At 56.5% G+C, this 113636-nt stretch carries 109 protein-coding genes (2 of these 109 cut by a window edge); 51 read left to right on the top strand and 58 right to left on the bottom strand.

All coding sequences use genetic code 11. The features are described 5' to 3' along the window. The 4 genes from cspD to ltaE all read left to right on the top strand — a co-directional run. A protein-coding gene (cspD, locus tag AC1UKS_RS14320) for a cold shock-like protein CspD (RefSeq protein ID WP_013201507.1) crosses the window boundary here: on the top strand, positions 1 to 170 show its 3' portion. Its footprint begins 58 nt before the window's first position; the window shows 170 of its 228 coding nt (coding positions 59-228); the start codon falls outside the window, past its left edge; the stop codon is at positions 168 to 170. 325 nt (positions 171 to 495) lie between these two features. Continuing rightward, entirely contained in the window at positions 496 to 1395 is a 900-nt protein-coding gene (locus AC1UKS_RS14325; RefSeq protein ID WP_482434161.1) for a LysO family transporter, read from the top strand. A gap of 123 nt (positions 1396 to 1518) precedes the next feature. Then, positions 1519 to 3240 carry a ubiquinone-dependent pyruvate dehydrogenase gene (gene poxB, locus AC1UKS_RS14330; protein WP_265911917.1) on the top strand — a complete coding sequence of 574 codons (1722 nt, stop codon included), beginning with the start codon at positions 1519 to 1521 and terminating at the stop codon, positions 3238 to 3240. 62 nt (positions 3241 to 3302) lie between these two features. Continuing rightward, on the top strand, positions 3303 to 4304 hold the full coding sequence (ltaE, locus tag AC1UKS_RS14335; protein WP_482434163.1) for a low-specificity L-threonine aldolase: 1002 nt from the start codon (positions 3303 to 3305) through the stop codon (positions 4302 to 4304). 53 nt (positions 4305 to 4357) lie between these two features. On the opposite strand, the gene AC1UKS_RS14340 is transcribed toward ltaE, so the two are convergent. Continuing rightward, complete coding sequence (locus AC1UKS_RS14340; RefSeq protein WP_482434165.1) at positions 4358 to 5185, bottom strand: N-acetylmuramoyl-L-alanine amidase; 828 nt, start codon at positions 5183 to 5185, stop codon at positions 4358 to 4360. Positions 5186 to 5292: 107 nt separating this feature from the next. Here AC1UKS_RS14340 and AC1UKS_RS14345 point away from each other — a divergent pair, with 107 nt between their 5' ends. The 6 genes from AC1UKS_RS14345 (at position 5293) to AC1UKS_RS14370 (ending at position 9770) form a co-directional block, all read left to right on the top strand. Next, a complete protein-coding gene (locus AC1UKS_RS14345; RefSeq protein WP_265911913.1) occupies positions 5293 to 5835 on the top strand; it encodes a lipoprotein in 543 nt (180 codons plus the stop codon). 205 nt (positions 5836 to 6040) lie between these two features. After that, complete coding sequence (gene artP, locus AC1UKS_RS14350) at positions 6041 to 6769, top strand: arginine ABC transporter ATP-binding protein ArtP (RefSeq protein ID WP_013201501.1); 729 nt, start codon at positions 6041 to 6043, stop codon at positions 6767 to 6769. Between the two features lie 14 nt (positions 6770 to 6783). Continuing rightward, entirely contained in the window at positions 6784 to 7515 is a 732-nt protein-coding gene (artJ, locus tag AC1UKS_RS14355) for an arginine ABC transporter substrate-binding protein (protein ID WP_482436995.1), read from the top strand. Positions 7516 to 7522: 7 nt separating this feature from the next. After that, positions 7523 to 8239 carry an arginine ABC transporter permease ArtQ gene (artQ, locus tag AC1UKS_RS14360; RefSeq protein ID WP_265911910.1) on the top strand — a complete coding sequence of 239 codons (717 nt, stop codon included), beginning with the start codon at positions 7523 to 7525 and terminating at the stop codon, positions 8237 to 8239. After that, positions 8239 to 8907, top strand: coding sequence for an arginine ABC transporter permease ArtM (artM, locus tag AC1UKS_RS14365; RefSeq protein WP_482434167.1), 669 nt, complete (start codon positions 8239 to 8241; stop codon positions 8905 to 8907). The genes artQ and artM overlap by 1 nt, the downstream gene beginning before the upstream one ends. A 125-nt stretch (positions 8908 to 9032) precedes the next feature. Beyond that, positions 9033 to 9770 carry a transporter substrate-binding domain-containing protein gene (locus AC1UKS_RS14370; RefSeq protein WP_482434169.1) on the top strand — a complete coding sequence of 246 codons (738 nt, stop codon included), beginning with the start codon at positions 9033 to 9035 and terminating at the stop codon, positions 9768 to 9770. A gap of 61 nt (positions 9771 to 9831) precedes the next feature. Here the strand turns inward: AC1UKS_RS14370 and AC1UKS_RS14375 are convergent, their stop codons facing one another. Continuing rightward, the gene (locus AC1UKS_RS14375) at positions 9832 to 10311 is read right to left on the bottom strand and encodes a YbjO family protein (protein WP_482434171.1); all 480 of its coding nucleotides are present in this window, start codon (positions 10309 to 10311) and stop codon (positions 9832 to 9834) included. 347 nt (positions 10312 to 10658) lie between these two features. Between AC1UKS_RS14375 and AC1UKS_RS14380 the strand changes: the two genes are divergently transcribed. The 3 genes from AC1UKS_RS14380 to AC1UKS_RS14390 are packed head-to-tail and all read left to right on the top strand — an operon-like array spanning position 10659 to position 12918. Continuing rightward, positions 10659 to 11327 carry a nucleoside recognition domain-containing protein gene (locus AC1UKS_RS14380; protein WP_482434173.1) on the top strand — a complete coding sequence of 223 codons (669 nt, stop codon included), beginning with the start codon at positions 10659 to 10661 and terminating at the stop codon, positions 11325 to 11327. Continuing rightward, complete coding sequence (locus tag AC1UKS_RS14385) at positions 11317 to 11790, top strand: YjiG family protein (RefSeq protein WP_053145826.1); 474 nt, start codon at positions 11317 to 11319, stop codon at positions 11788 to 11790. The genes AC1UKS_RS14380 and AC1UKS_RS14385 overlap by 11 nt, the downstream gene beginning before the upstream one ends. A 24-nt stretch (positions 11791 to 11814) precedes the next feature. Further along, positions 11815 to 12918, top strand: a complete 1104-nt coding sequence (locus AC1UKS_RS14390; protein ID WP_482434175.1) for a M20 peptidase aminoacylase family protein — start codon at positions 11815 to 11817, stop codon at positions 12916 to 12918. 78 nt (positions 12919 to 12996) lie between these two features. Here the strand turns inward: AC1UKS_RS14390 and potI are convergent, their stop codons facing one another. From potI to AC1UKS_RS14430, 8 genes are all read right to left on the bottom strand, one after another. Further along, positions 12997 to 13839 (bottom strand): putrescine ABC transporter permease PotI, encoded by an 843-nt coding sequence (potI, locus tag AC1UKS_RS14395; protein ID WP_013201493.1) that lies wholly within the window; start codon positions 13837 to 13839, stop codon positions 12997 to 12999. Further along, entirely contained in the window at positions 13836 to 14798 is a 963-nt protein-coding gene (gene potH, locus AC1UKS_RS14400; RefSeq protein WP_482434177.1) for a putrescine ABC transporter permease PotH, read from the bottom strand. The genes potI and potH overlap by 4 nt, the downstream gene beginning before the upstream one ends. Before the next feature lie 10 nt (positions 14799 to 14808). Continuing rightward, positions 14809 to 15942 (bottom strand): putrescine ABC transporter ATP-binding subunit PotG, encoded by a 1134-nt coding sequence (gene potG, locus AC1UKS_RS14405; RefSeq protein ID WP_482436997.1) that lies wholly within the window; start codon positions 15940 to 15942, stop codon positions 14809 to 14811. Positions 15943 to 16063: 121 nt separating this feature from the next. Then, the gene (gene potF / locus AC1UKS_RS14410) at positions 16064 to 17173 is read right to left on the bottom strand and encodes a spermidine/putrescine ABC transporter substrate-binding protein PotF (protein ID WP_265911901.1); all 1110 of its coding nucleotides are present in this window, start codon (positions 17171 to 17173) and stop codon (positions 16064 to 16066) included. 429 nt (positions 17174 to 17602) lie between these two features. Beyond that, positions 17603 to 18082, bottom strand: coding sequence for a YbjN domain-containing protein (locus AC1UKS_RS14415; RefSeq protein ID WP_482434179.1), 480 nt, complete (start codon positions 18080 to 18082; stop codon positions 17603 to 17605). An 86-nt stretch (positions 18083 to 18168) separates the two neighbouring features. Next, positions 18169 to 19071, bottom strand: a complete 903-nt coding sequence (rimK, locus tag AC1UKS_RS14420; RefSeq protein WP_105759333.1) for a 30S ribosomal protein S6--L-glutamate ligase — start codon at positions 19069 to 19071, stop codon at positions 18169 to 18171. A 17-nt stretch (positions 19072 to 19088) separates the two neighbouring features. Then, complete coding sequence (gene nfsA, locus AC1UKS_RS14425) at positions 19089 to 19811, bottom strand: oxygen-insensitive NADPH nitroreductase (RefSeq protein ID WP_265911898.1); 723 nt, start codon at positions 19809 to 19811, stop codon at positions 19089 to 19091. Beyond that, positions 19795 to 20076 (bottom strand): YbjC family protein, encoded by a 282-nt coding sequence (locus AC1UKS_RS14430; RefSeq protein ID WP_265911897.1) that lies wholly within the window; start codon positions 20074 to 20076, stop codon positions 19795 to 19797. Before AC1UKS_RS14430 ends, nfsA begins: the two co-directional genes overlap by 17 nt. A gap of 200 nt (positions 20077 to 20276) precedes the next feature. Between AC1UKS_RS14430 and AC1UKS_RS14435 the strand changes: the two genes are divergently transcribed. After that, positions 20277 to 20540: a GrxA family glutaredoxin gene (locus tag AC1UKS_RS14435; RefSeq protein WP_013201485.1), complete on the top strand. Its 264-nt coding sequence runs from the start codon at positions 20277 to 20279 to the stop codon at positions 20538 to 20540. A gap of 126 nt (positions 20541 to 20666) precedes the next feature. Here AC1UKS_RS14435 and ybjM read toward each other — a convergent pair whose 3' ends face one another. Then, entirely contained in the window at positions 20667 to 21047 is a 381-nt protein-coding gene (gene ybjM / locus AC1UKS_RS14440) for an inner membrane protein YbjM (protein WP_265911896.1), read from the bottom strand. A gap of 854 nt (positions 21048 to 21901) precedes the next feature. On the opposite strand from ybjM, the gene ybjG reads away from it, so the two are divergent. Beyond that, positions 21902 to 22507: an undecaprenyl-diphosphate phosphatase gene (gene ybjG / locus AC1UKS_RS14445; protein WP_482434181.1), complete on the top strand. Its 606-nt coding sequence runs from the start codon at positions 21902 to 21904 to the stop codon at positions 22505 to 22507. A gap of 491 nt (positions 22508 to 22998) precedes the next feature. Next, positions 22999 to 24282 carry an HAAAP family serine/threonine permease gene (locus tag AC1UKS_RS14450; RefSeq protein ID WP_151037868.1) on the top strand — a complete coding sequence of 428 codons (1284 nt, stop codon included), beginning with the start codon at positions 22999 to 23001 and terminating at the stop codon, positions 24280 to 24282. Between the two features lie 54 nt (positions 24283 to 24336). Here the strand turns inward: AC1UKS_RS14450 and AC1UKS_RS14455 are convergent, their stop codons facing one another. Continuing rightward, the gene (locus tag AC1UKS_RS14455) at positions 24337 to 25539 is read right to left on the bottom strand and encodes a serine hydrolase (RefSeq protein WP_482434183.1); all 1203 of its coding nucleotides are present in this window, start codon (positions 25537 to 25539) and stop codon (positions 24337 to 24339) included. 273 nt (positions 25540 to 25812) lie between these two features. On the opposite strand from AC1UKS_RS14455, the gene AC1UKS_RS14460 reads away from it, so the two are divergent. After that, positions 25813 to 26469, top strand: coding sequence for an HAD family hydrolase (locus AC1UKS_RS14460; protein ID WP_482434184.1), 657 nt, complete (start codon positions 25813 to 25815; stop codon positions 26467 to 26469). Positions 26470 to 26537: 68 nt separating this feature from the next. Here the strand turns inward: AC1UKS_RS14460 and AC1UKS_RS14465 are convergent, their stop codons facing one another. Both AC1UKS_RS14465 and AC1UKS_RS14470 read right to left on the bottom strand, forming a co-directional pair. Beyond that, the gene (locus AC1UKS_RS14465) at positions 26538 to 27650 is read right to left on the bottom strand and encodes a PQQ-dependent sugar dehydrogenase (protein ID WP_482434186.1); all 1113 of its coding nucleotides are present in this window, start codon (positions 27648 to 27650) and stop codon (positions 26538 to 26540) included. Between the two features lie 115 nt (positions 27651 to 27765). Further along, on the bottom strand, positions 27766 to 28428 hold the full coding sequence (locus AC1UKS_RS14470) for a DUF3313 domain-containing protein (protein ID WP_482434188.1): 663 nt from the start codon (positions 28426 to 28428) through the stop codon (positions 27766 to 27768). Between the two features lie 350 nt (positions 28429 to 28778). Between AC1UKS_RS14470 and rimO the strand changes: the two genes are divergently transcribed. Continuing rightward, on the top strand, positions 28779 to 30107 hold the full coding sequence (gene rimO / locus AC1UKS_RS14475; RefSeq protein WP_482434190.1) for a 30S ribosomal protein S12 methylthiotransferase RimO: 1329 nt from the start codon (positions 28779 to 28781) through the stop codon (positions 30105 to 30107). Between the two features lie 51 nt (positions 30108 to 30158). Here the strand turns inward: rimO and AC1UKS_RS14480 are convergent, their stop codons facing one another. From AC1UKS_RS14480 to AC1UKS_RS14505, 6 genes are all read right to left on the bottom strand, one after another. Beyond that, complete coding sequence (locus AC1UKS_RS14480; RefSeq protein ID WP_265911887.1) at positions 30159 to 30608, bottom strand: DUF4385 domain-containing protein; 450 nt, start codon at positions 30606 to 30608, stop codon at positions 30159 to 30161. Between the two features lie 75 nt (positions 30609 to 30683). Beyond that, positions 30684 to 31589 carry a glutathione ABC transporter permease GsiD gene (gene gsiD / locus AC1UKS_RS14485; protein ID WP_482434192.1) on the bottom strand — a complete coding sequence of 302 codons (906 nt, stop codon included), beginning with the start codon at positions 31587 to 31589 and terminating at the stop codon, positions 30684 to 30686. 9 nt (positions 31590 to 31598) lie between these two features. Beyond that, positions 31599 to 32519 (bottom strand): glutathione ABC transporter permease GsiC, encoded by a 921-nt coding sequence (gene gsiC, locus AC1UKS_RS14490; protein WP_053145853.1) that lies wholly within the window; start codon positions 32517 to 32519, stop codon positions 31599 to 31601. A 66-nt stretch (positions 32520 to 32585) separates the two neighbouring features. Continuing rightward, a complete protein-coding gene (gene gsiB / locus AC1UKS_RS14495; RefSeq protein WP_053146443.1) occupies positions 32586 to 34121 on the bottom strand; it encodes a glutathione ABC transporter substrate-binding protein GsiB in 1536 nt (511 codons plus the stop codon). Between the two features lie 48 nt (positions 34122 to 34169). Continuing rightward, a complete protein-coding gene (gene gsiA / locus AC1UKS_RS14500) occupies positions 34170 to 36026 on the bottom strand; it encodes a glutathione ABC transporter ATP-binding protein GsiA (protein ID WP_482434194.1) in 1857 nt (618 codons plus the stop codon). 9 nt (positions 36027 to 36035) lie between these two features. Then, positions 36036 to 36998 carry an isoaspartyl peptidase/L-asparaginase gene (locus tag AC1UKS_RS14505; RefSeq protein WP_482434196.1) on the bottom strand — a complete coding sequence of 321 codons (963 nt, stop codon included), beginning with the start codon at positions 36996 to 36998 and terminating at the stop codon, positions 36036 to 36038. A gap of 252 nt (positions 36999 to 37250) precedes the next feature. Between AC1UKS_RS14505 and moeA the strand changes: the two genes are divergently transcribed. The 3 genes from moeA (at position 37251) to AC1UKS_RS14520 (ending at position 40918) form a co-directional block, all read left to right on the top strand. Next, the gene (gene moeA, locus AC1UKS_RS14510; RefSeq protein WP_482434198.1) at positions 37251 to 38483 is read left to right on the top strand and encodes a molybdopterin molybdotransferase MoeA; all 1233 of its coding nucleotides are present in this window, start codon (positions 37251 to 37253) and stop codon (positions 38481 to 38483) included. A 1-nt stretch (position 38484) separates the two neighbouring features. Then, positions 38485 to 39237, top strand: a complete 753-nt coding sequence (gene moeB / locus AC1UKS_RS14515) for a molybdopterin-synthase adenylyltransferase MoeB (protein ID WP_482434200.1) — start codon at positions 38485 to 38487, stop codon at positions 39235 to 39237. 136 nt (positions 39238 to 39373) lie between these two features. Then, positions 39374 to 40918: a GGDEF domain-containing protein gene (locus AC1UKS_RS14520; protein WP_265911880.1), complete on the top strand. Its 1545-nt coding sequence runs from the start codon at positions 39374 to 39376 to the stop codon at positions 40916 to 40918. A 69-nt stretch (positions 40919 to 40987) separates the two neighbouring features. On the opposite strand, the gene AC1UKS_RS14525 is transcribed toward AC1UKS_RS14520, so the two are convergent. From AC1UKS_RS14525 to ompX, 7 genes are all read right to left on the bottom strand, one after another. Beyond that, positions 40988 to 42580, bottom strand: a complete 1593-nt coding sequence (locus tag AC1UKS_RS14525; RefSeq protein ID WP_482434202.1) for an ABC-F family ATPase — start codon at positions 42578 to 42580, stop codon at positions 40988 to 40990. 165 nt (positions 42581 to 42745) lie between these two features. After that, positions 42746 to 44299 carry an efflux transporter outer membrane subunit gene (locus tag AC1UKS_RS14530; RefSeq protein ID WP_134823790.1) on the bottom strand — a complete coding sequence of 518 codons (1554 nt, stop codon included), beginning with the start codon at positions 44297 to 44299 and terminating at the stop codon, positions 42746 to 42748. Between the two features lies 1 nt (position 44300). Beyond that, the gene (locus tag AC1UKS_RS14535) at positions 44301 to 45869 is read right to left on the bottom strand and encodes a DHA2 family efflux MFS transporter permease subunit (protein ID WP_482434203.1); all 1569 of its coding nucleotides are present in this window, start codon (positions 45867 to 45869) and stop codon (positions 44301 to 44303) included. Beyond that, positions 45866 to 47020: an HlyD family secretion protein gene (locus tag AC1UKS_RS14540; protein WP_482434204.1), complete on the bottom strand. Its 1155-nt coding sequence runs from the start codon at positions 47018 to 47020 to the stop codon at positions 45866 to 45868. The genes AC1UKS_RS14535 and AC1UKS_RS14540 overlap by 4 nt, the downstream gene beginning before the upstream one ends. Positions 47021 to 47219: 199 nt before the next feature. Then, complete coding sequence (locus AC1UKS_RS14545; protein WP_482434205.1) at positions 47220 to 48335, bottom strand: SLC13 family permease; 1116 nt, start codon at positions 48333 to 48335, stop codon at positions 47220 to 47222. 25 nt (positions 48336 to 48360) lie between these two features. Beyond that, entirely contained in the window at positions 48361 to 48813 is a 453-nt protein-coding gene (gene mntR, locus AC1UKS_RS14550; protein WP_013201461.1) for a manganese-binding transcriptional regulator MntR, read from the bottom strand. Between the two features lie 190 nt (positions 48814 to 49003). Beyond that, a complete protein-coding gene (gene ompX, locus AC1UKS_RS14555; protein WP_013201460.1) occupies positions 49004 to 49519 on the bottom strand; it encodes an outer membrane protein OmpX in 516 nt (171 codons plus the stop codon). 365 nt (positions 49520 to 49884) lie between these two features. Here ompX and rhtA point away from each other — a divergent pair, with 365 nt between their 5' ends. The 7 genes from rhtA to ybiO all read left to right on the top strand — a co-directional run bounded on the left by rhtA (position 49885) and on the right by ybiO (position 56933). Beyond that, a complete protein-coding gene (gene rhtA / locus AC1UKS_RS14560; RefSeq protein WP_482434206.1) occupies positions 49885 to 50778 on the top strand; it encodes a threonine/homoserine exporter RhtA in 894 nt (297 codons plus the stop codon). Between the two features lie 386 nt (positions 50779 to 51164). After that, positions 51165 to 51668 carry a DNA starvation/stationary phase protection protein Dps gene (gene dps / locus AC1UKS_RS14565; protein WP_013201458.1) on the top strand — a complete coding sequence of 168 codons (504 nt, stop codon included), beginning with the start codon at positions 51165 to 51167 and terminating at the stop codon, positions 51666 to 51668. Positions 51669 to 51756: 88 nt separating this feature from the next. Next, on the top strand, positions 51757 to 52020 hold the full coding sequence (locus tag AC1UKS_RS14570; protein WP_013201457.1) for a DksA/TraR family C4-type zinc finger protein: 264 nt from the start codon (positions 51757 to 51759) through the stop codon (positions 52018 to 52020). 297 nt (positions 52021 to 52317) lie between these two features. Next, positions 52318 to 53064 (top strand): glutamine ABC transporter substrate-binding protein GlnH, encoded by a 747-nt coding sequence (glnH, locus tag AC1UKS_RS14575; RefSeq protein WP_265911873.1) that lies wholly within the window; start codon positions 52318 to 52320, stop codon positions 53062 to 53064. A gap of 89 nt (positions 53065 to 53153) precedes the next feature. Next, positions 53154 to 53813: a glutamine ABC transporter permease GlnP gene (glnP, locus tag AC1UKS_RS14580; protein WP_206402762.1), complete on the top strand. Its 660-nt coding sequence runs from the start codon at positions 53154 to 53156 to the stop codon at positions 53811 to 53813. Beyond that, on the top strand, positions 53810 to 54532 hold the full coding sequence (gene glnQ / locus AC1UKS_RS14585) for a glutamine ABC transporter ATP-binding protein GlnQ (RefSeq protein WP_013201454.1): 723 nt from the start codon (positions 53810 to 53812) through the stop codon (positions 54530 to 54532). Before glnP ends, glnQ begins: the two co-directional genes overlap by 4 nt. Positions 54533 to 54665: 133 nt before the next feature. Then, positions 54666 to 56933 carry a mechanosensitive channel protein gene (gene ybiO, locus AC1UKS_RS14590; RefSeq protein ID WP_482434208.1) on the top strand — a complete coding sequence of 756 codons (2268 nt, stop codon included), beginning with the start codon at positions 54666 to 54668 and terminating at the stop codon, positions 56931 to 56933. On the opposite strand, the gene rlmF is transcribed toward ybiO, so the two are convergent. Then, positions 56930 to 57862: a 23S rRNA (adenine(1618)-N(6))-methyltransferase RlmF gene (gene rlmF, locus AC1UKS_RS14595; RefSeq protein ID WP_482434210.1), complete on the bottom strand. Its 933-nt coding sequence runs from the start codon at positions 57860 to 57862 to the stop codon at positions 56930 to 56932. The two genes, ybiO and rlmF, sit on opposite strands and share 4 nt — an antisense overlap. 126 nt (positions 57863 to 57988) lie before the next feature. Here rlmF and AC1UKS_RS14600 point away from each other — a divergent pair, with 126 nt between their 5' ends. After that, positions 57989 to 58624: a flavin reductase family protein gene (locus tag AC1UKS_RS14600; RefSeq protein ID WP_482434212.1), complete on the top strand. Its 636-nt coding sequence runs from the start codon at positions 57989 to 57991 to the stop codon at positions 58622 to 58624. Between the two features lie 487 nt (positions 58625 to 59111). On the opposite strand, the gene AC1UKS_RS14605 is transcribed toward AC1UKS_RS14600, so the two are convergent. From AC1UKS_RS14605 to AC1UKS_RS14625, 5 genes are read right to left on the bottom strand one after another with little or no spacing between them, the layout of a single operon-like run. Continuing rightward, complete coding sequence (locus AC1UKS_RS14605; RefSeq protein ID WP_482434214.1) at positions 59112 to 60614, bottom strand: HAL/PAL/TAL family ammonia-lyase; 1503 nt, start codon at positions 60612 to 60614, stop codon at positions 59112 to 59114. A gap of 2 nt (positions 60615 to 60616) precedes the next feature. Then, positions 60617 to 61399 carry an ABC transporter ATP-binding protein gene (locus AC1UKS_RS14610; protein ID WP_265911865.1) on the bottom strand — a complete coding sequence of 261 codons (783 nt, stop codon included), beginning with the start codon at positions 61397 to 61399 and terminating at the stop codon, positions 60617 to 60619. Next, positions 61392 to 62135 carry an ABC transporter permease gene (locus AC1UKS_RS14615; RefSeq protein WP_482434216.1) on the bottom strand — a complete coding sequence of 248 codons (744 nt, stop codon included), beginning with the start codon at positions 62133 to 62135 and terminating at the stop codon, positions 61392 to 61394. Before AC1UKS_RS14615 ends, AC1UKS_RS14610 begins: the two co-directional genes overlap by 8 nt. A gap of 12 nt (positions 62136 to 62147) precedes the next feature. Then, positions 62148 to 62864: an ABC transporter permease gene (locus AC1UKS_RS14620; protein ID WP_013201447.1), complete on the bottom strand. Its 717-nt coding sequence runs from the start codon at positions 62862 to 62864 to the stop codon at positions 62148 to 62150. Positions 62865 to 62880: 16 nt separating this feature from the next. Beyond that, a complete protein-coding gene (locus tag AC1UKS_RS14625) occupies positions 62881 to 63738 on the bottom strand; it encodes a transporter substrate-binding domain-containing protein (protein ID WP_482434217.1) in 858 nt (285 codons plus the stop codon). Between the two features lie 462 nt (positions 63739 to 64200). Between AC1UKS_RS14625 and hutC (AC1UKS_RS14630) the strand changes: the two genes are divergently transcribed. Next, a complete protein-coding gene (gene hutC / locus AC1UKS_RS14630) occupies positions 64201 to 64929 on the top strand; it encodes a histidine utilization repressor (protein WP_482437000.1) in 729 nt (242 codons plus the stop codon). Positions 64930 to 64968: 39 nt separating this feature from the next. Here the strand turns inward: hutC (AC1UKS_RS14630) and hutG are convergent, their stop codons facing one another. Both hutG and hutI read right to left on the bottom strand, forming a co-directional pair. Beyond that, positions 64969 to 65748: an N-formylglutamate deformylase gene (gene hutG, locus AC1UKS_RS14635; protein WP_482434218.1), complete on the bottom strand. Its 780-nt coding sequence runs from the start codon at positions 65746 to 65748 to the stop codon at positions 64969 to 64971. After that, positions 65745 to 66965, bottom strand: coding sequence for an imidazolonepropionase (hutI, locus tag AC1UKS_RS14640; RefSeq protein ID WP_482434219.1), 1221 nt, complete (start codon positions 66963 to 66965; stop codon positions 65745 to 65747). Before hutI ends, hutG begins: the two co-directional genes overlap by 4 nt. A 76-nt stretch (positions 66966 to 67041) precedes the next feature. Between hutI and AC1UKS_RS14645 the strand changes: the two genes are divergently transcribed. Together AC1UKS_RS14645 and AC1UKS_RS14650 are read left to right on the top strand one after the other, a co-directional pair. Next, the gene (locus AC1UKS_RS14645) at positions 67042 to 68397 is read left to right on the top strand and encodes a formimidoylglutamate deiminase (protein WP_482437002.1); all 1356 of its coding nucleotides are present in this window, start codon (positions 67042 to 67044) and stop codon (positions 68395 to 68397) included. Beyond that, positions 68394 to 68942 (top strand): HutD/Ves family protein, encoded by a 549-nt coding sequence (locus tag AC1UKS_RS14650; protein WP_482434221.1) that lies wholly within the window; start codon positions 68394 to 68396, stop codon positions 68940 to 68942. Before AC1UKS_RS14645 ends, AC1UKS_RS14650 begins: the two co-directional genes overlap by 4 nt. A 562-nt stretch (positions 68943 to 69504) precedes the next feature. On the opposite strand, the gene hutC (AC1UKS_RS14655) is transcribed toward AC1UKS_RS14650, so the two are convergent. Next, the gene (hutC, locus tag AC1UKS_RS14655; protein WP_013201440.1) at positions 69505 to 70260 is read right to left on the bottom strand and encodes a histidine utilization repressor; all 756 of its coding nucleotides are present in this window, start codon (positions 70258 to 70260) and stop codon (positions 69505 to 69507) included. A gap of 385 nt (positions 70261 to 70645) precedes the next feature. On the opposite strand from hutC (AC1UKS_RS14655), the gene hutH reads away from it, so the two are divergent. The 3 genes from hutH (at position 70646) to AC1UKS_RS14670 (ending at position 75196) form a co-directional block, all read left to right on the top strand. Further along, the gene (gene hutH / locus AC1UKS_RS14660; protein ID WP_482434223.1) at positions 70646 to 72190 is read left to right on the top strand and encodes a histidine ammonia-lyase; all 1545 of its coding nucleotides are present in this window, start codon (positions 70646 to 70648) and stop codon (positions 72188 to 72190) included. A 26-nt stretch (positions 72191 to 72216) separates the two neighbouring features. Beyond that, on the top strand, positions 72217 to 73902 hold the full coding sequence (gene hutU, locus AC1UKS_RS14665; protein WP_265911854.1) for a urocanate hydratase: 1686 nt from the start codon (positions 72217 to 72219) through the stop codon (positions 73900 to 73902). Positions 73903 to 74038: 136 nt separating this feature from the next. Beyond that, positions 74039 to 75196 carry a M20 aminoacylase family protein gene (locus AC1UKS_RS14670; RefSeq protein ID WP_265911853.1) on the top strand — a complete coding sequence of 386 codons (1158 nt, stop codon included), beginning with the start codon at positions 74039 to 74041 and terminating at the stop codon, positions 75194 to 75196. 65 nt (positions 75197 to 75261) lie between these two features. On the opposite strand, the gene ybiB is transcribed toward AC1UKS_RS14670, so the two are convergent. The 3 genes from ybiB to AC1UKS_RS14685 form a co-directional block, all read right to left on the bottom strand. Further along, positions 75262 to 76233 (bottom strand): DNA-binding protein YbiB, encoded by a 972-nt coding sequence (ybiB, locus tag AC1UKS_RS14675; protein WP_482434226.1) that lies wholly within the window; start codon positions 76231 to 76233, stop codon positions 75262 to 75264. Positions 76234 to 76253: 20 nt separating this feature from the next. Then, positions 76254 to 78416, bottom strand: coding sequence for an ATP-dependent DNA helicase DinG (gene dinG / locus AC1UKS_RS14680; RefSeq protein WP_482434228.1), 2163 nt, complete (start codon positions 78414 to 78416; stop codon positions 76254 to 76256). A gap of 68 nt (positions 78417 to 78484) precedes the next feature. Next, complete coding sequence (locus AC1UKS_RS14685; protein WP_265911851.1) at positions 78485 to 79384, bottom strand: LysR family transcriptional regulator; 900 nt, start codon at positions 79382 to 79384, stop codon at positions 78485 to 78487. 128 nt (positions 79385 to 79512) lie between these two features. Here AC1UKS_RS14685 and speB point away from each other — a divergent pair, with 128 nt between their 5' ends. Continuing rightward, entirely contained in the window at positions 79513 to 80475 is a 963-nt protein-coding gene (speB, locus tag AC1UKS_RS14690; protein ID WP_482434230.1) for an agmatinase, read from the top strand. Positions 80476 to 80510: 35 nt separating this feature from the next. After that, complete coding sequence (locus AC1UKS_RS14695; protein WP_053145912.1) at positions 80511 to 81596, top strand: iron-containing alcohol dehydrogenase family protein; 1086 nt, start codon at positions 80511 to 80513, stop codon at positions 81594 to 81596. A 157-nt stretch (positions 81597 to 81753) separates the two neighbouring features. On the opposite strand, the gene AC1UKS_RS14700 is transcribed toward AC1UKS_RS14695, so the two are convergent. From AC1UKS_RS14700 to argH, 8 genes are all read right to left on the bottom strand, one after another. Further along, entirely contained in the window at positions 81754 to 82530 is a 777-nt protein-coding gene (locus AC1UKS_RS14700) for a DUF3750 domain-containing protein (RefSeq protein ID WP_482434232.1), read from the bottom strand. A gap of 84 nt (positions 82531 to 82614) precedes the next feature. Then, complete coding sequence (locus AC1UKS_RS14705) at positions 82615 to 83976, bottom strand: MmgE/PrpD family protein (protein WP_482434234.1); 1362 nt, start codon at positions 83974 to 83976, stop codon at positions 82615 to 82617. Beyond that, positions 83973 to 84854, bottom strand: coding sequence for a polysaccharide deacetylase family protein (locus AC1UKS_RS14710; RefSeq protein ID WP_482434236.1), 882 nt, complete (start codon positions 84852 to 84854; stop codon positions 83973 to 83975). Before AC1UKS_RS14710 ends, AC1UKS_RS14705 begins: the two co-directional genes overlap by 4 nt. Continuing rightward, a complete protein-coding gene (locus tag AC1UKS_RS14715; protein WP_482437004.1) occupies positions 84847 to 85695 on the bottom strand; it encodes a polysaccharide deacetylase family protein in 849 nt (282 codons plus the stop codon). The genes AC1UKS_RS14710 and AC1UKS_RS14715 overlap by 8 nt, the downstream gene beginning before the upstream one ends. Positions 85696 to 85697: 2 nt before the next feature. Beyond that, a complete protein-coding gene (locus tag AC1UKS_RS14720; RefSeq protein ID WP_482434237.1) occupies positions 85698 to 86519 on the bottom strand; it encodes an ABC transporter substrate-binding protein in 822 nt (273 codons plus the stop codon). 17 nt (positions 86520 to 86536) lie between these two features. Next, entirely contained in the window at positions 86537 to 87301 is a 765-nt protein-coding gene (locus tag AC1UKS_RS14725; protein WP_482434239.1) for an amino acid ABC transporter ATP-binding protein, read from the bottom strand. 12 nt (positions 87302 to 87313) lie between these two features. Then, entirely contained in the window at positions 87314 to 88186 is an 873-nt protein-coding gene (locus AC1UKS_RS14730; RefSeq protein ID WP_482434241.1) for an amino acid ABC transporter permease, read from the bottom strand. A 29-nt stretch (positions 88187 to 88215) separates the two neighbouring features. Continuing rightward, positions 88216 to 89643, bottom strand: a complete 1428-nt coding sequence (gene argH, locus AC1UKS_RS14735) for an argininosuccinate lyase (RefSeq protein ID WP_482434243.1) — start codon at positions 89641 to 89643, stop codon at positions 88216 to 88218. 172 nt (positions 89644 to 89815) lie between these two features. Here argH and AC1UKS_RS14740 point away from each other — a divergent pair, with 172 nt between their 5' ends. Next, the gene (locus AC1UKS_RS14740; RefSeq protein ID WP_482434245.1) at positions 89816 to 90766 is read left to right on the top strand and encodes a LysR family transcriptional regulator; all 951 of its coding nucleotides are present in this window, start codon (positions 89816 to 89818) and stop codon (positions 90764 to 90766) included. A 39-nt stretch (positions 90767 to 90805) separates the two neighbouring features. Here the strand turns inward: AC1UKS_RS14740 and AC1UKS_RS14745 are convergent, their stop codons facing one another. Beyond that, complete coding sequence (locus tag AC1UKS_RS14745) at positions 90806 to 91327, bottom strand: GNAT family N-acetyltransferase (RefSeq protein ID WP_482434246.1); 522 nt, start codon at positions 91325 to 91327, stop codon at positions 90806 to 90808. Continuing rightward, positions 91324 to 91890 carry a helix-turn-helix domain-containing protein gene (locus tag AC1UKS_RS14750; protein ID WP_482434247.1) on the bottom strand — a complete coding sequence of 189 codons (567 nt, stop codon included), beginning with the start codon at positions 91888 to 91890 and terminating at the stop codon, positions 91324 to 91326. Before AC1UKS_RS14750 ends, AC1UKS_RS14745 begins: the two co-directional genes overlap by 4 nt. Before the next feature lie 145 nt (positions 91891 to 92035). Between AC1UKS_RS14750 and AC1UKS_RS14755 the strand changes: the two genes are divergently transcribed. The 10 genes from AC1UKS_RS14755 to AC1UKS_RS14800 all read left to right on the top strand — a co-directional run bounded on the left by AC1UKS_RS14755 (position 92036) and on the right by AC1UKS_RS14800 (position 98854). Beyond that, on the top strand, positions 92036 to 92773 hold the full coding sequence (locus tag AC1UKS_RS14755; RefSeq protein WP_482434249.1) for a MerR family transcriptional regulator: 738 nt from the start codon (positions 92036 to 92038) through the stop codon (positions 92771 to 92773). Positions 92774 to 92783: 10 nt separating this feature from the next. Next, positions 92784 to 93215, top strand: a complete 432-nt coding sequence (locus tag AC1UKS_RS14760; protein ID WP_482434250.1) for a nuclear transport factor 2 family protein — start codon at positions 92784 to 92786, stop codon at positions 93213 to 93215. Next, a complete protein-coding gene (locus AC1UKS_RS14765) occupies positions 93212 to 93928 on the top strand; it encodes an SDR family NAD(P)-dependent oxidoreductase (RefSeq protein ID WP_151037902.1) in 717 nt (238 codons plus the stop codon). Before AC1UKS_RS14760 ends, AC1UKS_RS14765 begins: the two co-directional genes overlap by 4 nt. Before the next feature lie 3 nt (positions 93929 to 93931). Then, positions 93932 to 95197 carry an NAD(P)/FAD-dependent oxidoreductase gene (locus AC1UKS_RS14770; protein ID WP_265911837.1) on the top strand — a complete coding sequence of 422 codons (1266 nt, stop codon included), beginning with the start codon at positions 93932 to 93934 and terminating at the stop codon, positions 95195 to 95197. Continuing rightward, positions 95194 to 95907, top strand: coding sequence for a DUF1365 domain-containing protein (locus AC1UKS_RS14775; protein ID WP_013201416.1), 714 nt, complete (start codon positions 95194 to 95196; stop codon positions 95905 to 95907). The genes AC1UKS_RS14770 and AC1UKS_RS14775 overlap by 4 nt, the downstream gene beginning before the upstream one ends. A gap of 3 nt (positions 95908 to 95910) precedes the next feature. Continuing rightward, complete coding sequence (locus tag AC1UKS_RS14780) at positions 95911 to 97140, top strand: class I SAM-dependent methyltransferase (protein WP_482434252.1); 1230 nt, start codon at positions 95911 to 95913, stop codon at positions 97138 to 97140. Beyond that, positions 97137 to 97622, top strand: a complete 486-nt coding sequence (locus AC1UKS_RS14785; RefSeq protein WP_482434253.1) for a DUF2878 domain-containing protein — start codon at positions 97137 to 97139, stop codon at positions 97620 to 97622. The genes AC1UKS_RS14780 and AC1UKS_RS14785 overlap by 4 nt, the downstream gene beginning before the upstream one ends. Beyond that, positions 97619 to 98131 carry a hypothetical protein gene (locus AC1UKS_RS14790; RefSeq protein ID WP_482434254.1) on the top strand — a complete coding sequence of 171 codons (513 nt, stop codon included), beginning with the start codon at positions 97619 to 97621 and terminating at the stop codon, positions 98129 to 98131. Before AC1UKS_RS14785 ends, AC1UKS_RS14790 begins: the two co-directional genes overlap by 4 nt. Further along, positions 98131 to 98664 (top strand): DUF3833 domain-containing protein, encoded by a 534-nt coding sequence (locus AC1UKS_RS14795; RefSeq protein ID WP_265911832.1) that lies wholly within the window; start codon positions 98131 to 98133, stop codon positions 98662 to 98664. The genes AC1UKS_RS14790 and AC1UKS_RS14795 overlap by 1 nt, the downstream gene beginning before the upstream one ends. A gap of 85 nt (positions 98665 to 98749) precedes the next feature. Continuing rightward, positions 98750 to 98854, top strand: coding sequence for a protein YohO (locus AC1UKS_RS14800; protein ID WP_265911831.1), 105 nt, complete (start codon positions 98750 to 98752; stop codon positions 98852 to 98854). Here the strand turns inward: AC1UKS_RS14800 and AC1UKS_RS14805 are convergent. The 4 genes from AC1UKS_RS14805 to osmF are packed head-to-tail and all read right to left on the bottom strand — an operon-like array spanning position 98841 to position 102625. Continuing rightward, entirely contained in the window at positions 98841 to 99566 is a 726-nt protein-coding gene (locus AC1UKS_RS14805) for an ABC transporter permease (protein ID WP_265911830.1), read from the bottom strand. The two genes, AC1UKS_RS14800 and AC1UKS_RS14805, sit on opposite strands and share 14 nt — an antisense overlap. Before the next feature lies 1 nt (position 99567). Further along, on the bottom strand, positions 99568 to 100500 hold the full coding sequence (locus AC1UKS_RS14810; RefSeq protein ID WP_482434255.1) for an ABC transporter ATP-binding protein: 933 nt from the start codon (positions 100498 to 100500) through the stop codon (positions 99568 to 99570). After that, a complete protein-coding gene (locus AC1UKS_RS14815) occupies positions 100497 to 101657 on the bottom strand; it encodes an ABC transporter permease (RefSeq protein WP_482434257.1) in 1161 nt (386 codons plus the stop codon). Before AC1UKS_RS14815 ends, AC1UKS_RS14810 begins: the two co-directional genes overlap by 4 nt. Before the next feature lie 47 nt (positions 101658 to 101704). Next, a complete protein-coding gene (osmF, locus tag AC1UKS_RS14820) occupies positions 101705 to 102625 on the bottom strand; it encodes a glycine betaine ABC transporter substrate-binding protein OsmF (protein ID WP_265911826.1) in 921 nt (306 codons plus the stop codon). A gap of 220 nt (positions 102626 to 102845) precedes the next feature. On the opposite strand from osmF, the gene AC1UKS_RS14825 reads away from it, so the two are divergent. Further along, positions 102846 to 104315, top strand: a complete 1470-nt coding sequence (locus AC1UKS_RS14825) for an MFS transporter (RefSeq protein ID WP_482434258.1) — start codon at positions 102846 to 102848, stop codon at positions 104313 to 104315. A 32-nt stretch (positions 104316 to 104347) separates the two neighbouring features. On the opposite strand, the gene idi is transcribed toward AC1UKS_RS14825, so the two are convergent. The 3 genes from idi to AC1UKS_RS14840 form a co-directional block, all read right to left on the bottom strand. Next, complete coding sequence (gene idi / locus AC1UKS_RS14830) at positions 104348 to 104890, bottom strand: isopentenyl-diphosphate Delta-isomerase (protein ID WP_482434259.1); 543 nt, start codon at positions 104888 to 104890, stop codon at positions 104348 to 104350. A gap of 122 nt (positions 104891 to 105012) precedes the next feature. After that, on the bottom strand, positions 105013 to 106908 hold the full coding sequence (locus AC1UKS_RS14835) for a methyl-accepting chemotaxis protein (RefSeq protein WP_482434261.1): 1896 nt from the start codon (positions 106906 to 106908) through the stop codon (positions 105013 to 105015). 138 nt (positions 106909 to 107046) lie between these two features. Continuing rightward, the gene (locus AC1UKS_RS14840; RefSeq protein ID WP_482434262.1) at positions 107047 to 108156 is read right to left on the bottom strand and encodes a suppressor of fused domain protein; all 1110 of its coding nucleotides are present in this window, start codon (positions 108154 to 108156) and stop codon (positions 107047 to 107049) included. 308 nt (positions 108157 to 108464) lie between these two features. Between AC1UKS_RS14840 and AC1UKS_RS14845 the strand changes: the two genes are divergently transcribed. Next, a complete protein-coding gene (locus AC1UKS_RS14845) occupies positions 108465 to 108902 on the top strand; it encodes a hypothetical protein (RefSeq protein WP_482434264.1) in 438 nt (145 codons plus the stop codon). Positions 108903 to 108937: 35 nt separating this feature from the next. Here the strand turns inward: AC1UKS_RS14845 and AC1UKS_RS14850 are convergent, their stop codons facing one another. Next, positions 108938 to 109810 (bottom strand): oxygenase MpaB family protein, encoded by an 873-nt coding sequence (locus AC1UKS_RS14850; RefSeq protein WP_482434265.1) that lies wholly within the window; start codon positions 109808 to 109810, stop codon positions 108938 to 108940. Between the two features lie 116 nt (positions 109811 to 109926). After that, positions 109927 to 112227, bottom strand: a complete 2301-nt coding sequence (gene bglX, locus AC1UKS_RS14855) for a beta-glucosidase BglX (protein ID WP_265911817.1) — start codon at positions 112225 to 112227, stop codon at positions 109927 to 109929. A 195-nt stretch (positions 112228 to 112422) separates the two neighbouring features. Here bglX and dld point away from each other — a divergent pair, with 195 nt between their 5' ends. Then, on the top strand, positions 112423 to 113636 hold the 5' portion of the coding sequence (gene dld, locus AC1UKS_RS14860) for a D-lactate dehydrogenase (protein ID WP_482434267.1). 556 nt of this gene lie beyond the right edge of the window; only the first 1214 of its 1770 coding nucleotides appear in the window; it begins with the start codon at positions 112423 to 112425; its stop codon lies beyond the right edge, outside the window.

Consider the following 113636-nt stretch of genomic DNA (forward strand, 5'->3'; position numbering starts at 1 on the left):
CAGTCAGTGGCGGCGAAGATATCTTCGCGCACTACTCGACCATCAAGATGGATGGATACAGAACGCTAAAAGCCGGGCAACAAGTCCAGTTTGATGTGCATGAGGGACCGAAGGGCAATCATGCCAGCCTCATTGTCCCTGTGGAAATGGCGATGGCAGTCAGTGCCTGACCTTTCCTTACCTCATTCTGAACAACCCTACAGTAAAATGCCAGCCATGCACGCTGGCATTTTTATGACTGACGTCCGGCAATACCTTTAAGATTGGGCTGCTACGCCTCTTTTCAAGGGAGCCAGTTCAGAATTCATCGCTACGCCGGCCGGCAACGGAGCAGTGTCATCATAACCCTCTGAAAATCCGAGCTTATACAGGAAATGCTCCATATCCAGTACGGGTAACCCTACGCGGCCCGGTGAAGACGGGAACTTTGCTTTACTCCGCTAAGAATTTTCGCTAGCTTGACGCCACAAATTCTCCCCACGGACGACCTGCCCCATGTATTCAGGATTGCTGATCATTCTTATTCCTTTGATCCTCGGCTACATTCTGCCGACTAAAAAGCCCTCTTTGCTGCGACTGGTAAATAAGCTTCTCAGCTGGATGGTGTACGTTATCCTGTTTTTTATGGGCATCAGCCTGGCCTTTCTCGACGATCTGAGCAGCAATCTGCTGTCTATTTTCCATTACTGCGCGGTCAGTGCGGTCTGCATCTTGATCTGTAATTTGCTGGCGCTGCGGTTGTTGGAATCACGCCGTCCGTGGACACACAAACACCGGCAGGAAGCCCTTCCTTCACGGCTGCATATGGCGCTGGATTCATTAAAGCTGTGCGGTGTGGTGGTGATTGGATTTGTGCTGGGCCTGAGCCACTGGGCGCCGCTGAAGTTTGCCTCGCTGGCCAGTGAGTACGCTCTGCTGTTTTTGCTGTTCCTGGTCGGATTACAGCTGCGCGGCAGTGGCATGACGCTGCGCCAGATCCTCCTCAACCGTCGTGGCCTGATGGTGGCGATGGTGGTGTTCCTCAGCGCGATGGTCGGAGGCGTGCTGACCGCCTTATTGCTTGGCCTGCCGCTAAAAACCGGCATGGCGATGGCGTCAGGCTTCGGCTGGTATTCGCTTTCGGGCATTCTGATGACTGAATCCTTCGGGCCGGTGATTGGCAGCGCGGCGTTCTTTAACGACCTGCTGCGCGAACTGCTGGCGATAATGCTGATCCCGGCGCTGATCTCACGTCACCGCTCAAGCGCGCTTGGGCTGTGTGGCGCTACCTCAATGGATTTTACCCTTCCCGTGCTGCAACGCAGCGGCGGAACGGAGATCGTACCGGCGGCCATTGTTCACGGCTTTCTGCTGAGCCTGTTTGCCCCCATACTGATCGCGCTGTTCTCCTCCTGAGTCTCTGGCAGCCTGCGGGCTGCCGTAAACCGCACGTTTGACTACCGCCCTCGCCCTGACAACGCCCCGCCTTCGTCTATGCTTTACTCTGACTAATTTGAGATAAGCCAAACGGAGAAAGGCATGAAACAGACCGTAGCCGCCCTTGTGGCGAAAACGTTAGAAAGCGCCGGGGTAAAACGCATCTGGGGAGTCACCGGAGATTCCCTGAACGGGCTGAGCGACAGCCTGAACAAAATGGGCACCATCGAATGGATGCCCACCCGCCATGAAGAAGTGGCCGCCTTTGCCGCCGGTGCCGAGGCACAAATCAGCGGCGAACTGGCGGTGTGTGCCGGTTCCTGTGGCCCCGGCAACCTGCACCTGATCAACGGCTTGTTTGACTGTCACCGCAACCGCGTACCGGTACTGGCGATTGCCGCGCACATTCCTTCCAGCGAAATTGGCAGCGGCTATTTCCAGGAAACCCATCCGCAGGAACTGTTCCGCGAATGCAGCCACTACTGCGAGCTGGTCTCCAACCCGGAGCAGTTACCGCAGGTACTGGGCATCGCCATGCGCAAAGCCATTCTTAATCGCGGTGTGTCCGTGGTGGTGCTGCCGGGTGATGTCGCGCTGAAGCTGGCACCGGAAGGTGCGACGGCTAACTGGTATCCGCCTCAGTTGCCCGTGGTGCAACCGCAAGCCACTGAGATGGCCAGGCTGGCCGAACTGCTGAATGATTCACAGAACATCACCCTGATGTGCGGCAGCGGATGTGCCGGCGCGCATGCGGAAGTCGTCAAGCTGGCTGAGACGCTGAAAGCGCCGATCGTTCACGCGCTGCGCGGCAAAGAGCATGTGGAATACGATAATCCTTATGACGTTGGTATGACCGGGCTGATCGGCTTCTCGTCAGGCTTCCATGCGATGATGAACGCGGACACCTTAGTGTTGCTGGGCACGCAGTTCCCTTATCGGGCGTTCTATCCTGCCGATGCGAAAATCATTCAGATCGATATCAATCCGGGCAGCATTGGATCGCACAGTCACGTCGATATGGCGTTAATTGGCGATATCAAAACCACGCTCGCCGCACTGTTACCGCAGCTGGAAGTTAAACAGGATCGCGACTTCCTTGATAAAGCCCTTGAGCATTATGTCGATGCGCGTAAAGAGCTGGACAATCTGGCCACCGCCAATGACAAACAGGCGATTCATCCACAATACGTCGCCCAGCAGTTGAGTCGCTTTGCCGACGACGATGCCATATTTACCTGTGACGTCGGTACGCCGACCGTCTGGGCCGCACGCTATCTGAAGATGAACGGCAAACGCCGGTTAATTGGCTCTTTTAACCATGGCTCGATGGCTAACGCCATGCCACAGGCTCTGGGCGCGCAATCGCTGGACAAGCAACGTCAGGTGATTGCAATGTGTGGCGATGGCGGCTTCAGTATGCTGATGGGTGATTTCCTCACGGTGGCTCAGTTGAAACTGCCGGTGAAACTGGTGATCTTCAACAACAGCGTCCTCGGCTTTGTGGCGATGGAGATGAAGGCCGGCGGTTATCTGACTGACGGTACCGACCTCGAAAATCCGAATTTTGCGGAGATTGCCACCGCCTGTGGCGTGAAAGGGATCCGCGTGGAGCGCGCCTCAGACCTTGATGCTGCCCTGCAGGAAGCACTGAATCATGATGGTCCGGTGCTGGTCGATGTGGTGACCGCCAAAGATGAGCTGGCCATGCCGCCGCAAATCAAGCTGGAGCAGGCGAAAGGCTTCAGCCTGTATATGCTGCGGGCGGTGATTAATGGCCGTGGTGACGAAGTGGTTGAACTGGCAAAAACCAACTGGCTGCGGTAAAACATTTGCAGGTCTTTTTTTACGGACGCTACGGCGTCCGTTTTCATTAGAGGAGCTCAGGTGTGATTGATTTACGCAGTGATACGGTAACCCGCCCCAGCCAGGCGATGCTTTCCGCGATGATGGCCGCAGAAACCGGGGATGATGTTTACGGCGATGACCCAACGGTCAATGCACTTGAAGCCAGGGCCGCGCAGTTAACCGGCAAAGAAGCTGCCCTGTTTTTACCCACGGGCACCCAGGCTAACCTGATCGCGCTGCTGTGCCATTGTCAGCGTGGAGAGGAGTATATTGTCGGCCAGCTGGCGCATAACTATAAGTACGAGGCTGGTGGTGCGGCAGTGTTGGGCAGCATTCAGCCACAACCGATTCTGGCGGCCGCTGACGGCACGCTTCCGCTGGATATCGTGGCGCAGTTTATCAAGCCTGACGATTTCCACTTCGCGATGACCAAACTGCTCAGCCTTGAGAACACCCATAATGGTAAAGTCCTGCCGATTGCCTATCTGAAAGACGCCTGGGAATTCACCCGTCAGCACAAGCTGGCACTGCATGTCGACGGTGCGCGTATTTTTAACGCCAGCGTGGCACTCGGGGTTGAGCTGGAAGCCCTGACGCGCTACTGCGACACCCTGACTATCTGCCTGTCGAAAGGCCTGGGCACGCCGGTGGGGTCACTGCTATGTGGCAGCGCCGAATACATTCAGCGCGCCCGTCGCTGGCGTAAAATGACCGGCGGCGCAATGCGTCAGTCAGGCATTCTGGCGGCTGCAGGCCTTTATGCACTTGAACATAACGTCGCCCGCCTGAAAGACGACCACGACAATGCCGCCTGGCTGGCTGAGCAGCTAAAAGTGATTGGCGTGGATGTGTCCCGTCAGGACACCAATATGGTGTTTGTAAGACTGCCAGACGCGCAGATTGAACCGTTGAAAGCGTGGATGAAGCAGCAGAATATCCTGATCAGCACCGGCGCGGTCACGCGTCTGGTGACCCATCTGGATATCGACCGCCACGCGCTGGAAACGCTGGTGGCGCAGTGGAAGGCGTTCCTCGCCGCGTAACCCTTCACAGCCCACTCCCACCCGGGGAATGGGCTTTTTACTGTCCCGGCACCCTAACCTTCGCCGTACTTTTCCAGCAACGCTCTCACCGTCGCTTCCGTTTCCGCATCAGGCAGCCCTGAATAATTTGCGGGGCGGAAATGCATCTGGAAAGCCGCAATCACCTTACGCTGTTCGTCTGCCGTCATCTCCGGGCTGGCCTGATAACCATAAAGCGAAAGCAGCGTCAGCAAATAGGCGTGATCGACCGGTTGCTCCGCCGCTCTGCCCGCCAGATAAAAACTGACCCGTCCGGCATCCGGCCAGGCGCCAATCCCCTGCTCTGCCAGCCATTGCCAGGGGAATAGTGGGCCAGGATCCTGCTTACGCTGTGGCGCAATGTCGCTATGACCGACAACATCCTGCGGCTGGATGTTATAACGCTGAACGATATCTCTTGCCAACGGGGCCAGCGCCGCAATCTGAGACGGCGCAAACGGGTACCAGATTGGGCCAGCAGACGTTCGCCTGTAGCCCTGATTCTCCAGCTCGATACCGATCGAGGTATCATTTAATCGGGAGGCTCCCCGCCAGAAGCTGGGGCCCGCATGCCAGGCAAGCTGTGACTCTGGTACCAGACGAAACACCACCGGCTGATGTGATTTCTGCACTGGTTTCGCCGGAATCAGGTAGTGTGCGCTTACGTCACGGTCGGTGAGCGTGGCCAGCGAGCTGGGGAAATCTTCCGCGGTGTAGTGGATCACCAGCACCTTAATACGGGGACGGGCGCCATACGCGGGATGGCGGGTATCAACAGTGTAGCCGGAATGCGACTCGAAGCCTGATGAACCACAGGCGCTCAGCAGCAGCGAAAAAACTGCCAATATCAACAGACGCATCATTGAATGCTCTCCTTTTGTTGTTCTTTCCCAGTGTAGCCCTTCTGGTTAAGCAGAGCGGCTATACTCTATGCTAAAAACCGTCATCCAGAAACAATAAGGAAATCAAGATGAAATACCAAGCGATTGCTGCACTGGCTCCAATGGCGCTGCTTCTCAGTGCCTGTACCACGGTACAACCCGCGTATAAGGACATTGGTACGCGTATGGGGCCTTGCGTCGATGGCGGCCCGGATTCTGTCGCTCAGCAGTTCTATGATCTGCGCCTGAAAGAGCCGACTCAGGGGATGCCGACGGCGCAACAGCTGGCCAAATACCGCCCTTATCTCAGCGATAAACTGTATGCCACCTTGCTGAAAGCCAACAGCGACACCACTCGCGCGTCTGAGTTAAATCAGGGTGATATCTTCTCAAGTTTATCGGTTGGCCCAACCTCAGCCAGCGTGGCCGATGCGTCGACCATTCCGAATAGCGATGCACGCAACATTCCGCTGCGCGTGACGCTCACTCGTGATGGCAGCAAGCCGGTAGAGTGGCAGGATGAAGTGCTGATGGTGCGCGAAGGCACTTGCTGGGCAGTCGACGACGTGCGCTACAACAGCCCGAATCCGCATCTGCAGGGCGGCTCGCTGAGCCAGTTGCTGCTGAAGTAGTGCCTCTCAGTGTCGTGCCATCGCCCGATGGCACGATCGCTCTCGCAGTTCTTGCATCTTCCCGGGTAAATCCGCTTAAAGCACGCGATCTTGTGCTAGCCTTTTAGTTTACAGCAGGCATAAAGGTATTTTCACGCACGATGATTGCATAAGTATGCCGTCAACGTTAAGATTCGCAGCATCAATTGCTATTCACTTTTTGCGCATGAGTATTCAACTAAACGGTATTAACTGCTTTTATGGTGCCCATCAGGCACTGTTCGACATTCAACTGGCGTGCCCTGAGGGCGAAACGCTGGTTCTGCTGGGTCCAAGCGGTGCCGGTAAGAGCTCTCTGCTGCGCGTTCTCAATTTGCTTGAGATGCCGCGTTCCGGCACGTTGAGCATTGCGGGTCATCAAATCGACTTCAGTAAAACCCCGTCAGACGCGGCCATCCGCGAGCTGCGTCAAAACGTGGGTATGGTTTTCCAGCAATACAATCTCTGGCCGCACCTGACGGTGATGCAGAACCTGATCGAAGCGCCCTGCCGCGTGCTGGGGCTGAGTAAAGATCAGGCGCATGCCCGCGCCGGTAAACTGCTGGATCGCCTGCGTCTGACCACATTCGCTGACCGCTATCCTTTGCACCTTTCCGGTGGACAACAGCAACGCGTGGCGATTGCCAGAGCGTTGATGATGGAGCCGGCGGTATTGCTGTTCGATGAACCCACCGCCGCGCTGGATCCGGAAATCACCGCCCAGATCGTGTCGATCATTCAGGAACTGGCGCAGACTAACATCACCCAGGTTATCGTGACCCACGAAGTGGAAGTGGCGCGTAAAACCGCCAGCCGCGTGGTGTACATGGAAAACGGTTACGTGGTCGAACAGGGTGATGCCAGCCGCTTTACACAGCCGCAAACCGACGCGTTTGCCAATTATCTATCGCACTAATGCAGGGTATAATGATGAAAAAAGTCGTACTTGCCGCACTGTTAGCGGGTTTAAGCCTGAGCGCCAGCGCCGCGCAGACCATTCGTTTTGCTACCGAAGCCTCTTATCCTCCGTTTGAATTTGTCGATTCCGATAACAAAATTCAGGGCTTTGATGTCGATTTGGCTAACGCGCTGTGCCGTGAAATGAACGCAACCTGTACCTTCACCAACCAGGCATTCGACAGCCTGATCCCAAGCCTGAAATTCCGTCGTTTTGACGCGATAATGGCCGGCATGGACATCACGCCTGAGCGTGAGAAACAGGTTCTTTTCTCCAAAGCTTACTATGACAACTCTGCCCTGTTTATTGCGCAGAAAGGCAAAGTGGCTTCGGTTGATGCATTGAAAGGCAAACGTGTTGGCGTACAGAACGGCACCACGCATCAGAAATACCTGACCGAAAAAATGACCGGCGTGAATGCCGTTCCTTATGACAGCTATCAGAATGCGATACTCGATCTGAAAAATGGCCGTATTGATGCCGTATTCGGTGACACTGCGGTGGTGAACGAGTGGCTGAAGCAGAACGCAAACCTGGCACCAGTGGGCGAGAAAGTGACGGATAAGGCTTACTTCGGCACCGGTCTGGGCATCGCTGTTCGTCAGGGTAACGCCGAGTTGCAGGGCCAGTTCAACACCGCCCTGGACAAAGTGAAGGCTGACGGCACCTACAAAACCATCTACAGCAAATGGTTTCAGCAGTAATTTCTGAATGAATGAATTCACTCCTTTAGCAAGCGCCGCCGGCATGACCGTCGGCCTTGCCGTTTCTGCACTGGTGGTTGGGCTGATTCTGGCGATGATTTTCGCCGCCTGGGAATCGGCCCGCTGGCGTCCGGTCGCCTGGCTGGGTACCGGTCTGGTTACGCTATTCCGTGGCCTGCCGGAGATCCTCGTGGTGCTGTTCGTCTATTTTGGCGCCTCGCAACTGCTGCTTACCTTGTCTGATGGTTTCACCATCAATCTGGGGCTGTTCAGCTTCCCGGTGCAGGTGAATATTCAGAACTTCGACGTCAGCCCGTTTCTTTGCGGAGTGATCGCCCTGTCGATCCTTTACTCCTCCTACGCTTCTCAGACCCTTCGCGGCGCGCTGAAAGCGGTCCCTGTGGGGCAGTGGGAATCGGGACAGGCGCTGGGCATGAAAACCCCGGCCATATTCTTCCGCCTGATCCTGCCGCAAATGTGGCGTCATGCCCTGCCAGGCTTGGGTAATCAGTGGCTGGTGCTGCTGAAAGATACGGCGCTGGTTTCGCTGATCAGCGTGAACGATATTATGTTGCAGACCAAAAGCATCGCGGCACGCACCCAGGAGCCCTTTACCTGGTATCTGATGGCCGCGGCGATTTATCTGGTGATCACCTTATTGAGCCAACAGGTGCTGAAGCGTATTGATGCCCGTGCGACCCGTTTTGAGCAGGGGAATACCTGATGTTGAGCTATTTACCCGAACTGCTGAAAGGCCTGCATACCAGTCTGACGCTGACCGTCGCGTCGCTGATCCTGGCACTGGTGTTCGCGCTGATTTTCACGGTGATTTTATCGCTGAAAGTGCCGGTGCTGCGACTGGTGATCAGGGGCTATATCACCCTGTTTACCGGCACACCGCTGCTGGTGCAAATCTTCCTGATCTATTATGGGCCAGGACAGTTTCCGTCGATTCAGGGCATTCCCTGGTTATGGCATTTACTCTCGCAGCCATGGCTCTGCGCGCTGCTGGCACTGTCGCTGAACAGCGCCGCCTATACCACGCAGCTGTTCTATGGCGCGATGCGGGCGATCCCTGCCGGTCAATGGGAGTCCTGTGCCGCGCTGGGCATGAACCGCAAAGAAACGCTGCGCATCCTGCTGCCTTATGCCTTTAAGCGCGCCCTCTCCTCTTACTCCAATGAAGTGGTGCTGGTGTTCAAAAGTACCTCGCTGGCCTACACCATCACCCTGATGGAAGTGATGGGGCACGGTCAATTGCTGTATGGCCGCACCTACGATGTCACGGTGTTTGCAGCCGCAGGCCTGATTTACCTGTGCGTAAACGGCTTACTCACCTTAATGATGCGGATGATTGAACGCCGCGCGCTGGCCTTTGAACGCAGAAACTGATCGATGCCGGTGCAGGTCACCGGTATCGTTAAGAAACAGCCCTTCTTTAGCGGTTAATCAGCGGATAGCCCAGTCATCACCCACGGCATAATGGTCAGGTAAAGTGACCGCAAGGACGGTACGTGATGCTTAAGTTTGTATTTACCCTACTACTGACCTCGATATGTGCCTGTGCCCAGGCAGCGGAACCGCTGCGTTTTGCTTCTAACGCTAACAATCCTCCCTTTGAGTTTCTTACTGCTGAAAATCAGCTGGTCGGATTCGATATCGATCTGGCGAAAGCCCTGTGCGACCGGATGCAAAAACAGTGCATTTTTACCAATAACACCTTCGAACGCCTGCTGCCGTCATTAAAGTTCCGCCGTTATGATGCGATCATCTCCGGTCTGGATATCACCGATGAACGCAAGAAAACGGTCGAATTTACTCAGCCTTATTTTACAAATTCCGGCACGCTGGTCGCCAGGGCAGGTCAGTACAGCAATATTGAACAGCTGAAAGGCAAGCGCATTGGCATCGGTGCGGAGACCACTCAACAGGCCTATTTGATGACGGCCTGGCCGGAGATCATTACCGTCACCTACGACAATTATCAGAATGCGTTACTGGATATCCGTAACGGCAGGCTGGACGGCATTTTTGGCGATACGCTGGCGGTGAAGGAACTACTGAAAACCAATCCGCAGCTGGCCGAAGTCGGCGATCCTATCACAGACAGCCGCTTCTTCGGTTCAGGACTGGGTATTGCGGTGCGCAAGGGTAATACCGAGCTGCGGGACAGCCTGAATGACGCGCTGCAAAGCCTGAAAGATGACGGTACGCTGGAAAAGCTTCGTCACCGCTGGTTTGGCACGGCGGCTTAGCTTAAAAAAGGGGTATTGATCCCTCAGCCGACAAGGGGTCGGATTCTGTCGTGCCGCCTGTTCAGCGCTGCCGAAAAAATGCCCGGCTGCTGTCAGGCATAAACAGCAGCAGGATAATCAGCAGGTCGGGCAACTTCTGCGATATCAGCAGATGAATGATTTGCAGGTTGTTTTCGCCACTGACGCTAAACAGCTCAGGATAGATCCAGCCCATCGACGCGCAAAACATATAGATCAACACGGTGATTTGAGAAATCACAAAACCCCAACGTCCCCAATTTTTCCCACGCATCATCGCAACCGCGCAACGCAGCTCAAAAAAGAAGATCAGTTGGCTGGCGATAAAAATTAGCGTCGAGTTCCACGCCTGAGCACTACGATAAACAAAGCTCATGACTTCGCTCAGACCTAAGTCATGCATCTGCAAGGCCACGCCGAGTACGCGCGTAGCGATCACCGCAATGCCCGCCACCAGCACCGCCACAGGAATTGAAGACGGTGATTTCAGGACTGCCTTACCCTCTCTGAACACCTCTGACATGACACTCTCCTGACCAACCTGTTGCTCCGCCCCAAAACAGTGCACGTGCGCAATAGTGGGGTCCACCGACCTGTTGCCTGATTTCACGATAAATAAGGCTGGATAAATATTGAACGTCGGCATTACGCGATGTTTTTTTATTACGCCTTCATACGCAACGATGGGGGTAATAAGGCTTTATCGGCAGTTATTTTGTTTAATTTAGTCACACTGGCACGAACTCTGCAATTTATCATTACCTGAAAGACAACAGGTTATTTTTAGCGCAATTATCAAAAAAGTGCCACTCAGGCCACCTTTTTTGCTGCGTTATTAGCATTTTTCTATTTTTGGGAGGAGAAGCGTTGATGAAGGAAGAGATAAAGTGTTCGCCAGCCAGAGTCACCGTCGGCATGGGGGCCTATCTGGCGTTGCTGGTCGCATTATTATTTTTCTCCGGTTTATTCTATAACGTAGACGGAATGAAGTGGCTTGGCGCGTTTGATTTTACCAGCCTTGGTGGCAAGTTCGGCACGCTGCAAGCGGGCGCTCACAGCACCTTCGTCGGCGAAGGTGGCCTGGGTGCCAAAGCCGGTTTTCTCTTTGCGCTGTCACTGGTTCCCACCGTCATGCTGGCGCTGGGTCTGCTGGAAATATTCACCCATTACGGCGCCATCCGCGCTGCGCATAAATTACTCACGCCGTTATTAAAACCTGTTTTAGGTTTGCCGGGTCGATCCGGCCTGGCGCTAATTACCGATTTGCAAAGTACCGATGCAGGCGCGGCATTAACCAAAGAACTGTATGACGAGAAGCAAATCAGCAAAAAGGACGTGGTTATTATGGCGGCCTGGCAGTATTCCGGTGCGGGATTAATCAATAACTATTTTGCCATTGGCTCAGCACTCTTTGTTTCACTGTCGATTCCGGTATTGATCCCGCTGATCGTCATGTTCGTCCTGAAATTTGTCGGCGCGGCCTTTGTTCGCCTGATCCTGAATACCGTCTACAAGCGAGATTTCCAGCATGCAGAATAAACCTCAGACTCTGGTGAGCAACAACCCGTTCGATATATTCGTTGTGGGTGCCCGCAAAGGTTTCCACATCGCCATCCATAATTTATTGCCGAATGTGGTGATGGCGTATGTGATTGCGGAGATGCTAAATTTACTCGGGATTATGGGCTTTATTGGTAAGGTTTTCGCGCCGGTGATGGGACTTTTTGGCTTGCCTGGTGAAGCCATCACCGTGCTGCTGACCGCATGGCTCTCTTCCTCTGCCGGCACTGGCGTGGCGGTCAGTCTGCTGGCGAAGGGAATACTGACCGGCGCCGACATCACCATTTTGACCCCGGCCATTTTCCTGATGGGCGCACAGTTACAATACATGGGCCGTCTGCTGGGTGTGTCTGACGTGCCGAAGAAGTACTGGCCACTGCTGATGGTGACCAGCATCCTGAATGCGGTCATCTCGATGTTGGTCATGCGAGTGGTTGCCTGATAACTGATAAATGGAGTGCTTAACGTGTTAAAAGTTTTAGAACATTACGCTTATCTGCATGAGATCCCGGAACTGGGATTCCAGGAATTTAAAACCTCTGCCTATATCAGCCAGCAGCTTAAAGCAGCAGGTTATGCGGTGCAGGACAACTTTAATGGCACCACGGGTATCGTCGCCGTGCTGGACAGCGGCGTGCCGGGCCCTACCCTCGCTCTGCGGGCAGACATGGATGCACTGGGCCATATCATTAATGGCGAAGCCTGCGCACGGCATACCTGTGGTCATGACGGCCACTCCTCGGTCGTGCTGACCGCGGGACAAGAGTTGATTGCTGAAGGTGCGGTGAAAAAAGGCCGTCTGAAGCTGATCTTCCAGCCTGCAGAAGAGTTAGGCACCGGTGCGCTGGCGATGATTGCCGGCGGCGCAATAGACGATGTTGACATGATTCTGGGTTTCCATTTGCGTCCGGCAGAAGAGTGTGCGGTCGGCACAGCCATTCCGGCTGTCTATTATTCCGCCTGTGTGACCATTGAGGCGACCATCCGCGGCCAGACGGCACACGGCGCGCGTCCTCACCTTGGGATTAATGCCCTTGATGCCGGAGCCGCCGCAGTGCAGGCCGTTAATGGCGTGCATATGGCACCCGGTAAGAGCTGGAGTGCAAAAGCCACTCGCTTCCTGTGCGATGCCGGCGTGACCAACTCAATTCCCGACGAAGCTCGCGTGGTATTCGATCTTCGCGCAGCGGAAAATGAAGATATGGAGGTATTGCAGGCGCGGGTAGAAAAAGCCGTTCAGCACAGCGTCGCCGCCTATGGCGCAACCGCGAATATCGTCGTACTGAAATCGATGCCAGCGGCAGAGATTGATGATGAGATGACCGCGCTGATTTCGGCGTCAATCAAAGAGGTGCTGGGTGAAGAGGCGTTGATGCCGGTCCGTTCCACGCCGGGAAGCGAAGACTTCTTCCACTACGCCGTGCAGCGCCCGCAAGTTAAATCTGGTTTTTGGGGATTAGGGACCGGTTTAGTTCCGGGTCTGCATCATCCCGATATGCATTTCGACCTGAACTCACTGCCTGTCGGCATCAAGGTGTTTAAAGCCTGCGTGCAGAAGGTTCTCGGATAGCCTCGCTCTGACAGTTTGCCGCCACCCAAGACGACAGTGGGTGGCAGCAAACATCGCCTTACACAGCGCTAACGCTACTTAACCGCCTCGCGCCTTCTGGATATCTCGCAGCCGCTGTTTCTCTTCGTGCGCCATAAAGCGCCAGGCGATAAAGCCCACGATGCCCACCACAAACAGGATTAACGACGCCAGCGCGTTAATTTCCGGGTTCACCCCACGGCGAACCGTGGCAAAGATCTGCATCGGCAAGGTGGTTGCACCTGGCCCGGTGACAAAGCTGGAAATTACCAGGTCATCCAGCGACAGCGTAAAGGCCAGCAGCCAGCCGGTGACAATCGCCGGGGCGATCATCGGAACGGTAATCACAAAGAACACCTTCAACGGCGTGGCACCCAAATCCATCGCCGCTTCTTCAATGGAGCGGTCAAGCTCGCGCAGACGCGAGTTGATGACCACCGCAACATAAGCGGTACAGAAGGTGACGTGCGCCAGCCAGATGGTCAGCATTCCACGGTCGGCAGGCCAGCCAAAGGTATTGGCCATCGCCACAAATAGCAGCAGTAACGACAGGCCGGTGATCACATCAGGCATCACCAACGGCGCGGTCAGCATAAACGCAAAGCCGGTTGAGCCTTTGAAGCGACCGAACCGCACGATTATCACCGCCGCAATGGTGCCCAGTACCGACGCCGCCGTAGCCGCCAGCGCGGCAATGCTCAGGCTCAGGGTCACCGCGCTGATCATCGCATCATCATGGAACAACACGTTATACCAGTGCAGGGAGAAACTCTCCCATGCCGCCAGCTGCGACGAGTTAAACGAATAGATCACCAGCAACGCCATCGGCGCGTACAGGAAGAAGAAGCACACCACGAGGATTGCCGTGCGCCATGGAGAACGAATGGTGGGTAAGGTGGTCATTTCGTTTCCCCCAGCTCTTTATTCTGATGCTTATGGAACCAGATAATCGGCAGGATCAAAATCAGCAGAATAATCACCGCCAGTGCCGACGCTACCGGCCAGTCACGGTTATTAAAGAACTCCTGCCAGAGCACGCGACCAATCATAATACTGTCAGGGCCGCCCAACAGTTCCGGGATCACGTACTCACCCACCGCAGGGATAAACACCAGCATGGAGCCGGCGATAATACCGCCTTTGGTCAACGGCACAATCACGCTGAAAAAGGTTTTCATCGGACGCGCGCCAAGGTCCAGCGACGCTTCTACCAGCGAATAATCGATACGCGTTAACGCGGTATAAATCGGCAACACCATAAACGGTAAATAGCAGTACACGATGCCGATATAAACCGCCAGATTGGTATACAGAATGGCGATCGGATGATCGGTAATGCCGGTCCACATCAGGAAGCGGTTCAGAATACCGTTGTCATTCAGAATGCCCATCCAGGCATACACCCGCACCAGGAACGAGGTCCAGGAAGGCAGGATCACCAGTAACAGTAGAATGTTACGCGTTGACGGTGAACTGTGCGCCACTGCCCACGCCAGCGGGTAGCCAATCAGCAGACAAACCACCGTCGAGATCGCGGCGACCTGCAACGAGTGCAGATACGCATCCATATACAGCGGATCGTCTGTCAGCGTGATGTAGTTGCCCAGATTCATCACCATGGTCAGCTGACCATCGGCCCAGGTCACTAAATCGGTATACGGTGGGATCGCGCGCGCAATATCAGCGAAGCTGATTTTCAGCACGATCAAAAATGGCAGCAGGAACAGCAGTATCAGCCACAAATAAGGCAGTGCAATAACCAGCTTGCGGCCCTGTTTCATCTGCAACCGGCCGAGAAGGGCGCTAAAAGCACCCTGCTGTCGGGTTGGTGGCTCGGTCGTTCTCGAAGAATTCTCGCTCATCACTCCCCCACTACACCGTCAGAACCACACAACTGTCCGCTTCCCAACAGAGACGCACTTCGTCTCCCCAGGTTGGCGCACCCTTGCGGAAGCGATGGGCATTCTGTAACTGTGCACTGATCATCTGACCGCTGCGCAGGCGCACATGGTAAATCGACAGATCGCCCAGATAGGCAATGTGCACCACTTCACCGACCGCGAAGTTGCAACCGTCCGTCGGCACCTCTTCACACAGCATCACTTTCTCAGGACGCAGCGCGACGTGCACCGGCACGCCGTCTACCACAGAAGCATCAGAATCGACCTTCAGCGGATGGATCAGCCCTGGGCTTTCAATCACCAGACCGTCGGCCTGACGCTCACGTAAGATCCCTTCGAACAGATTTACCGATCCGATAAATTCCGCGCTGTAGCGGGTGGTCGGATGCTCATAAATTTCTTCCGGCTCGCCGATCTGCACGAATTTGCCACGGTTCATGATCGCAATACGGCCGGCCATGGTCATCGCTTCTTCCTGGTCGTGGGTCACCATCACGCAGGTTGCGCCGACGCGCTCCAGAATATCGACCACTTCATGCTGCATACGGTCACGCAGTTTCTTATCCAGCGCGCCCATTGGCTCATCCAGCAACAGCAGCTTAGGACGTTTAGCCAGACTGCGGGCCAATGCCACGCGCTGACGCTGACCGCCGGAAAGTTGATGCGGTTTGCGTTTGGCAAACTCCTGCATATGTACCAGCGTCAGCATTTCTGCCACGCGGCTGGTGATCTCGTCTTTTGCCAGCCGGTCCTGCTTCAGGCCGAAGGCGATATTCTGTTCCACCGTCATGTGCGGGAACAGCGCATAAGACTGAAACATCATATTGATTGGGCGCTGGTAAGGCGGCACGTGGGAGAGATCCTGGCCATCCAGCATAATCTGCCCGGAGGTTGGTGGCTCGAATCCTGCCAGCATCCGCAGCAGCGTCGATTTGCCGCAGCCTGAGGCGCCAAGCAGTGCAAAAATCTCACCTTTGTAGATGGTCAGGTTGACATCATCAACCGCATGTTGACCGTCGAAAGACTTGGTCAGATTGCGGATCTCAAGCAGGGGCGTTAAGGCCTTGGCTGCTTTTTGTTGCGGACGGGGGATCGCGTCGTTCACTACCATTACTCTCCGGCGGCTTGGGAGAATACGGCCTCTCAGCCGTATAAAAGACAAAACAGAGGCCAGTTACTGCGCCTCTGTTGCACGATCAAAAGTGAGTCAAATTCACTAATGTCTGTTACTTACCACTTTTAACTTTAGTCCATGCGCGCGTACGCACACGGTCAAGTTTCGGATCCTGTACTTTCAGCACGAAAAGTTTCGCCATCGTTTCTGGCGTTGGGAAGATGCCCGGGTTGTTGCGGATATCTTCATTGATCAGCGGCACGGAAGCTTTGTTGCCGTTGGCATAGAACATCTTGTTAGAGACGTCAGCGATGACCTTCGGCTCCATTAGGTAGTTGAGGAACTGGTAAGCTTCATCGACGTTTTTGGCATCTTTAGGGATAGCCAGCATATCGAAGAACGCCAGCGCACCTTCCTTAGGAATGCTGTACGCCAGGTGAACGCCGTTTTTCGCTTCAATCGCGCGGTTTTTCGCCTGCAGAACGTCACCCGCCCAGCCAATCGCCACGCAGGTGTTGCCATTTGCCAGGTCGTTAATGTACTGAGAAGAGTGGAAATAACGGATGCTCGGACGCAGCTTCAGCAGCAGGTCGGTGGCCGCACCAGAGTAATCTTTAGAATCGGTGCTGTTCGGATCTTTGCCGAGGTAGTTCAGCACGGTGGCGAAGATCTCTTCCGGTGCATCAAGGAACGACACGCCGCAGCTTTTCAGTTTTTCCAGGTTTTCCGGTTTCAGCACCAGATCCCAGCTGTCGACCGGGGCATCTTTGCCCAGCGCCGCTTTAACTTTATCGACGTTATAACCGATACCGGTGGTTGCCCACAGGTAAGGGATGGCGTACTTGTTGCCCGGATCGTGCTGATCCAGCTTTTTCAATATGTCCGGATCGAGGTTTTTGTAATTAGGCAGTTTGCTTTTATCCAGAGGCTGGAAGACGCCAGACTGCAGCTGACGCGCCAGGAAGCTGGAAGACGGCACCACCACGTCATAACCGGTGCTACCGGCCATCAGCTTGCCTTCGAGCACTTCGTTGGAGTCAAACACGTCATAGACCACTTTGATACCGGTTTGTTTTTCAAAGTTCGGTACGGTATCCGGGGAAATATAGTCTGACCAGTTATAGACATGCAGCGTCTTATCAGCAGCACCTGCGCCAGCGGAAACCGCCATCAACACGCCAGCAACCACACCTGACAACCATTTCTTACGTTGGTTGAACATGTTTTCCATTCTCCTGAACAGGGATAATTACAAACAGAGGCACAGGCTCAGCCGGCCAGAACATGGCCCTATAATGAATGACTATTCATGGTGCTGTTAAATAGAAAAAACCTATACCTGAAGCGACGTTGCATGCGATATGCAGCCTGGCAAGAATAGCCCCCCTGCTTCCCTCAGGCCAGCCCTCCGGGTAAAAAACGCCTTTTATCGATTTTTAATGCATGTTTCCTCTATGTGATACGCCAAAGGTGGCATAAACGGCGACAGATATCTGGCATTTTAGGCTATAAAGCAGAATAAAAAACGGTTGTTCAGGCGAATCAACTGGGGAAAATAGCAACAGTTAAAAGTGATTGAATAAATAAACGGCAGGCAAAGCGGAGGACGGGTTAATCAGCGATCAACCCGACAAAGAAGACAGGATGGAATTTAGTGCAGGATCGAATGGGAAGAGACGATTTCGGTACGCTCGTCTTCCTCGCCTGGGATCAACAGTTGGTTGGCAAACGCTTCCAGAACCACCATCGAGATTTGCTCTTCACTCTGCTTCATAAAGTGCGCAAATTGCCCGTAGGTGATGCCCGCAGCGACCGTCAATGACTGGCAAACGATCAGCTTTGGCAAGTTGTCATCCTGAATATCCAGGAAGGCCTTAATGGTCAGCGAGCTGGCGTTAATCTGCGAAAGATCGCCAACCAGCGGGATCAGCGCAGTAGGTTTAACCTCTGCCAGCGCTGAAAACAGAATGACGTTGTCGACCAAATCGAGCTTGGCATCAAACACCCCGTCGAAATTTTGCATATGCGGCAGGTGAAGCGCCTGACAAGAGTCGCACTCAAACCAGGTGATGCTTTGCTGATCCAGCCAACGTCGTATCACGTCAATATCTGGAACGACGAGTGAATCCATGTGCTTTCTCTCTTACCGCCTTAAAATTGCGGCCTAGCTTACGGAAAAACACCGTTAAACACCACGATTGTGACAGAAATATGCGCTTATCCGCCGGTTTTCAGACAGAAGCCGGGGCGCGCCTGTTGCTCAATCCAGCCAATCATCATTGCGGCAATATCCAAACCGGTTGTCTTTTCAATTCCTTCCAGCCCGGGAGAGGCGTTCACTTCCATCACCAGCGGCCCACGTTTCGCCCGTAGAATATCCACGCCCGCGACATCTAATCCCAACGTCGCCGCCGCGTTAATCGCCATTTCGCGCTCGCGTCCGGTAATTTCAATGCTGCGTGCAGTGCCGCCGCGATGAAGGTTAGAACGGAAATCCCCTTCTTTCGCTGACCGCTCAATGGCCGCCACTACCTCACCGCCAATCACCAGGCAGCGAATATCCCGACCTTCAGCTTCTTTAATGAATTCCTGCACCAGAATATGCGCATTCAATCCACGGAAAGCATCAATGACACTTTCGGCTGCCTGACGCGTTTCCGCCAGCACCACACCAATTCCCTGAGTGCCTTCCACCAGCTTCACCACCAGCGGTGCGCCACCGACCATTTTGATCAAATCGCTGGTGTCATCAGGCGAATGGGCAAAGCCGGTAACCGGCATATCAATGCCCTGTCGGGCCAGCAACTGCAGCGACCGCAGCTTGTCACGCGCGCGGGTGATGGCCACAGACTCATTCAACGGATAGCTGCCACAGACTTCAAACTGGCGTAGCACCGCCGTGCCATAAAAGGTGATCGCCGAACCAATGCGCGGGATCACCGCATCAAAATGGGCCAGCTGTTTGCCACGGTAATGTATTGCCGACGAACCAGGATTGATATTCATATAGCAGGAGAGCGGATCGATCACTTCAACGCTGTGGCCACGCTTTCGCGCGGCCTCAAGCAGACGTTTGCAAGAGTAAAGCGAGCCATCTCGGGAAAGAATCGCTATTTTCACAGCTGCCTCCAGGGAGCTTAACGCGTTGCCCAACCCTGCTTGTGCAGGTAGTCCAGCATAAAGGGACGGCTCTCTTTAACGATGGTTTTCTGGATGTGCTCACTCCAGCTTTCGCGGCGCGGATTGCTCTCGCGGGACAGATAATATTCTTCCTGCTCGCCATCGTAGGCGGCAAGCACCTGCGCATCAATCGGCTGGTAATGGTTTTCGTGCACCAGCATCGCCAACGGCATACGCGGTTTCAGCTGTGGCGTCTGCGCCGGCGTGCCAAGGCACAGACCAAACAGCGGCAGCACAAATTTCGGCAGACCCAGAAGGTCGGTCACTTCCGCGATGCTGTTACGAATGCCGCCAATAAAGACGCCACCCAGACCGAGGGATTCTGCGGCGAGCATCGCATTTTGTCCCATTAACGCCGTGTCTACGCTGCCTAACAGCAGCTGTTCAGCCAGGCCTAACTGGGCTTCAGGGCAAATCTGCAGCAGACGATTAAAATCGGCGCAGAACACCCAGAATTCTGCCGCCGTCCCGACATACTGTTGACCGCCGGTCAGGCCAACCAGTTTTTCGCGCAGGCCTCTGTCGGTAATCCGGATAATGGATGAGCACTGCAAAAAGCTGGAGCTTGAGGCTGACTGAGCCGCCGACAGGATGGCCTCACGTTGCTGGTCAGACATCGGCTGGTCGGTAAACGATCGAATCGATCGGTGCGAGCGCTGTAGCTCAATGGTCGGGGTCATGCTTCTCTCCTGGTTTTGAATCATCACGCTTAGCGTTAAAAAGTTCCGGCGCCATCGCTTTAGCCGTGCGCCACATCATCACCAGCGCCGCAGGTAGCATCATCGCAATCCCGACGAAAATCATCACAGTGGCGGCCAGCGGGCCGGAAAAAGGTGCCGGTAAGGGTAGCATCCGGTGCAGCGTGAAGTAAGAGAGCACCAGCAAAATACCCCCCAGCCCTTCCAGCAGCAGAATGGATTTGGGCAACTGACTAAAAGCACGCATGGCGTATCTCCTCTGTAGGGGGTGCTCTATCCTTTATCAGGTTATTAAAGCCTATCCCGCAGCGTTGTGCATAGCCTGTACGAATCAGATCAACAGGTAATTCCTTCTTCCCTTCCCTGCGTGAAGCGGGCATCATATTCGGCATTAACTGATGAAGTGTGATGTACATCACATAAATTTTGACCTTTGAGGAGAAACCTATGTTTGCAGTGATTTTTGGACGCCCTGGCTGCCCTTACTGTGTCCGTGCGAAAGAGCTGGCTGAAAAGCTGACCGCCGAGCGCGAAGACTTCTCCTTTAGCTATGTGGACATCCACGCCGAAGGGATCACCAAAGCGGACCTGGAAAAAACCGTCGGCAAGCCAGTTGAAACTGTGCCGCAGATTTTCCTCGACGAAAAACACATTGGTGGTTGCACTGATTTCGAAGCTTACGCGAAAGAGAATCTGGGCCTGTTCCAGTAAGATTTCTACGCTGTCTGTTTCATCAGCCTGCTGAAGGCGTAAAAAAAGGTCGATATTTATCGACCTTTTTTAATGCCTGCAGTTTGTCACTTTAGCCTTCTCTTGCCGCAGCCCGCGCGTTGGCGGTCAGTGTCTTCTATGATCTTCATTGCCCATTAATGTTCGGGTTAGCATCACCAATAACGCCCCAGATCCACACCAGAAAATCGCACTGGTGATAAAGGCCAGTTCCTGCAACACCGGACTGGAAGCCGCTAGCGAAAAATGGAAAATAAGCCACAGAAAAGGCGTTGCCAGCAAGGCACCAGCCAGCGACACGGTCAGAGGCGCTTCTTTAGAGGTTAAGGCGGCAATCGCTCCCGGCAGGGCAAACATCAACAGGCCCAGACGGGGTTTTCCCTGAATAACGCTGTCGACATTCATTTCATATCTCACGGCCACAAAAACGAGGCAGTAAAGGACAAAACAAGCAATGACGCCTGTCCAGGACATCCCTTTAAATACCATAGGATCTTCTCCCGGCTATGTAATTCAGTTAACGAGTAAAATACGACCGTAACTTACGTCGCAGCGATGACTGGCTGAAAAAGTGATACGAAAGTGTCAAAAACATATTCTGAGAGCTGGCTGTTATTCAGGGCGCCCCGGAATATTAACGGCACTCTGTTGGCAGCGACGCAATATAAGGTAAATTCCGATTAACTTCAACAGGTTACTGGTAAACAGGACGTTACATGAGGCAATAAAAGGTCGCAAAGTTGTTAAATCAAAATGACATGGTGTTTAAGAGTGGTGCAGTCTTAAGCCTAACCTGCGGTTTTATTGAGAAATTTCTTAAGCGACAAATTCCCTTAATTTCCAGTTACTCCTTATTCCTTATGCAAAAAAAAATATTTCTGTGCAGATCAGAACTTTTGCATCTGGCCGTAGTCATAATTAGTGCCACTGCTTTTCTTTGAAATCCCCTTATTGTGGAGCCCGTTAATCATATGATTGGCGGGTTTTTTTCTTTCTACTTCAGAGTAATCTTAGTTATTCCACATGATGATCCCTTTCTTAACACGCCCAAGCCTCTGCTCACCCTTTATCTGGCAGACATTAATTTGTCATCAATCCTTAACAAAAGCACAACCAAACCGTCAATTAGGAGAGTGTTTATTTATCTTCTTGTGCGGTGCTTTTATCTTATCTGACTGATCCTGCAAGCAACTTGCTGTCACGCAGGACGGGATAATGTCATCGCCGGTGAGCGCGGTTGCCAGGCGTCTCTTATCTATTTGATCAACCGGCTGACAGGGTTGGCCGACGTGTTGGACTTTAGGTGTGTCTCACACCTGTTATTAAGACGAGGAATAATTACGATGGAAGCGCTGAACCGCATGCTTTTTCTATGGATAAACGCGACGCCGGCCTCACCGGACTGGCTGATTTCTCTGGCAACGTTTTTCGCCCGCGACCTGATTGCCGTTGTGCCTGTGTTGATCGTCGCCATGTGGCTGTGGGGGCCAGAGCGCGAAGTGGGTTCACAGCGTAAGCTGGTGTTGAAAACGGGCATAGCGCTGGGTTATGCGCTGACCATCTCCTGGTGCGTCGGCAATTTATTCCCCCATGCGCGACCTTTTGTGGTGGGTCTGGGTCATCAGTTCCTGCCCCATGCGCCAGATGACTCCTACCCAAGCGACCACGGCACCGCTATTTTCACCTTCGCCATTGCCTTTTTCTGCTGGCATCGTCGCTGGTCAGGTGCCCTGTTATTGCTGATGGGTGCGGCTATTGCCTGGTCACGTATTTACCTTGGCGTACACTGGCCAATGGATATGCTGGGAGGATTGCTGGTCGGTGCGCTCTCCTGTCTGTTTGCCCAGGTTGCCTGGCTTTTTTGCGGCCGCCGCCTGTTACAGAATATCTCCACGATATATCGACTGCTGTTCGCCTTCCCCATTCGTAAAGGCTGGATACGCAATTAGCGGTTGCGGATAAGTGCATATTCGTTGTGTGGTCAAAGAACCGGCAGTTTTATTGCGCAACATGATCTAATATTCGGTGAATTTAGCTCTCATGTTGCGCAAGCCGGCTTATTAGTTAACTTTTGCTCCCGCCTTAAAATCCATTCCATTGATTTACATCATTTTTAATGTTGATTAATCGTTACAAACCGATCGAGCGGACATTATTTAACCAACTCAAACCGGCAGCATTTCAGTCTAAAAAACCACAGTAGCAATATAAAACCAGCGTATTTGCCCAGCTTAAAAATCCCCTCCAGCATTTATCACTAATAATATTATTGGTATTGTGATTCAGATCGCCAGAAATTCGTTTTCACCCCCTTCCTTCTTCCATTTCAGATGGTAGAGTGTCGGCCTTTCCGGCAGAGCCTTAAATTAAATTGCGCTGCTACGCCGCCGTTTTCGCTGTATAGCGCACTTTACTTTACTGTTTTCAACTGGAGATCATCATGGATTCATCCAAAACGGCTTCACTGCCTCTCGCTAGCGCCGAAGAGGCAGCCAGCTGGCGTAAAAGCGACACCATGTGGATGTTGGGCCTGTACGGCACGGCGATTGGTGCCGGTGTATTGTTCTTACCGATAAACGCCGGTATCGGCGGGTTGATCCCGCTGCTGATTATGGCGCTTCTGGCGTTCCCGATGACCTTCTTTGCCCATCGCGGTTTGTGTCGCTTTGTGCTGTCTGGACGTGAAGTGGGTGAAGACATCACCGGTGTGGTTGAAGAGCATTTCGGTCAGGGCGCCGGTAAATTGCTCACCCTGCTCTACTTCTTCGCGATCTACCCGATTCTGCTGGTCTACAGCGTGGCGATCACCAATACGGTTGAGAGCTTTATGACTCACCAGCTGCACATGCAGGCGCCGCCAAGGGCGCTACTGGCCTTAATCCTGATTGTCGGTCTGATGTCGATTGTGCGTTTTGGCAAAGAGATGATCGTCAAAACCATGAGCGTGCTGGTTTATCCGTTTGTGATTGTGCTGATGGCACTGGCGCTGTTTTTAATTCCTCACTGGAACAGCTCTGTTTTCCAGCACGTAAGCTTAGCGGGCAGCGGCAGCGGCTTGTGGATGACATTGTGGTTGGCGATACCGGTGATGGTGTTCTCCTTTAACCATTCGCCGATCATCTCCGCGTTTGCGGTGGCCAAGCGTCAGGAATATGGCGAGGAAGCCGAGAAGAAGTGCTCACGCATTCTGGCCCGCAGCCATCTGATGATGGTGGTAACGGTGATGTTCTTCGTGTTCAGCTGCGTACTCAGCCTGTCTCCGGAGAATCTTGCCGAAGCTAAAGCGCAGAACATCTCTATCCTCTCCTACCTGGCGAACCATTTTGATACGCCGCTGATGGCCTGGCTGGCACCGATCATCGCTATGGTCGCCATTACCAAATCCTTCCTCGGTCACTATCTTGGCGCGCGTGAAGGCTTCAACGGACTGATGGTTAAGTCTCTCGGAGAGAAAGCGAAGAAGCTACCGGAAGCGAAGCTGAACCGCATCACCGCGATCTTTATGCTGATCACCACCTGGCTGGTCGCTACCCTGAATCCAAGCATTCTGGGGATGATCGAAACCCTGGGTGGCCCGGTGATTGCCGTACTGCTGTTCCTGATGCCGATGTATGCCATCAATAAAGTGCCGGCAATGCGTCAGTACAGCGGCAAAATCAGCAATATCTTTGTGGTGCTGGTGGGATTAATCGCGATTTCCGCTATCGCATACGATCTGGTCTGACGGAGATAAAAAAAGGGGCGAATCTCTTCGCCCCTTTCATGCTCTTACCGCCCGTCAGGCGAACCATTTGCCGAACCAGCCGGTCATTTTCATCATCACGAAATCCCAGATACGGCTAATAAATCCCCCCTCGTTCACATCTTCCATTACCACCAGCGGTCGTTGTTCAATCGTTTTGCCGTCAAGCTGGAAATCGATATTGCCCACCACCTGATTTTTCTTCAACGGCGCGGTGAGCGGAGGCTGTGAGAGGGTAAAGCTGGCTTTAAGGTTCTTGAGCTGGCCTTTCGGCACGGTCACCGAGGCATCACTGGCGACGCCAAGATTGACCTCTTTCTTATCGCCATACCACACCCGCTGGGTGGAAAACGGTTTGTCGGCTTTGATCGGCGTGACCGTATCATAGAAGCGGAATCCCCAGGTCAGCAGCTTTTCACTCTCGCGAAAACGCGTGGCATCGGTCGGGGAGCCTAACACCACTGATATCAGGCGCTGGTCGCCACTGAGCGCCGAAGCCACCAGATTATTGCCCGCACCCGCGGTATGGCCGGTCTTGATGCCATCAACCTGCAGGTTGCTGCTCCACAACAGGCGGTTGCGGTTTTGCTGATGGATGCGGTTAAAGGTGAACTCTTTCTCTTTGTGCAGCGCATATTCTTGCGGGACATCGCGAATTAACGCCTGGCCAATCAGCGCCATATCTCTGGCCGTGCTGTATTGCCCGTCAGAATCCAGTCCGTGCACGGTTTTGAAGTGGGTATTTTTCAGTCCGAGCGCCTGCACATAGTTGTTCATCAGGCTGACGAAGGAGTCCTGGCTGCCCGCAACATAATCGGCCAGTGCAATACTGGCGTCATTGCCAGACTGAATAATGATTCCCTTGTTCAATTCTGAAACGGGAATGCGATCGCCCGGCTTCAGAAACATCAGCGATGAACCTTGCAGAATGGGGTTACCCGTCGCCCAGGCATCCTTTCCGACGGTCACCATATCGTCGTTGGTAATTTTGCCGGCTTTGATAGCCTGTCCTACCACATAGCTAGCCATCATTTTTGTCAGGCTGGCAGGGTCAAGACGGTCATCTGCATGGGATTCCGCCAGCACTTTACCGCTGTTGTAATCCATCAGGATCCAGGCTTTAGCATCGATTTGTGGCGCTGCAGGCGCCTCTTCTGCACGGGTTGAGAAGGTGTACAGCAACAGTGAAGTGGTGACAGTCAGTGTCAAAGCACCGGCGGAAAGGCGTGATTTCTTCATGACGAGACCCAAATATCCATTTGAAAGACAAGTATTTTGCAGCGCGGCGGCGGAAACCCTGACACGCTAACGGTTTCTGGCCTTAAAAAGAACAGCATTACTGTAAAGTTATTCAGAGTTTATTAGATAAATCTGGGATATGCCGTACCGCTGCGCTTTTTTTCGCCATTAGTGGCCAACAGCACCAGGTGAAATTCCGATTTTTCGCAGAACAGTTAAGTCAGTCACATTTTTCCGCTAACCTGAATAAAGTTTGCCTTAGGAGTAATGACCATGGATTTAGCTTTGTTCGATCTTGATGAAACGTTGATCTGCGAAGACAGCACCGGCCTGTGGCTTCGTTATTTAGTCTCCCAGGGCTTTGCACCGGCCGCGCTGATTGAGCAGGAGCGGGCGCTGATGGAGCAGTATTATCAGGGTTCCCTGTCGATGGAAGAGTACATGTCCACCACCCTGTCGCCATTAACCGGCATGGGCACGCTTACCGTCACGGGCTGGGTCCGTCGCTTTATTCAGCGGGATATTCTGCCACGGGTTTATCCTTCCGCCCGCGAGAGAATGGCCTGGCACCAGGAACGCGGCGATAAGGTGATGGTGGTGTCTGCCAGCGGAGAACATCTGGTGGTGCCGATTGCCGAGCAGCTGGGTGCCCATGGCGCGCTGGCGATTGGCGTGGAAATCATCGATGACCGCTACAGCGGCCAGACCTACGGCACCATGACCTACAAAGAGGGCAAGGTCACCCGTCTTAATGACTGGCTGGCCGATCAGAGCGAAACCCCCTTTGGGAAAACCTGGGCCTACAGCGACTCGATTAACGACCTGGCGTTACTTGAACATGCGGATCATGCCCATGTGATTAACCCTGGCGAACAGTTACACAGTCTTGCCGAACAGCGTGGCTGGGAAGTGTGTCACTGGGTAAGATAAGCCTGAGGAAAATCGGGAAGACTGAATCAGTCTTCCCGATTTTGCTGACAATTCCGTCAAGCCCGCCGTTATTTCGCTAATCCCACCTTAAGCAGCTTGCCGTCCGATTCGTCGGTCAGCACATAAAGATAGCCATCCGGGCCGACCCGGACATCGCGGATACGCTCACCGCGATCCTGCAACAGGCGCTCTTTCTCTTCGACCTTATCGCCATTGACCGTCAGACGGATCAGGCTTTTATCTTTCAGCGCCCCGATAAATAGCGAGTTTTTCCATTGCGGGAAGTGGCTGTTGTAAAAGGCCATGCCGCTAATCGCCGGAGACACCTTCCACCAGAACACCGGTTGCACGGTACCCGGCGCCGTTCCCCCTTTCGAGCCTGGCACTTTCTCACCGTTGTAATCAATTCCCCAGGTTGCCAGCGGCCAGCCGTAATTCTGGCCTTTTCGCGGAATATTCACCTCATCACCACCGCGCGGACCGTGTTCACTTTCCCACATCTCCTTGCTCCACGGATTAAAGGCAAGCCCTTGTGGATTACGCATGCCATAGCTCCAGATTTCGGCTCTGGCGCCCTGCTTACCCACAAAAGGATTATCTTTTGGAATGCTGCCATCCGCATTGAGGCGAATAACCTTACCGGTTAAGGCGGTTAAATCCTGCGCTGACGCGGCCTGGAAGTTATCACCAAAGGTGACGTACAAATAACCTGCCTGATCAAAGGCCAGTCGCGATCCTAAGTTGGCCCCGCTGGAGAGTTTCGGTTGCTGGTGGAGTAAATCTTTAAAATCGGTCAGCTGCGTAAAATCGTTGCTGAGCAAGCCGGAGCCCACCACTGCGCCCGCACGCCCGTCGTCATCGGCTTCGGTCCAGCTCAGATAGACGCGGCGGTTTTGCGCAAAGTTGGGGGAGAGCACGACATCCAGCAGGCCGCCCTGACGTTGCGCCCAGACTTTGGGCACGCCGGAAATGGGTTTGGAGAGTCCTTTCCCCTGTTGCCAGTGCCTTAGCTGGCCTGAACGTTCGGTGATTAATATGCCTTGATTGTCAGGCAAAAAGGCCAGTGCCCAGGGATGATCAAGCCCGTGTTGTAACTGCTCAACACTGACCTTTTGGGCCAGTACGGGATGGGAAAACAGGACGGCGCTGGCGAGCAAGCAGAGGGGAAACAGACGAGACATACCTTCACTCCTTCAGGTCAATGTCCGTTAAATTTAGTGAAGAGAGCCTGAACTGGGGCTATTTTTACAAAACATTAAGCGCCGCAAAGCGGCGGCGCTCGTTAGAAATGCATGATTAAGGGTGTTGCGGGAAAGTGGTAACGTCAACAATCATCTCATCAGCCCCTTTTTGCAGATCGGCTAACGTGATTGGTGCACTGTTGTTAGGAACGGTTTTGCCATAGGCTTTTCGCACCGCTTCGACCACAACCTTACCGGTTTTGGCATCAATCAGCTGAGCTTCCAGATAAAGCACGCTGTTTTGCGTACGGTGGCCAGACGCAGCCATGGTTCCGGCAATCACCGCAGCTACCGGCACGACTTCATAGAACTGCACATCCTCATTTTCAGCTCTGACGGTAGTTATGGCAGTTTTCATGATCAACGTCCCCGGGCCTGGGGAACTGACCAACGGCTTTTGCTTCGCGACAGCGGCTTTCAGGCGGGTATCAACATAGCTTCTCAGATCGTCCAGGGTCGCCTGGCTGACACGTGCATTCGGTTTAGCCTCAGGGTAATAGACCACCGGCGTATAATAGACCCCGCGATAATCAGACGCCTTATAGTCCGGCGACATCCAGCGTAGCGTTTGGTGGCCACTGGGGGATGTGATTGGGGTAAGTTTTGAGTAATCGGGAAGGAACCCCGAGAAATTTTGAGATTCGGTGACTTTTGAAGCGCATCCGGACAAAACGGTTATAGCCAGTCCGGCAACAATACCAAGCCGCATCACACGCATGGGGGGTGTTCCTTTTTCACAGAGGATTAGGCAAAAAAACGTAAGGACAACTGAAGCATAGCGCGTCTTTCGCGCATCACCAGAAAGCGTAAGAGTAAACGTTATGTCGCCATACTTTCTTAACGCCAACAGCATCAACAATACTGTTTGCAGCCGCTGTTATACCGGTCAAAATCCGAGCAAATCTAACAAATGCCGCCCCTAATCCCGCTTGTTTTGATCTCCCTCAATCCGGCCGGGAATGGCCGTCAGTCAGAAGAATCCCCCTACACTTCATATTGCTGTATAAATTCTGCGTAGAGATGGGTAGAATCCCGCGCAAAATTGCTGTGCAAAACAGGAAATGAGTAATGTCGCAAAATACAACTATGGCGCCGCGTGTCGGATTTGTTTCTCTCGGCTGCCCGAAAAATCTGGTCGACTCTGAACGCATCCTCACCGAGCTGCGGACCGAAGGCTATGAAGTGGTTCCACGTTATGACGATGCCGAAATCGTCATCGTCAACACCTGCGGATTCATCGACAGCGCTGTACAAGAGTCGCTGGAAGCGATCGGCGAAGCGCTGAATGAAAACGGTAAGGTGATCGTCACCGGCTGCCTGGGCGCGAAAGAGAACCAGATCCGTGAAGTGCATCCAAAGGTGCTGGAAATCACCGGCCCGCACAGCTATGAGCAGGTGCTGTCGCACGTCCACCGCTATGTGCCTAAGCCTGCGCATAACCCGTTCCTGAGCCTGGTGCCGGAACAGGGCGTGAAGCTGACCCCGCGCCATTACGCTTACCTGAAGATTTCAGAAGGCTGTAACCACCGCTGTACGTTCTGCATCATCCCTTCCATGCGTGGCGATCTGGACAGCCGTCCGATTGGCTCGGTGCTGGATGAAGCCAAGCGTCTGGCTGAAGCCGGCGTGAAAGAGCTGCTGGTGATCTCCCAGGATACCTCGGCTTACGGCGTGGATGTAAAACACCGTACCGGTTTCTGGAACGGATCGCCGGTAAAAACCAGCATGGTCAGCCTGTGCGAGCAGCTGGCTAAACTGGGCGTGTGGGTGCGTCTGCACTACGTTTACCCGTACCCGCACGTGGACGATGTCATTCCACTGATGGCGGAAGGGAAACTGCTGCCTTACCTGGATATCCCACTGCAGCACGCCAGCCCGCGCATCCTGAAGCTGATGAAGCGCCCTGGCGCCGTTGAACGTACGCTGGAGCGCATCAAGCGCTGGCGTGCAATTTGCCCGGACCTGACGCTGCGCTCGACCTTTATCGTCGGTTTCCCTGGCGAAACGGAAGAAGACTTCCAGATGCTGCTCGACTTCCTGAAGGAAGCACGTCTGGATCGCGTCGGCTGCTTCAAATACAGCCCGGTTGAAGGCGCGACCGCCAATCAGTTGCCGGATCCGGTGCCGGAGTCGGTAAAAGAAGAACGTTATGACCGCTTTATGCAGCTGCAGCAGGCGATCTCCGCCGAGCGTCTGCAGGAAAAAGTCGGCCGTGAAATTCTGGTGATCATCGATGAAGTGGATGAAGAAGGGGCGATTGGTCGCAGTATGGCTGATGCGCCAGAGATTGACGGTGCCGTCTATCTTAACGGCGAGAAATCCCTGAAGCCAGGCGATGTGGTGCGTGTGAAGGTGGATAACGCCGACGAATACGACCTGTGGGCGTCTAAGATTTAATACCTGCCAAAAGGGCCGGCCACAAGGTGCTGGCCCTTTTCACTTACCGCGTTAACCAAACTCTTTTTGATGCTGTTTTTTGCGCTCAAGATAGTCTTTATCGGCGCGGATCTGGTCCCAATACCCTTTGAAAATCGCCGCTGAGGCCGCCTTTTCTTCGTTGAGTTCATAAGGCAACAGCTCGCGCTTCTCATCGTATTTCTTCCCACCCTTATGGTTGGCATAGCGTCTGGCGCGGGTGTATCCCATCTGAATAAATTTGCGGGCCATATCCATACCGACAAACTCATCGTTTTTCCGATACTGCTCAAAAAGCGCCATGATCGCCGTGGCTGAGACCTGCGCAATATCCGGTGTTTTAAACCGCCAGTGCGGTAGGATCTCACTTTTATAGGGCTCAACCATTAACACGCCCTGCTCTCCACGCCCCACCTGATACAACTCGGGATGCTTGCGAAAGTCGATTGTTTTGAAATCCTGCTGATAGTCGAACTCTTTCATTGCCACCCCACTGAGAAAGAGGCAAGCCTGGCACAGAAACCCAAAGTGCGCTGCCAGGCAACGCACTAAACGGCATCAGGTTTTCAGTTTAGGATCCAGCGCATCGCGCAGGCCATCCCCCAGCAGGTTAAATGCCAGCACCGTCAGAAAGATTGCCAGGCTGGGGAAGATCGCCACGTGCGGGGCCATCACCATATCGGCGCGGGCTTCATTGAGCATCGCCCCCCATTCCGGCGTCGGCGGTTGTGCGCCCAATCCAAGGAACGACAGGCTGGCCGCGGTAATAATTGAGGTGCCAATACGCATGGTGAAATAGACCACGATCGACGATATGGTTCCCGGCAGAATATGCCGCATGATGATGGTGAAATCGGAGGCGCCAATACTGCGGGCCGATTCGATAAACGTCATATGCTTCAGCACCAGCGTGTTGCCGCGCACCAGACGGGCAAAGGCCGGGATACTGAAGATCGCCACCGCCACAATCACGTTGGACATACCCGTGCCTAAAATCGCTACCACCGCCAGCGCCAGCAGGATCCCCGGAAAGGCGAACAGCACATCGCTGATGCGCATGATGATCCGATCCCACCAGCCTTCATAGTAGCCGGCCAGCAGCCCCAGCAAGGTACCAATTGCCGCGCCGATCGCCACCGAGAAGAAACCGGAAATCAGCGACAAGCGCGTGCCGGTTAGCACCCGGCTGAAGATATCGCGACCGAGCGAATCCACGCCAAACCAGTGCATCGTCGACGGGCCTTCGGTCAGCCGATCGTAGTCAAAATAGTTCTCTGCATCGAATGGCACAATCCACGGCGCAATCACCGCCACCACAATCAGCAGCAGCACAAACACCCCGGCCACCATCGCCACCGGCTGCTTTTTAAATCGCCGCCAGAATTCCCGCCAGGGTGTCCGCACGCGATGTTGGTTAATCGTTGGCATCGCGGACAGCGCCGCGCTACGTCGCCAGTTTTTCATCGCCGGTCCTTATTTGTAACGAATCGCGGGGTTGATGGCGGCGTAAAGCATGTCCACAACCAGGTTAATGAGAATAAATTCCAGCGAGAACAGCAGCACCTCGGCCTGCACCACCGGGTAATCACGCATCTCGACAGAATCCACCAGCAGACGCCCCAGTCCCGGCCAGTTGAAGACCACTTCCACCACAATTGAGCCGCCAAGCAGGAAGCCAAACTGCAGACCCATCATGGTGACCACCGGGATCATCGCATTGCGCAGGCCGTGCTTGACCACCACCAGCGTCTCACGCACACCTTTGGCCCGCGCGGTGCGCATGTAATCTTCCTGCATCACCTCAACAAACGAGGCGCGGGTAAAGCGCGCCATCACCGCCGCAACCGCGGCGCCAAGGGTAATGGACGGTAAAATGTAGTGCTTCCAGCCGTCCGCCCCAACCGTCGGCAGCCAGCCTAATTCAACCGAGAACACCTGCATCAGCAGCATCCCCAGCGCAAAAGCCGGGAAGGAAATCCCGGAAACGGCCAGCGTCATACCGAGACGATCTGGCCAGCGGTTGCGCCAGACAGCCGAGACGATGCCGATGCTCATGCCAAAAATCACTGACCACACCATGCTACTTAACGTCAGCCACAGGGTGGGTAAAAATCGCGCGGCAATTTCCGCCGAGACCGGCCGCTTTGATACCATCGACTGACCAAAATCGCCCTGCACTGCATTGCTGATAAAGTGCCAGAACTGCTGGATCATTGGCTGATCGAGGCCTAACTGCTGACGAACCAGTGCCACCACCGTTGCATCGGCTTCTGGCCCGGCAATCAGCCTGGCGGGATCGCCCGGCAGCATATGTACAAACAGGAACACCAATACCGCCACAATCAGCAGTGTGGGGATCAGTCCCAGTAAGCGTCTGATAAAATAGTTGAGCATGCGTCATCCTGCGCTTAAGACAACCACGCCTCCCATATCGAGAGGCGCGGTCACCGTGAGCGGGGTTTACTTCAGATCGGCGTCGTCAAAGCTGAACGAGGTGTCCGGCATCACGTAGAAGCCCGTCAGGTTTTTGGTATTGGCTGAAACCAGTTTCTCCACCACCAGCGGTACCCAGGGCTGCTCTTTCCAGATAATGTCCTGAGCATCTTTGTACAGCGCGGCTTTCTTCTCGCCGTCGGTGGTTTTCAGTGCATCGGCCAGATCGCTGTCAACCTTGGCATTACTGTAAAACGCGGTGTTGAAGATGGTTGGCGGCCAGGACTGGGTGGCAAATAGCGGCGTCAGTGCCCAGTTAGCCTCACCGGTGGAAGCAGACCAGCCGGTGTAGAACATCCGCACACCGCTCTCTTTCTGCCCTTTGTCTTCCACTTCTGCCGCACGTTGTCCCGCATCCATCGCGGTCAGGGTGGCTTTAATGCCCACCTGAGCCAGCTGCTGCTGAGTGAACTGCAGCACTTTCTGGGCGGTGCTGTGGTTGTGGGATGACCATAAGGTGGTGGTGAAGCCGTTCGGGAAGCCCGCTTCCTTCAGCAGCTCACGCGCCTTAGCCGGGTTATATTCCGGGGCCGGATAGGTCTGGGCGAACTGGATCGCGGGCGGCACGATACCCGTTGCTGGCGTGGCATAACCGGCAAACGCCACTTTCACCAACGCCTGGCGGTTGATGGCATAGTTGATCGCCTCACGCACCTTCGGATTATCGAACGGCTTCTGGGTGACGTTGAAGCTGATGTAACGCTGCATGATGGATGGCGAGGTCACCAGATCCAGCTTGCTGTTTTTCTCCAGCAGCTTTGCCTGCTCGTAAGGGATTGGGAAGGCAAAGTTGGCTTCACCGGTTTGCAGCATCGCCGCACGGGTGTTGTTGTCTACCACCGGACGCCAGGTAATGGTATCCAGCTTCGGATAGCCTTTCTTCCAGTAGCCGGCAAATTTCTTCACCTTCACGAAATCGGTCTGGTTCCAGGTATCCAGCTCATACGGGCCGGTACCGACCGGGTGGAAGCCGATCTCCTTACCGTATTTTTTCAGTGCCGTTGGCGAAATCATCGCGGCAGCCGGACTGGCCAGCGTGTTGATAAAGGCCGAGAATGGCTGCTTCAGGGTGATTTTCACCGTCAGCGGATCGATAACCTCGGTGGTCGCGATGGATTTAAACAGGTTGTAGCGCTTCAGGTGATTATCAGGATTACTGGCGCGATCGAGGTTTACCTTCACCGCTTCGGCATTGAAGTCGCTGCCATCCTGGAATTTGATGCCGCTACGCAGTTTGATGGTGTAGGTCAGGCCATCTTTGCTGGCATCAGAGCTTTCAGCCAGCACGTTGACCAGCTTCATGTCCTTATCAAAGCCAAACAGGCCCTGATAGAAAGATTTGGCCACCGCCTGCGACAAGGTATCGTTTGCGTCGTAGGGATCCAATGTTGTGAAGTTGGAGCCCACCGCGATCACCGCATCTTTCGCCGCCCAGGCAGGCACAGCGGCAAAGCTGCTCAATAAACCTGCGGTTAACAGTAACTTACGTTTGCTATGAATCATCATTGTGCGTTCATCTCCTGAAGTCCTTGTTGTTGTTGTGCAGCAATATCAGGCACCGCCAATCGCATGACGGGCAACATAGTGTCCGGCACTCACCTCAATCAGCGGTGCCACCACCGGTTCGTCCCCAAGGGCACGGATCGGGCTGGGAATTTCGTCGACCAGCAGCGCTCGTTCACGACGGCGATGGCGGGGATCGGCCACCGGCACGGCTGACATCAGCTTGCGCGTGTAGGGATGCTGGGGATTTTCAAATACGGACTGACGCGGGCCAATTTCGACAATCTGCCCGAGGTACATTACCGCCACGCGATGGCTGATGCGCTCGACGACCGCCATATCGTGGGAAATAAACAGGAACGCGATGCCGAACTCACGCTGCAAATCCAGCATCAGGTTGACGATTTGCGCCTGAATCGACACGTCCAGCGCGGAGACCGACTCATCGGCAATCACCACCTTAGGATGCAGCGCCAGCGCGCGGGCGATACAAATTCGCTGACGCTGGCCGCCGGAGAACTCATGCGGATAACGCCGCGCATGTTCAGGTAACAGACCGACGCGCTCCAGCAGCCACGCCACCCGATCTTCTGCCGCCTGCCCTTTTGCCAGCTTGTGCACCAGCAGCGGTTCCATAATCGAAAAGCCGACCGTCAGCCGGGGATCGAGCGATGCGTAGGGATCCTGAAAAATAAACTGAATATCCCGCCGCAGATGCGAAAGCGCCGAACCGGAAAGGGTATCGATGCGCTGGCCATCAAAGGTAATGGTGCCGCCCTGGCTTTCCACCAGCCGCAACAATGAACGACCGGTGGTGGATTTCCCACAGCCGGATTCGCCCACCAGCGCCAGTGTTTCACCGGGCCGCAGGTCAAAACTGACCTTCTCCACCGCATGAACCCGGCGGATGACGCGATTAAAAATGCCGCCACGAACATCGAAGCGCGTCACCAGGTCGCGAACCTGCAACACCGGCTCCGCATCGGGTGAAACGGTATCCTGAGGCACCGCGATTTCGTCGCGGCTCTCCAGTGAAATCAGCGGGAATTTGGCCGGATACGCCTGGCCAGTCATGGAGCCGAGTTTCGGCACGGCGGCCAGCAACGCCTTGGTGTAGGGCTGCTGTGGCGAGCTGAAAATCTCGTCCACGGTGCCGGTTTCCACCACATCGCCGCGGTACATCACCTGCACGCGATCGGCCATTTCAGCCACCACGCCCATATCATGAGTGATAAAAATCACCCCCATCTGCATCTCTTTTTGCAGCACGCGGATCAGCTGTAATATCTGCGCCTGAATGGTCACATCCAGCGCGGTGGTCGGCTCATCGGCAATCAGCAACGCCGGACGACAGGAGAGCGCCATCGCGATCATCACCCGCTGCCGCATCCCGCCGGAGAGTTGATGAGGAAAGCGGGTGAGGACGTTTTTCGCTTCCGGGATGCGCACCAGATCCAGCATTCTCTCGGCTTCCTGCAGCGCCTCGCGGTGGCTTTTGCCCTGATGAAGGCGAATCGACTCGGCAATTTGCTCGCCCACCGGGAACACCGGGTTCAGCGAGGTCATCGGCTCCTGGAAGATCATCGCCATATCCGCCCCGCGAATGCGGCGCAACTGGGATTGGCGCGCGCTGGCCAGATCGATGAGCTGGTCGTTGCGCCTGCGCAGCCACATTTCGCCGCTGTTGATGCTGCCACCGCCCTGCTCCACCAGCCGCATTAAGGCCAGCGAGGTGACCGATTTTCCGGAACCTGATTCGCCAACAATCGCCAGCGTCTCACCGCGCTGCACATCCAGCGACAGGTTTTTCACCGCCTGCACCACGCCCTCTTCCTGACGGAAGCTGACGCTGAGGTTTCTGACTGATAATACCTGCCCGGCAGGCAGGTCCGTGATCACCGGCATCCTGCTTCCTTATTCTTCGCGGTAAATACCGACATTAGGCGCATCACCCACATAGCCGTAGCCGCGATACATGCCTTCACTGTTGAATGGCAGGGCGACATTGCCCTCGCGGTCGACGGCTATCACGCCGCCGCTGCCACCCAGCACCGGGATTTTTTCCATCACCACGCGATCGCTGGCTTCTTTCAACGACAAGCCGCCGTATTCCATCAGCGCAGCGATATCGTAAGCCGCCAGCGTGCGCATAAAGACTTCGCCGGTGCCGGTGCAGGAGACCGCAACGTTGGCGTTGTTGGCATAGCAACCCGCGCCAATAATCGGCGAGTCGCCCACGCGTCCGGCCTGTTTGTTAGTCATACCGCCGGTCGAGGTCGCCGCGGCAAGATTACCGGATAAATCCAGCGCCACCGCGCCCACCGTGCCGAACTTGCGATCCGGATCGAGAGGATCGTCAGAGGTGTGTGCCGCGCCATCATGATCGAGCACGGCACGATCGGAATGCAGCGCGCGCTGAAGCTGTTCCCAGCGCTCAGGCGTGGAGAAGAAGTCAGGCGGAACCTGTTCCAGCCCGTGCTCAGCGGCAAATTTCTCTGCGCCTTCACCGATAAACATCACGTGCGGGCTGTTTTCCAGCACGGCACGGGCGGCCAGGACCGGATTACGCAGGGTATTCACCCCGGCAACCGCACCGGCGTCCAGCGAGCGGCCATCCATCACGCAGGCATCCAGCTCGTGGGTGCCCTGATGGGTGAAGACGGCGCCCTTACCGGCGTTAAACAGCGGGCACTCTTCCAGCAAGCGCACCGCTTCGGTTACGGCATCTAACGCGCTGCCACCCGCTGCCAGCACCGCCTGTCCGCTGGCAACAATGCCTGACAGGGCCTGAATATAGTGCTGTTCTTTCTCTGCGCTCATGCTGGCGCGGGCAATTGCGCCCGCACCGCCGTGGATCGCGATGACTGCTCTGGCCATAATCCGATTACCCTGGGTGCTAAATCAGCATGAAAAACACTGAGTTAGAATGAAATTGTTTAGGTCTGCATCGTTTTCGACTATAGGCAGGCTGTAAAGTGATGTAAAGCAGAATGTTCGCTGGCTGATAATAACGAAAGGTTCTATGTCATAACCGCTGACGGTGCAGGCGTGACCAGACCGCGAATTCACGCCATAATAATGGCAACTGACTGGATGACGGCCCGACGCTTCGGGCACGCTGGAGACACTATGGAAGCCTTTACTGCGGGATTGATCTCGCTGGACGATGCGCTGGCGAAAATGCTGGCAGCGATTACCCCGCTGACAGAGACGGAAACCCTGCCGCTGTCTGCGGCTGTCGGACGCATCACCGCCTGTGCGGTGACCTCGCCGATTGACGTGCCGCCGTTTGCTAACTCGGCGATGGATGGGTACGCCTTAAGAATGGCAGACCTTGCCAGACAGCCGCTGAAAATTGCCGGAAAAGCCTTTGCCGGCGCCCCGTTTAAAGGTGAATGGCCCGCGGGCACCTGCCTGCGCATTATGACCGGCGCGCCGGTGCCGTCCGGCACTGAAGCAGTCGTGATGCAGGAACAGACCGGCGAGGATGGCGATGCGATCCGCATTCTGGCCGACGTCACCGAAGGGCAAAATATCCGCCTGGCGGGCGATGACATCCTGCAAGGCGCCACGGTGCTGGAACACGGTATCCGCTTAGGTGCCGCCGAACTGCCGCTGCTGGCGTCTCTCGGGGTGGCAGACGTGGAGGTGCTGCGCAAACTGCGGGTTGCGGTGTTCTCCACCGGCGATGAGCTGCAACCTGTCGGCCAGCCGCTGGCGGAAGGTCAGATTTATGACACCAATCGCTTTGCCGTGCGGTTGATGCTGGACAAGCTGGGTTGCGAAGTGATTGACCTGGGGATCATCCGTGACGATCGGCAGGCGCTGCGTGAGGCTTTCCGCCAGGCAGACAGCCAGGCTGACGTGGTGATCAGCAGCGGTGGCGTCTCGGTGGGCGAAGCGGATTACACAAAAAGCATGCTGGAAGAGCTAGGCGAAATCAGCTTCTGGAAGCTGGCGATTAAGCCGGGCAAACCCTTTGCCTTTGGCCGTTTGGCCAACAGCTGGTTCTGCGGTCTGCCGGGCAATCCGGTTTCCGCCGTCCTCACCTTCTACCAGCTGGTTCAGCCACTGCTGGCAAAACTGACCGGGCAACAGGGACCGGCGCTGCCGCCTCGCCAGACGGTGAAAACGGCAACCGCGCTGAAAAAATCGCCTGGCCGCCTCGACTTCCAGCGCGGATACGTGCAACGCAACGAAGACGGCGAACTGGAGGTGCACTCCACCGGCCCGCAGGGTTCTCATGTGTTCAGTTCGTTCAGCCAGGCCAACTGCTTTATCGTGCTGGAGCGTGACCGTGGCAACGTTGAAGCAGGCGAATGGGTCGAAATCGAGCCGTTTAACAGCCTGCTGGAGGGCTGACATGCTGCCTGAACTCAGCGACGAAGAGAGCCTGCGCTACAATCGCCAGATTGTGCTGCGCGGCTTTGACTTTGACGGCCAGGAGAAGCTGAAAGCCGCTAAAGCGCTGATTGTCGGACTGGGCGGGTTGGGATGTGCCGCCGCGCCCTACCTTGCTTCTGCCGGCGTGGGCCAGCTAACGCTGCTGGATTTTGACACGGTTTCCCTCTCCAATCTGCAACGGCAAATTTTGCATCGCGACAGTGCGATTGGCCAGGCGAAAGTCGATTCTGCCCGCCAGCAGTTAAGCCAGATTAACCCGCATATCCGCCTCGACGCCATCCACCAGCAGCTGGATGATGCGCAACTGGCTGAGCTGATTGGTCAGCAGGATGTGGTGCTGGACTGTAGCGATAACGTGGCCACCCGTGAACAGCTAAACCGACTGTGTCACGCCAGCAAAACGCCGTTGGTGTCGGGCGCGGCCATCCGTATGGAAGGGCAAATCGCCGTGTTTCGCTGGCAGCAGGATGAACCCTGCTATCGCTGCATCAGCCGCCTGTTTGGCGATGCCACGCTCAGCTGTGTCGAAGCGGGCGTGATGGCGCCGTTGGTCGGGGTGATTGGCTCGCTGCAGGCGATGGAAGCGATTCGTCTGCTGAGCGACTTTGGCAACCCGGTACCGGGAAAACTGCTGATGTATGACGCGATGACGCTGCAATTTCGCGAAATGAAGGTGGCGAAAGATCCGACCTGTGAGGTCTGCGGTCACTGATATTTTCGTCTGCTTGTGGGGCGTTTTTGCTACAAAGCGCCCACTTCTGCTCTTTTTCCACAGTTAAAACAACGCCCTTTACCCGCAGCCACTATAGTTATGCGAGTTAATGCCGGTACTAAAGGAGCGTTTTGTTATGACCGCGGAGCCCCGTCCACAGCCAGACGTCAACCTGCTGAACCTGAGAAAGATGCTGATTGTCTTTCTGCTGGTGATCGGCGGTGCAGTGGTTATGGTCACGGGCTGGGTGGTGTTCAACACCTGGGAACGGATGGTCGACGAGACGCAAAACGATGCGCGCAACCTGTCGCAATCCGTTTCCCGACAGGCGGAAGACTCCTTTTTACAGGTCGAACTGACCTTACAGGATCTGCGCGATCGCATTACCCTGGTGGGTCTGGATAAGGAGAGGCAGGAATACCTGCGTTCGCTGATTACCGATCGCAAGGCGTCACTGCCACAGCTGCACGGGCTGTTCGTGTATGACAGTCAGGGCAACTGGGTGGTGACGTCAGAAGGCGCGTTAAAGCAGCACAGCAACAATCAGGATCGTGAATACTTTCGCTATCATCAGCAGCATACCGATCCCGGCGTGCATATCAGTGAGGTGATCCGAAGCCGCAGTACCGGCGCATTGATTATCCCGGTCTCAATGCGGCTAAATAATCGCGATGGCTCCTTCCGTGGCGTGCTGTTGGCGACCCTGCGCATCGACTATTTCCGGCAGATTTTTGGCTATTACAATCTTGGCGAACGAGGTTTGATTGCGCTGATCGTCAATAACGGCACTATCCTTTACGCCCGTCCCTTCCCTGACAGCACCATCAACCGCAATATCGCCAATAGCCCGTTATTTACCGAACTGCTTAAAATCTCGCCAAATGGGACCGCAACCTATAAGTCGGCATTAGACGGCGTGGAACGGGTGTTTGGCTATGCCAGCCTCAAGCGTTATCCGCTGGTGGTGACCGTCGGTTATGATCGTAAGCAGCTGGTTCATGCCTGGTTTACCGACCTGCTGATCTATCTGATCCTCTGCTGTCTGCTGCTGTTGGTGATTTTTGTGCTGGGCTATTTTCTGCTGCGCAATCTTAGCCAGAATATCCGCGATCAGGCCGAACTGGCTCAGGTGCGTGAACAGCTCACCAGCATGAACCGCACGCTGCAAACGCTGGCACTGGTAGACAGCCTGACCGGGTTAGCGAACCGCAGACAGTTTGACCTCTATCTGGATCGGGCGATGGAACGCGCCAATAAGCTGCGAAAACCGCTGGCGCTGCTGATGATTGATGTCGACTCATTTAAAAACTTTAACGACACCTATGGGCATCTGTCCGGCGATGACTGTCTTAAACGCGTCGGTGATGCGCTGCTGCAGGTGTCACACCGGTCGGACGATATGATCGCCCGTTACGGCGGCGAAGAGTTTGCGGTGATCCTGCCAGACTGCGAGGGTGAAGGCGCCCTGCGCTTTGCCCGCTCAGCCCTTGAATCGGTGGCGGCCATGGCCATCCCCCATCAGAATAGCCAGCACGCGGCTAAAATCGTCACCATCAGCATAGGCGTCCACGTAATGCAGGGTGGCCTGCCGGAAAACTCCCGCCATGCGTTGATTGGTCAGGCCGATAAGGCGCTGTACCAGGCGAAAATGTCCGGTAAAAACCGGGTTGAGATGGGATAATGGCACGCAACCCAATAAAAAAGGGACCCGAAGGTCCCCTTGTTGCGTTCTGTCAGTTCTGAGTCGAAATCAGTTGATGCCCTGACTGCGCAGATAGTCTTCATAATTACCGGTGAAGTCGTTGAATTTGCCCGGCGTCATTTCGATCACGCGGGTTGCCAGCGAGCTAACGAATTCACGGTCATGGGAAACGAACACCAGCGTGCCTTCATACATCTCCAGCGCCATGTTGATCGCTTCGATGGATTCCATATCCAGGTGGTTGGTCGGTTCATCCATGATCAGCACGTTTGGTTTTTCCATCATCAGCTTACCAAACAGCATGCGGCCTTTCTCACCACCGGAAAGCACTTTAGCGGGCTTTTTAATGTCGTCCTGGCTGAACAGCAGACGACCCAGGATGCCTCGCACAGCCTGCTCGTCATCGCTTTCCTGCTTCCACTGGCTCATCCAGTCGAACACGTTCAGATCGTTGGCGAAGTCGTGAGCATGATCCTGCGCGTAATAGCCGATACGGGCGTTCTCAGACCATTTCACTTCACCGTTATCCGGCTGCAATTCACCGACCAGCGTTTTCAGCAGCGTGGTTTTACCGATACCGTTCGGGCCCAGGATCGCCAGCTTCTCGCCGACTTCCAGCAGCAGGTTGACGTTCTTGAATAGCGGCCCCTGATCGAATCCCTTGGTCAGTGACTCAAGCTGCAACGCATTACGGAACAGCTTCTTGTCCTGATCAAAACGAATGAACAGGTTCTGACGGCTGGAGGCCTTAACTTCATCCAGTTTGATCTTGTCGATCTGCTTGGCACGGGACGTCGCCTGACGGGACTTCGAGGCGTTGGCGCTGAAGCGGCTGACGAAAGACTGCAGTTCGTTGATCTGCGCTTTCTTCTTGGCGTTCTCAGACAGCAGACGCTCGCGTGACTGCGTTGCCGCGGTCATGTACTCATCATAGTTGCCCGGATAAACGCGCAGCTCGCCGTAATCCAGATCGGCCATATGGGTGCAGACCATGTTCAGGAAGTGACGGTCGTGCGAAATGATGATCATCGTGCTGTTACGTTCGTTCAGCACCTGCTCCAGCCAGCGAATGGTATCGATGTCCAGGTTGTTCGTCGGCTCGTCGAGCAGCAGAATTTCCGGATTGGAGAACAGGGCCTGCGCCAGCAACACACGCAGCTTCCAGCCGGGTGCCACTTCGCTCATCGGGCCGTAATGCTGCTCCAGCGGAATACCCACGCCTAACAGCAGTTCGCCAGCGCGGGCTTCTGCGGTGTAACCGTCCATTTCGCCATATTTGACTTCAAGATCGGCCACTTTATAGCCGTCTTCTTCGGTCATTTCTGGCAACGCATAAATGCGGTCGCGCTCTTCTTTCACTGCCCACAGCTCGCCGTGGCCCATGATCACCGTATCCAGCACGGAAAACTCTTCGAAGGCGAACTGATCCTGGCGCAGCTTACCGATGCGTTCGTTAGGATCGAGCGATACGTTGCCGGCAGAAGGAACCAAATCCCCACCGAGGATTTTCATAAAGGTGGACTTGCCGCTACCGTTGGCACCGATCAGGCCATAGCGGTTGCCGCCGCCAAATTTGACAGAGATGTTTTCGAACAGCGGCTTACTGCCAAACTGCATGGTGACGTTGCTGGAAACTAGCACAGGATTGCCTTTCGTTTGCGATGTGAGTATGTGAACCAGCGCGCATTATGCCAAAAAAAAGGGGCGGCGAATACACCGCCACCCTTTCCACTGTCTTTAGTTCAGTTTAATGGCTTTCAGCTCGCCATGAACACGCCTGTAAACTTCCGCGTTGAGACATGAAGGTCAGTTAATCGGCTTGTCGGCGCTCTCAGCCGGGCCAAATACCGAATAGTCCGGCATCTTCACGTTCTGGTAAAGCTCCCAGCCGCCGCCTAGCGCCTTATACAACGCAACCAGATCCAGGCTGCTCTGCACGCGGGCCTGTGCGGCCTGCTGCTTGGCCTGCGCCAGCTGACGCTGCGCATCCAACGCATCAATAAAGGTGGAAAGCCCCTGTTTATAGCTGTCGCTGGCAAGGTCGAAGGCGTTCTGCATCGCCTCGACGGTTTGATCCAGCCCTTCCACCTGCTGCTGATCGGTACGGTAGCTGACCAGCGCATTCTCCACGTCCTGAAGCGCCGTCAGCACCGTCTGCCGGTAGCCCAGTGCGGCACTGGCCTGATCCGCTCGGGCCAGCTTCACGCTGGAAATCAATCTGCCGCCCTGGAAAATCGGAATCGATACCGACGGCCCGAAGCTGTAGAAATTGCTGCTCCAGTTATCCAGATAGCTGATATCCGAGTTACGCATGCCAAACTGCCCGGTCAGTGACAAATCCGGGAACAGCTGCGCCACCGAGACGCCGATATTGGCGGTGGCGGCGTGCAGCTTCGCTTCCGCCTGGCGCACGTCGGGTCGCCTTCTGGCCAGCGTCGACGGCAAACCGACCGGCACCACTTTCGGCAGCGGCGGCAAAGGCTTACTGGCGATCAGTTCTGCGTCGAGGGCGCCCGGCGGCTTACCGATCAGCACCGCCAGCCCGTTCAGGGCCTGATGGACCTGCGATTCGTATTGCGGGAGCTGGGCTCGCAGCGAATTCAACTGCGCGCGGGCATTTTCCACGTCCATTTGCGGCGCCAGGCCATTACGCTGCTGACTTTGCGTCAGCTCAAACGTCTGCTGAGCGACATCGATCTGCGTTTGCAAGGTCTGGCTGACGGACTGCGCGCCACGCAGCTGCAAATAGGTTCTCGCCACTTCGGCTTCCAGCGACACCAGCGCATCGTTGCGGCTTTCGACCGACTCCTGCTGCTGGGCATCGGCCATTTCGACCTGGCGACGGACTTTGCCCCACAGATCCAGCTCCCAGGAGGCATCAAAACTGCCCTGATACAGCGCCACCGGCTTGGTCAGGCCATTCAACGCCGAGCTGACCTGCGGATCAACATTATCGGCCTGATCGTAAACGCCATTGGATTCGAGCTCGCCCTTCAGGCCCAGCTGTTCGCGTTTGGCCGAGGCGTTAGCATTGACCGAGGGATACCACGCGCCGCGCGCCTGATTCAGCTGCTGACGGGCACCGGCAATACGCAGTACCGCCTGCTGCAGGCTCAGATTGCCGGCAATGGCCCGGTCGATCAGGCTGTCCAGTTGCGGATCGTTAAACGACTTCCACCAGTTGGCATTGGTGGCGCTGGCCTGGGGATTGGAGCCGCTGTCGTTTTTGATGCTGTTAAAGGCCGCAGGCGTTGACGGCTTCGGCGCCTGATAATCAGGCCCGACCGAGCAGGCAGACAGGGCCAGCGTGGCCACCACCGCGCTAAGCCGCGAACGCAAAAAAGGAAGATAAACGTTCATGTCAGTGTGCTCCAGCACTGCCCTCGCTCTTAATCGGCGAAAGTAGTAAACAAAATGGAATGAGGATCAGGGCGACAAGGCTGAGGCCCATAAAGACGTCGACATAGGCCAGAATACGCGCCTGAGCGATCATCTCTTTATACAACTGGCCGGTGGCAATGGTCACCGGATCGCCCACCGCCGTGGTGAAATCCCGGACGCCCTGCGCCCAGCGCTCGACGGTCAGATTGAACGGCTCATTCAGCGGCGACATGTTATGCACCATATTGGCGCTGCGCACCTGCGCGCGTTCGGTGATCATCGCCGTTGACAGCGAAATGCCGATGGAGCCCGCGACGTTTCGACACATGGTAAACAACGCGGAGGCGTCTGCGTTAAGCCGTTGCGGGATGGTGACAAAGGCGATGGTGGTCAGCGGCACAAACAGGAACCCCAGTCCAATCGTCTGCGCACTGCGCATCAACACCAGCGTTTTGAAATCGACATTGGGCGTCAGCGTGGCCGAATAGACAAAGGAGACAAACAGGCAGGTAAAGCCAAAGGCAATAATCCACCGGGTCTGAATAATCGGCATCAGCTTCAGCACCAGCGGGATCGACAGCACGATCAGCACCGCGCCGGGCGACAGCACTAACCCCGACCAGGTGGCGGTGTAGCCTAAATCCTGCTGCGCCAGCTGCGGTATCACCACCGAACTGCCGTACAGAATGGCCGCCATCCCGGCCATCAGCAGGCTGGCGACGGCAAAGTTTTTGTCCTTGAGGACATGCAGGTCCACCACCGGTTTTTTGGCATACAGCAGCCAGTAAACGGCACCGACCAGCCCGATGGCGGTCAGCACGGCAAAGGTAATGATAAAGTTAGAGCTAAACCAGTCATCATCTTCCCCGCGATCGAGCATCACCTGCAAACAGCCGAGGCCCAGCGTAATCAACCCGATACCGATGTAATCGATATTGAGCTTACCTTTCGCCCATTTGCGTTCCCACGGCGGATCTTCCAACAGCTGATAGATCGCCATCACGCTGAAAATCCCCACCGGGATATTGATAAAGAATACCCAGCGCCAGCTGTAGTTATCGGTGATCCAGCCGCCGAGCGTCGGACCCAACACCGGAGCCACAATAATCGCAATCGACGACAGGCCAAACGCTTTGCCGCGATCTTCAGGTTTAAAGTAATCCAGCAGCACCGATTGCTGCACCGGCTGTAAGCCACCGCCGAAGAAGCCCTGCAACACCCTGAACAGGATGATTTGCCACAGTTCGGTAGCAATGCCGCACAGGAAGGAGCAGATGGTGAACATCACGATGCAGATCAGGAAGAACTGCTTGCGGCCAAACATGCGGCTGAGGAAGGCCGAAATCGGCAACACGATGCCGTTGGCCACCAGGTAAGAGGTCAGAACCCAGGTGGATTCATCGTAACTGGAAGAGAGCGATCCGGCCACGTGCGGCAGCGCCACGTTGACGATGGTGGTGTCGAGGATTTCCATAAACACCGCCAGCGTCACCGTCATGGCGACCAGCCAGGGATTGCTGGCCGGCTTCCAGCTTTCGCTGTGACTCATTCCACCGTCACCTTCGGTTCAACCGACAGGCCCAGCGGCAGCGGCTTGTTCGGATCCAGACCTTTATCAATCACGATTTTGACCGGCACGCGCTGCACAATCTTCACGTAGTTGCCGGTGGCATTCTCCGATGGGAAGGTAGAGAAGCGCGAGCCCGACCCCATCTGGATACTGTCGACGTGCCCTTCCAGCTTCATATCCGGCCAGGCATCCACGGTGATATCGACTTTGTCGCCCGGCTTCATGCGTTCCAGCTGCGACTCTTTGAAGTTAGCGGTGATCCACACATCCGGGGACACCAGCGAGAACAGCGCGGTGCCGGCCTGAACCAGCGTCCCCACCTGCACATTACGTTTGGTGACGAAGCCATCATAAGGCGCACGCACTTCGGTATAGGAGAGATTGAGATTGGCGGTATTCAGCTGGGCCTGGGCCTGCTCGACCTGCTGCTGACGCGCCTCAACATTGGTTTCCTGTTGACGGATCTGCAATTTAATCTGCGAAGCGACTTCGACCTGCGCTTTGGCGCTTTCGAGTTCGGCCGCCGCGCTTCTTAACTGCGAGTTGGCGGCATCGATATTACGCTGCGAGGTGGCACGGGGATCGACACCGCGCTGACGCCGGTAATCTTCCTGCGCGTTCATGTAATTGGCCTGCGCTTTCGCCTGCTGTGCCACGGCCTGATCTTTCTGCGCCGGATACTGCACCCTGGAAAGCTCCAGTGACGCCTGCGCCTGGTGAAGCTGTGCGACAGCCAGCCCAAGCTGAGCCTGTGCCTGATCGCGTTGCGCTTTGTTATCACGCGGATCGATTACCACCAGCAAATCGCCTTTTTTCACCCGCTGGTTATCTCTGACCCGCAGCTCAGTGACATACCCGGACGCTTTAGGCGCGATGGTGATCGCATCCGATTCCGTAAAGGCATCGTCTGTGGTTTCTATATTGCGCGTGGTGAACCAGAAGAACAGCGCCACAACGATCGCTATCACCACCACCACCGCCAGAATAATCAGCGGTTTTTTGCCGGGGCGTTTACGTTCGGGTGGCTCGTTATTGTCCTGTTGCGGGTTGTTGTCCTGCTGCTGGTTGTCATCCTGCTGACGCTGGTCGTCATCTGACCCATTATTCGATTGATTAGCCATAATTCTCATCAGTTAGCGAAGCCCATACCGGGCCTGAAGTCACTCAAGCTGTCTTAACAATAGAAGGAAAACTGACAAAATCAAACACAGCTTTACGACACTATACAGGATGAAAATCAGGGCGGGAAAGACCGCCTGACAGCCATAAAAGGGCAACCTGACGCATTTTATGGCCGACCGGCAGGTGTGAACTCAGACTTTCCTCAGTTCAGACCGCATTTAATATCAAAAGCAGTCCCCAGCCTACCGCCATCGCCCAGGCCAGCATCGGCACGGAATAGAGATGGAAATGCCACCAGATGCTGCGGTCTTTTGCCATACGCAGGGCAATCAGATTCGCCAGCGAGCCGGGTAACAGCCCAAAGCCACCGATGTTAACGGCCCAGGCCATCAGCGTGGTGGCAGGCAGGCTGCTCAGCAACAGGATCGTCGCCGGGACATTACTGATCGCCTGAGACAATCCGATGGCCAGAAGATACTGCCCTCCTCCGGACAACTGGGTAATGTGGTGCAGTGAGCTCTGCAGCGCGGGCAAGCGCGTCAGTAAAAACACATCAATAAACATCGCGATAAAGACCGCCAGCAGACTCCAGTCGATATTCAGTAGAATCCGCCGCGCCATCACCATAAATACCGCAAATACCAACGCCAGACCCCAGATCGCCCGATCCAACTCCAGCGCCACGATAAACAGCCCATACAGGATCACACTGGCGATCATCAACGGGCGCTGCCACTGCGGGCTGTCCTGCTCACCCGACAGCTCAATTTTCCTGGCAGAAAAACAGAGTGCGGTTAACAGCAGCAGGCTGGCGACCATCACGGCTGCCAGCGGCAGCATCTGCCAGACAAAACCGGCGAATCCAGCCTCACCGTGGCGCCACATCAGAATGTTCTGCGGATTGCCGATGGGCGTTAATAACGAACCGGCGTTAACGGCCAGCGCTTCGAAGATGATCAGCCTGGCGATGGGTAACGTAGAGTAGCGACGCAGCGACAGCGTCAATGGCACCAGAATAAACAGGGCGACATCGTTGGTCAGAAAAGTCGACAGCAAGGCGGCTGCGGCAATCAGAAACAACGCCAACGTGCGTTGGCGATGGAAGCGTTTGACCAGCCTGCGACCCAGCACATCGAAGTAACCACTCGCTTCGATGCCTTTAGTGAGCATCAGCAGGCCACACAGGGTGATGATGGTCGGCCAGTCAACCGCCCGGGGAAGCTGCTGCAGTGAGAACGGGGCAAAAAAGGCCAGTATCAGGCCCAACAGAACTAACAAATGCAAAAAGCGGTCTTGCAAAAAAGGTCTGAGCAGCGTTGCCATAAGGACTCACTGAGAAGGGATCGGGTTATTGACGGCTTTCGTAAAACTTCTGGAAAATAGCCAGGGTTTCATCACTGACATGATGCTCCAGCCCTTCCGCATCACGGCGTGCGGTGTCGGGACTGATCCCTAAAGCCAGTAAAAAGGTTTCAACAATATAGTGCCGTTTGCGGCTCTCTTCCGCTAACGCCTCACCTTCCGGCGTCAGAAACACGCCACGATAAGGAATTTGCTCAACCAGCCCACCAATAGCCAGTCTTTTCAACATCTTAGCCACGGTCGGTTGTGACACACCCAGGCGGGCAGCCATATCCACCTGACGGGCTTCGCCATACTGGCGGATTAAATCGGAAATCAGCTCAACATAGTCATCAATCAGCTCGCGACGATGGGCTTCACGTACCTGGCGGAAGCCTTCGACATGCTCTTCGATATCTTTTAGTGGCGCGGGCGCTGCACTTTTGGCGCGACGACTCATTCAGCTTCCTCTTTTTCTTCTTGGATACCCAGGTAGCGCATAACGGCAGCGGGTGCCACATTGTAAACTAAGCTCATAGAAGCACAAATATTCGCTTAAAAGCGTCAGTTACTGCAGACAGACAAAAAAAATCCGCCACTGAGGGCGGATTTTTTATAGCACCAGCCAGGCTGGGCTTGAGGGTGACAACTTAGAAGCTGTAACCTACGCCAGCAATCCAGGTGCCAACGTCAACGTTACGGATGCGGCTCTGCTCGTAACCAACGTCCAGGGCAACATCCTGAATGCCTGGGTTGAACTGCATGCCAGCACCGTAGGAGAAACCTACGTCGCTTGAATCAGATTTGTCACGGCTGGTAGTAGAGTTCTGCTGGAATTTACCGTAGCCAATACCTACAACACCATAGATGCTTGCCCAGTCGTTCAGACGGTAAGCAGGACCACCAGTAATACCGTAGTACTGGCCTTTGTTATAGATGCCAGCGTCAGTGTTATCTTTTTCGGTGTAGGTGAAAGAGCCGATCCAACCCAGTGGATCGCTGCCGTTTTCGTAACGATATTTCAGGTTGAAGCCGTTTGCTTTGTTAGCAACGCCCTGGTAGTCGCTCTGAGCGTAGCCGCCAGAAACGGTGCTTTGTGCCATTGCTGAACCAGCTGAAACGGCCAGTACACAAGCCAGTGCGGAAAGACATGCAATTTTTTTCATAACCACCTCAAATGTGAAAATACTTATTCTCCTGACAACGCTGAAAATATAACAAAACTTAGCCAGAAACTCTGCCTAGATTTTGTTGTCCAACACAATGTTTGGTGTAACAGGACGTTAATGATGGTTCGTATGTCATTCTTTTCTCTTATGATTATCGAGTTCCCTTCACCTTGTCATCATAATGTAAAAAAATGTGCACTCGGATTATTCTTACTAAAATCTGACGTTTCTTTACTTAAACGGCCCTGTTTTTGACAGTTTCAGGACTTTTTTATTAGCCTTTAGATCCGTTTTCAGCCCCCTTCCAGTACACTCAACGGAACTTTTTCCCAAAATGATGGACAAATAAGGTCGGTTCACGGATGTCTTCTGCTGATAAAACTCCACTCTGGCTCCCGGTTGTCGTTCTGCTGATTGCCATGACCTCTATTCAGGGCGGCGCGGCGCTGGCGAAAACCCTTTTCCCTGTGGTCGGTGCGCCCGGCATTACCGCCTTGCGACTGGGGCTGGGCACCGTCATCCTCTGCATTATTTTCAAACCCTGGCGTTTACGCTTCAGTCGGCAGCAGTTTTTACCGCTATTCCTGTATGGCCTGGCGCTGGGTGGCATGAACTACACCTTCTATTTAGCGCTGCGCACCGTGCCGTTGGGCATTGCGGTGGCGCTGGAGTTTACCGGTCCGCTGGCGTTAGCACTCGCCGGCTCAAGAAGAGCGCTGGATTTCGTCTGGGTGTTGCTGGCGTTACTTGGGTTGTATTTCCTGCTGCCGATTGGTCAGGACATTTCGAGCGTCGATCCGAAAGGGGCGTTACTGGCGGTGGTGGCCGGCGCCTTTTGGGCCGTGTATATCCTGGCCGGTAAGCGCGCAGGCTCTGAACATGGTCCGGCGACCGTGGCGATGGGTTCGCTGATCGCCTCGGTAATCTATGTGCCGGTTGGCCTGGCGTTTGCCAGCGCCGGGCTGTGGAGCCTGTCGCTGATCCCGGTCGCGTTACTGATTGCGGTGCTGTCCAGCGCACTGCCCTACTCGCTGGAGATGATGGCGTTAACGCGTTTGCCCGCTAAAACCTTCGGCACCTTGATGAGTCTGGAGCCGGCGATGGCTGCGCTGTCAGGCATGCTGTTCCTCGGCGAGATCCTCAATTTCGTTCAGTGGCTCGGCCTGCTGGCGATCATTCTGGCCTCTGCAGGTTCAACGCTAACCATGCGTTCTTCAAAGCAGAAAATAGATCCCGTCAGTGAGATCCGCGAATAAAAATTCAGATTATTCTTGCCCCTGCGGTGGGGTAAGGATTTTAATCATCGTGTAACTCGACGGTTATTAAAAGCGGACCATCGTATTGATTCGACGCGCAGAAATATCCTGCAAGGATTAATCATTAAAAATAACGCGCGAGTTAACCAGAGTTTAATAACCATCTTATACCCTTTATAAATTAGCATCTTATAAAAACAAGCTTGAGTGAGAATATTTATCAGTCGCATTTTATTACCCTGAATTTGTTTATTATCCAACCGTATAGCCGTGAAAGGCCTGCTCTATGCAACTAATAGGCAGTATCTTTCCGGCAGAGTTAAAAACCGCTGCTATACTTAATCTCGTACTTAATTAGGACAACCACAATTAAGAGGATATTAATGATGAGTACCGCTAAACTGGTTAAAGCAAAATCTCCTGATCTGATTTACACCCGCAACAACGTGGCTGACGACGAGAAAAAAGCCACCATCGAGGTGCTTAATCGCATAGTTACGGAATTCATTGATTTGTCCCTGATCACCAAGCAGGCGCACTGGAATATGCGCGGCGCAAACTTTATCGGTGTGCATGAGATGCTCGACGGTTTCCGTACCGCGATTACCGACCATCAGGATACGATTGCAGAACGTGTTGTGCAGTTAGGTGGCGTTGCACTGGGCACCACCCAGATTGTTAACGACAGAACACCGCTGAAAAGTTACCCGCTCAATATCCATAGCGTGCAGGATCATCTTAAAGCGCTGGCAGAACGTTATGCCGTCGTCGCAAATGATACCCGCAAGGCAATCTCTGAAGTAGAAGATGAAGACACAGCCGATATCTTTACCGCGGCATCCCGCGATCTGGATAAATTCCTGTGGTTCATCGAATCCAATATCGAATAATGTCGGTCGCCGCGTTTAGCGCGGCATCATAGAGCGAATACAGAGCAGATGGCGCTTTCCATCTGCTCTTTTGCATCTGGAGGTCAGTATGGCAAGTGGATGGGCACGTGACGATGCCGTTCAGGAACAGATCGATTCCACCATTGATGATGCCGTATCGCGCGCGCGACGGGCTATCCATCACGGTGTCAGCGCGGAATATTGTGAACATTGCGGTGAGCCAATCCCCGAAGCCCGCAGACTGGCCCTGCCCGGCGTGCAATATTGCGTACAGTGTCAGCAGCAGCGCGACAATCAGCAGGCGGCATCGCTGTATAATCGCCGCGGCAGTAAGGACAGCCAGTTGCGCTAGTCCCCATTCTTTTCACAGCTAAACAAGACTTCGTTAACACTTATTCAATTTCCCCCTTCACTATCAGTTGTTTTTATCCCTCAGTTTGTTAAAAGAAACCCTGCACCATAATGGTTACCATGCACCAAAGTGGTGCACCATAATGATGCATCGTGGATTTCCCTGCTTCCCAGTCCGGCTTAAATTGACTCAACGTGCTGTTTTCAATATATTTTGAAAAGTTGGCATAATATTTTCATATGGCTGCTGGCACTCAATCAGGCAAAGACCTTGCCTGACGGCAAAAAGGATAAAAAGATGAAGTCGATTGTTAAGTTTTCCCTGGCTGCGCTGACGTTGGCGTTTGCCGTCTCTTCTACCGCCGCAGAAAAGAAATTGGTTGTCGCCACTGACACCGCCTTCGTTCCTTTCGAATTTAAGCAGGGCAACGAATACGTTGGCTTTGATGTCGATCTGTGGGCCGCTATCGCCAAACAGCTGAACATCGAATACACCCTGAAGCCAATGGACTTCAGCGGCATTATTCCTGCGCTGCAGACCCGTAATATCGATCTGGCGCTGGCCGGTATCACCATTACCCCGGAACGCGAAAAGGCGATTGAATTCTCCGATGGCTACTACAAAAGCGGCCTGCTGGTGATGGTAAAAGCCAACAACGATAAGATCAAAAGCATCGCCGACCTCGACGGTAAAGTGGTGGCAGTGAAGAGCGGCACCGGTTCGGTGGATTACGCCAAAGAGCACATCAAATCCAAAGAACTGCACCAGTTCCCGAACATCGACAACGCCTACATGGAGCTGGGCACCAACCGTGCTGACGCCGTGCTGCACGACACGCCAAACATCCTGTACTTCATTAACACGGCTGGCAAAGGCCAGTTCAAAGCGGTAGGCGAGTCGATCTCCGCTCAGCAGTACGGCATCGCCTTCCCGAAAGGCAGCGACGAGCTGCGTGAAAAAGTGAATGGCGCACTGAAAGTTCTGCGCGAGAACGGTACCTACAACACGCTGTATAAAAAATGGTTCGGCACCGAGCCTAAATAATTTCATTTTTTCGCCGTCTTTAACGCAGGCTCAGGCCTGCGTTTTTTCACCACCACCAGAATATGTTTTTTGATCCGGAGAAATAAAGCATGCAGTTTGACTGGAGCGCTATCTGGCCCTCGATTCCGGCCCTGCTTGAAGGCGCCCGACTGACGCTGTGGATTTCGGTCCTCGGTTTGATCGGCGGTCTGATAATTGGCCTGGTAGCCGGCTTTGCCCGTGCTTATGGCGGCTGGATATCCCGCAATATCGCACTGGTATTTATTGAACTGATCCGCGGTACGCCAATTGTCGTGCAGGTGATGTTTATCTATTTTGCCCTGCCAATGGCCTTTACCGACCTGCGCATTGACCCGCTCAGTGCAGCCGTGGTCACCATCATGATCAACTCCGGTGCCTATATCGCTGAAATTACGCGCGGTGCGGTGCTCTCTATCCATAACGGTTTCCGTGAAGCGGGTCTGGCGCTGGGCCTGTCCCGCCGCGAAACGCTGCGCTACGTGATTATGCCGTTAGCGCTGCGTCGTATGTTGCCGCCGCTGGGTAACCAGTGGATTGTCAGTATCAAAGACACCTCGCTGTTTATCGTGATTGGCGTGGCGGAACTGACCCGTCAGGGACAGGAAATTATTGCCGGAAACTTCCGTGCGCTGGAAATCTGGAGCGCCGTGGCCGTTATCTATCTGTTTATCACCCTGATGCTGAGCTTCATTCTGCGTCGCATTGAGAAAAGGATGAAAATCCTGTGATTGAATTTAAAAACGTCTCCAAGCATTTTGGTGAAACCCAGGTGCTGCACAACATCGACCTGACCATTCAGCAGGGCGAAGTGGTGGTGATTATCGGCCCGTCCGGATCCGGTAAATCCACTCTGCTGCGCTGTATCAACAAGCTGGAAGAGATCACCAGCGGCGAGCTGATTGTCGATGGTCTGAAGGTCAACGACCCGAAAGTCGACGAGCGCCTGATCCGCCAGGAAGCCGGCATGGTGTTCCAGCAGTTCCACCTGTTCCCGCAGATGAACGCGCTGGATAACGTGGCCTTTGGCCCCATCCGCGTGCGCGGCACAAAAAAAGCCGAAGCGCACCGTCTGGCGAAAGAGCTGCTGGGTAAAGTTGGCCTGGCCGAACGTGCCCATCACTTCCCGTCTGAGTTGTCCGGTGGCCAGCAGCAGCGCGTGGCGATTGCCCGTGCGCTGGCGGTGAAACCAAAAATGATGCTGTTTGATGAGCCGACCTCCGCGCTGGACCCGGAATTGCGTCATGAAGTGTTGAAAGTGATGCAGGACCTGGCGGAAGAAGGCATGACCATGGTGATCGTCACGCACGAAGTGGGCTTTGCCAAGAAGGTCGCCTCGCGTCTGATCTTTATTGATAAAGGCCGTATTGCGGAAGATGGCAACCCGGATGAGTTGATCGACAACCCGCCGAGTGCCCGACTGCGCGAGTTCCTGCAGCACGTTTCCTGATACCCCAGGGCGAACCCCGGTTCGCCCTGCTTTTCACCCGCCTTATCTTAACGTGCCCTCTTTACCTTTTGCTGACGCTTGGCCGACTATACTTTCTGGCTGATGCTTTCTCGCGCCGCAATTGGAGAACACGATGTGGGTACCCTCTCCACCCTGGCGCTATGCCTTCAGGTGGTTATTTTTTGCCGTAACACTGTTTACCGCACCGGCGCAGGCCGTGTCGCTTCCCGCCGCTGCCGTGGCGGCTTCGCAAACCCAGCAAAACAGCGCGACCAGCCAGCAGGATCAACCTGACCCAGCCGAGCAAAAGGCCGCCTATGCCGCGTTAGCCAACATCCTGCAGAACGATCGGTCGCGTCAGGCGCTGATTGACCAGCTCAGAAGCGCTTCAGAGACGCCTGCCAGCGCGCCGGAACCGGTACTGACACCACCTGCAGTGGATGATGATAAAACCGTGCTGGAGAGCGTTACCGACGTCAGCCGCCACTTTGGCGGGGAGTTCCTGACCCGGGTCGAAACGCTGCAACGCAACATTGCCGAGGCCCCGCACAAACCCTTTAATCAGCACACCTTCTTCACCGCCCTGAGCCACTTTTCGATGCTGGCCGTGGCGCTGTTCGCCTTTTACTGGCTGATCGGTTGGGCAATGACGCCGGTTTATCGCCGTATGGGGCAATGGGGACGGGTGAAAAACAGCGACCGCACCAACTGGCTGCATCTGCCCGGCATGATCCTTGGCGCGTTTATTATCGATCTGCTGTTGTTGGGTATCGCGCTGTTTGTCGGGCAAATCCTCAGTGACGCGCTGAATGCCGGCAACCGCACCATCGCCTATCAGCAAGGGTTATTCCTCAATGCCTTTGCGCTGATTGAATTCTTTAAGGCGATCCTGCGGCTGATGTTCTGTCCACGCTATCCTCAGCTGCGTTTCTTCCATCTGGCTGACGACCGCGCCGCGTACTGGAACACGCGCCTGAGCTGGCTGAGCGGACTGATTGGCTATGGTTTGCTGGTGGTGGTGCCAATTGTCTCCAATCAGGTCAATGTCCAGGTGGCCGCGCTGGTTAACGTGATTGTGATGGGGCTGATTACCGTCTGGGCGTTGTATCTGATTTTCCATAACCGTCGCAATATTCAGCGCGAATTGGTGAATCTTGCCGACCGTTCCCTGTCGTTCTTCTCGCTGTTTATCCGCGCGTTTGCGCTGGTCTGGCACTGGCTGGCCAGCGCCTATTTTATCGCCCTGTTCCTGTTTTCGATGTTCAATCCCGGCGACAGCCTGAAATTTATGATGTCCGCAACGGTCCGTTCGTTGGCGATCATCGGCATTGGCGCACTGGTTTCGGGCATCCTGACCCGCTGGATTTCCAAAACCATCATTCTGTCGCCTGACTTACGCCGCAACTATCCCGAATTGCAGCAGCGGGTGAACGGCTGGATTTCGGTGATGTTAAAGCTGGCACGCACGCTGACGGTATTCGCAGTGAGTTTGTTGTTGCTGAACGCGTGGAATCTGTTCGATCTCTGGCACTGGCTAACGGTCGGCGCGGGCGTGAAGTTGGTGGATGTGATTATCCGCATCGTGATGATCCTGTTCTTCTCCGCCGTCGGCTGGACGCTGCTGGCGAGTCTGATTGAGAGCCGTCTGGCGTCCGATTCTCACGGTCGCCCAATGCCCAGCGCCCGAACCCGCACGCTGCTGACCCTGTTTCGCAATGCGCTGGCGGTGGTGATTAGCACCATTACCATCATGATCCTGTTGTCGGAAATTGGTGTGAACATTGCGCCGTTATTGGCGGGTGCCGGTGCGTTAGGTCTGGCGGTCTCCTTTGGGTCGCAGACGCTGGTGAAAGATATTATCACCGGGATTTTCATCCAGTTTGAGAACGGCATGAATACCGGGGATTTGGTGACTATCGGCGCGATCACCGGCACCGTAGAGCGGATGTCGATTCGGTCGGTCGGCGTGCGGCAGGATACCGGCGCGTATCACATCATTCCCTGGTCTTCGATCACCACCTTCGCCAACTTTGTGCGTGGCATTGGCTCGTTCGTGGCCAATTACGATGTCGAGCGACGTGAGGACAGCGAGCGGGTGAACAGCACGTTACGGGCGGCCGTTGAGGAGTTGATGCAGGATACGGATATTCGTGGGATGGTGATTGGCGAGCCGTCCTTTGCCGGGCTGGTCGGGCTGACCAATCAGGGCTTTACGGTGCGGGTGTCCTTCACCACGCAGCCGCTGAAGCAATGGACGGTTCGCTTCGCGCTGGACAACATGGTGAAGAAACATTTTGATGCGGCCGGTATCAGAGCGCCGCATCAGACCGTGCAGGTGATGCAGACCGGTAGCGAGATTGACGGTGCCGCCAGCTTCCAGTCGTTACCTGCGCCGGATTAAACGCGGCCCATTTGACGTTCACGCGCCGGTTTTTCCATAAAGGTCCAGGCGATGATGCGGCTCTGTTTTTGCCCCTGCGCCATCTCGATGGTGCGGTAGGCAACGACTTCGTGCTCTTCCAGTACCCGCCAGATGTCCGGCAGGTTCTCTTTGCGGGATACCAGAGACGTGAACCAGACGCACTGGCGGGAGAAGTTAACGCTTTCGGCGATCATCCGGCTGATAAAGCCTTTTTCGCCGCCTTCACACCAGAGTTCATCCTGTTGGCCGCCGAAGTTGAGCGGAGAGTTTTTTGCCAGGCCAAGGTTACGCACTTTACGCTGGGTGCCCTGTTGGGCATCGCCGGCAGAGGCGTGGAACGGCGGATTACACATCACCGCGTGGAAGAATTCGTTTTTGTGGATGATGCCGCTGAACATCAGGCTGCTGTCTTTCTGACGACGCAGGCGAACGCCGCGGTTGAGGTCCGGGTTAGCGGCAATAATGGCGTTTGCGGCCTTCATCGCTTCTTCATTAACTTCGCTGCCGGTGAAGCGCCAGCCGTATTCGCGGAAACCGATCAGCGGATAGATGCAGTTTGCGCCACAGCCGATATCCAGTACGGTGATGTCGCGCGGCACAGAACGCTTATTATCTTCCGCCAAAAGGTCGGCAAGATGGTGAACATAGTCAGCGCGGCCCGGCACCGGTGGGCAAAGGAAGCCTTCCGGGATGGTCCAGTTCGCGATCTGATAAAAGTGCTGCAGGAGCGCCTGATTCAGGGTACGCACCGCCGCCGGATCGGCAAAATTCACCGATTCATCACCGTGTTGGTTAACGGCCACAAAGTCTGCCAGCGGAGGAAAGCTGGCGATCAGCGCGGGGAAGTCATAACGCGCGCGGTGACGGTTACGGGGATGAAGCTGAGTTTTTTCGGCGGTGTATTTCATGAGCGGCTCTCTTGTCTGAAGCCGCGTAAGATACCTGCTAAGGTAAAGATCGTAAACACTTCCCGACTTTTTTCCGCGAACAGTTGTTCTACACTGTGCGATTCCCGTAAAGATAAAGGTGTCCTGATGTCCCAATCCCGTTACTCGTATCAACCCCGTCTTGGTCATGGTTTACCGCACGATCCTTTAAACGCCATTATCGGACCGCGGCCGATAGGGTGGATCAGTTCACAGAGTGCCAGCGGCGATCGCAATCTGGCGCCATACAGTTTCTTTAACTGTTTCAACTATAAGCCGCCGATCATTGGCTTTTCGAGTCAGGGTTGGAAAGACAGCGTGGCCAATATTGTTGAAACCGGTGAGTTTGTCTGGAATCTGGCAACGCGGGAGTTAGCGGAAGCGATGAACGAGAGTTCTGCCTCGGTTGAACGAGATGAGGATGAGTTCGAGCTGGCCGGGTTAACCGCCTTGCCAGGCACGCAGGTGGCGGTGAGCATGGTCGCCGAAAGTCCGGTCAATTTTGAGTGCAAATTGACGCAGGTGTTGCAGTTGGAAGGGGTCAACGGCGAGAAGTTGGAGCAGTGGATGGTGTTTGGCGAAGTGGTCGCGATCCACATTGATCCGAGGTTGTTGGAAGACGGCATTTACCAGACGGCGAAGGCCAATCCGATTCTCAGGGCGGGGGGGCCGAGCGCCTATTACGGCATCAGCGAGGAGTTGCGTTTCGATCTGATTCGGCCGGATGCGCGCAAGCAGGGATAAGGTTGGGGTAAGGTTGGGGTAAGGTTGGGGTAAGGTCAAAACCAGCCCGGGTGGTACGGCGTCAGCACAGTGCGCCTTAGCCGAGACGCCGTAAACCCATCCCTGGGGGCTTGGCTGCCGCTTCCCTGCGGCAGACACTCGGCTAAGGCGCACTGTGCCGCCACCCCACTATCATTTGTGTCGTTGATTGGTTTGGTGGACACACAGGTCAAAGTCGGGCGCGCGGAAAGGTTTTGACCTGTGCGTCCCCAATCGACCATTCAATACTGAAGCTCATGGGAAGGGAGAGAGGGGTGATAAGCAAAGCATCGGCGACAGGGATGTCGCCGCTGAGCCCCCAGGGATGGGTCTACGGCGTCTTTGCGTTCACCCCTCTCTCCCTAACCTGACCACCCAAATACCCAGACGACCTTCGCGCTCCCAGCGACTCACTCTCCCTGAGCAAACCACCCAAATACCCAGACGACCTTTGTTATCACACCCCCGATTACACCGTAATATGCTGGGTGCGGATCAGCTGCGCGGCTTTCTCTATCTCGGGCGCCAGCCAGCGGTCTTCCCGCCAGGTCGCGACAGACTGTCTCAGCAATCGCCAGGCACGCTGCGTGCCCTCACCCGCGTGTTCAGCGTTATGGAAGTCCAGGGCCTGGGCGGCAAGCAGGTACTCTATAGCCAAAATCTGTACGGTGTTGTCGGTCAGTTTCAGCAGCTTTAATGCAGCGCTGGTGCCCATGCTCAGGTGGTCTTCCTGCAGGCCGGAGGTGACGTAGTTATCCAGTACCGCGGGCTGTGCCAGTTGCCGGTTCTCGCCGCACAGTGAGGCGGCAACGTATTGCGCAATCATCATGCCGGAGTTGACGCCCGGTTGAGCCACCAGGAAGGCGGGCAGGCCGCTGACCAGCGGATTGATCAGGCGATCGAGGCGGCGCTCCGCCACGCTGCCGGCTTCGGCCACCGCAATGGCCAGCGCATCGGCGGCCAGTGCCACGGACTGACCGTGCGGATTGGCCTGCGATACCACGCGCCACTGCTCAGCCGTTCCCAGCACCAGCGGGTTGTCAGTGGCGGCATTCAGCTCTGTTTCAATCTGCCGGGCCGCGTAATCAAACTGATCGCGGCTGGCACCGTGGATTTGCGGCATCGATCGCAGGCTAAGAGCATCCTGGGTGCGGATGCCTTTGCTCTCGGCGATAATCTGGCTGCCCGCCAGCAGGCCACGCAGCCGTTCCCCCACCATCTGCACGTTGGCGCTGCCTTTAAGTGCCAGGATCTCGGCATCGAAGGCGTCGAGCTGGCCGCGCAAGGCTTCAAAACTCATCGCGCCGGTGACGTCTGCCCAGGCAAATAAGCGGCTTGCTTCTTCCAGTGCCAGGCAGGAGAGTCCCGTCATACAGGGCGTGCCGTTCACCAGGCTCAGGCCATCTTTCGCGCCTAACCGGCATAGCGGCAAATCTTCGGCCGCCAGCGCTTCCGTTGCCGGCACAATTTGCCCGCGGTAACTGACGTGGCCGACGCCAATCAGCGCCAGTCCGACATGAGCCATATGCGTCAGGTAGCCGACCGATCCCTGCGTCGGCACCTGTGGGGTGATACCGCGATTCAGTAACGACAGCAGCCCCTGCACAATTTCTGGCGAAACGCCGGATTTACCGTGGCTGTAGTTGCCAATGGCGGCGCAGATAATCGCCCTGACCTGCACATCCGGCAGTTTAGGCCCGACGCCGCAGGCATGGCTAAGTAGCGTATTGCGTGACAGCTGGCTGAGCTGATCTTCTTCCAGAGTGATATTGCACAGCGCGCCCAACCCGGTGTTGATGCCATAGGCGATCTGCTTATCGCTGACGATGCGGCTGACAATGTCGCGCGCGGCATAGATGCGCTGCCAGGCGGCGGCACTCAGTTGCAGGCTGGCGGAGGATTTCGCCACCTGCACCACGTCCTGCCAGTTCAGGCGCGTATCGCCCCAGCTGACCTGCTCTGTTGTGCTCATGGTTAGCCCGCCCGATGACTGGAAATAAACTGTTGGAAACGCGGCGATCCCTGTTCGCCAAACATCTCTTCCGGCGTGCCCTGGCAGTCGATGGTGCCCTGATGCATAAACACCACGCGGTTCGACACGTTACGGGCAAATCCCATTTCATGGGTGACCACCAACATGGTGCGGCCCTCTTCGGCCAGGCTGCGCATCACTTTCAGCACATCGCCCACCAGCTCGGGATCGAGCGCGGACGTCGGCTCATCAAACAGCATCACTTCCGGCTCCATCGCCAGCGCGCGGGCAATCGCCACCCGCTGTTGCTGACCACCCGACAGCTGCGAAGGATAGAAATCTTTGCGGTTCAGCAAACCGACGCGGTCGAGAATTTTTTCCGCCTGCGCAATGCACTCTTTCTTGCTGCGCTTCAGCACATACAGCGGCCCTTCAATCACGTTTTGCAGCACGGTCATATGCGACCACAGATTAAAGCTCTGAAAGACCATTCCCAGCCGGGAACGCAGCGACTCAACCTGGCGATGGTTGGCCGCCAACTGATGCCCGCGCGCATGGCGCTTCATCTCGATGGTTTCACCCGCCACGCTGACTATGCCCGAATCCGGCGTTTCCAGCAGATTGATGCAGCGCAGAAAGGTACTTTTGCCGGAGCCGCTGGCGCCGAGGATCGAGATCACGTCGCCCTTTCTCGCCTCCAGCGAAATGCCTTTTAAGACTTCAAGCGAGCCGAAAGACTTGCGGATGTCGTTCATCGACAGGGTAATTGGGGCGTAATCAGTCATGTTTCTCTCCGGCAATCACAGGGGGAACAGGCAGAGGCACATCGGCCTCCACCGGGCGCAGACGTGGCGACAGCCTGCGCTCAATCAAAGCATAGATTTGGACGATGATAAAATTGAGGATCAGGTAAATCAGCGCCGCGCAGACGAACACTTCCATCGTGCGGTACGTTCGCTGAATAATCTGTTGCGCCACGCCGGTGACATCCCATACCGTCACCAGGCTGGCAAGCGCGGTGGACTTCACCAGCAGGATCGCTTCGGTAGAATAGGCCGGCAGCGCATAGCGCAGCATGATGGGCGCGATAATCCGGCGCAGCAGCAGCCAGCGGGACATGCCGCAGGCCATCCCGGCTTCAATCTGCCCGGCGGGGATCGCCAGCAGGCCCCCACGGAAAATTTCGGCGGTGTAAGACGCGGTACAGAGTGCCAGCGCCACCACGGCGCAGAAAAACGGCTCACGCAGCACAGGCCAGACAAAGCTGTGGCGGATCACCTCGAACTGCCCCAGACCGTAATAGATCAGGAACAGCTGGATCATCAGCGGTGAGCCGCGGAAAATCAGAATATACAAACGGGCGAAGCCGCTGAGCAGCGGGTTGCGGCTCATGCGCATCGCCAGGATTACCAGGGCCAGCACACCGCCCAGCACAAATGACGCGAAAAACAGCCCCAGCGTCACCGGCAGCGCGGCCGCGAGTTTGAGGAAGGTTTCGGTCAAAAAGGCAAAATCAATCATCGGGCCTCTCCTTTAGCTGTGGGCCGCAGTGCGGCTTTGATGTGCGCGCCCCAGCCGTTGTTCCGCCTTTTTAAAGGCGGTGTTCGAGAGCACCGTCAGCAGCAGATAACAGGTGCCGCCAATCAGATAAAAGGTGAAGTACTGCCGCGTGGAGCCGGCCGCAACCTGGCTGGCACGCATCAACTCCACGATGCCGGTCACCGAGATCAGCGCCGAATCCTTCAGGCTCATCTGCCAGACATTGGACAGGCCCGGCAGCGCGTAACGCACCACCTGCGGCAGAATAATGCGTTGCAGAATACGCCACTTCGGCATACCGATGGCCTGCGCCGCTTCGATCTCGCCGGAATTGAGCGCCAGTCGGCCCGCGCGAAAGACTTCCGCCTGATATGAGGCGGAAATCAGGCCGATCGCCAGCGCGCCAATCAGGAACGGCGGCACCTCGATAAAGCCATCTGCACCAAACATCTGACCAATCTGGGTAATCAGCCCGGAGCCACCGAAATAGAACAGGTAGATAATCAGCAGTTCCGGAATGCCGCGAAAAATCACTGAATAGCCGTCACCCAGCCAGCGCACCGGACGGCGGGGAGAAAGCTTGGCTGCCGCCACGCCGCTGCCCACCACCGCCCCGACCATCATCGCCACCAGCGATAGCAGTAATGTGGTCAGCGTGGCACTCAGGATTAAGCCTCCCCAGCCATTTTCACCAAACCCAAGATTGGCCATTGTTGCTTCTCCCCGCCTACGGCGTTACGTCAGTTTTAAACCATTTTTGGCTAAGTTTTTTCACCGTGCCATCCGCCAGCGCCGCTTTGATCGCCTCATCCAGTTTGGCTTTCAGATCGTCGTCAGATTTACGGATGCCCAGCGCTTCGCCTTCACCCCAGATCGGGCCACCCAGCTGCGTGCCGCCCAGCTGAAGATCCTTATTCTCTGGCTTGCTCAGAATCGAGGTGGCAAAGGTCACATCGTCAAACACCGCGTCAATACGTTCGGCCTGCAAATCGAGGATCGCATCTGCCGACGCGTTGTATTCGCGCACGGTCGCCACATCCTTGAAGTACTTATCAATAAATGGCGTGTACACCGTGCCGGAGGCGATGCCGATGGTTTTGCCCTTCAGCGCCGTTTTCAGGCTGGCAATGGCCGGTTCGATTTCTTTCGCATCGTCATGCAGTTTAATGATCCCGGCAGCGCCGGTGCCCGCCGGCAGCACGCCGCCGCTTTTGGTGGTGATAAAGCTGGCCGGGGTTGAGGCGTACGGCACGGTGAAATCAATTACCTTGCGACGGTCCGGGGTGATGACGATCGCATCCATGATCACGTCGTATTTCCCGGCCTGCATACCGGCAATCATCCCATCCCAGTTCTGCACCACCAGCTTGCAGCTGATTTTCATCCGCTGGCACAGGTCAGCCATCAGCTCTGGCTCAAAGCCGCTGAGCTTGCCGCCCGGCAACGTCATGTTCCAGGGTTCGTAGCTGCCTTCGGTGGCAATGGTGATCGATTTCCACTCTTTCGCCTGAACAGAGACGGCGCAAAGCAAGGCTGAAGTCACAAGGGAGGTAACCAGTACCCGACGGACTAACGGATGTTTCATCAAGCGCTCCTGGAGAAAAGGGGTGGCACAACTGAGGGCGCAACCCTGGGTTTGTCTCTGTTGAACCCGCACAGAGGTGAAGTAGCTATGTCATGTATATACAAGTAAAGCCGTGACTATTCCCGCGACCAAAGACAAAACTGTGACGCACTCTATGTTAATGACTTGTTGTCAGCAGTTGTTATGTCTTGTACATACAACCAGAGCAATTTTTATGCCATTTTCACCCTCACCGGATAACCTCCGGTAAAACAACAAACCTCCGACCAAAAACAGCCGCTTAGCCCCGCCGCAACGTCCCTTAATTGCACCAGAAGAAGGCAATATGCACCAAAAGTGCACGGTTAAAGCCTGCCAACGATGGCAAAAAATGTCTGTTGTACAGTCAGATACACTGTGTACACTTTCTCCTCAGCCCGCAAAAAGGTATCCGCAGTGTCAGACCACAAAGCGCTCTCCGAGATGATTACCCTGCTCAGCAATGAACCCGCCCCGCTCTATCAACAGGTCAAACAAGGCATCATCAATCTGATCCGCGCCGGACACTGGCAACCCCATCAGCGCGTTCCCTCGGAAAGTGAAATGGTGGTGGAACTGGGCGTCAGCAGAATGACCATCAACCGTGCGCTGCGGGAGTTGACCAGCGAAGGGTTTCTGATGCGCCTGCAGGGCGTCGGCACGTTTGTCGCCGAATTAAAGGCGTTCACGCCGATGTTGGAGGTGCATAACATTGCCGATGAGATTGCCAGCCGGGGCCATCGTCACGCCAGCGAGGTGCTGTTCCTGCGTGAAGACAAGGCCGAGTTTGTCGCCGCCCAGGCGCTGGGCATCAGCGTCGGGGCAGTCCTGTTTCACTCGCGCATTATCCATTTTGATAACGAGATACCGGTGCAGTTAGAGGATCGTCAGGTTAATCCGCGGGTCGCCCCTGACTATCTTCAGCAGGATTTTACCCAGGGAACGCCCTTTGCTTATCTGACGAGGATTGCGCCATTAACCGCCGGTGAACATGTGGTGGAAGCGGTGAGCGCCACGGAAGAGGAGCGGCAGTTGCTGCAGATTGCGGCGGGTGAGCCCTGTCTGCAAATTCAGCGCCGCACCTGGCATCAGCAGGCGGTAGTGACCTGCGCACGCCTGCTGTACCCGGGCGCGCGCTATAAGATGTTTGGCCGTTTCCAGCCGCAGAATTAGGGGATTAAGCTGGCCTGCTGATTTAACAGCCTATTGAGGTTAGCGCTTTAGCATACGGTCGATAAGTTGCTTCAGCAGCGGTTGCAGCGTGCTGGCCTTATCGCCGCGCCAGTTAAACGGCGGCGTCTCATCCATGTAATTGCACTGGGCCAGCTCCAGCTGCACCGCATGCTGATTTTCTTCCGGCTTACCGTAAGCGCGGGTGATATAGCCGCCCTTAAAACGCCCGTTCATCACCCAGCTGAAGCTGGACTGCGCGGCACAAATCTCCGTCAACCCTTCAGCGATGGCCGGGCTGCAGCTCAGGCCGCCATTGGTACCCAGATTCACATCCGGCAGCTGCCCGTCGAACAGACGCGGGATCACCGAGGCGATCGAGTGCGCATCAAACAGCAGCGCATAGCCAAACTTCTGCTTAATACGCGCCAGCTCTTTTTGGATTTGCTGATGGTACGGCGTCCAGATAGTCGCCAGATAGCCCTGCCGCTGCGCATCGCTCGGCGTCATGCCGGGCTTGAAGGTTGGCGTACCGTCAAACAGCGTTTCGGGATAGAGCCCGGTAGTGGCGGTGGTGTACAGCGCCTCGTTGTCCGGCGGTCGGTTCATGTCGATAACAAAACGGGAATAGTTGGCCACCAGCACGCTGGCACCCATCTCACGGACAAAATCATACAGCTGGGGGATATGCCAGTCGGTGTCCGGCAGGCCGCTAGCCGCGTCACTCAGGCCCAGTTCGACTTCCGGTGTCAGTGCGGTGCCGGCATGCGGGATGCTGACCAGTAAGGGTAGCGAACCCTGGGTAAACTCAAATGGTTTCATCGAATTGCCTCTCCTCTGAAGATCACCTGACAAGGCAATTGCCCGCCAAGCCAGTAAACCAGTTCCGCCGGGCGCTTGAGCGGCCAGTGTACGAAATCAGCGTATTTGCCGGTCTCAAGCGATCCCTGCGTATCCGCCAGTCCCAGCGCCCTTGCGCCGTGCAGCGTGGCTCCCGCCAGCGCTTCTTCCGGCGTCATGCCGAACAGCGTGCAGCCCATATTGAGCATCAGGCGTAATGACAGCGCGGGCGAGGTGCCCGGATTGGCATCGCTGGCCAGCGCCATCGGCACCTGGTACTGGCGGAACAGCGCCACCGGCGGCACCTGTTTTTCACGCAGCAGGTAGAAAGCGCCGGGCAGCAAGACCGCCACCGTGCCGCTTGCGGCCATCGCGGCCACATCCGCTTCGGTGGCATATTCCAGGTGGTCAGCAGAGAGCGCGTTAAACTTCGCCGCCAGCGAACTCCCACCGAGGGAAGAGAGCTGTTCGGCATGCAGTTTCACCGGCATCCCCAGCCGTTGTGCGGCCTCAAACACGCGGGTGACCTGGGCAGGCGAGAACGCCAGGTGCTCGCAGAAGGCGTCCACCGCATCGGCGAGTTTTTCGCGGGCGACCTGCGGCAGCAGCTGTTCGCAGATCAGCGTGATCCAGCCATCAGGATCGGATTTGAATTCAGGTGGGGTGGCGTGAGCGGCCAGGCAGGTCGAGCGAATCTGCACCGGATGGATCTTTGCCAGCTGACGGATCGCTTTCAGCATCCGCAGTTCACTCTCCTGGTCCAGCCCGTAACCGGATTTGATCTCAACGGTGGTAACGCCTTCCGCCAGCAGCCTTTCGAGCCGCCAGCTGGCACTGGCCACCAGTTCCTCGAGCGAGGCTTTGCGGGTGGCGGTGACTGTGGAGATGATCCCCCCGCCCTGCGCCGCAATTTCGCTGTAGCTGACGCCATTGAGACGTTGTTCGAACTCGTGGCTGCGGTCGCCGCCGAACACCAGATGCGTATGGCAATCGACGAAACCAGGCGTGATGATGCCGCCATCCAGTTTGTTATGGATATCGGCGCGAATATGTTTTGTCTCTTTCCACGGGCCAATCCAGACGATCCTGTCCTGACGCACCGCGATAGCCCCGTTCGGGATGATGCTATACTTGCCCTCCTGCATCGTCACGATATCGGCACCGTACCACAGGCTGTCACAGCGAAGTTCACCGCTCATCTTCTCTCCCGACTTTACTGTTGATTCATAAGTATGTATATGTATATACAACTACATTGCCTGGGAAGCAACCATGATGGCTCGCTATTTTGCGCCGCGCGTCCTGCTGGTGGACGGTTGGCATCACGATGTTTTGATTGAAGTCGACGACGCTGGATTTATTCAGAAGCTCACGCCAAATGCCGCCGAAGGCGACGCCGAACGCCTGAATGGCGCGGTGATCCCGGCGATGGCAAACCTGCATTCTCATGCCTTCCAGCGCGTGATGGCCGGGCTGGCTGAAGTGGCCGGCGACCCGCAGGACAGTTTCTGGACCTGGCGCGATTTAATGTATCGCATGGTGCAGCGGCTCTCGCCTGAGCAGGTTGGTGCCATCGCCGCCCATCTTTATGTCGACATGCTGAAAGGCGGCTATACCCAGGTCGCTGAATTCCATTATCTGCACCATCACACCAACGGCACGCCCTATCCGCAGGATCAGATGTTGCAGCAGCTGATTGCCGCCGCCGGCCACGTCGGTATCGGTCAGACCATGCTGCCGGTTCTCTACAGCTATGCCGGTTTTGGTGCGCAGCCGCCGCAGCCGGGCCAGAAGCGCTTTATTCAGGATACCGCCGGTTATTTGCGTCAGCAGCAGCAGTTGGCTGAGCTGCTCGCCGACAAGCCGCTGCATAATCAGGGGATTTGCTTCCACTCCCTGCGTGCGGTCAGCGAACCGCAGATGCGTGAGGTGCTGGCCGCCCTGCCGGACAGTCTGCCGGTACATATTCACGTTGCCGAGCAGGAAAAAGAGGTGGCTGACAGTCTGGCGTGGAGCGGCGAACGCCCGGTCAGCTGGCTGCTCAATCGTTTTGCTGTGGATGCGCGCTGGTGTCTGATCCACGCCACTCATCTCGACGAGTACGAGGTTTCCCGTCTCGCCGCCAGCAAGGCGGTCGCCGGTCTTTGCCCGACCACCGAAGCCAATCTCGGTGACGGGATTTTCCCAGCCACCGACTATATTGCCCTTGGCGGCCGATGGGGCATTGGTTCCGACAGTCACGTTTCACTGGATGTCGTTGAGGAGTTACGTCTGCTCGAATACGGTCAACGGCTGCGCGATCGTCGTCGCAACCGCATTGTCACCCCAGAACAAACCTCGGTTGGCGATCTGCTTTACCGTCAGTCGCTGGCAGGCGGCGCGCAGGCCTGTGGTGTGAAGATGGGCCAGCTGGCACAAGGATACCGGGCCGACTGGCTGGTGTTGGCCGATGATGCCTTATTGGGAAGCACAGCAGACGCTTCGCTGTTGAACCGCTGGCTGTTTGCCGGGCATCGGGGGCAGATTCAGGACGTATTTGTTGCTGGTAAACAGGTAATTGCGGACGGTAAGCATGCCGATCAGCCGCAAATCGATGCGGCATTCCGTGCTGTGGTTGAGGCGCTGAAATGATCCATTTCTTTGACATTCAGACCTTGCCGGTCAGCCGCTGGCGCAATGGCGGCGGCGAAACGCGGGAGATCATCAGCTTCCCGCCTGCTGCCGAGGCGTTCAGCTGGCGCATCAGCATTGCCACCATCGCCCAGGACGGGGATTTTTCCCTGTTTCCCGGCATCGATCGGGTGATCACGCTGCTGGACGGCGACGGTGTGGAGCTGAATGCCCGGGGCAAGTATCAGCAGCTGTTATTGCGCAATCAGCCATTTGTGTTCGCGGGTGAAGATGAGATTGCATCACGGTTAATCGGTGGCGTAAGCAGTGACTTCAACGTGATGACCCGACGGGAAACGCATCAGGCAGCGGTGCGGTTAGTCAGCGAAAGTATTTTTCCTGCTGCCGAAACCGCCGGCGTCGCCTATGTGTTAGCCGGAGAATGGGTGGTTGGCGACCGCCGTTTGCAACAGGGTCAGGGCGTCTGGTGGCCGCAAAACGGTGAGCCGCTGGCACCGGGATCGTCGGATGCCGGGTTGCTGTTGACGGAGATCAGGCAGAGGTAGTTAGATAAGTCGGCTGGGGGTATTGGTGGCAAGGTCTGGGAGAGTTTGTGGCTGCTATTCTGTAAGTCGTCTTGGTGTCTTGGTGTCTTGGTGGCAAGGTCGGGGAGAGAGGGGTGAACACAAAGTCGCCGTGAACCCATCCCTGGGGCTCAGCGGCGACATCCCTGTCGCCGATGCTTTGCTTATCACCCCTCTCTCCCTTCCCTTAAGCTTCAGCGTCGAATGGTTAATTGGGGACGCACAGGTCAAGACCCATCTCCCTCAAGTCTTTCTTCTTTTTAGCTTCAGCGTCGAAGAGTTAATTCGGGACGCACAGGTCAAAACCTTTCCGCGTTTGGATGTTGACCTGTGCGTTCACCAAACCATCCGAAAACATTGAAGTTAGTGGGCGGTAGCACAGAGCGGGTTAGCCGAGTGTATGCCGCAGGGATGCGGCATCCAAGCCCCCAGGGATGGGTTCACGGCGTCTCGGATAACCCGCTCTGTGCGGACGCCATACACCCAACCCGGTTTTGACCTTGACTGAAGACTTACACCGAACCCGGTTTTGACCTTAGTAAACCTAGCCGTGCCCCTTAAAACGCCCCAGCAACTTATAGCGCGAGCCGGGGTATAACAGCTTGGCGTAGGTCACGATCTTCGCGTCACTCCATGTCTGACGACGGATTAACAAACAGGGTTCATTGGCCTCTATCGCCAACGACGTACACTGCTGACGATTCGGCAATACCGCTTCGACAATGTGCTCACCCGCCGTTAATGGCGCGACGCGCATCAAATAGGTGTAGGGGGTTTGCGCGGTGAAATCCTGCTGCAAATAATCCGGCGCCACCAGCGGATTCACCAACCGGTCCTCCAACTGAACGGCCAGATCGTTCTCGAAATGCACAATCACCGAATGAAACACCGCATTACCGGTGCTCAAACCCAATACTGAAGCCTGCTCAGGATCGGCCTTGATTTCCCGTAATGCCACAATCTTGCAACTGTGACGATGGCCGCGCTGGGCAATCTCCTCGGCAATATTGTGCACTTCCAACATCGCCGTGTAGCCTTTCGACTCGGCCACAAAAGTGCCGACACCCTGCATGCGGATCAAATAGCCTTCGCTGGTCAGCTCACGCAACGCCCGATTTATGGTCATCCGGCTGACGCCAAGCTCATTCACCAACTCGCTCTCAGACGGCACCCGCTGATTCGACTTCCATACGCCTTCCGTAATCTGGCTGACGATCGCCTGCTTCACCCGCTGATAAATCGGCGCAGGCTGATCGCTCATGGCGGCTGAGAGTTGAGAAATGGCAGTCTGCTCGACCATAAATTGCTTCCTTAATGAAAATACTTTCGCCAGTTTACTGTTAACCTACCCAAATGTATATACATCTGAGGGGCAACCACTGCACTGCAATGGAGCAGCGTGCTTCAAAATAGCGCGTGACCCCTAACTCGATTAAAAACACCAGCAACCCAGCAACCACGCGGATCCGGCCCTGAAGCCCGCCGCCACCGCACCTGAGATGAATTTCACCACAGACAGAAAGTTTTGTGATCGAACTGGCACAAGCATTGCTAATTGTATAGACAAGACTATACACATCTGCTTCACTGCAGAAAGTGACCTGTTAAGCCCCCGCTGCCCAATGGCAACGGCATCCCTGAAAAAGGGTTGATACCCTACGAACTTGTCTATACAGGAGTATACCATGTCAGCCACCCCGCATCTCTGCCACCTGATCCCCGGTAAGGTTGAGTTGGCGATGCTGAAACGCATCTATCACGGTGAGGTTCACCTCTCGCTGGATGACAGCGCCCGCGCAAAAATCCTTGAGGCCCGCGCCACCGTCGAAGCCATCGTTAATTCTGGCAAGGTAACCTACGGCATCAACACCGGCTTCGGCAAACTGGCGCAAACCTCTATCCCGGCTGAACGCCTGGCGGAACTGCAACGCAACCTGGTGCTCTCGCACAGCGTCGGCCTGGGTGACCTGCTGCCCGATGACGTGGTGCGCGTGGTGATGGCGACCAAAATCATCAGCCTGGCGCGCGGCCATTCAGGCGTGCGCATCGAACTGATCGACGGCCTGCTGGCCCTGTTTAACGCCGGCGTGATGCCCTGCATTCCCGAGAAAGGATCGGTGGGCGCGTCAGGCGACCTCGCACCGCTGGCGCACCTCTCCCTGATGCTGCTGGGCGAAGGTGAAGTGCGGTTTGAAGGCAAACTGATCCCGGCGACGGAAGGCCTGGCGCTGGCCGGCCTGCAACCGTTTGTGCTGGGACCAAAAGAAGGCCTGGCACTGCTAAACGGCACCCAGGTGTCGACCGCACTGGCCCTGCGCGGCCTGTTCGAAGGCGAAAAAGCCTTTGCTGCCGGACTGGTTGCCGGCGCGCTGTCGCTGGAAGCCATTAAGGGATCGATTAAACCTTACGACAGCCGCATCCATGAAGCGCGCGGTCAGCTGGGGCAAATCGCCGTGGCCGCCGCCGTCACTGCGCTGCTGGAAGGCAGTGAAATCCTCCCTTCGCACGCCAACTGCGGCCGGGTGCAGGATCCCTACTCCATTCGCTGCGTGCCACAGGTGATGGGCGCCTGCCTGGATAACCTGACCCACGCCGCCAAAATCCTGCAAATTGAAGCCAATGCGGCTTCGGATAACCCGCTGGTGTTCAGCGATACCGGCGATGTGATCTCCGGCGGTAACTTCCATGCTGAACCCGTTGCTTTTGCCGCCGATATCCTGGCGCTGGCGATTGCCGAAATTGGCGCAATCTCCGAACGCCGCATGGCGCTGCTGCTGGATACCGGCCTGTCCGGCCTGCCACCGTTCCTCGTCAACGATGGCGGCGTCAACTCCGGCTTTATGATTGCCCAGGTCACCGCGGCCGCGCTGGCCTCGGAAAACAAATCCCTGGCGCACCCTGGCAGCGTCGACAGCCTGCCTACCTCGGCAAACCAGGAAGACCACGTCTCGATGGCAACCTATGCCGCCCGACGCCTCGGTGCGATGTGCTTTAACACCTCGGCGGTGGTCGGCATTGAAGCGATGGCGGCCGCGCAGGGCATCGACTTCCATCGCCCGCTGAAAAGCTCTCCGCTGATTGAGCAGGAACTCTCTGCCCTGCGCGAACGCGTCGCCTTCCTCGACAAAGATCGCCTGATGGCCCCGGATATTGAACAAATGCGGTTATGGGCAAGCAGCGACAGCTGGCCGCAGCCAGTTGCCGCCCTTTTACCCAGTGCAGCACGTTAAGCAACCCCAAAATTAAGGACTGAAAAATGAGTGACAACGTAAGCAAAGCCGTGGCGCGCGAAGTGCGTGCCCCTCATGGTAGCGAACTTAACTGTGCCAACTGGCTGATTGAAGCGGCCTACCGCATGATCCAAAACAACCTCGATCCCGACGTGGCAGAACGCCCGGAAGATTTGGTGGTCTACGGCGGCATCGGGAAAGCGGCCCGTAACTGGGAGTGCTTCGAGCAGATCCTGCGCTCGCTGAAAGCCCTGCAACCGGAAGAGACGCTGCTGGTGCAGTCCGGCAAACCGGTCGGCGTGTTCCGTACCCATGCTGACGCACCGCGCGTGCTGATCGCCAACTCCAACCTGGTGCCGCACTGGGCCACCTGGGACCACTTCCACGAGCTGGATAAAGCCGGCCTGATGATGTACGGCCAGATGACCGCCGGTTCCTGGATCTACATCGGTGCCCAGGGCATCGTGCAGGGCACCTTCGAAACCTTCGTTGAAGCCGGCCGTCAGCATTACAACGGCGACCTGAGCGGTAAATGGATACTGACCGCAGGGCTGGGTGGCATGGGCGGCGCGCAAACGCTGGCTGGCGTGCTGGCGGGTGCGTCGGTACTGGCCGTTGAGTGCCAGGAATCGCGTATCGACTTCCGTCTGCGCACCCGCTATGTCGACTTTAAAGCCACCAGCCTCGATGAAGCGCTGGCGATGATCGACAGTGCCAACAAAGAAAAACGCGCGATCTCCGTTGGCCTGCTGGGCAACGCCGCTGAAATCCTGCCCGAACTGGTGAAACGCGCCAAAGCCGGCGGCATGAAGCCGGATATCGTGACCGATCAGACCTCGGCCCATGACCCAATCAACGGCTACCTGCCAGTGGGCTGGCGCGTTGAGCAGTGGGAACAGACCCGCAAATCCGATCCTAAAGCGGTGGCGAAAGCCGCCCGTGCCTCGATGGCGGTGCATGTGCAGGCGATGCTCGACTTCTGCCATATGGGCATTCCTACCGTCGACTACGGCAACAATATTCGCCAGGTGGCGCTGGAAGAAGGGGTCAAAAATGCCTTCGATTTCCCAGGCTTTGTCCCGGCGTATATCCGTCCGCTGTTCTGTGAAGGCAAAGGTCCGTTCCGCTGGGTAGCGCTGTCTGGCGACCCGGAAGATATCTACAAGACCGATGCCAAACTGAAAGAGCTGTTCCCGGATCACAAAAACCTGCACCGCTGGCTGGATATGGCGCAGGAGCGCATTGCCTTCCAGGGCTTGCCAGCCCGTATCTGCTGGCTGGGACTGGGCGAGCGTCACCTTGCCGGTCTGGCCTTTAACGAAATGGTGCGCAATGGCGAACTGAAAGCGCCGGTGGTGATTGGTCGTGACCATCTGGACTGTGGCTCAGTCGCCTCGCCAAACCGGGAAACGGAAGCGATGAAAGACGGTTCTGACGCCGTTTCCGACTGGCCGCTGCTGAACGCACTGCTGAATACCGCGGGCGGCGCGACCTGGGTCAGCCTGCACCACGGCGGTGGCGTTGGTATGGGCTTCTCACAACATGCGGGCGTGGTGATTGTTGCCGATGGTACCGCAGAGGCTGATAAGCGTCTGGGCCGCGTATTATGGAACGATCCGGCAACCGGCGTGATGCGTCATGCGGATGCGGGTTATGAACTGGCGCAGGAATGTGCCGCGAAGCACGAACTGAACCTGCCGATGATTCGCTAGACCTGAAGGCCGGGCGCCCTGCCCGGCCTGTTTCATTTTTTCGCCATCAGCACAGCACGCCATTTCTGCCCGCCATTTTATGCTACCTTAAATCAGCCAGATATCAGGAATGACAGCCCGCAGAGGAGAGGACGTTATGGCAATCCCCGTTTCGCTGATTGAACAAGCCACCCGCTGGCGTAAAGAGCTGCATGCTCTGCCGGAACTGGGCTACCAGGAACATCAGACTTCCCGCAAAGTGGCTGAACTGCTGCGGGAATTTGGCTTGCAGGTGCATACCGGCCTGGCCGGCACTGGCGTGGTGGGCTCGCTGGAAAACGGCCCCGGGCCGACGATTGGTTTCCGTGCCGATATGGACGCCCTGCCGATCACCGAGCTGGGCAATGCCGAATGGCGTTCCACCCAGCCAGGCGTGATGCACGCCTGTGGTCATGATGGCCATACCGCCATGCTGCTGGCCGCCGCAAAACATCTGAGTGAAACCCGCCAGTTTAGCGGTACGGTGCACTTTGTTTTTCAGCCGGCGGAAGAGAATCTCGGCGGCGCCCGCAAAATGGTTGCGGATGGCCTGTTTGAGCTGTTCCCGATGGATGCAATCTACGGCCTGCATAACTGGCCCGGCTTGCCGGTCGGTCATCTGGCGGTTAACAGCGGCGCGATGATGGCCTCGCTGGATGCCTTCGAAATTACCCTGCATGGCAGAAGTTGCCATGCGGCGATGCCTGAAAACGGCGCGGATCCGATTGTGGCTGCCGCCCAGCTGATCCTCGCACTGCAAACCATTCCGGCCCGACGCCTGTCGCCGCTGGCGTCTGCGGTAGTCAGCATCACCCAGATTGCCGGCGGTGAAGCGATCAACGTCATCCCGGAGAATGTGGTGCTGCGCGGCACCCTGCGCTGTCTGCAAGGGGATGTCCGAAGCAAAGTGCGCAAGATGATTGATGAATTCGTTACCACCTTTACCGCGCCGATGGGCATTGAAGGCAGCATTGAGTATCTGACGGATTATCCGGTGACGCGTAACAATGCGGCGGAAGCGGCGAAGGTGCGCGACTGTGCGCTGGCGCTGCTGCCGGCTGAGCGGGTGCATTGGGAAGTCAGTCCGTCGATGGCATCGGAAGACTTCGCCTGTATGCTCGACGTCTGTCCGGGTGCCTACTTCTGGATTGGCGCAGATGGCGAGACGCCATCCAGACCGTTACACAATGCCCATTACGATTTTAACGACCAGCTGATTAGCGAAGGCATTTCGCTGTGGACCGCGCTGGCCGAGCGTTTACTGCCTCTGCGTTAAGCTGACGTTGGGCGGAAACCCTCCGCCCGAATCTCTGTCACGCAACACTTCCCGCGACGTCGCGCTTAATATCCGGCAGCGTCGATTTGCACTAACCCCTCGGCGATATCCGCCGCCCGACCGGTGGCGACATAACAGCAGGCGATCTGCTGGCGCAGCGCTTCCGGCACCGCAACCTCACGATTCAGGCAGCGGGTGATCCAGGCGGCAGTGGTGTCGGCATCTTTCGCTTCCGGCAGCGCATCACGGTCGGTAATCACCTCATCCTGACGCGGCAGCATCAGTTGCGGTTCGCAGCCATTGATCAGGCTGATGGCCGGGAAACGCTGGGGATTGGCGTACACCTCGCCTTCGGTACCGTTCAGCAACAGCGCACGACCGCCAATCGCCTGGAAAAACGTGCCGACGCGGGGAATGTACTCAGGATGGGACACGCTGGAGAGGCGCAGCGCCGCGTCTTCCGCAAACGGCGTCGCCAGCTTGGCCAGCGTGTGCGCGCTGTTACGCACGCCCATCTTCCAGCGCAGCGACAGCTGACGATCCAGCGGTTCACACAGCGTGGCGACGGTCATAAACACCAGTTCGCCCTGCGCCAGTTTCGCCTGGGCCTGTTCAGCGTTGTGCACCGCTGGCACGTCTAATGCCGCAAAAATCGCTTCGCTGGTAATGCGGGTCGGATCGTCGCTCACGCCATGGACCACCACCGGAAAACCGAGCCTGCTTAACAACAGCGCCAGCAGCGGCGTCAGGTTTCCCTGTTTGCGCGCGCCGTTGTAGCTGGGGATCACCACCGGCATCGGCTGATTGGCCGGCGGCGTCAGCTGCATCACCCGTTCCTGCATCGCCTGATAAAAGCCGAGCATCTCTTCTTCGCCTTCGCCTTTGATGCGCAGGGCAATCAAAATGCCGCCAAGTTCCAGATCCGGCACCGCTCCCGCCAACATCTGGCGATAGAGATCGCGGGCGGTGGCAAAATCGATATCACGGGCATGGTTTTTACCGCGCCCAACTTCTTTGATGATCTTGTTATATTCCATGCTTCTACTCTGTTCGGTGGTTAGCGACGACGACGGGCGGCAGGTTTCTTACCGCTGAGGGCCGGACTGGCTTTTGGCAGCGCCCCTTCCGGCATGGCAGGTTGCTCGATCGGGAAGACCGGAAGCGCCCCCAGCAAACGGGCGCCGTAGCTTTTGCTCAGTAAACGGCGGTCGTAAATCACGATCTCGCCAAAACATTCATGGCTGCGGATCAGCCTGCCCACTTGTTGAATCAGATTAAAGGAGGCGCTGGGCAGACTCTGCACTTCAAACGGGTAGCGCTTCAGGCTTTTCAGCCATTCGCCCTCGGTCAAAATAACCGGACTGTCCACCGGGGGGAAAGCAATTTTATGAATATGCACCTGGGACAGCAAATTGCCTTTCAGATCCAGACCTTCGGCAAACGACTGCAGGCCAACCAGAATGCTGGTTTCACCCTGCTCAACGCGCTTGCGGTGCAAGGCCACCAGCGCCGGACGCGGCCTATCGCCCTGCACCAGCATCATCAGCCGCAGCTCAGGAATATAAGCGAGGAACTGCTGCATGGCGCGGCCGCTGGCGAACAGCACCAGGATGCCTTTGTGCTTCGCCTGCTTAATTTGATCGCGGAAAAAGTGCGCCATCTCCGCCAGATGCTTCACCTCATTCGCCAGCATCGGCTCGAACTGCATCTGTGGGATCACCAGCTTGCCCTGGTCAATATGGTTAAACGGTGAATCCAGGGCGACAAAACGATCGCCGACCTTCTCCGTCAGGCCGGACATCTCCTGCAAACGCTGGAAGCTGCTGAGCGAGCGCAAGGTCGCGGAAGTCAGCACCACATGGGGAATTTTGCGCCACAGCAGTTTCTCCAGCTGATCGCTGACGCGGATCCCGGCGCAATGGAACATCAGATGCGCATTGCCTTCACGGATTTCGCGCGTGGCCCATTTCGACACCGGTGCGCCAGAGGCTTTTTCCATCGCCGCCAGCCGCCACAGTTTGCTGCTGGCTTCAAACCAGCCCAACGCCTTGTTCATCTGGATCAGCGTGCGATGCAACCTGACCACATCAAACTGACCTGATTTTTCGCTCAAATCGTTAAGCAAGGCTTCTGCCAGACCGCGCAGTCCGTCGCTGAGCTTAAACAGGCGCGCACAGATCGTCAGCACCTCTTCCGGCAGCAAGCCCATTTCAAAGCGGTATTCGCCTTCCTGATTATTGGGCGGCAGCAGCTGGGCGAGGATATGTGACAGCTGCTGAAGCTGTTCACGCACCTCTTCGCAATGGGCTTTCAGCCGCTCAGGGTTACTGAGCCCCGGCGGCCTTTTTGGCTGGAACTGCGCCATACACTGCTCCACCAGACGGCAGAACAGATCGAGCTGTAAGGTGGTCCAGCCCGGGGTGATCTCGCCGCTCATTTCCAGCGCATCGCGGGCGACGTCCGGCAGATGATGGCCCTCATCCAGCACCAGCAGCAGGTTTTTCGGTGGCGGTAACACCGATTCGGTTTCCAGCGCGGCCATCACCAGCGCATGGTTGGCGACCACCACATCCGCATGTTCAATCTCACGGCGGGCAACATAGAACGGACATTCACGAAACCAGTGGCAGTTGCTGGCCAGGCAGTTGGCTTTATCGGTGCTCAGGCGCTGCCACAGGGAATCCTCAATGGTGTCTTCGCAGTGATCGCGCAGGCCGTCCCATTGATGGCGGTTGAGGTTTTTTTCCAGCGTAGTGCACAGCGCGCGCTCATCCTTGCTGGCGGTCATCTGCTCATCAAGAAACAGCAGCAGATCGCCCTGTTTTTCTTCATCGGTGGCCAGCGCCGACAGATTGCGCGGGCAGACATAGCGCCCACGGCCAAAGGCCGCCGTGAACTGCAGATCGGGAATGATTTTCTTCAGCAGCGGCAAATCCTTGCTGTAAATCTGATCCTGCAGCGCCACGTTGGCGGTACTGACCACCAGCGGCTTCTTCTCGTCACGGCTGACCGCGATGCCGGGGATCAGATAAGAGAGCGTTTTCCCCACGCCGGTCGGCGCTTCAATCGCCAGATGGCGACCCTCATCGCCCGACAGCGTTTTCGCCACTTCGGCAATCATCTGCCGTTGCGGGGCGCGGGGAATAAAATCGGGAATTTGTTGCTGAAGGGCTTTATACCATTCGGCAATTTGCGTTTTTAACGCGGCAGATAACGCCATGACAACCACTTTTTACTGAAACGGCCTGTATTTTTACACAGTATAAGGCTGACGTCAGCCTTCTTAGATTATTGTGTCGGCGCGGCACGCAATTTTACTAAATCGCGGAAGGCCCTGATCAGCGTCTCCCGGCTGCGCCCACGGCGGAAAATCAGTGAGAAAGAGGCCTGATAGCTGAAATGCTGCGGAGACAACCGTTTCAGCCGCCCTTTCTCCACCCAGGGCCGCGCACAGTGTTCCGGCAGATAGCCGATATAACGCCCGGAGAGGATCAGGATCAGCTGCGCTTCAATACTCTCCACCGAGGCGGCGCTGGCCTTGAATCCGCGCCGCATCAGCTCGGCCTGATTCCAGTAACTGCGGGTGACAAAGCCATAATCATGCAGATCCAGCGCATCAAGATCCGGCTGGTCAAACAGCTGATGGCTGTCACTGCAGTACAGCCAGTGCTGCTCGTGATGCAGCGGTACCGTTACCAGGTTATTGACGTTAACCGGGAAATGACCGATGGCCAGATCCAGGCGGTTATCCAGCACCTTCTGCTGCAGCTCATTGGGATCGCGAACCGAAAGATTGAGGTACACCGCCGGGAATCGCTCGCTGAACTGATTGATGCTCTCCGCCAGCCCCAGCCGGGTGTCGGTAGAGACTGAATCCACTACCCCCAGCGAAAAAACGCCGCCCTGTTCGGTTTTCAGCCCCTCAACCTGGCGGTCAAAGTCGGACAGCGTGCCCAGCAGCTGCAGGCTGTATTGCAAAAACTGTTCACCGCGCGGGGTTAACGAAAATCCGCCGCGTCCGCGCTGGCACAGCACAAATCCCAACCGCTGTTCCAGTTCGCTCATATAACCGCTGATCGCCGGCATGGTCATATTCAGCTCCTGCTGTGCGCGGGAAAAGCCCTGGCAGCGGGCCACCGTGGCGAAAATAGTCAGTAGCTTGAGGTTGGGCAGACGGGTGGCACTCACGGCGGATCCTCAGGGGCGGCAATCAGTTATGGATTTTCTGAACTGATTATTTGCTCTCAGGGATTTTTTCACAAGCCCGTACGACAGATGATGGCGGTTCATTTGCTGACTGCCCGGAGGCGCACCCGATGCAACCTGTTGATAATCCCGATTTCCCGCAGCCGCAAAGCGGTAACGATATGCCGCGCTTTGCCGGACGTGGCACCATGATGCGCTTGCCGGCAGCCGACACGCCGGCTGGACTGGATGCGGCCTTTGTCGGCATCCCGCTGGACATCGGCACGTCGCAGCGCGCAGGCACCCGTTATGGCCCGCGCGCGATTCGGGCGGACTCGGTGATGATCCGGCCGTATAACATGGCCACCGGCGCGGCCCCGTTTGATTCACTGCGGGTGGCTGACCTCGGCGATGTGCCGATCAACACCTATAATCTGCATAAATCCGTACAGATTATCGAAGACTACTACACCGGGCTGAACGCCTTTCCGCTGGTGCCGCTAACGCTCGGGGGCGATCACACCCTGACCCTGCCCGTTCTGCGCGCGCTGGTAAAAAAGCACGGACCGGTAGGACTTATCCATGTCGATGCGCATACTGATACCAACGACGACATGTTTGGCGAGAAGATTGCGCATGGCACCACCTTCCGCCGGGCGGTCGAAGAGGGATTACTCGATCTCACACGGGTGATCCAGATTGGTCAGCGGGCGCAGGGTTACGATGCCGGCGATTTTCAGTGGGGCGTCGATCGGGGTTTTCGTCTGGTACCCGCCGAAAAATGCTGGTATCAGTCCATGGAACCGCTGATGGCAGAGGTTCGCGCGCAGATGGGCAGCGGCCCGGTTTATCTTTCCTATGATATCGACAGCTTCGATCCCGCCTGGGCACCGGGCACCGGCACGCCGGAAGTGGGCGGCTTAACCTCGATTCAGGGGCTGGAGATTGTGCGCGGATGCCGCGGTCTGAACCTGATTGGCGCTGACCTGGTTGAGGTTTCGCCCCCTTATGATATCAGCGGCACCACCTCGCAGCTGGCAGCAAATATTCTCTACGAAATGCTCTGTGTGTTACCCGGAGTGAAATACAACTGAAGGCGCCCAGCGTCGGCACATTGATAAGGTCAGTCATGTCTGAACAAAATCTGGTTTTCCCGGCCCGTGTGTTGCGTGGCGCAGGGGTGATTCATCAGTTAGGAGAAATCTGTCGCGAGCTGGGGCAGCGCGCGTTGCTGATTGGCGGCCATCAGGCGCTGAAAGCGGTGGAGCCGCAGGTGCGAACGCAGCTGGCGGATGCAGAAGTGGCGCTGGTCGGCTGCGAATGGTTCGGCGGAGAAACCTCGCTAAAGCAGATTGCCCGGCTGGGTGAGCTGGCAATGGCGTTAAGGGCGGATGTGATTATCGCCACCGGCGGCGGCAAGTCGCTGGATACCTGCAAGGCGGTAGGCGCTGAATGCAATATCCCGGTGATTACCCTGCCAACCATTGCCGCCACCTGTTCGGCGGTGACGCCGCTGAGTATTCGTTACGATGATAACGGCAATTTTCACGATATCTTCCCGCTGCATCAGGCGCCAGCTGCGGTGATTATCGACAGCGAACTGCTGGCGCTGGCACCGCTGCGCTGGCTGGCGGCTGGCCTCGGCGATACGCTGGCCAAGTGGTACGAATTCCGTGCGGTCAGCCAGCGCCACCCCGCGCTGGATGCCAACGCCCGCTCGTCGCTGGCGCACAGCCATATCTGTTATGAAATTATCGCAGCCCATGGCCCAAAAGCGGTCGAGGCGGTGCGCAAAAATCTGCCTGACCATCATCTTGATCAGGCGCTGGACGTGATCTTTACCTTTGCCGGCCTGACCTCATTGATGAGCAATGGTGCCCATGCTGCCGCCGCGCACGCGATTTATGAAGGCTTTACCTTCTGCGATAAAACCCGCGAATTCGGTCACGGCCTGCTGGTGGGCTACGGCAATCTGTGCCTGCTGGCGCTGGAAAATCGTAGTGATGAAGAGTTGCTGCATGAGATGGATCTGGCGCACAAATGCGGCGTGCCGCTGAGTCTGAAAGAGATTGCCGAGCTGACGGAAGAAGAGCTGGAGGTGATTGTCCGCGAGTCGGTGCACGCGCCGGATATGGAAAACATGGCCGAACCGGTTACCGTCGAGGCGCTGTACCAGGCGATTGCCCGCGTGGAAGCGCTGGCAGCGCAGCGCTGAGCCGCGAAGTAAGCTGTGAAAACGGCGCCTTTCGGCGCCGGTAAACCCGCAGCAAACGCTATCCTCCGGGTTATCCAGTAAAGCTTCGCTTTCGCTCTCCTCCGGATAATCCAACCAGCCTTCGCTTTCGCTATCGGCCTGTTGATTCCAGCAGACCTTAGCTTCCGCTTTCCGTTTCCAGCCGGGCTTTGCCAATGCGGCCGATAAACGGCAGGCGCAGCGCGGGAGACTTTACGTCCACGCCCATATTGAAGCCGAGGATATTGATCTCCAGCCCTTCCTCCCCACCCAGCGTTAATCCCAGCACGCCCAACAGCGAGGCCTGGAAACCGCGTCCTGACGGCGGCAAACCCACCGGATTGGTCAGCGGCCGGAAATCTTTGCCGATGGCGTTAGCGGGCAGATCGAGCCTCAGCGCGGGAACTTCACGGCCAATGTGCGCCAGGAAGGTATTGCTGTTCGGGCCAGGCCAGACGCGGTAGGTGTGCGGCCACGGATAGCTTTTAATTGCCGCTTCAATTTGCGGGATCATCGCCTCTGCGCCAGCGCCCCGGTGATCGACGATCAGCTGCGGCTGACCGCCAAACCAGTAACCGTCCGGCAGGGTGAAATTCTCTCTGATGACGTTGTTACTTCCCCAGCTCACCACTTCATAGCGGCGGAACTGCGTCTCGCCAACCTTCTTAAAGATGATCCACGGATGAACGGCCAGCAGCCCGCGCCAGCTAAAGGCAGGCGCAATATACACCTGCACAATGGCGGTCTGCCTGAAGGCCACCGGATCGGGGGCGATGCCGGCGGAATCCCGTTTCGCGGTGGACCAACTCTGACCGGTAATCGCCGTACCGTTCTGCGAGGCTTTAAGGTAACTCTGGCCGAAAGAGAGCAGCATGATGCAAATAAATCCAATACTTAACACTTTCAACGTGAGCATAGTTCCTTGATCCACCTGGGGGAAAAACGGGCAATAAAGGACAGTAACCCCCGCAGCGCCTGAAGGTCAACTGCGGGGATTTTTTTAATGCACCGTCAGCAGGTGCAGCAGCTCCTGCATATCGCTCTGCTGCTCCAACGTCAGGCAATACGATTCCAGGGCGGCGGTTTGCTGCGTCGGCAACACTCTGACCGCCAGCTGTTGAAACTTCAGCAACAACGCCTCATCGCTCAATGGATTTTGCGGCGATCCCAGCGGAACGGTCACCTGCTTACGCCCGCGTTCGCCGCGAAGCGTTTCCAGCTCAACAATCGGCTCTTCGTTGCTGTTCTGGCTGGCGTCGACATGCAGCACAATGCGTTCCAGCATGGCGGCCATCTCTGTGCTGCCGCGTTTTTCCGCGTCATACGCCGCGAGGCCCGCATGGCCATACAGCACGCGTGCGGCCATCGCGTAAGGCAGGCTCATCTGCGCCGCCGCCAGGCTTGCAAGATCGCTGTTGCCGCACATCTCCAGCAGGAAAGGATTGAGGTAAACGTGCAGGCGGGCAATCTCTGCGGCGGTACAGTGATGTGCTGCCATCAGCTCGCCAACGGCATCCACCGCCGAATGCGTGCCGCGACAGGAGGCATAGGGCTTGATCGAACAGCGGTTGAGTTTCCATACCTGCCCCAGTTCGGCGGTCAGCGCGTCCGGCTGTCGGCTGGAAGGGGCCAACGTCTTAAGGAAACCGCCCCAGAGATCCTCAAAGGTTTGTGATGCCCCGGTGATCCCCTGTTGGGCAAGCATCGCCGCCAGCACCCCGCCCTCTGCGGCCCGTCCGGCGTGCAGCTTCTTGCTTTGCGAACCGTCATGGATAAAGCCCCATAAGCCGCCGCTAAAGCTGGCTGCTATCCCCATCGCCTGCACCGTTTGGTTCTGATTAAGCTTAAGTAATGAGGCCACCGCCGCCGCCGCGCCAAATACGCCGCAGGTGGAGGTGGAATGCCAACCGGCTTCGTTGTGCGGTGCATAGCCACCGCAGGCTTCCAGCACCCGGCGGCCAATCTCATAGCCCAACACCACGGCGGTAATCAGCTCGCGTCCCGTCACATCAGCTGGGCACAGTGGCAGCACCGCCATCACCGCAGGCAGCACCACCGCCCCGGAGTGATCGCACCCCCCGGTATCGTCCAGCTCATACATATGCGCCGCAATACCGTTCAGCCAGGCGGCATTGCGTGGAGAAGTGGCCATCGGACTTCCCCAGACGCGGGCAGCCGGCGCGCAGCCTTCAACCCGCACAGTCTGCTGAACGGCCAGCGCGATCGGGCTGTTGCTGCCCGCAAGCGTCGCGCCAAAGGTATCCAAAATATGCCGTTTAGCGCGCTCCACCAGCGACTCAGGCAGATCGCTGAAGGTGGTTTGGGCGACAAAGCGGGCCAGCTGATTGATGCTCTGGCTCATGCTTGCTGCTCCAGACGCTGGCGCTGGAAAATCTCCGCAGGATGTTCAGTAACGTTATCCGGCTGGGTTTGCCACCACTCGGCCACCTCCCCGGCGCTGGCCAGCCAGACCTTTTCATGGCTGCGGATAAAGTCCAGCAGTTCGCCAAGCAGGCCAATGCGCCCGGCCGTGCCGATGATTTCGGGATGCAGGCGTAAGACGTAGCACAGGCCAAAGCGGTGGAAGCCCTGAAAATCGAGCTTCATATTTTCCAGCGTCTGATGATACGAGGCGATGCGCGACTGCCCCGGCGGCACGGCCGGGCTGAGGTTGAAGGCGAAGTAAGGCTCGTCTTCCAGTTCATAATGCATTGGCAGTTCCACCAGCCGGGTGGCCGGATGAAAATAGGGCAAATCGTCACCGCGCCAGCTGGAAGACCAGCGGATGCCGCGATCGCTCAGCGCCGCTGCCAGCCCCGGTTTCCACTGCCCGGCCGGCGTGCGAAATCCCACCGGACGTTGGCCGCAGGCGGCTTCCAGCCGGTCGCAGCCCGCAGTGACGCTGCTTACTTGCTCCGCCAGCGTCAGGCTATCGAAATTCTGATGGCGATCGCCGCACCCGGCGATTTCATGCCCCGCCGCGACAATGCGCGCGAACACCTCAGGATTCTCTTCCGCCACGATAGCGGGCAGACACCAGCTTGCGCGCACGTTTTTTTCTGCCAGCAGCTTCAGCAGGCGATCGATGCCGCGAAGCGTGCCGTAACGCCAGACCGACAGGGTTTTATCACGTCCGGCCACGGCGGGTGTCTGCGTCAGAATGCCGTGAATATCATTGAAATCGAGGGTCAGCACCACAGCAGATTGCTGCCCGTCTGGCCAGCGTGTGGGTTCAGTCATGCTGCTGCTCCTTGAGATACCAGTGGGCGACATCGCGGCAGCGGGCGAACCACACGTTGCGCTGGCGCATATGCGCGATAAATTGTTCCAGCAACAGAATGCGGCCCGGTTTCCCGCTGATTTTCGGATGGAACAGGGTGGTGAGACACAGCCCTTCGTCCATTGCGCCATCAAATTCGCGGCACCAGTTATCCAGCGTCAGGGCATAGCTGGCGGTACGATCCAGCCCTTTCGGGAAGTCCGGCTCGCGGGTATAGGCCAGTGACGCGTAATCATCCATCTCCCATTTGCCGGGGATTTCCACCAGCTTCTGCGTAAAACCCGGCACGGCGATGGCGTAGGGCCGGTCGTCGCCGCGCATACTGCTGGAATAGGTGACGCCAGCGTCGAGCAATATGCCGGGCGTCTCGAGGTGCCAGTCGCCCGATGGCGTGCGGAACCCCTCGGCACGGATGCCGAGGTGTTGCCAGAAAATTTCACGCGATGTCGCCATCACCTGACGCTGCTGTTCGCCGCTGAGGGCATAGAAAGACTCATGCCGGTAACCGTGATAAGCCACCTCATGCCCTTTTTCGACGATAGCCGCACACTGCTGCGGCCACTGCTCCACCACCCACGCCGGAATAAAGAAGGTGGCCGGAACGTCAAACTGCTCCAGCAGATCGAGGATCCGCCCCAGCGCGCGGAACGGGCCGTAGCCGCCGAAGGTAAAATACTCGGGCTTCTGCCAGATCGTACCGTTAAGCATCGCGTCGCCGGTAGGGCCATCGAGATCGAAGGCCAGTGCCATACAGCCCTGCTTGCCTTCCGGCCAGCGCGGGCGAACGTCAGGTGAGGTCATCATCAGTTCCCGTTCACGGTCGCTGTTTTCACGGCGTTATCCGCCAGGCCCCATTTGCTGAGGATCTTCACATAGCTGCCATCGGCGATCATCGCATTGACCGCGCCCTGCACCGCCGCAATCAGCGCCGGATCGTTTTTGTCGATCGCCATGCCGGTGAACTGCGAAGCAATCGCCTTATCCAATGGCTTGTAGGTGTTTTTCTCCAGATTCATCACGTAAGGCAGGGTTTCGCTGCCCTGCACCGCGCCATCCAGACGACGCTGACGCAGCTGGGTACGTGCATCTGCCGTGCCTTCCGCGCCGACCACCACGATAGCGGGCTTACCTTTGGCCTCGCAGTTGGCCTGGCTCCATTTGGCGATTTCCTGTGGGAAGGTGGTACGACGGCTGGTGCCGACTTTCTTGCCACACAAATCGGTCGCGCTGTTGATGTCCTTGCGCGCCGCTAAGGTGTAGAACTGCGGTCCGGTGGTGAAGTAGTCGATAAAGCTGACCACCTTCTGACGTTCGGCGGTGTCGGTCATGCCGGACATCACCATATCCACACGCTTAGTCGACACGGCGTTGACCATCTGTTCAAAAGCAATTTCCTGCCAGTTGATTTTGACGCCCAGCTTCTCGCCAATCGCGTTGCCCAGGTCGACATCGACGCCGGTTAAGGTATTGGTCGCCGGATCTTTGAATTCCATTGGTGGATAGTTCGGCATGATGGCCACGGTCAGTGCGCCTTTCGCTTTCAGGGCAGCAGGCAGCTCCGCAGCCCTGGCGGCGGAGTTAAGCAGAACAGCGGCAGCAACGGCAGTAAGCACGATCTTTTTCATCTGATTTACCCTGGTTATTAAAGAAGAATGGCGTTGATAAAATTCTGCATCCGCGGATTTTGCGGATTCAGCAGGATGTCTTCGGGCGCACCGCGTTCGATAATGCGACCTTCATCCATGAACACCACCTGGTTGGCCACCTCACGGGCAAAGCCCATTTCATGGGTGACCACCACCATCGTGGTTCCTTCTTTTGCCAGCGTCCGCATCACGGCCAACACTTCGCCGACCATTTCCGGGTCAAGCGCCGAGGTTGGCTCGTCGAACAGCATCAGCTTGGGCTTCATCGCCAGCGCGCGGGCAATCGCCACACGCTGTTGTTGTCCGCCGGAAAGCGCCTGCGGATAGGCGTGCGCCTTACTGGCTAGCCCCACCCGATCCAGCAGCGCCATCGCTTCTTCCGTGGCTTCCCGCTTTGGCCGCAACAGCACCCGGCACGGCCCTTCAATCACGTTTTCCAGCGCAGTTTTATGCGGGAACAGATTAAAACGCTGGAAAACCATGCCGGTTTGCAGGCGCTGACGGGCAATTTGCTTGTCGCTCAGCGGATGCAGTTTGTTGCCGGCCATGCGGTAGCCGGCCAGTTCGTTGTCGATCCAAATCCCGCCCTGATCGACCCTCTCCAGCTGATTGATGCAGCGCAGAAAGGTGCTTTTTCCGGAGCCGGACGGCCCCAAAATGCACATCACCTCGCCGTAATTCACCTCCAGACTGACGTCCTTCAGGGCATGGAAGTGGTCGAAGTACTTGTTCACCTCAACGGCTCTGACGATATTTCTCATCGCAGGAATTCCTTAGTTGCGGCGGCGCTGGCCGCGTGAGAAGTAGCGCTCAAGGCGGCTCTGCCCGAACGACAGCACGGTGACGATAATCAGATACCAGATGCCCGCCACGAACAGCAGCTCCATCACCCGCGCATTGGCGTAGTAGATGTTCTGCGTGTTGTAGAGCAGTTCGGAGTACTGGATCATGCTCGCCAGGCTGGAGGTTTTGATCATGCTGATAAATTCATTACCGACCGGCGGCAGGATCACCCGCATCGCCTGTGGCAGGATGATGCGCTGCAACGCCTGCAGCCGCGGCATGCCAATCGACTTCGCCGCTTCATACTGGCCGGTATCAACGGACAGCAGACCGGCACGCACCACTTCCGAGGTGTAGGCGCCCTGGTTGATGCTCAGCCCCAGCAGCGCCGCGACAAACGGCGTCATCACGTTGACGGTTTCGACGCTGAACACGCCGGGAATGGCGATCACCGGGAACACCAGCGCCAGGTTAAACCACAGCAGCAGCTGGAGGATCAGCGGCGTACCGCGAAAGACCCAGGCATAGCCGACCGAGAGGTAATGCAGCACCGGGTTGGGCGACATATACATAATCGCCGCCACCACGCCGAAGAAGATGCCCAGCGCCATCGCCAGAATCGACATCACCAGCGTATTCACCACCCCGTCCAGAATCGCGCGGGCGGTAAAGAACTGCCCGACATAGGACCACTCGATTTTGCCCTGCGAAAAGGCATGCACCAGCGAGCCGAGCAGCAGGATGATCACCACCGTGGCGGTGATACGCCCGTAATAGCGCTTGGGGACCATCTGGTAGCGCTTGAGATCGTAAGCAGGGTCGGCTGCCCTGCCCGTCTCGGTAACGTTTTGCGAACTGTTCATTCCGGCTCCGGAGGTTGTAGGCTGAGAAGTTACAGACGAGGGCCCTGATAGACGCTCACCCACTCGGCCTGCTGCTGGATACGCGCTTTCAGACGGGTAATCTGCTCGCTGACGCGCGCCGGTGCGGTGCCGCCGAAGCCATTGCGGGAATGGATCGCCGCTTCCAGCGTCAGCGCACTGCGCACCTCCGGCGTCAGCCGGGCATCGACCTCAGCCAGCTGGTCGTCGGTCAGATCGGAGAGGCCCTGCTGATGGAATTCACACAGCTGAACCAGTTTGCCGGTGATCTCATGCGCTTCCTTAAACGGCACGCCGCGCATCGCCAGCCAGTCAGCCACTTCGGTAGCGAGGGTGAAGCCATCCGGGGCCTGAGCCAGCATCTCCCCGGTGTTGACCTTCATGGTTTCAATCATGCCGGCCATTGCAGGCAGCACTAATAGCAGGGTGTCGACCGAATCAATGGCGCTGCGTTTGTCTTCACTCAGGTCGCGGTTATAGGAGAGCGGCATCGCCTTCATGGTGGCCAGCATCGCCGTCAGGTTGCCGATCAGGCGGCCGCTACGACCGCGCGTCAGCTCGGCAATATCCGGATTCTTTTTCTGCGGCATGATCGAGCTGCCGGTGGCATAGCTGTCGCTGATTTCTACCCAGCGGAACTGGCGGGAGGTCCACAGGCAGATCTCTTCGCTGATGCGCGACAGGTTGACGCCGATCATGCTGGTGATAAACAGGAATTCAGCAACGTAGTCGCGGCTGGCGACGGCATCAATCGAGTTCTCGCACGGGGCGCGATAGCCCAGCTCTTTCGCCGCCAGTTCCGGCCGACGCGCAATGGCGGAACCGGCCATTGCTGCTGCGCCGAGTGGCGAGAAGGCGCTACGGTGATCCCAGTCCTGAATACGTTCAATATCGCGTGAGAACGACTGCGCATGGGCCAGCAGCTGATGAGCAAAGACAATCGGCTGAGCCTGCTGAAGATGGGTGAAACCCGGCGCGAGGGTGTGGGTGTGCTGATCGGCCTGGAAAATCAATGCCTTCTGCAGCGCCAGCAATGCAGTGGTGATATTGCGGACATTATCGCGCAGATACAGTCGCAGATCGTTGACGGTCTGATCGTTACGGGAGCGTCCGGCGCGCAGCTTGCCGCCCAGCGCGCCGAGCCGCTCGGTCAGGACGCGTTCGATAAAGGTGTGAACATCTTCGTCAGCCGCGATCGGATCGACCTTTCCTGCCCGATAATCCAGGTCGAGCTGGTCGATAGCGGCGGTCATGTGCCCGGTTTCTTCTGCGGTAAGCAGGCCCGCGCGCTGAAGTTCGTGCGCATGGGCCCGGCAGCCGGCGAGGTCATAAGGTGCCAGTGCAAAATAATATTCAGGGCTGCGCGACAGCGCGGTTAAGGCGGCGGCTGGTGGCGTTTTAAAACGGGCACCCCATAAACGATCGGCACTGTCTGACATAATTTCTCTCTTATGGCGAGGTTAACGCCGGATCCGCAGGAGAATAAGAAAACCCTCTGGAAGCAGCCTTAACAATAAATAAAGGTTATATTTGCGTACTGTCTGGTATTTCTTGTCTGATTCAGGTTCACTCTTACTTTCACTGTATTTATGCCGGGGTTGAATAGTTATTATGGAAAGTAAGGTTTCCAATACAGGAAACATGAATTATCCACGCAGCGACAATTCATCGGTAACCATTAACAATGTCGACCTGAAGTTATTGCGTGTCTTTAAATGTGTCGTGGAAGCCGGCGGGCTGACCTCGGCCAGTCATGAACTGAATATTGGTCTGGCGGCAATCAGTAAGCAGGTGTCGGATTTGGAGATCCGTTTAGGGATGACCCTGTGCAGCCGTGGGCGGGAAGGCTTTGAGCTGACGGAGTACGGCATTACCGTTTATCAGGCCACGCTGGAGCTGTTTTCGTCGCTGAATACCTTCCGCGACAGGCTGCATAACAGCCGCAATGAACTGCTGGGCGACCTGAGTATTACCGTGGTCGATAACACCATTTCTGACCCGCATTCGCCGGTCACCAAAGCCGTGCAGCGACTGCATATTGCTGCACCAAAAGTAAACATCCGGCTGCAAACCGCACATCTGGATGATATTGAAAAAGGATTAAATGAGGGCCGTTTTAATTGTGCTATCGCGCCGGTTTATGATGAGAAAAGTGACTTTGATTATTATTCTGCCTATAGCGAAACCTCGGCATTATATTGCAGCAGTGAGCATGCGTTATTTTCGATGGCGGATGCTGACATTACACTTGAATTATTAAAACAACAAAAAATTATTAATCATACTTACGTCACACATCGCCATGCCAATAAGCTTTTTGCCTTTAATGAGAGCAACATTCAGGCGGTACAGGTTGAAGCGGTGGCGATGCTGATCCTGACCGGACATTTTATTGGCTATTTACCGATGCATTATGCCGAACGCTATGTGCAGGAAAATAGCATCCGCGCCGTCGGCCCGGATGCGTTGCAGGTGCATACGCCTTTCTGTCTGATAATAAAAAAAGGCCGCAAGATAAATCAGATTATTAAGCTGTTTATGGATTCGCTGGGAATAGCCTGAGCGCATGCACTATCATGATGCGCACCCTTGGCGTTTTTTTCAGCCCACCCGTTTAAACATCACCGTGGTGGCATCAAACACCCCTTCGGTGGAGAGCGCATAATGCGGGATCTGACCGCTTATCTGCCAGCCCTGCGCCAGATACAGTTGCTCTGCCACATCGCCGCTGCGGGTATCCAGCACCAACAGGGTTCTTCCCTCCTGCTCAGCCTGTTTTTCCGCCTGATGCAGTAATTCGCGGGCGATGCCCTGCCGTCTGGCTTTCGGATGCACCAGCAGCTTGGCGATTTCCGCACGATGCTGACCGTTGGGCATCATGCCCAACACCAGCATCACCGTTGCCACAATCTCGCCCTGCTGGCGGGCCACGATTAACCGTTTCTCGCCACTGGCAAGGTGGGCCACCACGCCCTGCCAGAAAGTGAGCATGGGCTGCGGATCCTGCGAGATAAAACCAATGCTGGCACCTTCTGCCACACAGCCGTGGAGAACGTTGTACAACGCGTCCTGTTCACTGGCTGCCTGTTCTGCACTGAGAAGCTGATACTGAATTTCATTCATGGACGACACACCACCAACGCGTAATGCGCACCTTCGGCCTCCGGCGCGTGGAAAGAGGAGCGGCCAAACAGGTGAAAGCGCAGGCAATCACCGGCTTCCAGCCGCCACTGCGCGTCGTTCATGCTGAACTCCAGCACGCCGGCGAGCATCCAGATATGTTGTTCAATGCCTTCTACGGGCGGCGCGTCATATTCAATCAGCGCCCCGCTCTGCAAACGCCCTTCCACCAGCTCAGCATGAAAAGGGGTGGCCGGCGGTGAAACGCTGCGCCGGTGATAGCCATTTTCGCGGTCCTGCCAGACGGTCTGCGCGGCCGCGCGCAGATGCTGCGGTCCCTGCTCTTCAACCTCACTCAACAGACGCGACATGGTTAGGCCGTAGGCAATGCACAGGCGGTTCATCAGCGCGGCGGTTGGGCTGGTTTCGCCCCGCTCAATGCGCGACAAAGAGGCCCGGCTGATGCCGGTCAGCTCAGCCAGGGTTTCCAGCGACCAGCCTTTTTCCAGGCGTAAATCCGCCAGCCGCTGGGCCAGACGTCGGTCGGTATTGGCAAGAGGTTCCATAAAAATCTCATAAAAGGGAAAGTTTCTCTAAATTGAGATCTACAGGGATTTAGTGTGAACTTCAACTTGTACAGAAAAATAATAGTTGTACAGCAATGGAGAGTTCGCTACGGTTAGGTGGAGTGGGCAGATCCTGAGGAAATGAATGGCATTGTACAGTATTGGTGACGTCGCAGTCCGCTGCGGTATCAATCCCGTCACGCTACGGGCATGGCAGCGTCGCTACGGCTTATTAAAACCCCAGCGGACCGAAGGCGGTCACCGCCAGTTTGATGACGAAGATATTCTTCGCATCGAAGAGATTAAGCGCTGGGTGCAAAGTGGCGTCCCTGTCGGCAAGGTGAAGGCGCTGTTAGAAGGCGAAAACGTTAACGTCCATGATGGATGGGTCACACTGCAGGAAGAAATGATGGCGGTCCTCCGTCATGTTCGCCCAGCAAAACTTCGCGCAAAAATCGCGACAACCGGTCGTGAAAATCCGGCAGATGTACTGATTGACCACGTTTTCATCCCAATCAGGCAGCGGCTGGGACTGGATCAAAATACCGCCAGGACCATGTGCAGTTTGCTGGATGGTGCTTTAATTGATTATGTCGCCTTCTGTTTAACCGGTTCGCGTAAAAAACCCGGCAAGGATGCGTTGCTGATGGGCTGGGCCAATGAAGACCGCACGCGACTCTGGTTAGAAGCATGGCGGCTGTCGCAGCAGGGTTGGCGAATCGATGTGCTGGCTGAACCCCTTGAGATGCCGCGCCCTGAACTGTTTCCGGGCCAAAAAATCTTTGTGTTCACCGGTAAACCCCTCACCCGCCGACAGCAGGAACAGCTGACGCACTGGCACGAACAGGGGTTCTTAATCACCTATATCAACAGCAGAGGCTGAGGAGTGGTATATGACACAGCAGGAAACGCTGGGCAGACTGGTGGCGTTTTACCAGACGCTGGAGGCCAGCAAGCTCAATCAACTGGCCGACATTTACCACTCTGATATCTGCCTGGCAGACCCGGTCGGTGAACATCGCGGGCTGCCGGTGGTCTCGGACTACTTTTCTTCACTGCTGAAAAACCTGCGCTACTGCCGGTTTGACGTCTCGCAGACTCACCATTTTGACCATAACGCCCTGCTGATCTGGCGGATGTTCTACGCGCATCCTTCCCTGCAAGGCGGCGCGGAGCAGACGCTGGAGGGCAGCAGCTACATCCAGTTCCGCGACGATAAGATCAGTTTTCAGCGCGATTACTACGACATGGGCGCCATGCTGTACGAAAAGATCCCCGTGCTGGGATCGGTAATCAGGCAGCTTAAAAAGAGGTTACAACCATGAAACGGGTGTTAATTACCGGCGCAAGCTCCGGAATTGGTTACCAACTGGCGCTCGATTATGCCGCCGACGGCTGGCACGTTACCGCATGCGGCAGAAATCGCGCCAAGCTGGAAACGCTGCGGGAACACCACAGCGACATCGTGCTGTGCGTATTTGATATCACCGATCTGAATGAGACCCGCCAGGCGCTGCTGGGTAAAAGTGCCAGCCTGGTGATCCTCTGTGCCGGCACCTGTGAATACCTTAATCACGGCGTGGTGGAAGCGGAGAAAGTCCATCGGGTGATGAGCACCAATTTCAACGGCCCGGTGAACTGTCTGGACGTGCTGCTGCCGCAGCTGGCCCCCGGCAGCCGGGTGGCGCTGGTCGGTTCGACCGCCAGCCTGGTGCCGATGCCACGGGCCGAAGCCTATGGCGCCTCCAAAGCCGCGCTGGCCTATTTCGCCCGCAGCCTGGCCCAGGATCTGAAGCGTCAGCAAATCGCCATCAGCCTGGTGCAGCCCGGTTTTGTCGATACTCCCCTGACCGAGCGCAACGATTTTCCGATGCCAATGATCATCAACGTTAATCAGGCCTCGCGCTGCATTCGTGAAGGCCTGGCGAAAGGCAAAGCGGAGATCTCCTTCCCGCGCCTGCTCTCCTTTATTCTGCGCATGACCTCCCGTCTGCCGGTAGCGCTACAGCGTCTGCTTACCCAACAGATAGCGAGGTAATCTTTGAGAATTGCGATTGTAGGCAGTGGGATTTCCGGGCTCAGCTGTGCATGGAAGCTGGCCAACAAAGCAGAAGTGCATCTGTATGAGGCCGGCGACACGCTCGGCGGCCATACCGCGACGGTTGATGTGGAACTGGCGGGCAAACGCTGGGCGATTGATACCGGTTTTATCGTTTACAACGATCGGACCTATCCGCGTTTTCTGTCGCTGATCGCCGAACTGGGGCTGGAAAGCAGGCCGACCGAGATGAGTTTTTCGGTGCGCAACAATCGCAGCGGCCTGGAGTACAACGGCCATACGCTGAGCACGCTGTTTGCTCAACGCAGCAACCTGTTTAAGCCGAGTTTCTGGCGATTCCTGATGGAAATTGTGCGTTTCAATAAGCGCGGCAAGGCCTGGCTGGAACATCAGTCGGAGCAGGGAACGCTGGATGATTTTTTGCAGCAAGAGGGCTTCAGCCAGTTCTTCGCCCAGCATTATATTCTGCCGATGGGCGCGGCGATCTGGTCGACGTCACTGGCCGAGATCCGTCAGATGCCGCTGTCGCTGTTTCTGCACTTCTTTAACCATCACGGCCTGCTGGATTTGAGCCAGCGCCCACAGTGGTATGTGGTGCCAGGCGGGTCCAGAGAATATATCCGCCGGCTGATCGCGCTGGTGGGCGACAAGCTCACCGTGCATCTTGCCACACCGGTGCTGAAAGCGGTGCGTCATCCTCAGGGTGTGACTCTGCACAGCGCACGCGGTGAGGAGAGCTATGACCAGGTGATTTTCGCCTGCCACAGTGACCAGACGCTGAACCTGCTGGCCGATGCCACCGCAGAAGAACGCGAGATGCTGCTGGGCGTGCCTTACAGCGCCAACGAAGTGATCCTGCATACCGATACGTCGCTGCTGCCGGAAAACCGCCGCGCCTGGGCCAGCTGGAACTACCGTCTGGATGATACGCAGGCCGGCGACGAGCTGTTGGGGGCCAGCGTCACCTACAACATGAACATTTTGCAGGGCATCAAGTCATCCGAGACCTTTTGTGTCTCGCTGAATGCCACGCAACCGATCGATCCGGCCAAAGTGCTGGGGCGCTATAGCTACCATCACCCGCAGTTCAGCCTGCAAAGCCTGATCACCCAGACCGAACGGCTGCGGCTGAATGGCGGTAACCGCAGCTGGTTCTGCGGCGCATGGAGCTATAACGGCTTCCATGAAGACGGCATTCGCAGCGGGCTGGATGTGGTGGCCGGCATGGAACAGGCGGGATTGCTATGAACAGCGCCCTTTACAGCGGCCACGTGCGTCACCGGCGTTTTACCCCGGTTGATCATCAGTTCAGCTACCGCATCTTTATGCCGCTGATTGACCTTGATGAGCTGCCACTGCTGCGCAGCGTCGGCATCCGGCCCGGCAAGTTTTCCTGGGCCTCTTTTTGCCAGGAGGATTATCTTGGCGGCGGCGACATTAAGCAGCGGGCGCAAACGCGGATTGCCGAGCTGACCGGCGAGCAGCTCAACGGCCGGGTGATGTTACTGACCCAGTTGCGCTATCTCGGTAGCGCGTTTAACCCGGTGAATTTTTACTACCTCTACGATGACGCCGACAGCCTGCGCTGGATGCTGGCCGAAGTGCGCAATACGCCGTGGAACGAACGCCATACCTATGCGGTGAAGCCAGACGGCAGCGAAACCACGCAGAAAGCATTTCACGTTTCGCCGTTTAACCCGATGGATATGGTCTATCACTGGCGGCTTTCCGCGCCCGGCAAATCGTTGTCGGTGCACATTGAGAATCACCGGGCCGGTCGCGAATTTGATGCCACGCTGCACCTGCGTCATCAGCCGCTGACCCGCAAGACCTTGCGCCACCATCTGTGGCGGTTTCCGCTGATCACCCTGAGAACCGGACTGGCCATTTACTGGCAGGCCTGGAAGTTGTGGCGCAAAGGCGCGCCGATCTATGACCACCCCAAGTCGGAGAAATAGCGGATGTGTATACCGGAACTGACCCTGACCCGTCGCGGTAAAGCGGGCAAACGTTTGTCCACCTCACGACGACTGATTTTTTCTCTGTTGCAACATCTGCAAGGGGCGGGTCTGCGTCTGCACGATCCGCACCTCGGCACCCATTTCTTTGGCGACAGCCAGGCGGCGATCCAGGCTGAAGTGGTGGTTCATCACTCCAGCGCTTATCGTCGGGTGTTGTTCGGCGGCAGCATTGCCGCAGCGGAAACCTATATGGACGGTGACTGGGATACGCCAGATTTGACGGCGGTGATCCTGACGCTGGCCACCAATATGCCGGTGCTGGATAAGCTGGAGTCGCGGCTGAGCTGGATGTCGTCGCCGCTGAACAGGATGCGCCATGCGTTTCGCCGCAACAGCGTGAAACAGGCGAAGCGCAATATCGCCGCCCATTATGACCTGGGCAACGATTTCTACACCGCGTTTCTCGACCGGGCGATGCTCTATTCGAGTGCCTGCTACAAGCAGCCGGAGATGACGCTGGAACAGGCGCAGCAGGAAAAAATGCGCCGTCTGTGCGTCAAGCTGGGGCTGGGTCCCAACGATCATCTGCTGGAAATCGGCACCGGTTGGGGCGCGATGGCCGAGTTCGCAGCACGCGAGTATGGCTGCCGGGTGACCACCACCACCATTTCCCAGGAGCAGTACGACTACAGCTGCCAGCGTATTCAGACGGCGGGGCTTGGCGATCGGGTCACGGTGCTGAAAGAGGATTACCGCAATCTGACCGGTCAGTACGACAAGCTGGTGTCGATCGAAATGATCGAAGCGGTGGGAAAAAACTATATCCCGCTGTTTTTCGAACGCTGTCAGCAGCTGGTTAAACCCGGCGGCCGCATGGCCCTTCAGGCGATCACCATCAGCGAAGAACGCTTCGACAGCTATGCGCGGGGCGTCGATTTTATCCAGCGTTATATTTTCCCCGGCGGGTTTTTACCGTCGGTCAACCTGCTGCAAAAGACCATGAACGAGCTGACGGATTTCGTCAGCCTGGATCTGTTTGAGATGGGGCTGGATTACGCGCGCACGTTGCAGGAGTGGCGGCACCGCTTCGATCACGCCTGGCCGCAGCTGGAAAAAGGCCGCTTTGACGAACACTTCCGCCGCATGTGGCTGTTCTATCTCTGCTACTGCGAAGCGGGCTTCCGCGCGAAAACTATCGGTACCGTTCAGCTCACCGCGGAGCGAACATGAGCACCCTGCGCTTCTGGCTGCTGACGCTCGGGTTTGACCTCTACTGGGCGCTGGCTGTCGGGTTGCGCGAGCGCGCGGTTTACGCGTTAGTGGTCATTGCGCTGCTGGCCTGGTGGGCCAGCGGTGCCACCCTGCGGCTGCGGGTGTTAGCCGTGGCGCTGGTGGGTATCGCCATGGACAGCCTGTGGCTGTGGCTGGATTTGTTCCATTTCGCGGAGGCACAGTGGGTGCCGCTGTGGATGCTGTCGTTATGGCTGGCCTATGCCTGCTGGTGGCCGCTGTGCCAGCACCGCTACGCCTTAAGCGGACCGTTGCTGGCGGTGCTGGGCGCCGTTGTTGGTCCGTTCACCTATTATCTCGGTGAGCGGCTAGGCGGGATGGAACTGACCGCGTCGCCGTTAAAAGTCTTTGGCCTGATGGCCATCGGCTGGGCGATTTATCTGCCGCTTACCCGCAGGCTGCTGCAAAGGAGTGAGAGATGAGATCGCTGCTGCTGCTGCTGCTGGTACTCTCGCCCCTGGCGCAAGCCTCCGACTGGCAGCGCTGGCAGACGGTGGGGAAAGCCACGCTGACCTGGGGACCGTTTACGGTTTACGATTCGCAGCTGTTTACACCGGCGGGCACGTTTACGCCGCAGCAGTGGCCGTTAGCGTTGGTGATCACCTACCGCCGCGACATCAGCCATCAGGATCTGACTCAGGCCACCGCAGAGCAGTGGCAGGCGCAAAACATTGGCACCCTTAGCCAGCGTCAGGCGTGGCTTAGCGCGTTAAACCGACTGTGGCCCGACGTCACGGACGGCACCCGACTGGCGTTTCAGGCCAGCCAACAGGGTGGACAGTTTTACTGGCAGGCGCCGGGGATCGCTTCCCCAATCAAACCGCTGGGGCAGCCTTTTGATCCGGCTTTCCGCGACGCCTTCCTGGCCATCTGGCTTTCAGAAAAAACCACCTATCCCGACATCCGTCGGGCACTGACCGGAGGTAGCTGATGTGGAAATCCCTGATGTTAATTGGTGCGCTGCTGCTGACAGGTTGCGGCGCGAAAATAGAAGACTATCAGCAGGCCCAGCCGAAGATAGATATCTTCCAGTGGTTTAACGGCGAGTCCCGTGCCTGGGGAATGGTGCAGGATTACAGCGGCAAACAGATCCGCCGTTTTGAAGTGACCATCAAGGGCACGGTGGTGGGCCCAACGCTGACCCTCAACGAGCAGTTTGCCTATGATGATGGGGAAAAACAGAGCCGCGTCTGGCATATCCGCAAGCTGGAGGATGGCAGTTATGTCGGCACCGCAGGCGATATTATCGGCACCGCCAAAGGCCATGCGGCGGGCAACGCCTTCAACTGGCAGTACGCGATGACGGTTAAAACCGACAGCAGCAGCTATACGCTGAACTTTGACGACTGGATTTATCAGCAGGATGCCACGCACCTGATGAACGTGACGTCGTTGAAAAAACTGGGCATTGAAGTGGCGCGCGTCACCATTTTCTTCAACAAAGAGCAGCCGGCCGGGCAATAAAATGACAGCAAAGGCTTAACCCGCGAGGGCGAATGGCGTTATACTTCGCCCTCTTTCAGCGGCAGACCACCACGGACATACCGGCATGAACTTGCAAAAAATTGGCGTCATCTTCATCTTCCTGTTAATGGCGCTTGGCGGCATTGGCGGCGTGATGCTGACCGGTTATACCCTGCTTATCCGTTCCTGAAGCGTTTTTGCAGGCGCTCAAACAGGCGGTCGGTAACGATAGCCAGCAGCGCCACCAGGCAGGCACCCTGAATCACATACGCGGTATTGAACCCGCTTAGCCCGATAATCACCGGCGACCCCAGCGTTTTGGCGCCGACGGTTGACGCAATCGCGGCGGTGCCAATATTGATGATCACCGAGGTGCGGATCCCCGCCACAATGACGCTGGCCGCCAGCGGCAATTCGACTTTGCGCAAGATCTGCCAGGAACTCATTCCCACACCTTCTGCAATTTCGCGGGCACTGGCCGGCACAGCGCCAATGCCCGCCAGCGTACCTTGCAGGATCGGCAGCAGGCCGTAAAGAAACAGCGCGATGATGGCTGGCTTCTCGCCAAATCCCATGATCGGCACCGCAATCGCCAGCACGGCGACGGGCGGAAAGGTTTGCCCCGCCGCCACCAGCGTTTCAATCAGCGAACGAAACTCTTTTCCCGCCGGACGGGTGACAAAAATCCCGGCGCCCATGCCGACAATCACCGCAAACAGGCTGGAGACCGCCACCAGTTCGATATGCGCCAGCGCCAGTTGCAGAAAACTGTCCTGCCGGTACATCGGCCGATCCAGTTCTGGAAACCAGCTGGCGAACAGCGGCTGGCTGTAAGGCATCAACACTAACAGTGCGACAAACACCGCGATCAGCCACAGCAACGGATCCCTTATTCCGCGCATGTTACTCCCTCCTCTGCCGCAGCAAATCGGCGAAGTGCAGCACGCCCAGCGGCTTTTGCTGGCGGTCGATCACCGGCAGGCGGTCGGTCTGGCGCGCGATAAACTGCGACAGTGCCTCACGCAGCGTCATCTCTTCCGGGATGGCTTCCTCTTCCAGCCATTCGCCGCGCCGCGCCGCCGCGCCAACGTTTCCCAGCGACAGCAGGCGAATGCCCAGCTCGCTGCGGCCGAAGAAATCCCGCACAAAATCGTTGGCGGGTTGGGTCAGCAATTCGACCGGCGTCCCCTGCTGGATCACCTTGCCGCCGTCCATCAGCACCAGTCGGTCGGCCAGCGCCAGCGCTTCGTCGATATCGTGGGTCACCAGTACAATGGTACGGCCAGAAATCTGGTGAATACGGGCGATTTCCTGCTGTAACGCCGCGCGCGTGACCGGATCCAGCGCGCCAAACGGCTCATCCATCAGCAGCACTTCGGGATCGGCCGCCAGCGCGCGGGCCACGCCGACGCGCTGCTGCTGACCGCCGGAAAGCTGGTGCGGAAAACGGTGGCGAAACTGCTCGTCGAGATTGAGCAACGCCAGCAGTTCGGTGACGCGTTCGGCAATCCGCTGCTTTGACCAGTTGAGTAGCGCCGGTACGGTGGCGATATTCTTTTCCACCGTCCAGTGCGGGAACAGGCCAATGGACTGGATGGCATAGCCCATCCGGCGGCGCAGGATCTGCGGATTGAAGCTGCGGATCTCCTCACCGGCAAATTCGATGGTGCCCTGGTCATGTTCGATCAGCCGGTTGATCATCTTTAGCGTGGTGGACTTACCGGAGCCGGACGTGCCGATCAGCACGGTAAATTCGCCTTTGGCGATATTCAACGTTAAATCGCTGACCGCTGGCTTCCCGGCAAAATGTTTGCTGACCTGGTTAAAGTGGATCATTGGCGCTTCGCCTCAATAACGGAAAGAACAAATTTGAACAGGGCATCGATAACCACCGCCATGGCAATCACCGGGATCACTCCCAGCAGCACCAGCTCCAGCGCGCTGCTGAGCAGGCCCTGGAAGATGATCGCCCCGAATCCGCCGGCGCCAATCAGTGCGGCGATGACCGCCATGCCGACGGTCTGAACGGCAATCACCCGCAGGCCGGTCAGCAGCACCGGCAGCGCCAGCGGCACTTCCGCCTGCCAGAAAATTTGAGCACGGGTCATGCCCATCCCTTCTGCGGTTTCAATCACCTCTTTCGGCACCTGCTGCAACCCGGCGACCACGCTACGCACCAGCGGTAACAGCGCATACAGCACCAGGGCTATTAGCGCGGGCGCCATGCCAATCCCGCTGATACCCAGTTCGGATAACCAGGGAAAGGCGCGGGCCAGTCCGGCTAACGGCGCAATCAGCAGGCCGAACAACGCCACGGAAGGCACGGTCTGGATCACATTCAGCACGGCAAACACCGGTGACTGCACCGCCGCTTTTTTGGCGCACCACCAGCCGAGCGGAATGCCGATGGCCAGCGTTGGGAGCAGGGTGCCGACCAGCAGCAACAGATGGCGCGAGAAAGCCTGATCGAACACTTCCCGACGGTTGGCGTACTCCTTCAACAGCGCCATCTGTTCCAGCTGACCGTTCAGTAAAAAAACGATGACCGGTAGCCAGATTTGACCATTCAACAGCAGCCGCCAGAAGACCTGCGGCGTCAGGCGGGAAATCGTATCCGCCGCGATAAGCAGACAAAGCCCGCCGCTCAGCCAGAAGCCGCTGCCCCACGAGGTTCTGGCCAGAGGGCTGCCCTGTTGCGAAAGCAGTGTCGCCTGATGGCCGCTAAAGGCGATCAGGGCGATAAACAGCCCTTCGCTCAGCAGCAGCGTCAGCACCAGATGTCGACGGGAAACCGGCAGAAAAGCCAGCAGCAACAGCAGAATGACCGGCACGGGCAGCAGCCATTGCACGCCCTGCAACAGCTGATGCAGCGGCAATGGCTGGCCGGAAACCAGCCGGTTAGGGGCGTAATTCAGAAAGGGCAAGCTGGCTGCGGCAACGGCCAGCAGCACAGCCAGCGTCAGCAAAACCCGATTATGAAGTTGGAGGCGCAAAATTTTCCCACTACCTTGCGGGCCGGTGCGTCCGGCCCGGGCTCACCCTACAACAGTTTTTTCTGCTGCAAATAGTCCGCCGCCACCGTTTTCGCATCCTGGCCTTCTACGGCAATTTTTGCGTTCAGTTCCTGCAGCGTTTTCTCGTCCAGCGAGGCAAAGACCGGTTTCAGCCAGTCGGCAATCTGCGGATAGGCTTTCAGCACCGCATCGCGGATCACCGGCGTTGGCGCATAGATTGGCTGCACCCCTTTTGGATCGCTCAGGGTTTGCAGTCCCAGCGCCGCGACCGGACCGTCGGTGCCATAAGCCATCGCCGCATTCACGCCGGAGGTCTGCTGCGCCGCCGCCTTGATAGTCACCGCAGTATCACCCCCGGCCAGCGACAGCAGCTGATCCTGTTTCAGGGTGAAGCCATAGGCTTTCTGGAACGCCGGTAACGCATCGGCGCGTTCGATAAACTCGGCCGACGCCGCCAGTTTGAACTCACCGCCCTTCTTCAGCCAGGCGCTGAGATCGTCGAGTGATTTCAGCTTATTCTTGTCGGCCAGATCGCTGCGTACCGCAATCGTCCAGGTGTTATTTGCCGGGGCCGGCGTCAGCCAGGTCAGTTTGTTTTTCTCTTGATCCAGCTTCTTCACCTTCTCGTAGCCTGCTTTGGCATTTTTCCACGCAGGATCCTTTTCATCATTGAAGAAGAAAGCACCGTTGCCGGTGTACTCGGGATAGATGTCCAGTTCGCCGGCGGTGATCGCGCCTCTGACCACCTGGGTGGTGCCGAGCTGCACCTTATTGACCGTTTTCACCCCGTGCTTATCCAGCACCTGCAGGATGATATTACCCAGTAACGATCCTTCGGTATCAATTTTCGAACCGACTTTGACCGGGTCTGCCGCCTGCGCGGTTGTGGTCAGAGCCAGTAATCCGGCCAGTGCCAGTAAGGCTGTACGCCCTGTTCTTTGCGACATTTTCTGTTCCTTTCCTGAAGGTTAGTAACAAGCGTAGCCTAATAAATCAGCAGAGAAAGCCAGACGGCTAAAAACCCCGAGCCGCCTCTCAGAGAGAGAACCCTTTCGCCCGCTCTTTTTCAACGGGCATTTCGTTGTAACTTATAACCATCAGGCATTTAACTCTGTCATCTCCGGGAGTATTCTCTGGGCTTATTCTTAAAAAAAAGACCATAACATCATGACTGACTTAGCATCTTCGGCGCACGTCGCCATTGCAGGGAGTGCGCCGACGGGGGAAGCCTTTACTATCCGTCGCGCCGCGGACGTATCTCATCTGGTTAACACCAGCACCCAGGCCCGCAGTAACGCCCGTATCGTGATCGGCATTGCGCTGGGCGGGGTGTTTCTCGACGCTTACGACCTTGGCGCTCTGGCCTTTGGCATGAAGGATGTCACCAAAGAATTTGGTCTGTCGCCAACCGGCGCGGGCATGGTGGCGTCGGCGATTGCGTTTGGGGCCATTGTCGGCGCGCTGCTCGGCGGCTATCTGACCGATAAAATTGGCCGCTATCGGGTGTTTATGGCCGATATGTTTTTCTTCGTGTTTGCCGCGCTGGCCTGTGCCTTCGCACCGAATGAGTATGTACTCACCGCCGCGCGCTTTGTGATGGGGTTAGGGGTCGGGATTGATTTGCCGGTGGCGATGGCGTTCCTCGCCGAGTTTTCCAAGCTGAAAGGGCGCGGCAACAAAGCCGCCAGTATCGCCATGTGGTGCCCCACCTGGTATGCGGCGATTTCGATTTCCTATCTGCTGGTGCTGTTCTTCTATTCCGTGCTGCCAGAAGCCCACTCCGGCTTACTGTGGCGCATCATTCTGGGCTTCGGCGCGGTGCCGGCCATTCTGATTATCTGCATCCGCAGCCGCTATATGAGCGAGTCACCGGTGTGGGCAGCCAATCAGGGGGATTTAAAGGGTGCGGCGGCGATCCTGCGCAGCTCTTACGGCATCAATGCCCATGTGGCGGAAGACGCAGACCTGACGCCGGCCAAAGCCACCCGCAAGGCCAGCTGGCGCAACTATGGTGAACTGCTGAAAGGCGTTTACCTGCGTCGTACCCTTCTGGCGACCGTGACGGCGATTGCCTCTGCCTTTGCCTATAACGCCGTGGCCTTTGGCCTGCCGGTGATCCTCTCCAGCTTCCTTGCCCAGTCGATGCTGACCACCATTCTGGTGTCGCTGGCGTTAAATCTGCTGTTTGCCTTTGTCGGCGGCATCCTGGCGGTGCGGCTGGTGCCAAGATTTGGCGCGTGGAAGATGACAACCCTTGGCTACAGTTTCCAGTTTGCCGCATTGATTGGGCTGGCGCTGGTTGGCCGTCCCGCCGACGGTGCGGAAGCGGCGGTGTCGATCGGCATGCTGGCGCTGTTCCTGTTGGGCCAGGGATTTGGTCCTGGCTCCCATACCATGACCTTTGCCTCGCTCAGCTATCCCACCTCGTTACGCGGCGTGGGCGTTGGCTTCAATCAGACCCTGATGCGCGCCAGCTCTACCGCGTCGCTGTTCCTGTTCCCGCTGCTGTCGGCGGCATTCAGTACCAATGTGTTCTGGATTATTGCGCTGGCGCCGTTGGCCGGGCTGATCGCCCTGCTGGCTATTCGCTGGGAACCGTCAGGTTACGATGTGGATGCGGAGGATTTTGCGCAGTAAGCGCAAGGATAACTGCCGATGCGGGCTGAGGTTCAGCCCGCAAGCTGTTGCGCGGTGAACTGCTTAAACGCCGGGGGAATGCGGGCAAAGGTGTGCAGGAACCACGGCGTGAAGCGCTCCGGGTAACGTTGCATCTCCTGCCCGATGTCATTCAGTGAAGCATAACGCCAGCCTCCCGCTTCTTCCGGGTTGGGCTGCGGCTGCTCATCGCTAAAGGCAAAAAAGACGTGGCCGTATTCGTGTTCGGTTAAGCCGTTGCCCATCGGCAGGTTGTAGCTCAGCTCGAACGCCGGATCCAGCGACAGACGCATACCCATCTCTTCACGCAGACGGCGCTCGGCCGCATGTTGCGTCGATTCCTGGGGGAACGGGTGACCGCAGGTGGTGTTACTCCACAAGCCACCACAGTGGTATTTGTCCATGGCGCGCTGCTGAAGCAACAGTTGGTGGCGGGAGTTGAACACGTAAACGGTTACCGCGCGATGCAGTAAACCTTTCTGATGAACCTCCAGCTTTTCCATCCTGCCGATGGGACGATCGTGACGATCAACCAGGATAACTTCGATTGCAGACATGCGCCCTCCTTAGGACTAATCTCACACATTGTGGCACAGCTTAGGACATTTCGGCTGCATGAAATCGTGCGGAATTATGACAGGGCAGCACAAAACTGCCCTGTGGGCGGCGGGACGGAGGATTATAACTTGAAGCTGCTGACCACCAGTTCCAGCTGAACGCTTTGCTCTTCCATCGCCTGGGCGGCGGCGGAAACCTGCTCAACCAGCGAGGCGTTCTGCTGGGTGGTGCTGTCCAGTTGGGTGATGGCAGTGTTCACCTGGTCGATGCCCATACTCTGCTCGCGGCTGGCAGACATGATTTCTGACATTAAGGTGGTAACGCTGCTGACACCGTTCATCAGCTCATCCATGGTGCTGCCGGCTTCCTGCACCAGCTGACTGCCCTGATCGATATTCGCCACCGATTCTTCAATCAGTTTCTTAATCTCACGGGCAGAGTTCGCTGAACGCTGGGCCAGATTACGCACTTCGGAAGCGACCACCGCAAATCCACGGCCCTGCTCACCGGCACGCGCCGCTTCGACCGCCGCATTCAGTGCCAGAATGTTGGTCTGGAAAGCGATGCTGTCGATCACGCTGATGATATCCACCACCTTACGGGAAGAGGTATTGATCTCGCCCATGGTGACCACCACCTGTTTCACCACGTTGGAACCACGCGCGGCAACGCGAGACGCATCGCCCGCCAGCTGGTTGGCATGGGTGGCGTTATCGGCGTTCTGACGCACGGTGCCGGTTAACTCTTCCATCGAAGCCGCCGTCTGCACGATGGAGCTGGACTGCTCTTCGGTCCTGGCGGACAGATCGAGGTTGCCGCTGGCAATCTCTTTCGACGCTGAGGTGATCGCCATCGCGCTCTCACCCACCTGACGGATCAGCCCCTGCAGGTATTCAATAAAGCTGTTGAAGCTTTGGGCAACCGCATTGAATTCCGGGCTGCTGCTGTTGGGCAGGCGCTGCGTCAAATCCGCACCGCCGGTCGACAGCGCCAGTATGTTGTCATTCAGGCCGGACAGACGTTTCATCATGGTACGGATAAAGCCCAGCAGCACCAGCAACAGCAGGATCGCTAACGGGATTTGCACCAGGCCCAGACGGGACAGGATCGAGTTGGTTTGTTTGGACAGTAACGCCGTCGGGACGTCGCTGGCGATAAACCACGGACTGCCGCTGATCTGCTGTACAAACAGCGTATGGTTGCCGTCTTCACCGTCATAGGTGCTCTGCGACGCTTCGCTGCCGGCCGAAGTCAGCGCGGTGCGCAGGGATGCCGCCATTGGCGTGGTCAGCTCGCTGAGGTTACGCAGTTTTGGCGTGCTGTCGATCAGGCTGGCATCGCCAACGACCTTACCGTCAGCTTCGACAATCAGCACCTGACCCTGCACCGCATCGCCCATCTCTTTCGCCAGATGGTTGAAGAAGCCCAGCGTCACGTCGATTGTGGCAACGCCCCAGGCTGCGCCGTTACGATAGATGCCCATCGCGCAGTTGGTACGGGGTTGCGGGCTGGCCGCATCCTGATAGGCTTTCGCCCAGGCACACTGGCCTTTGGCCGCCGCCAGGCCGTCTTTGTACCACGACTGCTCGTAGTAATTTGGCGCTTCGGCGGAGTTCCAGAAGGTGTTGACCTGCAGGGTGTTGCTGCTGTCACGGGCAAAAAACGTACTGAACTTATCTTTCGCCGCATCCCGCATTTTTGGCAGTGGCCAGATGCCGCCGCCAAACACGTTCACGTCCTGATACTGGTTCACTAACGCCGGTAACACGGTGTCGATAGCCGCGCTGTCGAGCACCGCGGCGGATTCCGTAATGCTGCGCTGTTGCGCCTGGATACGGTTCATCATCTCAGTAATACGGGCACCGATCGTTTCCACTTCATAGCGCACCAGACGACTCTCATTGGTCGTAAGCTGGGGCGCAACAAACATTTTAATTACCACTACCGTGATCAACAGCAGTAACGCAAAAAAGCCGACGATCAGGAGGGTAAATCTGGCCTGGGTTGTTTTCAACATGACGAGCCCCACTCAACTCAATCAGGCACAATTGCCTGATCGGGTTAACGGCCGCTGACAGGGAAACTTGATGTGACATCGGTCTCATTTCAGACAAATGTTTTGCTGACGCGATCCGATCGGATCGCCTTGCAGAATTTAATTCTGTGAATCAACCACCTGCGGACGGGGACGGAAGATATGATTACAGCCTTCCTGACGCAATCTTTCCACCAGCTGGTTACCGCCGCTCTCTTCCGCTTCCGCCAGTTCACGTTCAGCGGTGGTCACCGGCGTAGTCCACAGCAGGTTGACCTTCTCGCCGTCGCGTTTTGGCAATTTGAACTGCCCTGCTTCGCCGCTCAGTTCACCTGAAATCAGGAAGCCTTCAAAGCCGACCGGTGCCACCGACGATTCCAGCGTATGGCCTTCGCCCAACCAGCTGAGACGCGCCCAGGGGAAATGCGCGAAGCTGGCCAGTGCACTGGCCATATGTACCGCGTTTTCTTCGGTCATCACTTCAGCATCGATGGCCATCGCCAGCTCAACGCGGCGGTGTTGCCCGGCCAGATCCTCAAACAGAAAATCGACCCACGGCATCGGGCGGATGCTCATCCCCAGGGTCAGGAAATACCAGCTGCCCTGATGATAATGTTGTGAGATCGCCATCGGTGGCCAGTTTCCCTGGTCGATGGAGTAATACTTGAGGGATTCCCCGAACTGCGCTTCGTAGCAGGCGATCATTTCGCGCTGCATCGGGTCCCACAGATGACCGTCATGCCAGTCACGCCAGAAATGGCGGTGCTTATCAGCCTGAGCATAGTAGTCGTTGGTGGAGGCCGAGCCTAACGGCGCGGTCAGCCGGTTCTCTTTAATGCAGCCGGCAGAGAAGCTCACCTGCTTGTTTTGATAGAGGCTCCAGCCAGGGATCACCGCCAGTAATTGCCCCTGATACCACAGCGCCGCGCCGTCATCGGCCGGTTCCCAGATAATCTGTAACCCGGCAGGATCGAGCATCGGTTCGGCCTGCAAGGTGCGGCAGTATTCAGCGCTGAGTAACGGCGGGATCCCCTGCTCCATCGACGCGAGGTCTTCGCTGGCAGGGGCAGGCAACAGGTTGCGCAACCAGCAGCCGCGCACCGCAAACTGGCTGCGGAACCCTTCGGCAGGCCACAGATAGAAATAGGCGGTACGCTCATCCTGTTCAACCCTGGCGATCAGCGTTTGTTGCTGATTGTGGACTTCAGCGATCCGGTACGACTGTGTCATAAAGCCTCGACAATGGATGTAGGGGGATCCTTTTCCCGGAGAATAGGGCAGGATGTCCCGATGTGCCACGTCGGAGCAAGGGTAAAAGTCTCAAAAATGATAAACGCGTCGTAAAACCCTTCGAATCATTCCATTAAAAGCTATCTATCTTGATCGAGGTTAATAATCACCCAGGCAGAAGGCCGGATATTCCACAGCGCACATGCATGATATAAGGATATTGATGATGCGGGAGAAGTAAATAACGGCCCTTTATCTCAAGGGAAATCCAGGGCTTGAGCCATGCTTGATAAGGAGGTCATTGTTGAATGAAGAGATTATTACTCGCTTCGATTATATTTTCCTGCCCCGCCTGGGCAGACACACCCGAAGATAACAATTGCAAAGCCCCGCAGTCCGGCACAGGCATTATCATGATGGATGAGATGTCCCGGTCCATGAAGATAGACACTGACACAATTATTAAAGAAAAAACCACAACAGAGCTGATTTACAATAACCGCATCACTGACCGACTGGCATCACAGTATGCGCTGAAGTCATACAACGAAGCGCCCAATAATTGGACCTCAGTCAAAAGCTATAAAGAGATATTTTCAGAACATAACGTCCGCAATCTGATAATAAAGTTTACCTTCGAGAATAAGGAAAAAAAGCAGAACGTCTTTTTAGTCCCGACACTCGCCAATGATGACGAATGTAGCGTAAGATTCAGCGGCTATATTATCGTTAAACGCGAGTTCTGATAATCAGGTTTATCCCGTCCTGTACGGGATAAACGCTAAACCTCCCTGCCCATCCGCTGCATCGCGCGTTGATAGGCACCCCGGCGGATGGACCAGCGCAGGGCTTTTGCCAGCAGGTTGATGCGCAGACGGATCAGGCGGCGGCGCAGTGGGGAAAATCGAAAGCCGAACTGCTGCTGTGCCCATTCGGGTAACAACTCGATGCCAGCCAACAGCATGGCTTTCATCGCCGGACGCGCCTGCCAACTCGGGGCTGGCGCATTCATCAGTATCGACAACACCTCCCGGGTCCGCTCGTCGCAGCGCAGTTGCGGCTGCATCGCCAGCAGATAAGCCTCCACCTCCTCAACCGATTTCGGCACCTGCTCAGCGCCCAGCGCTTCCGCAACCACAGCCGCTTCCGCGTAATAGCGATCCTGCTCTGCAAGACTGAGCTGCGGGTTTTTATAACGCACGTGCGAAGCGAGGAAACGGCTGGTTTCAGCGACATGCACCCAGGTCAGTAAACGGGGATCGCTGGCGGCGTATTCAACCCCCTGCGCATCAACGCCGGTAACCTGCAAATGGATACGCTTGACGCGCTCAATCAGCGTCTGGGCATCCAGCGTATTACCAAAAGTGGTGACGGCGATAAACTGGCTGGTACGCCGTAGCCTTCCCATCATATCCTGACGGAAGGTTGAGTGATCCCACACGCCGGCCAGCGCCAGCGGATGCAGCATCTGCATCAGCAGCGCCGATAAACCGCCGCACAGCATGGAGGAAAAATCACCGTGTACCCGCCAGATCACGCTGTCAGGGCCGTATAGGCCCGGATCGCCCGCCGGCGTTGAGAGGTCGAATTCGTTCATTGCCAGCCCATTTAATCGAAAGACCTGCTGCTGAATTCTGTCGCGAAACGAAGGCATAATGGTGCTAAATTCCTGTTAAATAAACAAAGGGACGAATAAATTCGTCCCTAAGAGTGTGGCGTTAACCCGAGTAACGTCGACACCCGGTTAATGCGCTCAGGATACCCGATCCGTTACGGGTAGTTGAATTCCGCATCGGTGGTACGGGCAGAATCCAGACCGATCATCACGTTGAATTTACCCGGTTCAGCCACCTGCTGCATCTTCGCGTTCCAGAATTTCAGCGCGTTGACATCAATCGGGAAGGTCACCGTCTGTGACTCACCCGCTTTCAGCATAATACGCTTAAAGCCCTTCAGCTCTTTCACCGGGCGACTGATGCTTGCCATCTCGTCATGCAGGTACATCTGCACCACGGTAGCACCCTCACGTTTGCCGGTGTTAGTGACCGTTACGCTGGCATTAACCGTGCCGTTACGTGGCAGGGTGGCCGAGGACATTGTCACCGGCGACAGTGTAAAGGTGGTGTAACTCAGGCCATAACCAAACGGGAACAGTGGACCGTTAGCCGCATCGTAATAATGCGAAGTGTATTTGTTCGGTTTGGTGAAGTCATACGGACGACCGGTGTTCAGGTGGTTGTAATAAATTGGGATCTGACCGACTGAACGCGGGAAGGACATCGGCAGTTTGCCCGACGGGTTGTAGTCACCGAACAACACATCCGCAATGGCGTTCCCGCCTTCGGTGCCGCTGAACCAGCTTTCCAGCAGCGCATCCGCCTGCATATTCTCTTTTACCAGCGCCAGCGGACGCCCGTTCATCATCACCAGTACCAGCGGTTTGCCGGTGGCTTTTAACGCATCAATTAGCGTCAGCTGGCTTGGCGGAATGGTGATATCGCTGCGGCTGGATGCCTCATGCGCCATTCCCTGCGACTCACCCACTACCGCGACGATCACGTCTGCTTTTTTCGCGGTGGCCACCGCCTCATCCAGCATCTGTTTCGGCGTGCGCGGATCGACGATCACCGAGCCTTTCTCATACTGATTGAGGAAGTCCTGGATCGCTTTGTTGTCGGTGATGTTGGCGCCTTTGGCATACAGCACCGTCGCCTTATCGCCGAGGGCATTTTTCACGCCCTGCAATACGCTGACCGACTGATTGGCCTTACCGGCGGCAGACCAGCTGCCCATAATGTCGCGCTGGCTGTCGGCCAGTGGCCCAATCAGCGCTACGGTGCCGGATTTCTTCAGCGGCAAAGTTTCCAGGCGGTTCTTCAGTAGCACAATGCTTTTGCGCGCCACATCGCGCGCGTCGGCACGGTGCAGGCGGCTTTCCGCATTGGTATCCACCGGGTCGCTCTCTTTCGGGCCCAGGTGGCTGTACGGGTCGTTAAACAGCCCCATATCATATTTCACGTTCAGCACGTGGCGCGCGGCGTCGTCGATCTCTTTCTCGCTCACCGCGCCGTTTTTGACCAGACCAGGTAAGTATTTACTGTAATACTCGTCGCTCATACTCATGTTCACGCCGGACTGGATGGCAATACGCACCGCATCCTGCGGATCGCTGGCAACACCGTGCTTCATCAACTCTTTTATCGCACCGTGATCGCTGATGGTGATGCCTTTAAAATGCCACTGGTCACGCAGCAGATCCTTCAGCAACCAGCCATCCGCCGTCGCCGGAACGCCGTTCAGGGAGTTCAGCGCGACCATCACGCCGCCACTTCCTGCATCCAGTGCGGCTTTATAAGGCGGAAGATAATCCTGCGCCAGACGCTGTGGGCTCATATCCACCGTATTGTAATCACGTCCGCCTTCCACGGCACCATAAGCAGCAAAATGCTTCACGCTGGTCATCACCGAGTAGCGATCGGCCGGGCTTTTACCCTGCATGGATTCCACCAGCGTGCGACCCATCGCCGAGGTCAGATAGGTGTCCTCGCCAAAGCCTTCCGATACCCGGCCCCAACGCGGTTCGCGGGTGACGTCCACCATCGGTGCCCAGGTCATATTCAAACCATCATCTGCCGCTTCATAGGCTGAAACGCGGCCGACGTTTGCCACCGCATCCAGATCCCAGGTGGCCGCAAGCCCTAACGGGATCGGGAAAACGGTACGCTGACCGTGCACCACGTCATAGGCGAAAAACAGCGGGATTTTCAGGCGGCTAAGCTGCATCACCTGATCCTGCATCGCGCGGATATTGTCACGGGTGACGGTATTAAAGATCGCTCCAACCTGCTCATGTTTGATCATCTCGCGTATGGCTTCTTTCGGGTTGTCCGGCCCGACGCTGATCAATCTCAGCTGCCCTATTTTTTCATCCAGGGTCATTTTCTTCAGCAAATTCGTCACGAACGCATCACGGGCTTCAGGGGTGAGCGGATGTGGGCCAAACAGGTCTTCAGCAAAAGCCGGCTGCAAGGTTAAGGCGGCAGCGAGGCTGACAGAGCAAATCCATTTCATCAGGTTGGTTTCTCTCAAATAACTGCGGAGCAAAAAGAGTCTGGGTGACAAAGTCGTAAGATGGGCAGTGTGCCATAACTTCAGGATAGCAGGTAGTTTTCAACGTACTGGCGCGATCCGTGTCTGATTTTTGCTGCCGCCGACCGCAGCGGGAGCTGCTAAAGTTAGGGCGTGTCAAATAAAAGGACAAAGGATATGCACAACACTTCCCCTGCGGACAAACTGGTGGCCGACTTGCGCCGCATCGTTGGCCGCAATCATCTTCTTACCGATCCACAACAAACTGCACGCTATCGCACCGGCTTTCGCTCGGGTCAGGGTGACGCGCTGGCAGTGATTTTCCCCGGTTCCCTGCTGGAACAATGGCGCATTCTGCAGGCCTGCGTCGCCGCCGATGTCATCGTGCTGATGCAGGCGGCGAATACCGGCCTGACCGAAGGCTCGACGCCGAACGGCAACGATTACGACCGCGATATCGTGATTATCAGCACCCTGCGGATGGATAAAATTCAGCTGCTGGATCAGGGCAAACAGGTGCTGGCTTTTCCGGGCAGCACGCTGTATCAGCTGGAAAAGGTGCTGAAACCGCTGGGACGCGAGCCGCACTCGGTGATTGGATCGTCCTGCATCGGCGCGTCCGTACTCGGTGGCGTATGCAATAACTCCGGCGGCTCGCTGATTAAACGCGGGCCCGCCTACAGCGAAATGGCGCTGTATGCCCAGGTGGATGCGCAGGGCAAACTGACGCTGGTCAACCATTTAGGGATGGATTTGGGCACCACGCCGGAACAGATCCTCAGCCGACTGGACGACGAAACCTGGCAGCCCGACGCGGTGAAATACGATCAGCGCCTGGCATCTGACAACGATTATGCCGACCGCGTGCGCGACGTCGAGGCGGACACCCCTTCGCGCTTTAACGCTGACGCCCGCCGGTTATTTGAAGCATCCGGCTGTGCGGGCAAGCTGGCGGTGTTTGCCGTGCGGCTGGATACCTTTGTCAGCGAGAAGCAACAGCAGGTGTTTTATCTCGGCACCAACGATCCCGACGTGCTGGACGAACTGCGCCGCCATATGCTGCAAAACTTCAGCCATCTTCCGGTGGCGGCTGAGTATATGCACCGCGATATTTTCGATATCGCCGAGGTCTACGGCAAAGATACCTTCGTAATGATCGACAAGCTCGGCACCGATAAGATGCCGCTGTTCTTTACCCTGAAGGGCCGCACCGACGCCTTGCTAAAGCCTGTTTCGTTCCTGAAACCGAACTTCAGCGATCGGCTGCTGCAAAAAATCAGCAAGGCGTTACCCTCACATCTGCCGAAACGGATGAAAGCCTACCGCGATCGCTTTGAACACCATCTGATGATTAAAATGTCCGGCGACGGGATTGCCGAAGCGCGGGATTA

Source organism: Erwinia sp. AK-PDG3-5 (genome assembly GCF_056821705.1).

What these genes read in the sequence shown, in the direction of transcription:
- AC1UKS_RS14325 (WP_482434161.1), top strand. Translation starts at nt 496, where the DNA reads ATGTATTCAGGATTGCTGATCATTCTTATTCCTTTGATCCTCGGCTAC.
- poxB (WP_265911917.1), top strand. Translation starts at nt 1,519, where the DNA reads ATGAAACAGACCGTAGCCGCCCTTGTGGCGAAAACGTTAGAAAGCGCC.
- AC1UKS_RS14340 (WP_482434165.1), bottom strand. Translation starts at nt 5,185, where the DNA reads ATGATGCGTCTGTTGATATTGGCAGTTTTTTCGCTGCTGCTGAGCGCC.
- AC1UKS_RS14345 (WP_265911913.1), top strand. Translation starts at nt 5,293, where the DNA reads ATGAAATACCAAGCGATTGCTGCACTGGCTCCAATGGCGCTGCTTCTC.
- artP (WP_013201501.1), top strand. Translation starts at nt 6,041, where the DNA reads ATGAGTATTCAACTAAACGGTATTAACTGCTTTTATGGTGCCCATCAG.
- artJ (WP_482436995.1), top strand. Translation starts at nt 6,784, where the DNA reads ATGAAAAAAGTCGTACTTGCCGCACTGTTAGCGGGTTTAAGCCTGAGC.
- artQ (WP_265911910.1), top strand. Translation starts at nt 7,523, where the DNA reads ATGAATGAATTCACTCCTTTAGCAAGCGCCGCCGGCATGACCGTCGGC.
- artM (WP_482434167.1), top strand. Translation starts at nt 8,239, where the DNA reads ATGTTGAGCTATTTACCCGAACTGCTGAAAGGCCTGCATACCAGTCTG.
- AC1UKS_RS14370 (WP_482434169.1), top strand. Translation starts at nt 9,033, where the DNA reads ATGCTTAAGTTTGTATTTACCCTACTACTGACCTCGATATGTGCCTGT.
- AC1UKS_RS14375 (WP_482434171.1), bottom strand. Translation starts at nt 10,311, where the DNA reads ATGTCAGAGGTGTTCAGAGAGGGTAAGGCAGTCCTGAAATCACCGTCT.
- AC1UKS_RS14380 (WP_482434173.1), top strand. Translation starts at nt 10,659, where the DNA reads ATGAAGGAAGAGATAAAGTGTTCGCCAGCCAGAGTCACCGTCGGCATG.
- AC1UKS_RS14385 (WP_053145826.1), top strand. Translation starts at nt 11,317, where the DNA reads ATGCAGAATAAACCTCAGACTCTGGTGAGCAACAACCCGTTCGATATA.
- potI (WP_013201493.1), bottom strand. Translation starts at nt 13,839, where the DNA reads ATGACCACCTTACCCACCATTCGTTCTCCATGGCGCACGGCAATCCTC.
- potH (WP_482434177.1), bottom strand. Translation starts at nt 14,798, where the DNA reads ATGAGCGAGAATTCTTCGAGAACGACCGAGCCACCAACCCGACAGCAG.
- potF (WP_265911901.1), bottom strand. Translation starts at nt 17,173, where the DNA reads ATGTTCAACCAACGTAAGAAATGGTTGTCAGGTGTGGTTGCTGGCGTG.
- AC1UKS_RS14415 (WP_482434179.1), bottom strand. Translation starts at nt 18,082, where the DNA reads ATGGATTCACTCGTCGTTCCAGATATTGACGTGATACGACGTTGGCTG.
- nfsA (WP_265911898.1), bottom strand. Translation starts at nt 19,811, where the DNA reads ATGACCCCGACCATTGAGCTACAGCGCTCGCACCGATCGATTCGATCG.
- AC1UKS_RS14430 (WP_265911897.1), bottom strand. Translation starts at nt 20,076, where the DNA reads ATGCGTGCTTTTAGTCAGTTGCCCAAATCCATTCTGCTGCTGGAAGGG.
- AC1UKS_RS14435 (WP_013201485.1), top strand. Translation starts at nt 20,277, where the DNA reads ATGTTTGCAGTGATTTTTGGACGCCCTGGCTGCCCTTACTGTGTCCGT.
- ybjM (WP_265911896.1), bottom strand. Translation starts at nt 21,047, where the DNA reads ATGGTATTTAAAGGGATGTCCTGGACAGGCGTCATTGCTTGTTTTGTC.
- ybjG (WP_482434181.1), top strand. Translation starts at nt 21,902, where the DNA reads ATGGAAGCGCTGAACCGCATGCTTTTTCTATGGATAAACGCGACGCCG.
- AC1UKS_RS14450 (WP_151037868.1), top strand. Translation starts at nt 22,999, where the DNA reads ATGGATTCATCCAAAACGGCTTCACTGCCTCTCGCTAGCGCCGAAGAG.
- AC1UKS_RS14455 (WP_482434183.1), bottom strand. Translation starts at nt 25,539, where the DNA reads ATGAAGAAATCACGCCTTTCCGCCGGTGCTTTGACACTGACTGTCACC.
- AC1UKS_RS14460 (WP_482434184.1), top strand. Translation starts at nt 25,813, where the DNA reads ATGGATTTAGCTTTGTTCGATCTTGATGAAACGTTGATCTGCGAAGAC.
- AC1UKS_RS14465 (WP_482434186.1), bottom strand. Translation starts at nt 27,650, where the DNA reads ATGTCTCGTCTGTTTCCCCTCTGCTTGCTCGCCAGCGCCGTCCTGTTT.
- AC1UKS_RS14470 (WP_482434188.1), bottom strand. Translation starts at nt 28,428, where the DNA reads ATGCGTGTGATGCGGCTTGGTATTGTTGCCGGACTGGCTATAACCGTT.
- rimO (WP_482434190.1), top strand. Translation starts at nt 28,779, where the DNA reads ATGTCGCAAAATACAACTATGGCGCCGCGTGTCGGATTTGTTTCTCTC.
- AC1UKS_RS14480 (WP_265911887.1), bottom strand. Translation starts at nt 30,608, where the DNA reads ATGAAAGAGTTCGACTATCAGCAGGATTTCAAAACAATCGACTTTCGC.
- gsiD (WP_482434192.1), bottom strand. Translation starts at nt 31,589, where the DNA reads ATGAAAAACTGGCGACGTAGCGCGGCGCTGTCCGCGATGCCAACGATT.
- gsiC (WP_053145853.1), bottom strand. Translation starts at nt 32,519, where the DNA reads ATGCTCAACTATTTTATCAGACGCTTACTGGGACTGATCCCCACACTG.
- gsiB (WP_053146443.1), bottom strand. Translation starts at nt 34,121, where the DNA reads ATGATTCATAGCAAACGTAAGTTACTGTTAACCGCAGGTTTATTGAGC.
- gsiA (WP_482434194.1), bottom strand. Translation starts at nt 36,026, where the DNA reads ATGCCGGTGATCACGGACCTGCCTGCCGGGCAGGTATTATCAGTCAGA.
- AC1UKS_RS14505 (WP_482434196.1), bottom strand. Translation starts at nt 36,998, where the DNA reads ATGGCCAGAGCAGTCATCGCGATCCACGGCGGTGCGGGCGCAATTGCC.
- moeA (WP_482434198.1), top strand. Translation starts at nt 37,251, where the DNA reads ATGGAAGCCTTTACTGCGGGATTGATCTCGCTGGACGATGCGCTGGCG.
- moeB (WP_482434200.1), top strand. Translation starts at nt 38,485, where the DNA reads ATGCTGCCTGAACTCAGCGACGAAGAGAGCCTGCGCTACAATCGCCAG.
- AC1UKS_RS14520 (WP_265911880.1), top strand. Translation starts at nt 39,374, where the DNA reads ATGACCGCGGAGCCCCGTCCACAGCCAGACGTCAACCTGCTGAACCTG.
- AC1UKS_RS14530 (WP_134823790.1), bottom strand. Translation starts at nt 44,299, where the DNA reads ATGAACGTTTATCTTCCTTTTTTGCGTTCGCGGCTTAGCGCGGTGGTG.
- AC1UKS_RS14535 (WP_482434203.1), bottom strand. Translation starts at nt 45,869, where the DNA reads ATGAGTCACAGCGAAAGCTGGAAGCCGGCCAGCAATCCCTGGCTGGTC.
- AC1UKS_RS14540 (WP_482434204.1), bottom strand. Translation starts at nt 47,020, where the DNA reads ATGAGAATTATGGCTAATCAATCGAATAATGGGTCAGATGACGACCAG.
- AC1UKS_RS14545 (WP_482434205.1), bottom strand. Translation starts at nt 48,335, where the DNA reads ATGGCAACGCTGCTCAGACCTTTTTTGCAAGACCGCTTTTTGCATTTG.
- mntR (WP_013201461.1), bottom strand. Translation starts at nt 48,813, where the DNA reads ATGAGTCGTCGCGCCAAAAGTGCAGCGCCCGCGCCACTAAAAGATATC.
- ompX (WP_013201460.1), bottom strand. Translation starts at nt 49,519, where the DNA reads ATGAAAAAAATTGCATGTCTTTCCGCACTGGCTTGTGTACTGGCCGTT.
- rhtA (WP_482434206.1), top strand. Translation starts at nt 49,885, where the DNA reads ATGTCTTCTGCTGATAAAACTCCACTCTGGCTCCCGGTTGTCGTTCTG.
- dps (WP_013201458.1), top strand. Translation starts at nt 51,165, where the DNA reads ATGAGTACCGCTAAACTGGTTAAAGCAAAATCTCCTGATCTGATTTAC.
- AC1UKS_RS14570 (WP_013201457.1), top strand. Translation starts at nt 51,757, where the DNA reads ATGGCAAGTGGATGGGCACGTGACGATGCCGTTCAGGAACAGATCGAT.
- glnH (WP_265911873.1), top strand. Translation starts at nt 52,318, where the DNA reads ATGAAGTCGATTGTTAAGTTTTCCCTGGCTGCGCTGACGTTGGCGTTT.
- glnP (WP_206402762.1), top strand. Translation starts at nt 53,154, where the DNA reads ATGCAGTTTGACTGGAGCGCTATCTGGCCCTCGATTCCGGCCCTGCTT.
- ybiO (WP_482434208.1), top strand. Translation starts at nt 54,666, where the DNA reads ATGTGGGTACCCTCTCCACCCTGGCGCTATGCCTTCAGGTGGTTATTT.
- rlmF (WP_482434210.1), bottom strand. Translation starts at nt 57,862, where the DNA reads ATGAAATACACCGCCGAAAAAACTCAGCTTCATCCCCGTAACCGTCAC.
- AC1UKS_RS14600 (WP_482434212.1), top strand. Translation starts at nt 57,989, where the DNA reads ATGTCCCAATCCCGTTACTCGTATCAACCCCGTCTTGGTCATGGTTTA.
- AC1UKS_RS14605 (WP_482434214.1), bottom strand. Translation starts at nt 60,614, where the DNA reads ATGAGCACAACAGAGCAGGTCAGCTGGGGCGATACGCGCCTGAACTGG.
- AC1UKS_RS14610 (WP_265911865.1), bottom strand. Translation starts at nt 61,399, where the DNA reads ATGACTGATTACGCCCCAATTACCCTGTCGATGAACGACATCCGCAAG.
- AC1UKS_RS14615 (WP_482434216.1), bottom strand. Translation starts at nt 62,135, where the DNA reads ATGATTGATTTTGCCTTTTTGACCGAAACCTTCCTCAAACTCGCGGCC.
- AC1UKS_RS14620 (WP_013201447.1), bottom strand. Translation starts at nt 62,864, where the DNA reads ATGGCCAATCTTGGGTTTGGTGAAAATGGCTGGGGAGGCTTAATCCTG.
- AC1UKS_RS14625 (WP_482434217.1), bottom strand. Translation starts at nt 63,738, where the DNA reads ATGAAACATCCGTTAGTCCGTCGGGTACTGGTTACCTCCCTTGTGACT.
- hutC (WP_482437000.1), top strand. Translation starts at nt 64,201, where the DNA reads ATGATTACCCTGCTCAGCAATGAACCCGCCCCGCTCTATCAACAGGTC.
- hutG (WP_482434218.1), bottom strand. Translation starts at nt 65,748, where the DNA reads ATGAAACCATTTGAGTTTACCCAGGGTTCGCTACCCTTACTGGTCAGC.
- hutI (WP_482434219.1), bottom strand. Translation starts at nt 66,965, where the DNA reads ATGAGCGGTGAACTTCGCTGTGACAGCCTGTGGTACGGTGCCGATATC.
- AC1UKS_RS14645 (WP_482437002.1), top strand. Translation starts at nt 67,042, where the DNA reads ATGGCTCGCTATTTTGCGCCGCGCGTCCTGCTGGTGGACGGTTGGCAT.
- AC1UKS_RS14650 (WP_482434221.1), top strand. Translation starts at nt 68,394, where the DNA reads ATGATCCATTTCTTTGACATTCAGACCTTGCCGGTCAGCCGCTGGCGC.
- hutC (WP_013201440.1), bottom strand. Translation starts at nt 70,260, where the DNA reads ATGGTCGAGCAGACTGCCATTTCTCAACTCTCAGCCGCCATGAGCGAT.
- hutH (WP_482434223.1), top strand. Translation starts at nt 70,646, where the DNA reads ATGTCAGCCACCCCGCATCTCTGCCACCTGATCCCCGGTAAGGTTGAG.
- hutU (WP_265911854.1), top strand. Translation starts at nt 72,217, where the DNA reads ATGAGTGACAACGTAAGCAAAGCCGTGGCGCGCGAAGTGCGTGCCCCT.
- AC1UKS_RS14670 (WP_265911853.1), top strand. Translation starts at nt 74,039, where the DNA reads ATGGCAATCCCCGTTTCGCTGATTGAACAAGCCACCCGCTGGCGTAAA.
- ybiB (WP_482434226.1), bottom strand. Translation starts at nt 76,233, where the DNA reads ATGGAATATAACAAGATCATCAAAGAAGTTGGGCGCGGTAAAAACCAT.
- dinG (WP_482434228.1), bottom strand. Translation starts at nt 78,416, where the DNA reads ATGGCGTTATCTGCCGCGTTAAAAACGCAAATTGCCGAATGGTATAAA.
- speB (WP_482434230.1), top strand. Translation starts at nt 79,513, where the DNA reads ATGCAACCTGTTGATAATCCCGATTTCCCGCAGCCGCAAAGCGGTAAC.
- AC1UKS_RS14695 (WP_053145912.1), top strand. Translation starts at nt 80,511, where the DNA reads ATGTCTGAACAAAATCTGGTTTTCCCGGCCCGTGTGTTGCGTGGCGCA.
- AC1UKS_RS14700 (WP_482434232.1), bottom strand. Translation starts at nt 82,530, where the DNA reads ATGCTCACGTTGAAAGTGTTAAGTATTGGATTTATTTGCATCATGCTG.
- AC1UKS_RS14705 (WP_482434234.1), bottom strand. Translation starts at nt 83,976, where the DNA reads ATGAGCCAGAGCATCAATCAGCTGGCCCGCTTTGTCGCCCAAACCACC.
- AC1UKS_RS14710 (WP_482434236.1), bottom strand. Translation starts at nt 84,854, where the DNA reads ATGACTGAACCCACACGCTGGCCAGACGGGCAGCAATCTGCTGTGGTG.
- AC1UKS_RS14715 (WP_482437004.1), bottom strand. Translation starts at nt 85,695, where the DNA reads ATGACCTCACCTGACGTTCGCCCGCGCTGGCCGGAAGGCAAGCAGGGC.
- AC1UKS_RS14720 (WP_482434237.1), bottom strand. Translation starts at nt 86,519, where the DNA reads ATGAAAAAGATCGTGCTTACTGCCGTTGCTGCCGCTGTTCTGCTTAAC.
- AC1UKS_RS14725 (WP_482434239.1), bottom strand. Translation starts at nt 87,301, where the DNA reads ATGAGAAATATCGTCAGAGCCGTTGAGGTGAACAAGTACTTCGACCAC.
- AC1UKS_RS14730 (WP_482434241.1), bottom strand. Translation starts at nt 88,186, where the DNA reads ATGAACAGTTCGCAAAACGTTACCGAGACGGGCAGGGCAGCCGACCCT.
- argH (WP_482434243.1), bottom strand. Translation starts at nt 89,643, where the DNA reads ATGTCAGACAGTGCCGATCGTTTATGGGGTGCCCGTTTTAAAACGCCA.
- AC1UKS_RS14740 (WP_482434245.1), top strand. Translation starts at nt 89,816, where the DNA reads ATGGAAAGTAAGGTTTCCAATACAGGAAACATGAATTATCCACGCAGC.
- AC1UKS_RS14745 (WP_482434246.1), bottom strand. Translation starts at nt 91,327, where the DNA reads ATGAATGAAATTCAGTATCAGCTTCTCAGTGCAGAACAGGCAGCCAGT.
- AC1UKS_RS14750 (WP_482434247.1), bottom strand. Translation starts at nt 91,890, where the DNA reads ATGGAACCTCTTGCCAATACCGACCGACGTCTGGCCCAGCGGCTGGCG.
- AC1UKS_RS14755 (WP_482434249.1), top strand. Translation starts at nt 92,036, where the DNA reads ATGGCATTGTACAGTATTGGTGACGTCGCAGTCCGCTGCGGTATCAAT.
- AC1UKS_RS14760 (WP_482434250.1), top strand. Translation starts at nt 92,784, where the DNA reads ATGACACAGCAGGAAACGCTGGGCAGACTGGTGGCGTTTTACCAGACG.
- AC1UKS_RS14765 (WP_151037902.1), top strand. Translation starts at nt 93,212, where the DNA reads ATGAAACGGGTGTTAATTACCGGCGCAAGCTCCGGAATTGGTTACCAA.
- AC1UKS_RS14775 (WP_013201416.1), top strand. Translation starts at nt 95,194, where the DNA reads ATGAACAGCGCCCTTTACAGCGGCCACGTGCGTCACCGGCGTTTTACC.
- AC1UKS_RS14780 (WP_482434252.1), top strand. Translation starts at nt 95,911, where the DNA reads ATGTGTATACCGGAACTGACCCTGACCCGTCGCGGTAAAGCGGGCAAA.
- AC1UKS_RS14785 (WP_482434253.1), top strand. Translation starts at nt 97,137, where the DNA reads ATGAGCACCCTGCGCTTCTGGCTGCTGACGCTCGGGTTTGACCTCTAC.
- AC1UKS_RS14790 (WP_482434254.1), top strand. Translation starts at nt 97,619, where the DNA reads ATGAGATCGCTGCTGCTGCTGCTGCTGGTACTCTCGCCCCTGGCGCAA.
- AC1UKS_RS14795 (WP_265911832.1), top strand. Translation starts at nt 98,131, where the DNA reads ATGTGGAAATCCCTGATGTTAATTGGTGCGCTGCTGCTGACAGGTTGC.
- AC1UKS_RS14800 (WP_265911831.1), top strand. Translation starts at nt 98,750, where the DNA reads ATGAACTTGCAAAAAATTGGCGTCATCTTCATCTTCCTGTTAATGGCG.
- AC1UKS_RS14805 (WP_265911830.1), bottom strand. Translation starts at nt 99,566, where the DNA reads ATGCGCGGAATAAGGGATCCGTTGCTGTGGCTGATCGCGGTGTTTGTC.
- AC1UKS_RS14810 (WP_482434255.1), bottom strand. Translation starts at nt 100,500, where the DNA reads ATGATCCACTTTAACCAGGTCAGCAAACATTTTGCCGGGAAGCCAGCG.
- osmF (WP_265911826.1), bottom strand. Translation starts at nt 102,625, where the DNA reads ATGTCGCAAAGAACAGGGCGTACAGCCTTACTGGCACTGGCCGGATTA.
- AC1UKS_RS14825 (WP_482434258.1), top strand. Translation starts at nt 102,846, where the DNA reads ATGACTGACTTAGCATCTTCGGCGCACGTCGCCATTGCAGGGAGTGCG.
- idi (WP_482434259.1), bottom strand. Translation starts at nt 104,890, where the DNA reads ATGTCTGCAATCGAAGTTATCCTGGTTGATCGTCACGATCGTCCCATC.
- AC1UKS_RS14835 (WP_482434261.1), bottom strand. Translation starts at nt 106,908, where the DNA reads ATGTTGAAAACAACCCAGGCCAGATTTACCCTCCTGATCGTCGGCTTT.
- AC1UKS_RS14840 (WP_482434262.1), bottom strand. Translation starts at nt 108,156, where the DNA reads ATGACACAGTCGTACCGGATCGCTGAAGTCCACAATCAGCAACAAACG.
- AC1UKS_RS14845 (WP_482434264.1), top strand. Translation starts at nt 108,465, where the DNA reads ATGAAGAGATTATTACTCGCTTCGATTATATTTTCCTGCCCCGCCTGG.
- AC1UKS_RS14850 (WP_482434265.1), bottom strand. Translation starts at nt 109,810, where the DNA reads ATGCCTTCGTTTCGCGACAGAATTCAGCAGCAGGTCTTTCGATTAAAT.
- bglX (WP_265911817.1), bottom strand. Translation starts at nt 112,227, where the DNA reads ATGAAATGGATTTGCTCTGTCAGCCTCGCTGCCGCCTTAACCTTGCAG.